This window comes from Enterococcus sp. DJ147D b (assembly GCF_058216655.1).
Window position 1 is genome coordinate 1557132 of record NZ_CM177104.1, and the last position, 115343, is coordinate 1672474.

Consider the following 115343-nt stretch of genomic DNA (forward strand, 5'->3'; position numbering starts at 1 on the left):
TTTTGACTATGCTATAGTAATTTTGAGAAGGAGGAATGCCCAATGGCACTTTTAAAAAGAAAAGCATTTATTTCTACGATTTTTTGTTTTATATTTATGAGCTTAGGCTTTATTTTTACTAAACTTGCCCTCCCCTTTGCCCCTTTCTTGTATCTTTTGGCAATTGGAATTGGTGGCTTTAAACAAACAAAGGAAGGCTTGACTGAATTATTTTCCGACCATACATTAAATGTCGATTTGCTCATGGCCCTCGCTGCTATCGGTGCATGTCTGATTGGAAATTATTTTGAAGGTGCCATGCTGACATTTATTTTTTGTTTAAGTGGTGCGCTAGAAGAATATACGACAAATAAAAGTCAAAAAGAAATCACTGCGTTGATGAACTTGCAACCACAACGAGCTTTACAGCTTTTCGAGACTGGTGAAACGAAAGAAGTCGATGTAACTCAATTAACAATCAATGATAAAGTCTTTGTTCCTAAGGGTGCGGCGATTCCGATCGATGGTCAATTGATGAGTGCAGCAGCGACAATTGACGAAGCAGCGATTAGTGGTGAATCTGTACCAGTGGAAAAACAGCAACATGATCCCGTCTTCGCAGGAACGTTAAATCAAGGAAATCCCTTCACGATGACAGTAACAAAACTTAGCTCTGATACAGTTTTTGCTAAAATTATCCAACTTGTTGAGGAAGCACAAAATACGCCAACGAAAACAGCTTCCTTTATCGAACGAATCGAAAATACGTATGTCAAATTCGTGCTACTTAGCGTTCCGCTGATGATTCTTCTCCCTCACTTTTTGGTTGGATGGACTTGGGAAGAAAGCTTTTACCGTGGAATGGTCTTGCTCGTTGTCGCTTCACCTTGCGCCCTCGTTGCGTCCGCGACACCAGCAACTTTGGCTGCTTTATCCAATGCCGCTAAAAATGGGATTTTGATCAAAGGTGGCATTCATTTAGAACAGCTGGCTGAATTAAAAGCAATCGCTTTTGATAAAACTGGAACACTAACTCGTGGAAAACCAATCGTAACTGATTCCTTCTTCTTAACAGATGATCCAATCAGTAAAAATGTTTTGGTTGCTATGGAAAGCCAAACGACACATCCATTAGCTGAAGCAATCATCAATCATTATGAGCTTCAATTAACAAAGGAGCTTCAGCAGTTGACGGTTGAAGAAATCACTGGCTTTGGCCTCACTACGAATTACCAAGGGAAACGATGGCATGTCGGAAAACACGCTTACTCACTAGCTGAGATCAAAAAGGATGAAAAGCTAGCAACTCTTGTTGAAGAACTAGAAACACAAGGAAAAACCGTTATTTTCTTTTCAAGAGAGAATGAACTATTAGCGATTCTCGGTTTATTAGACGTCCCTAAGACAAATGCAGCAGGTGCAGTCCACTATTTCAATGAATCTGGCATCCATACTAGTATGATTACTGGTGATAATCTTGGTACTGCTAAAGCAATAGCTACCCAAGTTGGTCTTTCTGCTTTTCACGCCGGCTGTACGCCTGAAGAAAAAACAGCAATTATCAAGCAAGAACAAACACAATATCAAACGAACGCTATGGTTGGTGATGGTGTGAATGATGCACCAGCTTTAGCCACTGCTACTCTTGGTGTAGCTATGGGAAAAGGAACTGATATTGCAATTGATGTGGCCGATCTCGTTTTAATGAATAGTGACTTAGACAAATTAGTTTACAGTCATCGTCTTTCTTTAAAGTTAAAGCGAATCATCAAACAAAATATTGTCTTTTCCATTGGTGTCATCATTTTGTTGATTCTTTCAAACTTTCTTCAATTCCTAAACTTGCCCTTCGGTGTTATTGGTCATGAAGGTAGTACTATTTTAGTGATTCTTAATGGATTACGAATGTTGCAGCCACTTGCTCCTTTGAAAAGCGACAATTCTGATCGATGTACGTCTTGTCCGTTGTATCAAGCTGCGATTACTCATTAAAAATGAAATGGTTGTGAAGTACAGTTTGTCTTTATGAAATAGAAATTACTTTCTGATTTCTTAAAGCACAAACAAGTATTCACAGCCTTTTTTTGTAAATCGACTGCCTTATTGACAATCTTCTCATTGCTTCAAGATTTATCGACTTTTGTTTGGATAATTGAAATGGTATGATTAACTTCTAGATAAAGGAGGTCTCTTAAATGGAAAGCTGGTTATTTCTTGGTCTTATTTTATTGATTGCATTTATTGCAAAAAACCAAAGCTTACTAATTGCCACAGGTTTTGTACTATTGCTTAAATTAATCCCCATCTCCAAAAATATCTATCCTTGGCTTCAAGGAAAAGGGATCAATATCGGGGTCACGATCATCACTGCAACGATTTTGATTCCAATTGCCACCGGTGAAATTGGTTTAAAAGATTTATTAGAAGCCTTTAAATCACCGATGGGCTGGGTTGCTATTTTTTGTGGTGGTTTAGTTGCAGTCCTTTCCTCAAAAGGAGTTGGGTTGATTGCTTCCGATCCTCAGATTACCGTAGCTTTAGTGTTTGGTACAATTCTTGGTGTTGTTTTCTTAAAAGGAATCGCTGCTGGTCCAGTTATTGCATCTGGCATCGCTTATTGTATCTTGCAACTTATTTCAATCGGAAAGTAAAAAAAGCTTACCTTTGGTGTACTCGAAATCAGCCGTATTTTCGGCGATTCAGTCACACTAAGGTAAGCTTTTTTTCTATTTAGTTGATCCCTTCTGTTTCAATGACAACTTTTTTTATAAACCAAAACATAAAAAATAGCCAAAGATGAAAAATAGTAAATAACAAAATAATCAACAGTTTTTCAAAATTCCATTCAACAAAGGCAATTTGAATGACACGTAGAGGCTCTTTGAACAAATAAATCGAATGAATTCTTGGTGGAAATCTTCCTACATACACACCTAGCGAAGATAAAAACGAAAAAATCATCAAAGAACCATTTTTCAGCATTCTTGTTTGCCCGAACAACGGGAACGTGGCAATTATTTTTTCAGCTAAAACAAATCCTAATAAGACGTACGTAAAAACCAATAATGCTAAAATAATGAATAATGTCCAGTGTCTGACATCTGGTATCCCTGCTAACTTAGCCGGCGCATAAATGTGTAGCCTTTTTACGTGAACGAAATCTGTTAATAAGTACGGAATATTTGGAAAAAAAAGTAACCAAATCGGCATTAATAGATAGCTACTCCTTTTGGTCTTATTTCGTAATATCTGGTAGGATAGTTCTATAGGAAGATAGGCCAGAAACGTGTTGACTGGTAAAAAAACCAATGGTGTATCTGGAATGAATGTGACAATCATGGCAATCGCTGTCAACAAACGAACAACCCAAATAAACATCGAACCACTCCTTTTCTTTCATATTGTAACGAATAATTTCGCGTAATGCACTCTACTTTTCGATAAGAACATTGATATTTTGCTGTTTCTTAATAAATGATTGTGTAAGATCCATGGTATACTGATAGGGAGGTGAATACAATGTTAGAAAAAATAAAATATTTCTTTGGGACTATTGGCTGGTTTGTCTTGGCTATTCTATTGATTTTAGGCTTAGCATATGTTCTCTTTCCTGACTTGATCCAAAATGTTTTTCAATTTAAATTTTAAATCATCACGAGTGCTTTTTATCAATCTTTTGGTCGTTCAAGAGTTGCTATCCAGGTCGAAAGACTTCTGGAGGCAACTCTTTTCTTTTTTGGCTCAAACACACTTTTTTTGCTATACTAGGTGTTAAGAACATCAGCAAATGATGTCAGATTGCAACAATAATCAGAAAGGAAGACGCTCATGGAAACCTTTGAAGGTCTTTTAATAGATACTTATGTACTACAAGAACAACCAATGATGCTAACTGGCATCAATCTTCAGCTTGAAGACCGCGTAATTAACGGCTTGTTAAAAGACCGTTATTTAGCTAAATATATTTTACGCCTACCATTGAACAAATATATTCTAGAAGTTTCAGGAAAATGGAATCGCAGAAATCAATTAGTCATCAAAAAAATGATGATCAAAAATATTGATGAATATATCAAAATCGTTGGCACACCTGAGTAACTGTTTTCATGATATTTTCAAAGTTATAAAATAACTATTTTTTTCAATCAGAATCGTTTATTAAATCAAGAATGTAATCCCTTTTCAAAAAACACTTTGCAAACGGTAGCACTTGTTATATAATATCCATGTACCAAACATTCCCATTCAAATTTTGTTTTAAAATATAGATCTAATCTAGTTTGGTTAACGCTATTGTCTCCCACAATAGCGTTTTTTTGTTCTCACATTCTTTTCACTCACTATCTAGTCAGTCATTTGCTGATATTCAATTAAAAAATTTTGCTCTTTTGCTGTTAAGGAAAAAAACTTGTCATGTTCATATTGCAAAGCTAGCTTCCTTTAGGTATAATAATGAATGTTGAATTATGCGGTAACTCGCGTAAGAACTTATTTTATCGGAGGTGAAACTAATGCCAAACATTGAATCTGCAATTAAACGCGTTCGCACAAGCGAAAACGCTAATGTAAAGAATTCATCTCAAACAAGCGCTATGCGTACTGCTGTCAAGAAATTCGAAGACGCTGTTGCTTCAGGTGCTGAAAACGTAGATGCGTTATATAAAGAAGCTGTTAAAGCAATCGATATGGCTGAGTCAAAAGGTCTAATCCACAAAAACAAAGCTAACCGCGACAAATCTCGTTTAAGCAAAAAAATCGCTAAATAGTAAAAGAATCGGCTGAGGCCGATTTTTTTATTTGCTGATTTGACAAACAAGGGAGGGACAAAACAAACATGTTTTGTCCCTCCCTTGTTTCTTTGCCTCGTTTACTTGTTGAAGAGGACAAATAACGTAGCTTTCACGCACTTTTTGCTCCACAAACCTTCTTATGTTGAACCAAGCTTCTGTCTACTGCCTAACTAATTGTCCAGCTTGCAAAACAAATAGTTGGAAACTTAATTCTTTATCGATCTGCCCCGTTTTGATCTGATAATCTAATTCCACCAATTGATCAAATAATCGTACCAACAATCCTTCGTCAAAACGACGAACTTCTTGCATCGCTAGTTTGACTCGATACGGGTGAACCTTTAACGTTTCTGCAATATTTGCTTGCTGATAGCCGATTTTGATCAAGAATTTTGTTTGTAATAATAAGCGTAATTGCGCCAACAAAATAGCATTGATTTTGATTGTTTCCTCACCTTGTAAGACCAGATCTTCATACAATCGTAATGCTTGTTCTGTATTTCCAGTCAGCACGTATTGTGTCATATCGAAAAGATTATGCTCCAGTGTTTTAGGCACAAGCTGTTCCACTTCTTTGGACGTGATTTTCTTTTGATCTTGTGCAAAAAGCATTAATTTTTGTAATTCTCGCATCAACTTCGATAAATCCAAATCCGTTAATCGTAAAAACAAATCAATCGCGTAACGATCCATCGCGATTTCTGAATTATTTAACGTGTTTGTCAAATATTGACGAACTTCTTTTTCATTCAGTTGCTTCACATCAATGATGATTGCAGTCTTTTTCAGCTGCTTTGTTACTTTTTTTCGTTCATCTAGCTTTTCGTATGGTGCAAAGAAAACCAACACAGTTGATTCTAATGGTGCCTTTAAATAATCGACTAATAAATCTGTATTTTGCTCAATCCCATTATTCACTTTCTCACCAGTTAAAAAATAAGGATTTTCTACGAATACTAATCGTTGTTCTCCAAAAAATGGTAGAGTTTCCGCCTCTGCGACTACTTCATCCAAACTAGTATTTTCCATATCAAAACTCAAAAAGTTTAAATCATCTTTACTGTCAACTTGTATTTTTTTTAAAATTTCTTCTCGCACTTGATCTTGTAAAAATTTTTCCGTTCCTAAAACTAGGTAACAAGGTTGTAATTTTTCTTTGCGAATTTTTTGTAAGTCTGCCTGCACGCTCAAATTATTCACCACTTTCAAAACTTATCCTACCATTTCAAGAATTGAATTACCAGCTTTCCATCGTTTGTATTTTCTCTGTTTCATCGAATGGTTTCCAAAGAAAACGAACCATTCCTTCTTCATCTGTTCTATGGTAGGCAATATGCTGTTTCGTTAAATTTGTTAGCACTTCTTGGTGTGGATGTCCATATAAATTGTTTGCTCCACAAGAAATGATGGCTAATTTTGCTTGAAGTTGTGTCATCAATAAAGGGCTAGTTGAAGTTTTGCTACCATGGTGTCCTAATTTAACAACATCTGCTTTTAATAAAGGATATCGCTTCCCCACTTTTTCCTCTGTCGTCTGATTTAAATCCCCTAAAAATAAAAATTTCCGACGATTGATTTCTGCTAAAAGAACAACAGAGTCCTCATTTTTTCCCTTTCCTTGCTTCAAAGGTGCTAATACATGCAGTTCAAAATAACTAGTGATTTCTTGCCCCGCACTGATTTCTTGAACAGTGATTCCTTGCTTCTTCAGTCGATTCAGCTGATTTTTGACTTCTTTCGTCTCCCCAGCTCCTTTACCAATAAAAATAGTTTCAATGGTAAAATGTTTTGCTAAATTAGCCAGTTCGCCTACATGATCCGTATCATCATGAGTCAAAATCAATTGATGAATGGTTCTGATTCCTTGGCCTTTTAAGAACGGCACGAGATTATAATCAGAATAAGCTTGCTTTGGACGCTCTTGCCACTTTTCTTTCTTAAAAGATAACTTCCCTCCTGTATCAATCAAAACATTTTCTCGTCCATTAGGTGCCTTTAAAAGGATACTGTCTCCCTGACCAACATCAATAAAAGTTACTGAGGTTGTCAAATCAAATTTCGTCCCATGATACAAAGCAAACGGGACAAAAAATGAAAGGATCATTCGCTTAAACAAATCATATTTTCGAAAGGAAATGGTGTGAAGAAATAAAAGATAGCCAATAGCTAACCACAAAAAAACAATAGCCGGGCGTCCAATGATCAAATTTCCAAAGGTCAGTTGCTTCGTCAATTGCTCCAAATAACCTAGCCCATCATCTAAAACAAATAAAAAACTGCTTGGTAGATAATTATGTAAAACGAAAATACCAACCACAAGTGGTAATAATAGATATTCAAATAACGGTAAAAAGAGTAGTGTCAGAAACATCCCAAAAATTGGCCATTGAAAAAAATGCCAACTGGTTAATGGCATCGTGACTATGCTAAAAATAGTCAACTTCATCAAATACTGGAAGATGCCTTGCTTTCTTTCATATAACGGCAAAATAATAAACAAAAAACTGAACCAAAGACTTAATTGACCTCCAATTTGATAAAGTGTCAAAGGTTCAAGCAACAACAATAGCCACATAACAACTGCGAAACTATCCATTGCAGACAATTGTACCCTAAAACACTTTCCTACTAAACGAAGTAAAAATAAGAAACTCGCACGTAAAATTGATACTGAGCCTCCAGCTAGTACAACATAACATAGTGTGACAACAAACATGAAACAAGTATTTTTTTGAACGGTCCCTCCCAGTCGTCTAAAAACATAATACATCCAGCCTAAATAGACTTGGATATGTAGTCCTGATAAACTAAATAAATGAAGCAAGCCCGTATCTTGGTATGCTTCTTGGGAGTCACTAAAAATCGCATCTTTGTAACCAAATAGTAAAGCATTGATATATACCCCTAATTTCTCTGGAAAATGCTTTTTGACATACAGAATTCCCGTCGCTCTTTTTCGTTGTAAAAAATTATGCCAAGTATGATGTATTATGATTCTCTTTATTTTTTGAATCGTAAATTTTCCCATTATTCGTTGGCTCTTAAAATAAGCAGTTTGATCAAAATTATAAAGATTTCGTGCTCGTTCAGGTTCTTTGAATTCACCGTTTACCCATAAAATAAAAGCTTTGCCTCTAAGGTTTTGAATCTTGATCAGTTCCTCTTCAGACTGGGCTCGATAATTCAACTGAATTTTTTGCTGTTTTTCATCCATTAAAGTTCCAATAAATGTAATCAAATCACCCGATTCACGCATTGTATCAGTATTGATCATAAAGCTACTGGAGGTGGACTCTCTTGATTGAATCGTTGGTTTTTCTAAAAACAAACAGGAAGAAAAAACCAGAGCGCCACAAACTAAACTTAAAAACAAAATCGAACGATCTTCTTTTAGACAAATCCAGAAAAAAAGGCTGACAAAAATCAAACGATATTGCCAGCTTTCTGTATAGTAACTTAAACTAATCAAGCCAGAAATCACCGCAGGAAAAATCAAGCGATTTTGGACAAGACAAAATTTTAAACTAAACGCGTTCACCTGATAGCTCTTTTTGTAATTTAGAGAAATAGGCCGAATCTAGTGATACTTGGTGGATCGATGCACCCATTTGATCAATCAATGAAAGTGCATAAGCATCATTTCGGTAATCATGTAGATAATTGATTTTAGTAATACCAGCTTGTAACAATGCTTTCGTACAAGCCAAACATGGGAAATGGGTAACATAAATCTCTGAACCTTCAGTGGGGATTCCTAGTTTTGCACATTGAAGTAAAGCATTCATTTCTGCGTGAATCGTTCGCAGACAATGTCCATCAACAATGTAACAGCCTTCATCAATACAGTGAACATCGCCGCTTACAGCACCATTATATCCACCAGCAATGATGCGTTTTTCTCTAACCAAAGTCGCTCCGACTTCTAATCGCGTACACGTACTGCGCAAAGATAATAATACAGATTGGGCCATAAAATATTGGTCCCAAGGAATTCGATCATTGCTCATTTTCTTCACCTCTGTGAGTTAGTCTATTGTTATTGTAACGAAGTTTCTTAGTTTTTCAACCGTCTTTTCCCCAATTCCCGATATTTCTTCTAGCTCTTCTACTGATTTGAAATACCCATTCTCTTCACGATAGTTGACGATGTCTTGTGCCTTCTTTGCTCCTATCCCTGATAATTCTTGCAATTCCGAAATATCTGCTGTATTGATATTGATTTTTGACTCCGTAACAGTTGGTGTTTGGTTCTGTGGCTGATCCGGACTAGCCTCACCGATTTTCGGAACATAAATCAATTGTTGGTCCACCAACTTCGCAGCAGAATTGAGTTGACTAGTATCTGCATCTTCTGTCAATCCACCAGCTTTAGTTAATAAATCTTGTACACGTTGGCCTTGTGTCACAGAATAAACACCTGGGTATTTAACACTTCCTTTGATATCCACATATATTTGTTCAACTGTGTTACTCTGTTCTTCGGCTGTCGTCTCAGTAGTTAGAATCGTTTGGTCTATCGTTGCTGCTGAAGGTGTTTTTACTGTATTTGCTTGAAAAAAATAAATTCCTCCACCCAAACAAATCAATATCAATCCGAAAAAAAGACTGACCACTCGTTTAGGTGATTCGACAAAGTTATGATAGATCTGAGTTAATTGTGCTTTCAACGATGCAACTACTTGTGCCAACATTTAGAAATCACTCCTTTCAACTGTTTTTTGTGTTGCCTTTTTGCTAGTTGGTATTTCCCTATTCATAATTACTTACGTCAAAATGAAACTTTATTTTTTTATTTCATAATTTTTTCCAACTCTCATCGTTCTTCATGAATTTGTTTTTCCAAAAAAAAAACGAAAAGTCCGGAACAAGTTGTCCGAACTTTTCGCCTAGTGTCTAAATCAGCTCATCTTTTTTAGATAATCTAACGCATCTTGTACCGTTTTAACAGGAACGATTTTCATCTTACTGTCCAGTTTTTCAGCAGCAGCTTTCGCTTCTTCATAATTTGATTTGAGCTCTGGATACTTTTTCTTAATTGCAGGATCAAGCGTATCATCTGGTGCAAAGAAAATATCCATGCCTGCTTGATTTGCACTGGCAACCTTTTTATCAATTCCGCCAATTCGCCCAACTTCTCCAGAACTGTTGATTGTACCCGTTCCAGCAATTGCTTTTCCTTGTCGAAGATTACTTCCTGTCACCTGATCGTAGATTTCTAAGGTAAACATCAGTCCTGCTGAGGGGCCGCCAATTGAGCCCGCGTTAATCTTCACTTTTGTATCAGATGAAATTTCTGTATGGTCTGTCAGAGTAATCCCAATTCCTGGTTTTTTATCTGTAGATAACTTTATCAAGTCACCTGTTGCTTCTTTTTCTTCTCCATCATGTAAGAAAGTCACCGTTACACTTTGGCCAACTTCTTGACTTTTGATGTACTTCATAAATTCTTCAGAGCTTTTAAAAGTTTTGCCATCTACTTTTGTTACGGTATCTCCAACAGCTAATTTACCATAAAAATTCGATTTTTTTTCGACGCCCATCACATACACACCTTCAAACTTCATCGTATACGATTGATTTGCCAATTTAAGTGCTTGCTCGATTGCCGCATTTTGTGAAGACTCCATATAATACTTTTGCATCTGATTGTACTCTTCACTCGTTGCTCCGCCTGTTAATTCTTCTTTACTAATGATATCTTCAAAATCAGTGAATTTTGCCTTGACTGCTAATAGCCCTGTCGCTTGACGAATCCCTACAGAAGTTAAGGAAAACGAACCTGATGACTCATCTACTTTTCCATTAACTGTAATCAGTTCTTTTAAATTGATTGTTGCTCCTGGTGCTTCAATATAAAATGGCAATGGGACTATTACAAAGGCTGCCACTGCTAGCCCAATTAGTATGATAAGAACACTTTTGATCCATGGTTTAAACTTCATTTTGATCCTGCTTTCTAGCTAAAGCTTCGTTGATTACTGGTGGTAAATAACTACTTACATCACCATTAAAATAAAGGACTTCTTTTAATAAACTTGAACTAATATGGCTATACTCAGGTTTTGCTAAAAGAAAAACCGTTTGTAAGTCACTGTTTAAGTGGTGATTCATTTGAGCAATACCTCGCTCATACTCAAAATCTTTCACATTTCTAATTCCGCGAAGTAATGCTTTGACACCTAACTCCTTTGCTGTTTCTGCCGTTAACTGATGTTCTTGGTGAATCACACGAACATTCGGCAAATGCGCGACAGCTTTCGTAATCAATGCCACTCGTTCTTCTGCAGAAAATAAACTTTTCTTTGAGGTGTTAACAAATACGCCAACAATGACTTCATCAAATAGTTCAGCACCCCGTTCAATTGTATCAAGATGTCCCATAGTCAATGGATCAAAACTCCCAGGAAATAATGCACGTGTCATGCTTTCGCCTCATTTCGATAAATAGTTACAGCAGTAATTCCATAATTTTGCTGTCTGATTTGTGTTAAACTTTCAATCTTTTCGGGAAGTTCAACCGTTTTATCCGTTTCACATACAATGATCGCATCTGGCTTGATCAAGTGAAGTTGAAGCATTTTTTCGATTTGATCCACAATTTTTTGTTTTGCGTAAGGAGGATCTAAAAAAAGAAAATCAAATTGTTCCTTTTGGTTTGCTAATTGTTCAATTGCACGATCAGCATCCAGTTTCAATGTAGTAAATTTTTCTGGTTCTTTGGTGATAGCAATATTTTCTTTGATAATCTTCAACGCTTGATAATTTTTATCTACACAAACAGCGTGTGAACAACCTCGTGAAATCGCTTCGATTGCTAAACCACCACTACCAGCAAATAAATCTAATACTCGTTCACCATCAAAGTATGGACCAATCATATTAAAAATGGATTCTTTGACTTTATCAGTTGTCGGTCTGGTATTTGCACCAGCCAAACTTTTTAATCGGCGTCCACCGTACTCTCCTGAAATAACTCGCATATACTCACTCCTTGTTTCTCGCTTTTATTAGTATACCAAAACCTGACAAAAAAAGGACTGCAAGTCACCAAACAATTTCTTAGTAACTTACAGTCTTCATTCTTTTTATCTGTGAATGTATGACTTAAATATTTTCAGCTAAACGAATTTCTGTACTTAGTTCTTCGATTTCAAAGCCGTCTTCTTTGATTGCGTCTTTTGAACCAATCTTTTCTGCAAAATTCATTTCGATATCTGGACGATAAGAAGGTTCGACTCGTCGAACAAAATGAAGTTTTTTGATTCTTTCTTGTGTTTGTTCAAATGTTTCTTCATTTAAGTAAAGAACAACATATTTCATTCTTCTTGAAACGTAGTGCAGTAACCCAAATTTCTTCAGGTTTTTTAATTGTTTCAAGCTATACACCCAAACAATTATTCCACGGCGCTTAGTTATTTCAAAGTTCGTTTTATCAACTTGCATGACAGTTTCCTCCACATCCAGCATGTTTACTTGTTTCAAAAAATGGACTACCTGCATCAATTTTGATTTCACTGGAAATCCCACGTGCAAGATGTTGTCCTATCTCATCCAAGATTCCTTGTAATTGTGTTTCATTTACCCGAAACTCTGACACTTCATCCGTTAAGTCTAGTTTTCTTTTCGCCGCTCTGACTGCGCGTTGTGTTTCTCGAAAATCAGGCGCATATTTTCCATAATCAGCAATTTGCTCAAAGCTAGCTTTTTTCGCTAAAAAATCTTTTTTTAGCTCTTCCACTTCTTCAGAGTGATTCATGTTTTGTTTGCTTATAAGATATGCACGAAATGTTTCACTTTCACGAATGCGCTGAACCAATTGGTGACATTGATCTTCTAAGCAAAATAATTCTTCATTAATGATCACTGCTATCACTACTTTCTTCCTGCTCTTCTTGCAATAAGACTAACACATTTTCTTTTGAAAAGGCAATTGCTAATGTGTCAGCAGATTCACTCATAAAACGTTCGTGCGTATAGGGATCACTGTACCACTGCAAAAAAGAAAATGTCGGGTCAATCATCGGATGTGTAAACAAGCCAGTCGTTTGTTTCAACTGATTTTTTTCCAAAATATCGATCAATTCATCGCTAGTCAAAGAGAAACGTTTCATTATTTTAGAAGAAGCTGCTGCTGTCTGCCATTCCTCTAATCGTTCTTGCGTTAAATAATCTTCTGGTTTAGTCAAGAAACTTGATAAAACAAGTTTTGTTTTCTCTTCGAAAAGTAATTTCTGCTGGTAAGCAGGTAAATAATCTTCTTCTCTTAATTGATTAAGTAAATTGACGCTCTTTTGCTCTTTTACCCGATTGATTTTATCCCAGTCTGCTTCTTTATCTAGTTGATAGGTTGGTAGATTGCTACCAAAAACTTGATAAGGAAGTAACTTCAGCAAGCTTTCTTTATCCAAATAAGTTACTGCAAACAGACCATTTGTTGTTTGATCAAAAAACATAATTGCAAAAGTATCATTATCAAAGGCAATCAAAGGGCGATAATTCATGTCTTCTTCCATTAATTCGATCCCGATTTCTTCTTTTTGATAATCAAATGTAAAATTCGTATAAATAGTTGTAAAAGCTGTTAAATCTTGCATCGTCATTCCAAAAGAAAATGGTGTAATCTGTTCGTTTGCACTATTTAGCACTTTAATAGTTTTCACCTTGTCCTCTTGGACATTTGCTTCCAAGAGAAGCTGATTTTTAGCATCTTGATAATATCTGATTTCAAAACCAAATCCACTGGCTAGTCGATCATCTGCACGGCCAAAATCCGCTTCAAGTTTGCTAACCGGTTGGTCTATGTACGTGGAAAAACCGGTCGCTTGAAGCTCTTGGTATTTCCACGTTGTCATTTGATTTTCTTCTATTTGTTGGGTTCGATCATTTTTGATTTCTGTCTTAGGTGGAAAGAAAACAGGCTCCATGTAAAATGCTACAACTACCAGAAAAAAGATGGCAGTAAACAATCCTACTCTTTTCACTTTTTTAATTCCACCCTTCGCCAAATTTATTTTTCAGTCACTTCGATTAATAAATCACCTGAGTGGATGACTTCACCAGCACTTACGTAGACATGTTCGACTTTACCGTCAAAGCGCGCTTCAATCGTTGTTTCCATCTTCATTGCTTCTGTAATCAATAACGTATCACCTTTTTTGACGACGTCTCCTTTTTTCACCAATACTTCTAAAACAGATCCAGACATCGTTGCCCCGATTTGCTCTTTATTTGTTGGTTCAGCACGACGTTTCGCTTGAACTGAGCTGACAATTGAATTGTCTTTGACTAGTATCTCACGACGTTGTCCGTTCAAGTTGAAGAACAATACTCGATTTCCATCAATATCAGGTTCACCAATTTCATCTAGACGAATAATCAAAATTTTCCCACGCTCAATTTGAACATTTACTGTTTCACCCAATCGAATACCTTGGAAGAATGTCGGTGTATCCAACAATGTAACATCCCCAAATTGATTGTAAGACGTTTGATAATCTAAAAAGACTTGTGGATACATCAAATAGCTCAATACTTCATCTTTACGAGGAGTATACCCGATTTTTTCTGTCAACTCTGCTTTTACTTTTTCAAAATCGATTGGTTCAGCTAATAATCCTGGACGCTTCGTAAATGCCGGGCGTCCTTTCAAGATGATTGCTTGTAATTTCTCTGGGAATCCACCAACCGGTTGGCCAAGTTCTCCTTGGAAGAACGTTACGACTGACTCAGGGAAACTTAAGTTTTCGCCATTTTCATAAATAGCTTCTTCCGTCAAATCATTTTGGACCATAAATAACGCCATGTCTCCTACTACTTTAGAAGAAGGAGTCACTTTTACGATGTCACCAAACATCAAGTTAACTGTATGATACATTTTCTTGATTTCATCCCAACGATGACCAAGACCAACAGCTTTTGCTTGTTGTTGAAGATTTGAATATTGTCCGCCCGGCATTTCATGCATATAAACTTCTGTTTCAGGAGCATTCAATCCATTCTCAAAAGGTTTATAGTACATTCTGACATCTTCCCAATAGTGATTCAATTCTTGGGCATGTTCAATGTTGATTTCTGGTAAACGTGGACCGTTTACCAAAGCATAATATAAACTACTCATACTTGGTTGACTCGTATTGCCACTCATTGCACTCATTGCCACATCCACGATGTCCACACCTGCTTTTGAAGCAGCAGAATAAGTGATGATTCCGTTTCCGCTAGTATCATGTGTATGCAAATGGATTGGTAAATCTGTTGTTGCTTTTAATTCACTAATTAAGCGATAAGCTGCTTGTGGTTTTAATAACCCAGCCATATCTTTGATTGCAATGATATGGGCACCTAGTTGCTCTAACTCTTTCGCCATGTCTTTATAGTATTGCACATTATATTTTGCACGACTTGGATCATTGATATCACCAGTATAACAAATTGCTGCTTCAGCCACTTTTCCTGCATCACGCACTGCTTGGATACTTTTTTCCATTTGTGGTGTCCAGTTCAAGCTATCAAAAATACGGAAAACATCAATCCCTTGTGCTGCTGCTTCTTGGACAAACTCCACTAGAACGTTATCAGGGTAGTTAGAATAACCAACTGCATTTGATCCTCTAAAGAGCATTTGTAACAATGTATTAGGCATCAACGCACGGATTTTTCTAAGTCGTTGCCATGGATCTTCATTTAAGAATCGATAAGCAACATCAAAGGTTGCACCACCCCACATCTCACTTGAAAATAATTCAGGTAACGCCTCACCAGTTAATCGAGCAATTTTCTTGAATTCTTGGGTTCTTACACGCGTAGCTAACAGACTTTGATGGGCATCCCTAAATGTTGTATCTGTTAACAGAAGATTCTCTTGATTCGTGATCCAATCAACTAAAGCATCCGCACCTTTATCATCTAAAACATTTTTGGCTGTCACATAGTCTTCACGTAGGTCCAATGACGTTGGTATTCTTGGCTCATCATAAAATGGTTTTTCCAGTTTTTCGATTCCAGGGAATCCATTAACGGTGATTTCACCAATATATTTCATGGTTTTATTTCCTCTGTCACGCAAACGTGGAAATTCAAATAACTGAGGCGTATTATCAATGAACGTCGTTTTGGCATGCCCTGATTGAAATTCAGGGTGAGTAATCACATTAAGCATAAATGGAATATTCGTTTTAACCCCGCGAATTCTAAATTCTTTCAAACAACGTTCCATTTTTTGGATTGCTGTATCAAAATCTGCCGCGTGGGTACACACTTTTACTAGCAATGAATCGAAGTAAGGTGTCACCACATAACCAGCATAAGCATTGCCGACATCTAAACGAACACCAAACCCACCCGGTGAGCGATAAGTATCGATTTTTCCTGTATCTGGTAAAAAGTGGTTTAACGGATCTTCTGTTGTGATTCGGCATTGGATAGCTGAGCCATTCAATTGAAGATCATTTTGTTGTGGCAGTCCAATTTCTTTATGGAGGTCTTTTCCTTGTGCAATCAACAACTGGGTGGTCACAATATCTACGTCAGTAATCATTTCGGTAATCGTGTGTTCAACTTGGACACGTGGGTTGACTTCAATAAAGTAGAAGTTATCTCCCTCTACTAAAAATTCAACAGTTCCTGCATTCACATACCCAACATGTTTCATTAACTGAACGGCTGCTTCACAAATTTTTTGGCGCTGTTCTTCACTTAAAGATACACATGGAGCAACTTCGACGACTTTTTGATGGCGGCGTTGCACAGAGCAATCACGTTCAAAAAGATGAATCACATTTCCGTGAGTATCCCCTAAAATTTGGACTTCAATATGTTTGGGATTACCAATATATTTTTCTGCGTAGACCTCATCACTACCAAAAGCAGCTTTTGCTTCACTTTTAGCACGCTCATAACCTTCACGAGCACTTTTTTCATCATAAGCCACACGCATTCCACGTCCGCCACCGCCAAGAGCAGCTTTGATCATGATTGGATAACCATAAGTGTCTGCAAATTGTAACGCCTCTTCAACCGTTGCGACTGGTCCATCAGTACCAGGGATTGAAGCAATTCCTGCTTCGATTGCGGCCGTCTTTGCTTTGATCTTATCACCAAAAATATCTAAATGATGAAGCTTAGGACCCACAAAAGTAATGCCCTCTTCTTCACAGCGACGAGCAAAACTCAAATTTTCTGATAACAACCCATACCCAGGATGAATGGCATCCGCACCACATTCTTTTGCAATTTCAATGATTCCTTCAATATCAAGATACGCATCAATTGGTTTTTTTCCTTTACCAACTAAATAAGCTTCATCTGCTTTAAAGCGATGGACAGAATATTCATCTTCTTGTGCGTAAATCCCAACAGTTTTAATTCCTAATTCTGTACAAGCACGAAATACTCGCACAGCAATCTCTCCACGGTTAGCAACTAAAACCTTTTTCATCGAACCACTCCTACATCTTTTTTAGTATAATCCTAGATTTTTCCGTTTTTCATCTGCACTAATATTAAGTACAAATCCGACACACACCGAGAGCATCAGCAAACTTGATCCTCCCTGACTTAAAAATGGGAAAGTAATCCCAGTTAAAGGAATAACACCAGTAATCCCACCCAAATTGATGAACACTTGGATTAAGAACATTCCGCCAACCCCTATACATAACAACGAATTAAATGGATCACTTGAGCGAATCCCAACTAGAATAATGCGAGCAATCATGAAAAAGAGCAAAGCTAAAATCAAGACTGCCATAATCAAGCCAAGTTCTTCTACAACGATAGCGAAAATAAAGTCTGTTTGTGCTTCTTGTAAGAAGCCTTTTTTCTGAATACTGTTTCCTAAACCGCGACCAAATAAACCACCGTTGAAAATCGCATAGTAACCATTGACCATCTGATGCCCTTTATCAAGTTCATCAGCAAATGGATTTTGAAAAATCGAGAATCGACTATAAATATATTGCAAACGTGCCGGCAAAATTTTCCCATGGGTGACATTCATCAACCAAATAACGAAAATACTTAAACCGACTCCACCGATTCCCACAATCCAAGTATAATAATAGTTTACACCACTTGCTAAAAGCATTACTAAAACAATCAAGAAGATAACTGTTGCATTCCCAAAATCAGGTAAGATTGCGACAATCACTGTCAGACCAAGAACCAACGCTAAAGGTCGTTTGATTGAGCCAACAAAATCTTTTTGCACACCATTTTGACGATTTGCCAACGTCAATGACAAATACCAGATAGCAATGATTTTTAAATACTCAGCCGGCTGAATGGAAAAACCTGCAATGGTTAGCCAACCTTTGGCTCCATTTACTTCTTTCCCAAAAAATAGCACGATGATCAACAAGAGACCTAAAACAACAAAAGCAATCATGATCAGACGCTGATTTTTCAAAACATCGGTCTTCATCTTATATAAAAGTGCAATTGCCACTAAACTCAATACCCAAAAGACGCTCTGGTTAATCACTGACGACATGGGGTTTTGACCATTTTCTAATAATAAATACGAAGTAGAACTATACACCATAATCAAGCCTAGTGCGCATAAAATCAAATAGGGAATTAAAATCGTATAGTCCATTAAATGCCGTTTTTTTACTTTTTTAGGCAAGTTTATTCCTCCCTGCCACTTTCATTTTTTTCATAGTTTTCCTGATAAACATCATTATATAATTGATTCAGTTCACGTTCTAGTTCACTCAAAATTAGCTGTCCTTCGTCTTTTTCAATGATTCCCACACGAATAGCAAAGCTAACTTGTTGAGAAAAACCATACATCTGCGTATCCACCACTTCTTCAAATGCTTTGCATTGTGAAATACACAGACTGTTTTTTTGATTACGAATCAAACGTTTGATCCGATTTGCATCTTCTTTTAACACGTGAACAGCGAATTCTTTGGTTAGAGAATCCATCTATGTCTACCCCCTATTCTAATTTACTCATTATAACATACTTGATTTTTTAACGAACAGTAAAATCAAGGAATTCCTCCCTTTTTTATCTATTTTTTTCTTAAAGTAGATACAGATTTTTTTCAGCTTACAAACTTTTTCAAGAATTTTTTTCAAAAATAAAAATCAGTTTTATCAAACAAACTTTCCTGTGTTTTTTTTTACGTTGTTTCATTCAAAACTTTTAAAAATGCTTCACCATATTTATCTAATTTACTTTGCCCAACACCTTTGATTTGTAACATTTCTAGTCGATTTGTTGGACGTACTTGACTTAATTCTTTCAATGTCGAATCAGAGAAAACCACATAAGGAGGCACTCCAGCATCAGCGGCCAAGTCTGTTCGCAACTCACGAAGCTGTTCAAACAAGGTGTCATTTTCTGCTAATTGTCGAACTTTTTTCGCCTCTTTTCGATAAACTTTCTGTTCATTTTTCAACACTTGGATTCCTTTATCAGTTACTTTAAGCACTGGAAACTCACCTGTCACAGATAACAGGTAACCACTTGAAATCAAATATTCAATGAGTTGTAAAATATCTTTTTGAGATTGCTTCTTCAATAGTCCATAGGTCGACAATTGTTGAAATCCTAACGTTTTTACTTTCTGTTCTTTAGAACCCGCCAATACCTTCATCAAAAGCTGTTTTCCGTAAGCTTCGCCCATTCTTTTAAGACAAGATAGCACCATTTGTGCTTCAGTTGTTACTTCAATTAGCTCACGATCATCTAGGCAGTTTCCACATCGATTACAAGGCGTACTTTTTTCGCCAAAATAAGTTAAGATATATTGTTGCAAACAAGACTCAATATACGCATATTCAGTCATTGCTTTTAATTTCTCGTATTCTTTTTGTTTTTGGTTTTCGTCACGTTGTGATTGTTGGATAAAAAATTTTTGAACTTGAATATCTTGAGCAGCAAACAACAAAATGGCCTCACTTGGCAATCCATCTCGTCCTGCTCGTCCTGCTTCTTGATAGTAGGCTTCTAAAGATCCAGGAATTTGATAATGGATCACAAAGCGAACGTTACTTTTATTGATTCCCATACCAAAAGCATTAGTTGCTACAATCAACTGAATACGGTCAAATAAAAACGCTTCTTGAATTTCAGTTCGCTCCCGTTCATTTAATCCACCATGATAGCGTCCAACTGAAAAACCAAACTTTTGTAACAAATAATACACACGATCCACTTCTTTTCGTGTTGCCGCATAAATAATTCCAGATTGATTTTTATTTATTTTTAAATATTCAAGCAAATATTGTTCCTTTTTTTGATCTTTGATTACTTGAAAAGTTAAATTTTCTCGAGCAAAACCAGTTTGAATATGATTGTTGTCAGGGATTTTTAAAAGTCTTTTGATATCTGTAGCCACTTGAGTAGTTGCTGTAGCTGTTAAGGCTACGATTGCTGGACGACTCGGTAACTGGGCCAAAACCTCAGCCATTTGCAAATAGCTTGGACGAAAATCGTGTCCCCATTGTGAAATACAATGGGCTTCATCGATTGCAATCAGTTCAACTTTCCAATCGCTCATTGCCTGCTGAAAATCAGGCATAATGAAACGTTCCGGCGCAACATAGAGTAATTTACACTGATTGCGATTCAATAAATAAAATCTTTCAGCTGTCTCTTTTCCTGTTAAAGAACTGTTGATAAATGTCGCAGGAATCCCTAGCTGGTTCGCTGCATCGACCTGATCTTTCATCAAAGAAATCAAGGGCGACACAACGATTGTTAGTCCATCCATCATAATTGCTGGTAGCTGATAACAAATTGATTTCCCACTACCAGTTGGCATAATGCCTAAGACATCTTGTTGGTCAAAAATTTTTTGAATGATTTCTTGCTGACCAGGACGAAATTGTTCATAACCAAAATATTTTTTTAATATTTCATACATATTGTGACTCCTTTCTTTTTTAGTTTACTTCGAGATACAACACAGTACAAGCACCCCTTGTGGAACAAAGAGATAATATGAAACATTTACGGAGAGATTTTAAGGTTTTTAAAAAACTTTTAAAAGTTTTTATCTGTTTTGACGAGACTTTTCTTCTTTTTCTTTTTCACTTCTCCACAGATGAAAAAAGACCAGCTCATTTTGAACGAGCTGGCCTTAAGATTATTCATTCATCAATGAATTATTTTTTCTTTTTAGATGCTTTTTCACGAGCATTTTTGTTTAAGATATGTTTTCTCAAACGAATTGATTCTGGCGTTACTTCGCAGTACTCATCATCATTCAAGAATTCAAGTGATTCTTCAAGTGTTAATTGCTTAGGCTTTTTGATGACAGAAGTTTGATCCTTATTAGCAGAACGAACATTAGTCATTTGCTTTGCTTTAGTAATGTTGACTGTTAAGTCATTATCACGACTGTTTTCGCCAATAATCATACCTTCATATACATCTGTACCTGGTTCTACAAAGACTGTTCCGCGTTCTTCAATACTCATGATTGAGTAAGTAGTTGCTTTACCAGTATCAATAGAAACTAATGCACCTTGGTGACGTCCACCAATTTGACCAGCTAACATTGGTAAATATTGATCGAATGTGTGGTTCATGATACCATATCCACGAGTCATTGAAAGGAACTCGGTTGAATAACCAATCAAGCCACGAGCTGGTGTTAAGAAAGTCAAACGAATTTGACCATTTCCAGTATGAACCATGTCTTGCATTTCACCTTTACGCAAGCTTAATGATTCAATCACGCTACCCATGTATTCTTCTGGTGTGTCGATTTGTACACGTTCAAAAGGTTCACATTTCACACCATCAATTTCTTTTTCGATAACTTCTGGACGTGATACTTGTAATTCATAGCCTTCACGACGCATTGTTTCAATCAAGATTGACAAATGTAATTCCCCACGTCCTGAAACAGTCCAAGCGTCAGGTGAATTTGTTGGTTCAACACGTAGAGACACGTCTGTTTGCAATTCAGCCATTAGGCGTTCTTCGATTTTTCTAGCTGTTACATATTTACCTTCGCGACCTGCGAATGGTGAATTATTAACTAAGAATGTCATTTGTAAAGTTGGTTCATCAATGTGTAAAATTGGTAAAGCATCTTGATGGTCAACTGGTGTAACAGTTTCTCCAACGAAGATATCTTCCATACCAGATACAGCAATCAAATCTCCAGCTTTTGCTTCTTCGATTTCTAGACGTTTTAGTCCAAAGAAACCAAATAATTTTGTTACGCGGAATTTTCTAACTGTTCCATCAAGTTTCATCAAAGCTACTTGGTCACCAACCTTGATTGTTCCACGGAATACACGACCAATACCGATACGTCCAACATAATCATTGTAATCAAGCAATGAGACTTGGAATTGTAAAGGTTCGTCGCTATTATCAACTGGTGCAGGAATTTTTTCAATAATTGTATCAAAAATTGGCGCCATTGTTTCTTCTTGATCTGCAGGATCATCAGACAAGCTTGAAGTTCCGTTTAATGCAGAGGCATAAATAACTGGGAAATCTAATTGATCGTCATCCGCACCTAATTCGATGAAAAGTTCAAGTACTTCATCAACAACGTGTTCAGGGCGAGCAGATGGTTTGTCAATTTTGTTCACAACAACGATTGGTGTAATGTGTTGTTCTAAAGCTTTTTTCAAAACAAAACGTGTTTGAGGCATTGTCCCTTCGTAAGCATCAACAACTAAAACTACACCATCAACCATTTTCATGATACGTTCAACTTCACCACCGAAGTCCGCGTGTCCAGGTGTATCCATGATGTTTACGCGAATACCTTTATAATCAACAGCTGTATTTTTAGCTAAGATTGTAATCCCACGTTCTTTTTCTAAAGCATTTGAATCCATCGCACGTTCTTGTAATTGTGTATGTGCGTCTAATGTATCTGATTGTTTCAATAACTCATCAACTAATGTTGTTTTTCCGTGATCGACGTGGGCAATAATTGCTACGTTACGGATATCGTTTCTATAATTCAATGTAACTAACTCCTTCTTTTATCAGTTTATTTCTGACAGGGCAATTTACTCGACTGCTTATTATAGCAAACTTTTTTCATGAAATATAGTGAAATGTTTTCATTTTTTCGCGAAACTTAATAAACTGTCAACTTTTTTTCATTTTCATCACGAAAAATCCCACTTTCCAGTTTTTTAAGCTTCATTTGCCTCCGATCACATCTCTTCACATCTCTAATAATGAATGGATTTGCTTGAACGCTTTTGATGTTGCAGCGACAAACAATTCGCGTCCATGAAAAGCTAACTGATCTCCGTTCATATTACTATAGAAGAAATCGAATTCCTTTAGCAAAACACAGCCAGCTGCATAATCCCACGGACTCAAGTTTGACAAATAACCAATATGATTTCCTTTGAGCATCGCAATCATTTCCAGCCCCGCACACCCAGTGATTCTGACACCCATACTTTCTTCGCCAATCGTTCGAATATTAAATTTATTATGGGCAAATAAATAGCCATTCATTCCTAGTAATCCAGCCTCTAACGCCTTATCTTCAGGCTTTGGAAGTTGCAAATCATTTTGATAGATGCCTATCCCTTGTCCGCCCCAGTACAATTCATCTTTCATCACGTCATAAATAAAGCCTAATTGCCCTACACCATTTTCATACATAGCCAGCATGATACAAAAATTTTCGCCTTCCATCACAAAATTAAGTGTTCCGTCAATGGGGTCAATAATAAATACCCGTCCAGTTAAATCGGTTAGTTCATTGTAGCCATCTTCTTCAGCCAGTATTTTTGCTTCTGGATCAAATGCCATGATCTTTTGAACTAGAAATTGTTGAACTTTTCGATCCATATTCGTGACTAAGTCTTTTCGATTTGTTTTTTCAAAGACTGTTAGTTGTTGCCGTTCACTCGCTTTGACTTTTTCGCCTGCTTCAAGCAACCAACTTTTGATTTCGTGAATTATTGGTTCCATTTAGTTCACCCATTCATCTTCAGAGTTTTTTTCTGATTTTTTTTCGCCATTTGGACCGTTCGATAAAGCGAATAACCCGACACTTTTTCAAACTCTCGACCTAATCGTTTTTCTTCCCCAATGGATTTCACTACTGTTTTAAACTGCTGATAAGCAGCTAAAAAATTTTCATTATTAATCCCAACTTCATTCGCTTTTTCTAAGGCTTCCCACATATTCATCACGGTCACCATTTCATCCGTTGTCCAATCTAAATCAATTGGATATTGGTAATCTTGCATGTACTCATTCCTCCATTTTCTACTCCACCTTAGTTTATCACAGCTCATGTATTTTCAACAGAATCCTGCCAATCAAAAAAAGAAAACCACACATCTCTTTTAACAAAAGAGTGTGTGGTTTTCTAAATACATATTCAACTAATTACTTCACCACTAAATAACCAATACCATCTTTTTCTAATGGTGCAATCGTATGGCTACCAACGGTTGTTTCTGGAATTTCAGTAAAAATATGGGCATAATTATCACGGACAGCACTTCCGACATTTAAGTCTTGTGTTTCGTTAAAGTCGCCTACTTCAAGTGTGACACTTAATTTATATTCTCCTGGTTCTAATCCAGCTAGCACAGTATCTTCAACAATTGCCTGGTACCCATTAAAGACGCCGTTATTGTACCAATCATGGTTTGCACAGGCAAATGTTCCTACCTCTGTCCCATCGGCCGCTGTTAGATGAAGTGTCTTCTTCACAGCATCTTTATTCGTTAAGTCCAAACTACCATTATCGATTGATCCTTCTAAAACCAATCCATAATTTTGCCAATAGCCTAGTTTGAAGAAGTTGATCGTTTGATCTAAATGACTAACGATTTGCGAAACATACTCACTTTCCTTGCCATTAATTACTTGGTTCACGTCGATCTTAGTGCCTTCTGCTTGTGGTTCAATCGTGATTGTCCAACGACCGTCATCTCCAACAGTGCCTGTTCCAAGTAACACGCCATCTACATAGGCATTAATTGTTGCTCCTGGTGTCCCAATTCCGGTTAACTGTTTATCCTTGTCATTCACAACATTGAAAACAGGTGCGTCTACTTTTTCTTCATGCGTAACTACTTGTGAGACTTTGTCACTTTCTTTCCCATCGATTACTTGGTTCACATCAATTTTTGTACCTTCATTTTGTGGTTTCACTGTGATTGTCCACTTTCCTGTTGAATCTACTGTCCCCGTACCAATCAGCGTACCGTCTACATAGGCGTTCACTGTTGCTCCTGGTGTCCCTGTTCCAGATAATGTTTTATCTTGATCGGTAACTGGATTAAAGACTGGTGCATCAACAACAATCCCATCATCTACAAATGAACCACCTTGAATTTTCCCATAATTTGTAAATGGTGATGATTCAAAATGTGGATCAGTTGATGAATAGTTCGTTGTGTGTATTCCTGCGTGAGTATAGCCTAAAATATTGAAAGAAGATTTTACGGGACCCGCAATAACTTCTTGAGGATCAGCTTCCTCTACGCGATCTACCCACCACAAATTATAGCCGGTTGGCGAGTCTAAGGTAACATGTGCAGTAGTTGCATATCCTCCCAAAACTGGACCTTCAGCGTGATGATTCGTAATTGAATAATTTGAACCATTTTCAAACATAATTTCTTTTCCAGCAATAATCGTACTTTGATTCCCATTTGATTCTGCTTCAATCGTTGCTCCGCTTCGAACAAAGAAGTTACCTGAAGTAACAAGGATACTTTCATAAACAGTATCCTCTGTATGAATTTTCAAGTGACTACCATCTTTCAATTCTAGCGTACTTCCGGAAGCTAAATTGATTCCTCGTTGATCAGCAGAATTGATTTCCATTGTACCTTCATTGACCATAGCAAATTTTGATCCGCCTAAAATCGAAGTTTTTTCCGCTTTGATCGTCACGCTCGCATCTTTTCCAACTGTTAGTGTACCTTCAGCATAGCCCATGCTCAAAGCAGATAATCCTGATGTATCTTCTAAGTTAACAGTCGCTCCTGGTAATACTTCCAACTCTTTTCCTTGGAAAACTTCCTCTGTCGTAGAAACACTCGATACTTTACCCTCTAAAGTCAGTTTTCCTTCTGGTAAATAAATCATTTGTCTTCCTGAATGGTCGACATTTTTATATGTAATATTTGCTGTATATGCGCTCCAAAGTAACCCGTATATGTCCGTATTGATAATTTTTACATCTTCCATTAAGCCAACTGTATCTGCTTTTGTAAAATAAAGTTGGTGTAAATCAGCATCAATTGTATGCCCATTCCCGTGAATATTTTTTGTCAAATTGGTAATTGATTCAGTTGCTTCTAATGTGATATCAGCTGTTAAATTAATATCTGTTACATTTACATCTTTAATCGCTGTTTTGAATTCTTCCCATGTTCCAACGTCTACACTGCTTTTTACTTGTTTGACTTCGATAGCTGGCTGGCTTGTCTCAGCTTTGACCGAATCCGCATGACCTAATAACGCTACTGAAAATAAAACACCTGATAAAGATACAATAATCGACGACTTTTTCATAACAAAACCCCTATACATTTATTTTTTAAAAAAACGGTTATAACAATAATACTTTTAAAAAAACAAAATAATTATTACCGCTTACAAAAACTAGTATAACACCCTTAAATTACAACGTCAACATTAAAAGATAACAAAATTTTAAAATATATAAGTTATTTTATATGAAATTTAAAATAAAAAAATAAATATAACGTCCATTAAAATAACCTAAAAATCAAATAGTTGCTGTTTTATTTATCAAATTGATCCATTTAGCAATAAAAAAAATACCTGATACACAATTTATATCGGGCATTTTATCTCAAGAATAGTAGTGATTTACAAGTGTAGAATAATCGCTTTTGCATCATTTAAAACCTTGTTTTTAGCATTTGTCCATTGGCCATCAATCCCAATAACGAAATCATCATTTGTCTTACTAATGATATTAGCATCATCTTGAACGCTAATTCGCCAAGTTTTGACCAATTTTTTTGCTTCATATAGTGAAATGGAAGTCACTGGACAACGATTTTCTAAAAAAACTGTTTCTATCTGGTAATTGTATGCACCCATACGTGGCAATTTTTTATTCAAACTAGAGATTCTTTCTAAATAATATCTTTGTTTATAGCTTGATACCTTTCCATAATAGTTCATAATAACACCTCAAATCTTATTACTAAATAAAATGACACTCGTACCCACGATTGCGATCAAACCAAAGAAAAACAATTGTAAATAGACTTTTCGGATTATTTTTTTACTTACTTGCTGGATTTTTTCAATCGAGTTCTTTGATGAAAATTGTTTGTTAGCTGTTGATTTTTTAGACATCTCTATTATTTTTGCTTTGACTAAAATCCGTTTCGTTGTCTCTGATGCTTTGTCGCATGTCAGCAATGTCAAAGTTTTTGCTGGATTTTCTTCGATATAGTTCACTTCTTGTTCATCAATTATTTTTTTCTCAGTAATCACATAATGATAGCTCTTCCCTAAGTAATCCAAATCAATTTTCTGACCCTTTTTTGCATTTGCTAATTTGCCAAACAACAATCCTTTTTCACTTAAATGATGTCCCAAAAAAATCATATTGTCTTTCAACGGGTCTCGCCTAGTATACATTGTTGCCGCACCAATTAGCATAGCATTTTGACTAATTCCAGGAAAAACCGGGACAGCTAATGCCAACTGAGGAATTGATAATACACCAATCGCCTCTAGTTCTTCACTTTTTGCTGTAAATACATCACTAACCGTTGCTGACTTTACTTCTTCAAATGGAATCGTCTTGCCATTTTCAAGATTATCGACCATCTGATACTTAGCCGTTACGATGTGTTGGGTAAAAATCGAATTTTCAACGTACTGATAGCTAATTAACGCTAATCCCACATAAAAAAAAAGCAAAAAATAACTCTTTTTATTCCCTCTCATCTGATTTACCTCCAAAAATGAGCGTACCTGATAAGCTTTCAAAAAGATTTCCTAGCTTAGTTGACGATAATGCGCCGCTTCCAAAATTAGCAATTTTCTTTTTACTGATCCCATTCGTTGGTGCAAAACTAGTCACCGGTTGCGTGGCTTTCTTCTTTTTGATATTTTTTTCATAAAAACCAATACTCGTTTCTTTCGCATGGTCTTCCTCACGTATAATTTCTTTTTCTGTATGATACAATTTTGGAACACTGGGCTTTTCTCCATTCATCAGCATAACCGAGCTAAACAAAAAAACGATTAAATATTTTTTCATAGGCTATTTCTCATTCCATAAATTTTTGATACCAAATTCCCGAAGACTTTCCAATCTTTTGAACTTGGTGGGCTGTTCCAAATCAAGTAGTCACTTTCGACTATTTCAGGCAATACATCAGATAAATAAATATCTGTTTGAGGTGAGTACTGATTGTCAACTTTGAGGGTAACGAACGGTAAATGAACAATGTTATTGGCAATATAGTTGTTGTATTGTTCTCCTAAAGTAAAATCAATCGTGATCGTGATTGCTTTTTTTTGATTTTGATAGGCTTGACTATTGACAAGAATCAAAAGTATTTCTAATAATACTTGCTGATTTTCAGTTTGATCACCAATTAGCGAGATTGTTTCTTTCTTACCCAAAAAGTGTAAAATTTGTCCCATTTCTTGAGTAAAACTATCAAAGAAGAAATCTAAAATAACATAAAAATGCCCATCTAGTAGACTATCTTTGTAATAAAAAAACTTGAACAATAATTCAGATAACTGATGATTCAAACATTCATCTGAGGACTTGATCCCCACTGTGCTCAATAATTCTTGCGTCAAATCTGCCAATTTATTTTCTTTCCCTACGTTACGTTCTTTTTCTTGGCAAAGATACTGATTGATTCGGAGATAATTGATCAAGGTAACCACATCGGTTGTTTGGGTCTTGTCCTTTTTTTCAGTAAAGTGGTGATAGCTCTTAGTGATTGGCTCCACGTAACATTCATCTGTTGAAACAAGCAACCTGTCAGTTACACTGTTTTGTCCGTTCTCCACTCGAAAAAAAGAAACCAAACAATAATACAAAAGTTTCGTTTTTTTTAATCTTCCCAATGGTTCGATGATTCTTAATTTTTGTAATTCATCAATAAAAGCTGTTGCCTTTTCCCACTCCTGCGCGGAAAAAGGGTTCTCGTAATTTTTAAAAATATAAAAGTAAATCTGTGCTAAAAAAATGCGCAACTTACTTTCATTGACCTGTCCAACCAAAAAATTCATTTGATGCATATCTAAAAAAGATTCCAGTTTATTTTTGATGACATAAGAATAAGAAACACTAACATAATGATAGTAACTGTAGTTTTCCATAATTTCTTTGGTGTTCATACCATTTTTTAAGAAGTAATCTAAAAGGCTAAATAAATAAGATTCTCTACCATATTTCCAAATCAAACGATTGATTGAATCTAAACAGTTTTTCTTATAAATATATTTACTTTTATTTTTGGAGATAAAGAAGTAGTCATCTAACTCCATTGTTTTAAAGTCTTCGATCAATAAGCCTAAAAGTTTATTTGCCCGAAAATAAGTTAAGTCAAATTGTTTTTCAATATCTTTGACTGCAAAAGCGTCCGTATCTAAATTATCAATATAAGAGAATAACATCAGCTTGGCCAACGTCTCTTTTTCAAATAGTTCCTTCATATGATTCCTCATTAAAATAGCTACTACTTAGCTGGCGCTATCTTCTTTCTGTAGTTCATTCATTAATTTTTTGATTTTCTGATTTTTCTTGTGAATGTAAATAAAGATAATAATAAAAAGAAGCAATAAAATGCCACAAATCAAAAGAATCAGATAAAGCGTCGTATGATCCTTTTTCTCAGCAACTGCTGTTCGATTCAAATCAGTGGCAGTTTTTTCCGAAATAGTAAAATTTTGTGTGAATTTCCATTTGTTGCCCTTTGATTCTGCAGTCAAAGTTGCTGTATATTTCCCAGGACTTAAATTTTTCCCGTCCGTGCGAATATCGAAATTATAAACGGAGTTAGGTGCTTGCTGTCCATTTTCAATTTTAGTGGTGTATAATACTTCTTTCTCATTCATTTTGCGAATGCTACCATTGACGTTCAATTTATTGATAAACATCCCACTGGTATTTTTCAAAGGGAATTTGATACTGTTTCGTCCATTCACTTGTTCTACTTTGATTTTTCCGGGTTCAATAATAGGTTTCGTTACTTCTTTTTCACCGTGTAAAATCAATGCGATCGTATAACCATATTGATTTTGAACTGCCATACTGCTTTTATTCTTTCCACTGTCTTCATTTTCTTTTGCAAGTTCTTCGACAATGTTGATTCCACCCGCTACAACACCATCAAAATTTTTTTCTGGCGCAGTAATCGTATACGTTAATTCCTTGGTTTCTTTTGCTTTTAAAGCAAGTTTTTCTGTCTGGACTTTTACCAACTGTTTCATATCATTGGTTAAGTTAACTGATTCAAATTGCTGGCTATTTTTGTACTCTACAACGCCGTTACTATTTGTTGACGCATGATCAACGTTCGTATCGATCACAATTGGATGGTCGGCATTATTCGTAACTTGAACAACTAACTCGGTTGTTTCTTTTGGTTCCAGTTGTAAGTCGTAATAAGACAATGTTTGATTTACTTGTTTCTCTGAAGGTAATGGATTTACTTGGAAATCAACTGAGGCAGCTGATACAAATTGGAATGAGTAGAAAGAGCAGACTGAAATAGCAACGAATAAAAAAGCTTGGATTTTATTTTTCATTTTTTTCTCCTTTAAAAAAATAGGAATAGATAGCCTGATGACTGTCTATTCCTACATCTTTACGAATGACTAGTTGTTTGCAACGCCATCTGTTAATACCCAATTAAGTGTAGTTGTATATTGACCAGCCACTTTGACTGTTGCACCAGGAACGCTTAGAGACGCTGTTCCTTTAGCAAAATCTTCAATTGCTAAACCATTCCCTTCACCTGTTTGAGCATCCATGATGACTGCAGCTTCATTGGTTGTTTTCAAAGCAACACCTGTTTTTTCATGTGCAATTGCTGTTGAGTTTGCATCAATCGAAGGTGAAACTAATGTAATTTCTGCATTTGTTAATTCATGTGTACCATTTTTGAATTGACCATTTTCTGAAACTTGTAATGCCCAACCTGCTTCTGTCCCACGTATGTCTCGAACAGTGCTGACAGTATCTGTTTCAGAAGTGTAGACTTCATCAGCTGCTGAAATTGCATGCATACCGAAGTCAAGATCCGCAGCACTCACTAATGTCAACGCGCCACTATCAGGTGTTTTGAACCCAACTTCACCTGTTGTATTTTTTTGGTCGACTTCAGCAGCATAAACAGTTGCACCCGCTGTTGCTGATAATAACGTTGCTGATAATACTAATCCCATAATTACTTTTTTCATTTTAAAATTCCTCTTTTCGTTTTTTGAATAAATAAATGACCCCCACCATTAGCAGGAAATACCCGCTCATCGTGATAGGTGCTGAATCAACAGCTCCAGTTTTTGGAAGTACGCCTGATGTAACATGATATGAACCTGATTGTGTAGTTTCAGGAACAAGTTGTCTTGTTTCATTATTAACTGTGTTATTTGTTGTTTGATCGTTATGATTATTTATTTGATTGCTTGAATCTTCGCCTGAATCACTTGTATTACTATCCCCTGTTTCATAGAAACCAACGGCTGCTTTCGTTGTACTCGAATCAGCAACTTGTTCCGCCTCAATCCGAGTAGCAAAGCCAAAGAATAAGATGAAGGATAGTAACGCGGCGAAGCATTTGTTTCTTTTTTTCATAGCTTTCTATCCCCTTATTCATTTGGTACCACATCGTTTAAATCCCATTCGATGGTCGCATCATACGTATCGACAACAGCTTTTCCACCGGGAACAAATAATTGAAGAGTATCTGCTTTTGACTGCCAGTCTTGAGACACATTCTGTTCCTCATGGTCGCTTGTTGTTTGATTATGAATCACAACACTTTCATCTGTTGTGATCGCTTGTTTTCCTTGACTTGGATTCATGTAATAGAGTGTAGCACCAAGTTTTTTACTTGTTGTTGTGCCAATAAATGCTTGATTTAATTTTGCAGTTAAACTCCAAGTAGAACCATTTTTACGTAAATCTTTGATGAGTAAGTTCTTATCCAAAGATTTTAACGAATAAGTTTCGTCTTTTGCTGAAATAGTGTGCTCACCAAATTGCAGTTTTGTTGGCGCATCAACAAAGAGAAGTTTGCCTTGATAAATATATGTGACTGTTTGAGCTTTATCAGTAAATTTACCTTCTTTATTATCTGGTTCTTTGAGTAAAGTATAATTATCGATTGTTTTTGCTTGAGACGTATACGGATCATCAACCTTACCGTTCAAAACATCTTTTTCAGCGATGTCATTCCCATCTTCATCCACATATTCAACAGTGACAGGTGCACCATCTTTTCTTTCTAAGATTGTCACCGTTGCTGTCTTAGTTGAAATATGTCCAGTAGAATTCGTAACAGAGTATGTTACTTTGTATTTTCCGGGTGTATCCGCTTGGACTTGGCTATCATCGACCGTTACTTGGCTACTGATATCGCCGTCATTCGTATCTTTAGCAACAATATTTTTTAATAATTTTTCTTTGATATTCGCAGCTGTCAAGTCTCCAACATAAAATGTTTTGTCTTCAACACTCAAGTTAGCAAAAACAGTACTGTCGCCTGTTGTTAAGAACTGGTTATTCAAATCAAAATGTTTCCCACCAGCGATATTTCCTCCGTTGGCTGTAGCCATATAGATATAAGATTGGCTTGGGTACGTGATGCTATCATTATTGGCATGAGCACTGACACTAGCTTCGTAACTACCATCACGTTTGATGTAGCCTCCAGAAGTTTTTTCTGACTGTAAATCAATCCAAATTTCATTGTTGTCTGGTTTGGTAGCATCTCGATACACTTTATAATATTGCTTAGGAATCACCGCTTGTGTTATTGTATCTCGAACAACAATGTTTGCTATATCTTCATCTGTAATAGTAACTTTTCCGTTTCCTATTGGTTCGATGTACCAAGCAAAACGATAAAAACAATCAGCGGGTAAAATGTTTTCACCAGAATAGTTGACCTGAATAAAATTTTGAATCACATCTGACGTACGGGTAAAATTACCAGTTGGTAGTCCACCTACATTAGAACCATCTTTGCCAACAAAATTCCCAGGAGTTCCATCTGAAATTCCCCAGTAAGAGTTAACATAATCGTAAATTGGTGGTGTGTTCGTATCCACGGTTAACTTAGGTGTTCCAACAATTGTCGGAATATCTTGTCCGTTTGATGTCGTCGTTGCTGAGACATTATATGTTGTCCCAGTATTTCCAATTACTTTGGTATGGAAATCAGCTGAAATCGTCGTATCACCAACAATGTCATTTTTAACAACAAATGTGATCGTTCCAGCATTTTTGTCAATGGTTACATCAAAATAGCTTGAAATATTTTCATCTGTTAAGTCAATTGCGCTATAATCAATTGCTTCTGTCGGAATAGAAATAACTATTGTTGTACCTGCAGGAATCGAATCACCATCTTTGTTAGTCAAAGTAATCGTTCCAGTATAAGTTGTATTTAACGTATAAACACTAGAATTCGCTTTATAAGAAACAGAGCCTGTAGCAATTTTTGGAGTTATTCTGGGGAGAAAATCTTTTTTGATTGCATCATCTGCTTTTGTTTCATTTTCCGTTGCACTCATCGCTGTTTCCGCTATAATAGAACTTGAAATATTTTTTTCTTTCGACTCTTTTACGGAAGTACTCGTCTGATCACTTGAATTTTCAGAGGTTTGAGTGGTCTTTGTTTTGGTTGCTTTCGATGAAAGAGTTGTTTGATCGGTTGTTTCTGCGTGAACAATTGTTACAAGATTATTTGCTACTGATAAAGTTAGAAACACGCTACTTAATAAAACAAACTTCTTATATGTTGAACTTTTCACTTTTCACACCTCCCTTCAATTGTATTGCACTTAAATAACATATGGTTGTTATTTACTTACAAACACATTGTACTAATCTTCAAAATCATTTTCCTCTTTAATAGTTGAAAATTTTTTTTAATTTCAAAGAATAACTCAAACACCTAACATAATTATGGGTTTCCCACCAGTGAATCTCTTAACTTATGCACCCATAAAGAAGAATGCTAAAATACCAGCAATCACAACTAAATAAGTCAAATTTTTACCAAAGTAACTAATCCCTCGCTCTTTATTCGTCTGTTGACGACTTGTTTTTTTATTTAGGCTCAAATTATTTTGTACTTGCATATTGTTCACCTTCCAAATCTTTGTATTGTACAGAATGTACTGTTTTATTCCATTTATTTTGTGGCTTGAACCACGTGAAGAAACCTACGATTTGCGCAATCATATACGTTAATGAATTATAAATAAAGCAGTAAACCAAGCGAATAAAAAACAGAATTTTTTTCCACCAAGTATTTTTCAGTTGGAAATACTCCTTACCTTCTTCAATAAAGTAAACGGTTGGTATGATCAAAAAGTTGAAAGCTTCCATTGTTAACCAGAATGTGATAACAGAAAACAAATTAGGTAAATATTTCAACAAACGAATATCAATGATTCCTAACGCTAAAATAATTAAGTAAGCTACTGGGCGTACCATTGAATAAGAATAAAACAAGGTTTCAATCTTACTCATCAATTCATTGAAGTGCTTTGATTTAAATAAAGAAATGAATTGTTTAAATGTTGTTGAAAATGCTACATACCAGTGACCTTGTGCCCAACGTGTTCGTTGATGATGACTCGCCAAAAAACTATTTGGTTTTTCATCATGGACAACTGCAAATTGATTCCAACCACTTCTTAACCCATTCATTGACAACTCCACTTGCAATTCGAAATCTTCTGTATAACTTCTTGGATTCCACCCGCGTTCCAGCAAATAAGTTGTATCCAAAATAAATCCTGTTCCACCAATCGCTGCATTCCAACCCAAAACATAGTTTGCAAATTGAACAGCACGATTTGTAATAAAGTAAACAGCGGAATAACCAGAGGCAGTAATTGACGTGAAAACATTTTTCATACCCAAATAGCCTTGGATCACCACAAATTCTGGATGTGCTAGACTTTGTGAATTCATTTCCGTCAAATAATTTGGTTCTACGATGTTATCTGCATCGATAAACGCAATATAATCATATTCTTGCCAGCTTTCATTGTTGATAAAACTTGCAATCGCATGAGGTTTCCCTCTTGGCTCATCCGGTTTCGACGTATTTTCAAATACTTTTGCCTTGCCGATACTTCTAACGATTTCCGCTGTATTATCCGTACAATTATCAGCAATCACAACAATATCAAACAAGTTTGGATCATATTCTTGCCGAACCAACGCTTCGACGGTTTCCTTGATTACCGCTGCTTCATTATGTGCAGGAATCAAAAATAAAAACTTCTTTTGTGGATCAACTATTTCATAATCTCTTTTTGGCGTGACCAAGCCAAAAACAGATAATGCCGTAAAAAATAATAGATTTGCAAAAACGAGCACAATCAATGCTGTGCAAACCCAAGATAACGGTTCAAACAAATAATTTGGTAATGTAAACAACTAAAATTCCTCCTTGTCCTTCTATTAAATAGTAGCACCCTCTTGAAGAGACGACTTCTCATTATTTGAAAAATTTTTTCTATAATATTGAGATATCATTTCACGAAATTTAGTATAACAAGTGAGATTTTTCCTTTCCTCTTTAAAATTCAAAAAATAAACAGGGATTATTTCAGTTTTATGGAATAAGTTCTACAACCATTCCTAAAATCAAATAGAAGAACTACTGAAAACTCAATTATTTTCAGTAGTTCTTCTATTTTTTTCTTCAAAAATTTTTCTTTCCAGTAAGTTGTAGTTCTCCGGAAAATTGCTTTGATCCCAATAATAATATCGTTGTTCTTTTGGCATTTTTTGTTTCATAAGTGAATAGTTGATTAACAGTAAATCACATTCTGCAGTGGAAATTTCCTCAACGATCAAGACCGTGACAAAGCCAAAATTTCCCAAAAAAGATGTAAGATCTTTGATACACGTATTTCCTAACTCTTTTGATAAACCAACTGTAATAGCTGGTGCACGATACTTACGGTAATGAAGGGTCAATAACACACAGAGTAATAGTAATGATTTGTTTTCCTTGACAGTCTGAAGCTCGCCTTCATTAATCACCTTTTCTCTCAGCGTAAATAAGTATTTCTGGTAGCTCGCTGGCAATAATAATCGAATCAGCTGGACGAATTCTTTGGTGTTTTTCCCGACCAGCTTATTCGCAACTTCTGAAAAAAGCAACACATCATACACAAATTCACTCTTGCTAATGAGTTCAAATTGATTTTTTTCAAGTAAATGAAGATATGTTTTTATAAATAATGCTACTTTTTTATTCTCACTCACTCGTTGTTTGGCAAATTCTCTTTTCTGGTCCGATGTAATCTGTTCATTTAAAATAAATAAATTGAGAAACGTACTCAAAAATTTTTTTTCTGCACTTCTAACCTTCTTGGGTAAATGGTGCCACAATTCCGTATAGGGATGACTTTGCTCACGAAAAAGTGTTTGTACATCTTGACTCAATACAAAGTCTGTCAAATATTTCTTCGATACATAGCGACTTTCCAACACATTTAATAATAAAATCAGTTGCTGTTTTGTAATAAATGAGAGTTCTTGATTCACAATCGCTTGGTATCTCTTCTCATTGTCAAGATAGTTAAATAAGTTTTCTTGCCCCCGGTACCCCCACCACAATGAAAAATAGAGAAATGTCCGGTAAATGATTTCTTGACTGTCATTGGTTACTTTGAAAGTTAAGTTCATTTGATAAACAGCTAACAAACTTTTTAACAACTGAATTTTCCGATGAAAAGTTGAGATACTAATCAAATGTTTTTGTACATAGTTTAATTCATTTTTATTTGGGTGGCGCATTTTGTAGACTAAATAAGTGAATGTAACACTTTCTTTTTTTAACAAAAATAAACGATAGCTATCAATCGTGAACAAATGTCCTTCTTCTTTGCGAAACACTTTCCCTGTTTTTAAAATAAATTGAGAATCGCCGTATTCTTGCATTTCGTCTTGAATTATTTCTTTTGCTAGCGTTTGAATTCCTTGGTAAGAAAGATTAAATTGTTTTGCTATATCTTTTAATGAAATTTTTTGTTCTTGCATGACCAAGTACTTAAATAAATGAAGTTTATTTCGACTATTTGATTCAAAAAACAAGGTCTCAAACATCCCGTCAACTAAATGGTTCATTCTGTTCACCCATATTCCTTAACTTTTCTAAACCTATTTCTTGTTTATGTATACAATAACATCCGGCTCTGTTTTGATTGCTTATCCTATTTCTTTTGTTGATTGCCACAACAAAGAAAAAACTCTTTACTAAAAAAACACAATATTATCATTATAATAACATTTTAACTAATTTTATTTCATAAATAAACAAAAAAAGTAACACTGCCTGAAACTTCACTAACGGGCAGTGTCACCTTAAGAAAATCTAATAATTCGAACTAGTTTAATAATACCACACTTATTTTATAATACAAATATTTTGCTAATGAAGTAGCAAAATATTTCTTAAAGAAAGAGATGAAATAAATTCAATGATAAAAAAACATCTACTATCCCAAAAAATATATCCACTCATTCTTAACTTTACTTATCTTTTACTCGTAGCTAGACAGCAATGTTAAGATTTCTAACGGATGGTCCGTTTGCAGTAGTTGATTCATACGTTCAGGTTGTTTTTCCAAATAATGGATGACAGAGAACAACTTTTTGAATTCTGGATGTTTCAAATCATTTTTTTTGACTGCCAGCAACAGAACAGCACAAATTTGTTCGCCATGCCAAGTAATTGGCTGCTTCATCGTCGCAATCGAAATCGTTGAATGCTTGACATAAAATGGATTGCCGTGAGGAAGTGTTACCAGCGAAGCAACCCGTGTGCTTGAATGACGATCTCGTTCTAGAACGGATTCAATGAATTCCGGGTATACATATTGATTTTCAACTAGAACATCACCCATAAAAGACAAGATTTCCGTTGGATCTGTCAAATCTAAATGTGAGAAAATCAAAAACGGATTCGTAAAACTTGCCAAATCAAATGTTTTTGTTCGTTTGTTTGGTACATGTTCTAACATGTATTTCGTTAACCTCGATAAATCTGTTTCCGTAATCATCGGTGAAATCTCAATTACAGGAATGCTTTCATGTTGAAAGGGTAATGTTGTCAAAATAAAATCAACCGGTGGAAATGCTTCGAGCTTCAGCTCAGGACTATATTCAATTAAATCCAGAATCGTCAATTCAGGAAGTTCACGATTCAGCCTTGCCTCAAGAAAAGTTGCCATTGCTTTTGAATATTCACTAACTAAAATCGTTTGATATCTCCGACTTTTTTGATGTTGGTGACGCTCAATTGCTGCTTGGAAATGGATCGTCAAATAAGCAATCTCATCTTGTGGCACATAAAAGGGTTCTTTATCAAAATAATCTTCCAAAATCAATTGAAGAACTAAGAATAATTGCGTATACGTGCTAAACACATTTTTCGTTAAAGGATTTGAGATTGTTAATCCATAATTCAAACGAAAATAAGTAGAAGATAAGTGAGAACTCAAATTTTGGACTAAAAGTTGATCTTCTTTCAATGAATAATCTAAAAATTGTTCAACTTGATCAATCAAGTGAATAGCTAGTTCATCTGCTTCACCTTGAAAACGCGCAGCAGACTGCGACTTAGAAAATAAGTTAGCAATTCTTAACGCTAAATAGTTGATTTCATCCGGTGAAAATTCAATGGGATACACGTTTGCTAACTTGGCTAAGACTTGGCTACTGATTTTTTGCGCTTGTGTATGATTGACTGCTTCATTTTCATCTTCACTTAATTTGACTTTTTGTAGTTGCTTCATGCGTTCCAACATAAAGTAAATATGGATCTCAACCGTAGACAAGCCTGCAGGTTCCTCTAACTGATTTTCATAAAAAACATCTCGCAAGGTGTGTTGGATTACTTTTAGCGTATCTTTCGCAAAAAATTCCTTCAAGGATGGACTTTGTGGATCTGTCTTTTGCATATTACGCAAGGTCTTCACCAATAATTGTCTTTTTTCTTGCTCATCACCCGTGATAAAGGTCCCCAGTTTAGTTTTTGACACTAACGCCAAATGATGTTGTTGAAAAAAACTTTGCAAATCTGTTAATTCTTTTCTAATTGTACGGCGACCAACGAATAATTTTTCCGCTAATTCTTCAAGACTTAGGCCATCTTTTGCAACTAACAAATGAAAAATCAATAATTGGCGTAACTGACTTCTTTCCAACTCAGTTTCATCATTTTCGTTCAACAGACGTTTGACTTGATCTTTTTCATGGGGTAAGCCAACCAGTAGGATACCTGTTCCTTTTTTTCTTTCAATAATCAAAGGTAACTGATACGCCTTCAACCAGTCTTCGATTTTATTTAAATCACTATGGATCGTGCGCTCAGAAACTTGAAAGCACGTTGCTAATTCTTTGGTTGTTAAATAACTATTACTTTTTATTAATTGGTAAATTAAAGATTGCTGGCGTTGATTCATTAAGAAAAGAAGCTCCTTCCTGAATAAAAAATCGACTATGATAACACATCTATTATGTCTCATCACAGTCGATTTTTCATCTTATGTTACATTTCGCTTAATAATTGATTAACAGCCGCTTTATTTGGTGCTTCCATCAACGCTTGACGAAAGTCGTCATCCATTAGTTTACGTGAAAGACGTTGGAGAATTTTTAAGTGCATATCTCCTTGGCTATTTTCCGGAACAGCGATCATGAAAATCAAATGTGCCGGTTCCCCATCAAGCGATTGCCAATCGATTCCTTGCTGACTTCTCGCAAAAGCAAGTGTTGGTTTTGTCACATAGGTTGATTTACCATGAGGGATTGCGATGCCCATTCCAATACCAGTTGTACTTTCATTTTCGCGAGTATAGATTGCTTGTTTAAACCCAGCTGCATCTGTAATGTGACCTGTTTTCCCTAAACGTTGGACTAGATCTTCAATAACGGTGTCTTTTGTCGTTTCAGTTGTGTCTAGAACAATCGTATCATCTGTCATGATTTCTGTAATTGAATCAAAGTTTGTTGAAGCAACTGGCGTTTTCATTTCTTCGCCTTCTACTTCGTCCAGACGCATTGCGCCATTTGATGTCGCAATAACTGGTGTTGCTTGTAAAGTTGGTTTCAAGATTCTTAACATTAAAACTGTTACTGCGATACCAGCAATCACTGCCACAAAGAACATTGCCACATGATCCACTGCACCCAACACAGCCACGATTGGTCCACCATGTGCAACATGGTCAGTTACACCTGAAAGCATTGCAATGACACTACCAGTCATTGCACCGATTACAATACTTGGAATAACACGTAGTGGATCAGTTGAAGCAAATGGAATCGCTCCTTCCGTGATACCAAATAACCCCATTGCTAGCGAAGCTTTTCCTGCTTCACGTTCAGTTTTTGTAAATTTCGTTTTCAAGATCAATGAAGCTAAACCTAACGCTAAAGGAGGAATACAAATCGCAACTGCAATTGGTCCCATGATGGAATAGTTTCCTTCAGCAATCAAGCCTGAGCCAAATAAGAACGCAACTTTGTTAAATGGTCCGCCCATGTCAAAGGCAATCATCGCACCAAGAATCATTGCTAAAACAACTTCACTGCCACCTTGCATACCTGCTAAGAATTGTGTCAATGAATTAAATAAAAGTGCAACTGGTTCACCAATAACATAGATGAAGACAAAGCCAACTGCCAACGAACCTAAAATAGGAATGACGATAATCGGCATAATAGATTGTAATGCTTTTGGTACAGGAATTTTTTTGATTCCTAAAGCAATAAATCCAGCTAAAAACCCTGTGATGATTCCGCCTAAGAAACCAGCGTTTGCATCACTTCCATATAGTGCACCATTAGCTGCCAACATTCCGCCAACAAACCCTGGAACTAAGCCCGGACGATCCGCGATACTTTGAGCAATAAACGCTGATAAAATGGGAACCATCAAGCCCATAGCGATACCGCCAATACTATTCATTGTCGCCCAGATCGTACCTTCTGGAATTTTGATTCCTTCTGGCGTTGCTGTTCCACCTAAAGTCAATGAAATTGCAATCAACAGCCCACCAGTCACAACGAACGGTACCATATAAGAAACACCATTCATCAAACTTTTATATACTTTTTTCCCTAATCCTTCTGTTTCGCCAGTGTTTTCAGCAGAAGCATCTGTCAGAGCGCTTTCAAAAACAGGCGCTTTTCCTGCTAAGATATCTTCAACCAATGTATTCGCATGATGGATACCATCTTGAACGCCGACATTGATTAGTGGTTTGCCTCCAAAACGTGATTTGTCCACTTTTGTATCTGCAGCAATAATGACGCCCGCTGCTTCTTTGATGTCACTTGCTGTAAGTTCATTCTCCACACCAATCGATCCGTGTGTTTCGACTTTTACTTCAACACCAAGTTCTTTCCCAGCTTTTTCTAAATTTTCAGCAGCCATATATGTATGGGCAATTCCAACTGGACAAGATGTGATTGCAACAATTTTTTTCATCTTTCTTCCACCTTTCTTTCTACTCACTTAGTATATAAAAACGGTTTCTTTTTATTAAGGACAAATTGATTCCGAAATAACGGAAATTTTTGTCATAAAGAAGTTACTTCAAAAAATAAAAAAACTGTAGCAGATCACTTAATCGTCATCCCTACAGTTTTTTGATAAAATTTTACAAATACTTTGATCGTCAAACGCTGCCTATAATGAAACTGGTGTAGCTGTTTCTTTTAAGACAGTATTCAATGCTTCGATATTTTCTCGACCTGTTTGTTTTAACCATTCACGTGCAGCCGCTTCCCCCTCAGTGATGAAAGGTTCCACACCATTTGCCCAAGTTGCTCGACCACATAGGACACCATTAAATGTTGATCCTGCCGTTTTGGCAAAGCGTAATGTTTCTTGGAACAACTCGGCAGAGACTCCTGCACTCAAAAAGATAAAAGGTAGCGAGGTTGCTTCTGTCTGTTCTTTGAAATAAGTTGCTGCTTCTGTCTGTGTATAAACGACTTCCCCAGCTGCATATCCTTCCACGTAATTCATATTAACTGGAACTTCTACTTTCAAGACATCCACTTGATAACGTTCACGAGAAAATTCCTTCATCATCTCAATCACTTTATGTGGTTTGACCTTGGCATACTCCAAAGATGTACTATCTGCATTCTCGGCATCATAAGAAACTAATTCCAAGAAAAATGGCAGTTCTTCTGCTTCGCATTCTGATCCGATTCGTTCAATAAATGCTTGTTTTCGTTGATTGATCTCGGTAGCTTCATCCACATCGTAATATAATAAAAATTTACATGCATCCGCACCTTGTTCTTTTAACCGTTTGACTGACCAATCTGCTAAGAGGTCTGGTAATCGTCCTGGAGTCGAAGCATCATAGCCTGTTTTTTCATAAGCCAAGAGTAACCCAGCACTTTCTGCACGTGCTTGAGCCGCTGGCAAGCCATATTCAGGATCCAGCAAAATAGCAGAAGCATACGGAGTTAATTCTTCCGAAACGATTTTTTTAAAGTCTTCGATTTGCTCATCTGTTGCAGGTGTTTCTTGATATTTGGCAATCATTTTTTTCAACGCACCACGTTGGTCAATGGCTAATGCACTAATAATTTTATGTTCGTCCGTTAGTTGTGCGACATATGCTTGTTTTCCTTTAGTTTCGATCATTGATTTTGCACCATCCTTGTTAAGTTTTATCATCATCTACTTTTACGACTATTGTGTTTTACCAAAATAAGTAATTAGACTTTCGAGACTTTGATTTGATTATATAAATGAGGAAAATTCACCAAGTTCACTTGACCAGTTACTGCTTCTTGGGCATTTAACATCCCTAAAACGTTAGCTATTTTTAACAATTCTTCTGCATTTTTCCCCTGTTGTAACGCATAAGTGATACCAGCAACGGTCGCATCTCCCGAACCAACTGGATTCACAACATCGATTTTGGGAATACTCACCTGATAAAAAGTATTTCCATGCTTGGCAAAAGCGCCTTGCGCGCCCAGTGAAACAATGATCCATTCGATTCCAGCAAAGCGTTCATTCCTCAATGCTTCTTTTAAAATCGTTGGCTCATTGGTCACGTCCAACGCTAGTAGTTCTGATAGCTCTTCCAGATTCGGTTTGATCACTGTTGGTTTTGACTCGCTTTCCAAAACAGCTTGCAAAGCTTGTCCTGAGCAATCTAATACGACTGGTTTCTTCTTTTGCTGACAAATCGACAACATTTCACGATAAAAATCAACAGGTAATCCTGCTGGTAAACTTCCGGAGAAACTCAGAATAGTCGCATCATCTACTAGCTGTTCAAAATGAACTAAAAAGTCTTCTGCTTCTGCAGCCGAGATGACCGGTCCTTGTTCTAAAATTTCTGTTTGTTTTCCTTCATGCAAAATGGCAATACAATTGCGCGTCTTTCCACTAATCGGTGAAAACGCGTGTTTGATTCCTGCGTCAGTCAACTCATGTTGGATGGCCTCGCCTAGTTCTCCACCCAATAAACCACTTGCTAAGACATCAGCGCCTAATTGTTCTAAAACTCGCGTGACATTCAATCCTTTTCCACCAGCTGTCTTTCGCACTTTCGAGACACGATTGACTGTATCTAATTGGAAGTGTTCCAATGGATAAGAGATATCAATCGAGGGATTCATCGTGATCGTGACAATCATTTTCTTACCTCCACATTAATCGTGATACTCGCCACGATCCCATTTTTCTAAAAACTCATCAAAGAAATGTTCATCTGCTTGCTCTGGGTGATTTTTTTCAACATGATCGATTTTTGCAATTAAGCGTTTGTTCTCAGGTGTTTCTTGGTATTCTGCTTGAATAAAAGCTTCAATGATATCACAAATCAAAAATTCTCCGGTAATTTTCCCTCCAAAACCAATCACATTCGCATTCAATTCTTCCTTCGCATAAATCGCACTTGTCATATCACGAACTAAAGCGGAACGAACGCCCGGAACTTTATTGACAGCATTATTAATCCCTACACCCGTCCCACATATACATACGCCTAAATCTGCTTCATGACTGACAACTGCTTCACCAACTTTTTTGCCATAAATCGGGTAATGTGTCCGTGTGAAATCATAGGTGCCCATATCAATGACTTCGTGTCCTTTTCCTTTTAAAAAATCTGAAACGGCAATTTTTACATCCGTAACAATGTGGTCACAACCAATAGCTATTTTCATGAGTACTTACCATCCTTTTCTTTTTAAGCCATTTTATTTAACATGTCTACGCGGATTTGGTGGCGTCCACCATCATAATCAGCTGCTAAAAATTCTTTGACAATATTTTTGGCTAATCCTTCACCAACGATCTCAGAGCCAATCGTAATCATTCGCGCATTATTATGTTCGCGTGTCATGTAAGCTGAACGTTCATCGGATACTTCCGCTGCTACCATGCCTTTGACTTTTGTCGCCGTCATAAAGCTCCCTGCGCCATAGCCATCAAACGCAATCCCAAGACTTCCTTCTTCAGCTAAAACCTCCATTGCTACAGCTAATGTTGATTCGATAAAATCACTCGAAGCGGTTTCACTTTTATCAACTACTTCAAAACCTTCTTTAAGCAAGTATTCTTTGATGGGTTCTTTCAATTTCATTCCTTGTTTATCTGATCCAATAATGATCTTCATTTTTACTCCTCCTCTAATCAATTAAAAATTTGAGTATACTGCTCATATTGCGTTTTTATTGTCTCTGAGATTGTGTGATCCGTAAAAAAACCATCGACTTCATTTAGTGAATAAAAATTATAAAAGTCGCTATGACCAAATTTATGTGCATCTCCTACTAAATATTTTTTGTGCGCTTTTTCCAAGACTAACTGCTGGAATTTTCCTTCCTCAATACTGAAAGTATAGACATGCTCGTTCAAAATCCCATTCACGCCGACAAATGCTTTTTCAATACTCAATTTTTGAATCGTCTCATTTGCCATGGAACCAACAAATGCACCTGTTTTCTTTCGAAAAGAACCACCTACTAAATACAACTCGAGGTCGTCTTTTTTCTCTAACAAATTAAAAACTGGCAAGCTGTTGGTAACGATTCGTAATGGTCCTTCTTGAATAAATCGGGTCATCAATTCGATTGTTGTTCCAGATCCTAAAAAAATCGTGTCCCCTGCCGAAATTTTTTTGGCAGCATTTTTAGCTATATACTTTTTTTCTTCTATACTGATTGCTTTTTTCTCAGTATGAGATAGCTCAACCCCTGTCAGTGGCTGTTCTTTTATCGTTATCGCAGATTCGGCATATCCCTTACTCTGTGCACCACCATGCACACGTTCGATTTTTCCTTGTTGGGCAAGCTCATCTAAATCACGACGAATTGTCATCTCTGATACTGGTAAATTTTTTTGGATCATTTTCACCGTAATGACACCAAACTGCTCACACAATTCTAAAATGGAACGTTGCCGTTCACTTTTCAACATAGGCACCACCTTTCCAACGACATAATAAAACATTTACAAACAAATATCAACACAAAAAAGCAAAAAAATGTTTATTTTCTTTTAAAAATACGCTTGACTTTCTTATGTAAGCGGTTATACTTTAGGTGTAATTGAGTTATCCAAACATTTTTAAACAAAGGAGGAGGAAATATGTCAACAACCACTACATTCTTTTTCCCCGAAACAACTTATGTTTCAAATAAACTTCTTCAAACAGAAGTGTTCGAGGAAGTTTATTTAGATTTAGTAGAAAAGGGATTAGTTACTGAAGACTTTTTCGATAATTTAGTAGAAAGAGAGGCCAATTATCCAACGGGATTAGACTTATCACTCATCGATTCATCTTTGCCGGATATCGCAATCCCCCATACCGAGAGTGAATTCGTCAAAACAACTCGAATCGTCCCAATTAAATTAACGCATCCAATTTTATTTCATCATATGATTCGTCCATCAGACACTTTGGATGCTTCCTTTTTATTTATGATCTTAAATGAAAATGGTGCTGAACAAGCAGGGATGTTAGCGGACATCATGGACTTCATCAACTCTGTTGACAAAAAAGAGTTGACGAAATTTTTCTCATGCGAGGAACCAAAAGAAATCTATACTTTTTTAGAAAAGAATTTTAATTAGAGGAGTGTTTTAAAATGGTAAAAATTTTAGCTGCTTGTGGTGCTGGGGTTAATTCAAGTCATCAAATCAAATCTGCTTTAGAAAATGAACTAAGTAAACGTGGGTATCAAGTTTCTTGTGACGCTGTCATGATCAAAGATATCAATCAAGAAATGTTGTCTCATTATGATATTTTTGCACAAATCGCAAATACCGATCTTGGCTTCCCAGTCAACATCCCCGTTGTCGATGCAGGCGCAATTTTATATCGCATCCCTGCAATGGCTGAACCTGTTTATTCACAAATGGAACAAGCAATCCAATCTATCCAAAAATAAGAAAAGAGGAATTTCAAATGATTAAGATTTTAGCTGCTTGTGGTGCTGGGGTTAACTCAAGTCATCAAATCAAATCTGCTTTAGAAAATGAACTAAGCAAACGCGGATATCAAGTTTCTTGTGACGCTGTCATGATCAAAGATATCAATCAAGAAATGTTGTCTCATTATGATATTTTTGCACAAATCGCAAATACCGATCTTGGCTTCCCAGTCAACATCCCCATTGTCGATGCAGGCGCAATTTTATATCGCATTCCTGCAATGGCTGAACCTGTTTATTCACAAATGGAACAAGCAATCCAATCTATCCAAAAATGATACCTAAAAAAGAGTTTCAACTTGATATAAAGGAGAAAAGAGAATGAATGCAATTATTGATATCGCAAATACGATTTTCCAGCCTCTAATCAATTTAGGGGCTGCACCTTTGATGACCATTGTTTTGACACTGATTGCGCTATGCTTTAAAGTCAAGCCCACTCGCGCACTTGAAGGTGGGTTGAAATTAGGGATTGCCTTAACAGGGATCGGTGCAATTATTGGCATTTTGACCACCGCGTTTTCAGGTGCGATGGCTGACTTTGTTGAACGTACCGGCATTTCATTGAATATCACAGATGTAGGTTGGGCGCCTCTAGCAACTATTACTTGGGGTTCCCCTTATACTTTGTATTTCTTATTGATTATGGTTATTGTCAATGTCGTTATGTTATTTTTAAATAAAACAAATACATTAGATGTTGATATTTTTGATATTTGGCACTTGTCAATTGTTGGTCTATTCGCCATTTTCTGTGGAGCAAATCTATTGATTGCTACATTATTAGTTATTTTTATTGGCGTCTTAAAAATCATCAATTCTGATTTGATGAAACCAACCTTCAATGATTTGTTGAATGCACCGGATACAAACCCAATGACAACTACACATATGAATTATATGATGAATCCAATCATCATGGTTTTCGATAAGATTTTTGATAAAGTCTTCCCATGGCTAGATAAATACGATTTTGACGCTGCTAAATTAAATAGTAAAATCGGTTTCTGGGGATCAAAATTCGCTATCGGGATTTACTTAGGTATCTTCGTTGGCTTACTAGCTGGGCAAACACCAACTGAAATCTTCTCACTAGCATTCACTGCTGCAGTCTGTTTAGAACTATTTTCATTGATTGGCGCATGGTTCATTGCTGCTGTTGAACCTTTATCACAAGGAATTACCGACTTTGCTTCTAACAAATTAAAAGGTCGCACCATCAATATTGGTTTAGATTGGCCCTTTATTGCTGGTCGCGCAGAAATTTGGGCAGCTGCAAATGTATTAGCACCAATCATGTTGCTTGAAGCAATTGTCTTACCAGGAAATAAATTATTACCTTTAGGTGGTATTATCGCTATGGGAGTTACCCCAGCCTTATTAGTTGTGACACGCGGGAAATTGATTCGTATGATCGTCATTGGTGCAATCGAATTACCTCTATTCCTATGGTCAGGTACGTTGATTGCTCCATTTGTTACCGAAACTGCCAAAAAGGTTGGCGCATTCCCCGCTGGCCTAAGCGCTGATTCATTGATTTCCCACACTACGATGGAAGGCCCTGTAGAAAAATTCTTAGGCTATCTAGTTGGTAATGCTTCTCAAGGTCAAATCGAATTTATTCTCTATGCGATTCTAGCACTTGTCGCTTATCTATTGATTTTTGTTTGGTATGCACGTCAAATGAAAAAGAGAAATGCTGTTTACGCTGCCGAAAAAGCTGCTATGTAAAAGACAGATACTATAAAAAAGGAGAAGAACTCAATGTTGAGTTCTTCTCCTTTTATGATGTTTAGCAACTTAACAACCGCATTTTTATCTTTCATCTAGTAAAAAAGATTTGCAAAAAAAGTTAAATAATCACCTGAACTTCTTTTTCCAGTTTTTGATACGTATCATAATCATCCTTATTCATCACAACTGCTGTAATATCTTTTAATCGATAGTAAGAATAAAAATCTTGTTTGCCCACCTTGGATGAATCAATCAATAAGTAGCGCTCGATCGAATTATCTAGAGCGATGGCTTGGGTTTGTCCTTCTTCGATTGTCGCAGTCATCACTTCATCATCTTTCACTGCATTGCTACTAAAGAATGCCTTATGAAAATGCATATCTTGTAACGTTTTGTTGGAAATTTCGCCAAAAAATGATTTGGTCAACTCCCGCATTTCTCCACCAACTAAGTATACTTTTAAATTTCCTTCTTTTTTACTCAACGTATTGAATACCGGCAAACAATTCGTTACCACGCGTAAACGTTCAAATTCCATAATTTCTGCCAATAATTCAATAGTCGTCCCAGGTCCCAGAAAAATCGTTTCTTCTTCTTTAATTAGTTGTACAGCCTTTTGCGCGATTTCCTTTTTCTCTTCACTATTAATAATTTGTTTGTCACGATGTGAAAGCTCCGCATGCTGGTAAACATTTAGACTCCGCGCGCCACCATGAACACGTTTGAGACGTCCGGCTTCTTCCAATTCTGTTAAATCTCGGCGGACAGTCATGTCAGAAACCGAGAGACGTTCGACAATCTCACTCACTTTAATCGTGCCCTTTTGATCTACTAAAGCTACAATCGCATTCCAACGTTCTTCTTTCAACATTTCAATCGCTCCGTTTACTATAATCTTTCTTCATTCTACGATAAAAAAAGTGTTATGTATAACAAAACTCTCTAATTTCCTTCTGTAATAAAAAAAGATGTACGACAGTTGTTGTCGTACATCTTAAAAATCGTGAACCAATTTTTTAGATATGAATTGGTAACCCTAAAGCTAATTCCGCTGTATCCATTGTAATTTCACCAAGAGATGGATGTGGATGGATCGTTAAGGCAATATCTTCAGCATTCATGCCTGATTCAATTGCTAAAGCAAGTTCAGAAACCATGTCACTTGCTCCTACACCACCAATTTGTGCCCCAATAATCACGTGATCTTCGATTGTTGTTACCAATCGTAAGAATCCTTCTGTTTTGCCTAATGAAATAGCACGTCCATTACCTGCAAATGGGAATTTGAATGATTTAGCTTCAATACCAGCCTCTTTCGCTTCTGCGATTGTCATTCCAACACTTGCAAGTTCAGGATCAGTAAATGCAACAGCAGGCATTGCTTTGTAATCAACAGCTACTTTTTTACCAGAAATAGCTTCCGCTGCAATTTTTGCTTCATAACTTGCTTTGTGAGCAAGTGCTGCACCAGGAACAATATCCCCAATTGCAAAAATATTTGCAACATTTGTTCGACCTTGTTTGTCAACTGGGATCAAGCCGCGTTCACCAATTTCAACACCAGCTTGTTCCAATCCAAGATCATCCGTATTTGGACGACGACCAACTGTAACCATAACAAAGTCCGCTTCAACTGATTGTTCTTTACCATCTACTTCATATTTCACTGTCACGCTATCACCGTTATCAATTGCTTCTTTCGCCATTGCTGAAGTGACTACTGTAACATTTTTCTTTTTGAAATCATCGGTAACTAATTTAACCATGTCTTTTTCATACGTTGGTAAAATTGAAGGTGATCCTTCCAAAATTGTGACTTCTGATCCTAGGTTTGCATACGCCCCACCTAGTTCAGCACCGATGACACCGCCACCGATAATCACAAATTTCTTAGGAACTTCTTTCAAGTTTAACCCACCTGTCGAATCTAACACACGCCCACCAAACTTAAATCCTGGAATTTCGATTGGACGAGAACCAGTTGCAACGATGGCATTGTTAAATGAGTATGTTTGTGCAGAATCGGGATGAATAACACGCAAGGTGTGGTCATCTACAAAGAAAGCTTCTCCTTCGATGATTTCTACTTTATGTTTTTTAAGCAACATACCTACACCACTTGTCAGACTTTTGACAACTTGATTGTCTTTCCAATCTTGTGTCTTTGTAAAGTCTAACTCCACATCTTTACTTGTCACACCAAATAAAGATGAATCTAAAGACTCTTGATAATGATGTCCGGCAGAAATCAAGGCTTTAGAAGGAATGCACCCTACATTCAAACACACTCCACCGATATACTCACGTTCAATAATGGCAACTTTTTGTCCCATTTCTGCGGCACGGATGGCAGCTACATAGCCGCCAGGTCCAGCACCGATTACAACTGTATCTAACTCAATGGCAAAATCTCCTACTACCATTTTCCACTCATCCTTCCATCAATAATAATTCTGGATCTGCTAATAAACGTTTGATGTTATTCATTGCTTTCTGTGCAGTTGCACCGTCAACGATTCGATGATCAAAGCTTAATGATAACTTCATCACGCGTCCAACAACGATTTCCCCTTCGCTATTCACAACTGGTTGTTGTGCAATTGTCCCAACACCTAAAATAGCTACTTCAGGATAATTGATAACTGGTGTGAACCAACCACCGCCAACAGAACCAATATTACTGATTGTAATGGAGCCGTCACGCATATCTTGGGCAGAAAGTTTACCATCATGCGCTAATGCTGCTTTTTCATTGATTTCATCAGCAATTGCAAACATACTCTTCATGTTTGCATCTTTGATGTTTGGTACATACAACCCGTGATCCGTATCAGTTGCAATACCGATATTGTAGTAATGTTTGTACACGATTTCTTGTGTTTTGTCATCGATTGACGCATTCAATACTGGGAATTTCTTCGCAGTTGCTGTCAATGCTTTGACAACATATGGTAAGAAAGTTAATTTTGTGCCGTTTTCAGCAGCAACATCTTTAAATTTCTTACGATGATCCCAAAGTTTTGAAACCTCAACATCATCATGTAAAGTAACATGCGGTGCTGTATGTTTACTATTAACCATCGCTTTAGCAATTGCTTTACGTGTTGGTGTTAATGCTTCACGAGTTTCACGTTCTGTTTGACCAGACTTGAACGCAGTTGGTTCTGTTTTTGGTGCTGCAGCTGGTGCCTCTGGCGTTGCTTTTGCAGCTGTTGGTGCTGCTTCTGGTGCAGTTGCTTGAACAGACGCGCCACCTGAAGCAAATTGATCGATATCTTCTTTCGTGATACGGCCACCTTTGCCAGTAGCAGTTACTTGTGAGATATCTACATCTTTTTCGCGAGCATATTGACGAACAGAAGGCATTGCAAGAATGCGTTTTGATTCATCTGCTGTCGCAACAACCGTTGACGTAGCCGTTTTCGTTTCTTGAGGAGCTGCCGCAACTGGTGCTTGTGCACTTGGTGCTGAAGATTGACTTGTGTTATGTCCTGGTGCATCGATTTCTACCAATACATCACCAACATTTGCTACAGTACCTTCTGGAACTAATACGTTTTTGACTGTTCCAGTAACAGGTGACGGAATTTCTTCAACTGATTTGTCATTTTGAACTTCCAGTAATGTATCATCTTCGTTGATTGTATCGCCTGCTTTAACGAACCATTTTACGATTTCGCCTTCCGCGATCCCTTCACCGATATCTGGTAATTTAAATTCAAAAATACCTTCACCAGAACCTTCTGCTGTTGGAATTGCAGCAGGAGATTCAGGCGTTTGTTCTTTAGCTGGTGCAGCTGGTGCGTCATCTTCATAACCAGGTGCGTCGATTTCTACCAACACATCACCAACATTTGCTACAGTACCTTCTGGAACTAATACATTTTTAACCGTCCCCGTGATAGGAGATGGAATCTCTTCAACTGATTTGTCATTTTGAACTTCTAATAGTGTATCGTCTTCATTGATCGTGTCGCCTGCTTTAACGAACCATTTTACGATTTCGCCTTCTGCAATTCCTTCACCGATATCCGGTAATTTAAATTGATAAGCCATGAATTTTTCCCCTTCTTTTCTTAGAATTCTGCGATTTCTTTGACTTTTGCTTCAATGTCAGAAGCGTTTGGTAACCAAGCATTTTCTGCTTGACCAAATGGGAAGACAGTATCAGGTGCAGAAACACGTCCGATTGGTGCTTCTAAAGAAAGAATCGCGCGTTCTGAAATTTCAGAAATCACTTGTGCAGCAACGCCTGCTTGTCTTTGTGCTTCTTGAACAACAACTACACGACCTGTTTTTTCGACAGATTGAATAATTGTTTCAATGTCAAGAGGAGCAACTGTTCGTAAATCGATAATTTCAACCGAGATATTTTCTTGTGCTAATTTATCTGCAGCTTTGATTGCTTCACGAACCATTGCACCATAAGTAATGATTGAAATATCTGATCCTTCACGAGTTACTGCCGCTTTATCCAAAGGTACTTCATACGCTTCATCTGGCACTTCCTCACGGAAAGAACGATAAAGTTTCATATGTTCTAAGAAAACAACTGGATCGTTACTTCTGATGGAAGAAATCAATAAACCTTTTGCATCATAAGGATTTGATGGAATTACTACACGAATACCAGGTGATTGTGCAATCAATCCTTCCAAATTATCTGAGTGTAATTCTGGTGTATGCACACCGCCACCAAATGGTGAACGAATTGTGATTGGTAAGTTTCTTGTTCCACCCATACGGTAACGAGTACGTGCCATTTGTGCAACAACTTCGTCCATTGCTTCAAAAATGAAACCAAAAAATTGAATTTCAGGAACTGGACGGAAACCTTCTAAAGCTAAACCAAATCCAAGACCTGCAATCCCTGATTCTGCTAAAGGTGTATCGAACACACGATCTTCACCAAATTTTTCTTGCAATCCTTCTGTTGCACGGAAAACCCCTCCGTTTTTACCAACATCTTCACCAAAAATGACGACATTTTCATCATGTTCTAGTTCAAGTGCTAAAGCATCAGTGATTGCTTGAATCATTGTTTTTTGTGCCATGATTATTTCGACTCCTTCGCTTCATAGATTGCAATTTGTTCTTTGATTGTTTGTGGTGCTTCTTCAAACATATTCTTCAAGAAATCTGAAACTTTTTGTTTTGGTACTTTATCCGCTTCTGCAATCGCTGCTTTGATTTCTTCTTTTGTTTGTTCAATAACTTGTTCTTCTTTTTCTTCAGACCATAATCCTTTTTCAACTAGATAGTTGCGGAAACGAATCAACGGATCTTTCTTTTGCCACTCGCCATCCATCTCTTTTGAACGGTAACGTGTTGGATCATCTCCTGATAACGTATGTGGACCATAACGATACGTCAATGTTTCAATCAACACAGGACCTTTTCCGCTAATTGCCCAATCTCGAGCCATTTTTGAAACAGTGTAGACAGCTAATGGGTCCATTCCGTCAACTTGAATACCAGGAATTCCAGCCGCAACAGCTTTTTGTGCTAATGTTTTAGCAGCGGTTTGTTTTTCACGAGGTGTGGAAATTGCAAAACCGTTATTTTGAATATAGAAAACAGCATTTGCATGATAAGCACCTGCAAAGTTAATTGCTTCGTAGAAATCACCTTGTGAAGAACCGCCATCACCAGTGTAAGTGAAGACAACATTTTTCTTGTTACGTTTTTTCAAGCCTAGTGCTACACCAGCAGCTTGAACGTATTGTGCACCAATAATAATTTGTGGTGGTAGAGCTTTCAATTCTTCTGGATATAAATTACCAGCAACATGCCCACGAGACCATAAAAACGCTTGCGTTAATGGTAAGCCGTGTTGAACAAGTTGGGGAACATCACGATAACCAGGTAATAAAACATCTTCTTTATCAAAAGCAAATGCACTTGCAAGTTGGCTTGCTTCTTGCCCAGCTGTAGGCGCAAAGAATCCAAGACGTCCTTGACGGTTCAATGCTGTTGAACGTTGATCCAAGACACGTGACCAAACCATTTTTGTCATTAATTCAACTAATTCATCATCTGATAAATCAGGGATCAAATCTTCATTTACAACTTTTCCATCTTGATCAAGCGCTTGATAAACTGGAAAATCTGAATTGACTTCATCAAGTAAAGCCTGGAAGTCGATTGGTGCTTTTTTGTTTGCCATTTGTCACACATTCCTCTCTCGTCTATAAGAAATTCTCTTCTAGCTACGATTGAAACAGTAATATAATCTGTATCACTATTTAACCGGCTTCATACATAAATTATCATGTATCATGGAGAAACACAAGTTATAAGCCCATAAATTCACGATAATTTTTTGTAAAAATAATCCTTGCTACATCAACGATAGTGAATTGAATCACAAACAAGAAAGCGGTTTACATTTTACCTAAAAAAATCCTCCGTATTTTAATAGCAAAACATCGAGCTGTTTCTATTTATAAACCTTATTGTTACAACTTTTATATAAGTTTATTCTTGAAAATTTCTAGACTCGTGCATGATTTTACAAACAACTAATGAAGCTGTTATACCTTGCTTCTGTAAAAAATTTCATCAACAAAAAAACAGCATAGAAAAATTTCTATGCTGTTACAATTTTCTTTATTTTTTTAACATCTCCGCTGCTTGGTTCATCAATTCACTAAATTTGGGTAATTCTTCTTCGGATAACCGACTAAAATTCAAACGTAGCCCATTTACTTCTTCTCCAAATAGTTGTGCCGGAGCAATTCCCAATCCTCGCGCAATTAATTCATCTGCTATTTCCGTTGATAATTGCTTGCCTTCCCAAGTCAACCAAGCATAGTAGCCACCTCTGATTGGATGCAATTTAAAAAAAGATTGTTGCTTCGACCAATCAATTAATTGTCGACTTCGCTTAGCTAGCTGTTTTCGCACCAACGACATTTTTGAAAGAAACGCTTCATCAAACACACTTGTTGCGAACATTTGCGAAACAATACTTAACGAAAATTCCATCATTTCTTGAGCATTGGCCAATCGAGCTATTAATGTTTCTGGACCTAATACCCAACCGATTTTCGTCGTTCGACCTAAAACACGTGACAAGGAACCAATATATAAGACATTATCTGGATCAAGCAAGCGAAGCGGTTGGGTCTCATTCATCTCTGAAAAAGAAAAGTCCGTAAAAACATCATCTTCAATGATTGGTAATTGGTAGCGACGACACAATTGCACAAGCGCCTCACGTCTTTTTTGGCTCATGACTTTTCCTGTTGGATTCTGAAAATTAGGATTGACTAAGACGGCTTTCACCTGATTTTTTAAAATCGATGATTCTAGCTGTTTTAACTCAATCCCTTCCTCATCCATCGTCACTCCAAAAAGGCGAATTCCCGCTGCTTTAAACAAAGGAAGACGATAGAAAAAAGAAGGGGATTCAACCGCGATTGCATCTCCTGATGACAAAATGGTTTGCAAAATCAAAAAAATAGCTTGCTGACCACCACCAGTGACTAAAAGCTGGTCCGCAGAAAAGTTCAACTGAAGTTCTTCTTTTAAGTATCCCGTGATTTTTTCTTTCAAAGGCAAGTAGCCATAGCGATTCATCCTTTTTTCTTCCATTAAGATATCTTCTAATGAATAAGCAGGAAATTGAAAATCAGGTAATAGCTCATTCGGCATTTCACTCGAATATAAATCAAGAAATGTACTCGTTTGTCTCTTACCACGATTGATTTTTTCTTCATAATGATTGATTGATTGCTCATATCGATGAGCAATCAATTGACGCCAATCAATTCTTGGAATAGAAAACTTGCCCCATTCCATTTGATTGACATAGCGACCACTGCCTTGTTTGCTTGTTAGGATTCCAAGCGCGCGTAACTCTTCCAACGCGTGAACTACGGTGGAACGATTCACCCCAAAAGCCTCTGCTAACTTCCGTTCCGAGGCTAGTCGCTCCCCTGGATTTAATTCTCCTTGCTCGATTTTCTGCATGATTTGATCCATCATTTGTCGATATGCAGGTCCTTGTGCCTTATCAATTTTTTGCCACATGAGATTTCCTCACTTACTTTTTATCTTAAAAAAAATAGATAAATTTACGAAAAAATAAACTTTATTCAAAATCAGTTGGTCGGTTTTCTTCTGTATTAAAGTAATACGCCATTGCGTCTAAAATACGTTGGCTGGCTTGACCATCACCATACGGATTTGAAGCATGTGCCATTTCTTGATGGGCTTCTTTGTTTTCAAGTAAACGAGTTGTTTCTTCGTAAACAGTTGTTTCATCTGTTCCAACCATTTTCAAAGTCCCCGCCTTAACACCTTCTGGACGTTCTGTTGTATCACGCAAGACAAGTACCGGTACTCCAAGTGACGGCGCTTCTTCTTGGACACCACCAGAATCCGTCAAAATCAAATAACTTCGAGCTGCGAAATTATGAAAATCGACAACATCTAAAGGCTCAATCAATGATACATTACCCAAAGCCCCTAGAATATCCATTGCTTCTTCACGTACTTTCGGATTACGATGCATTGGAAAAATAAACTTCACTTCTGGATGTTCATTGGCAACGCGGGCAATCGCTTGGAACACTTGACGCATTGGTTGTCCAATATTTTCGCGGCGGTGCATCGTCACTAAGACTTGTTTGTCCTCTTTGGATACCGATAGATGTTCGTTCTGATACTCTTCATCAACCGTGTATTTCATTGCATCAATTGCAGTATTCCCAGTTACAAAAATAGCGTCTGTTGGATGATTTTCTTTTTCTAAGTTTTCTTTACTTTGACTTGTTGGTGCAAAATAAATATCACTTAAGACATCTGTCAATTGACGATTCATCTCTTCAGGAAATGGTGACCACTTATTCCAAGTTCGCAAACCTGCTTCCACGTGACCGACTTTGATTTGTTGATAGAAAGCTGCGGTTGCACTCGCATAAGTCGTTGTAGTATCTCCATGCACCAAGACAATGTCAGGTTGTTCTTCCAATAAAACAGGTGTTAAGTCATCAAGAATTCTCGAAGTAATCCCAGCTAATGTTTGTCCACCTTTCATCAAATTCAAATCATAATCAGGATCAATTTCAAATACTTCTAACACCTGATCAAGCATTTCACGATGTTGTGCCGTAACAGCAACTTTTCCTATAAAGCGTTCATCTTTTGCAAGAGCTTTAACTAAAGGTGCCATTTTAATTGCTTCTGGTCTAGTACCAAAAACAGATAATACTTTTATTTTTTTCATAATTTCAAGTCTCCTTTTCATTCCATCTTCTATTGTAGCTGAATTTTTGACAAAAAAGAAATAAAAATAACGAATTTTTTCGTAGCCTCTTTTCTAACCAATAAAAAAGAGCGCCAGACAAAGATTCATCTGACACTCTTCCTACTATTATTTGAGATTAAAAACACTTTGCTACTTTAAATTGTATCTCCATTAAAAATAGAATTCTTCACAATTACATAATCGACTTTACGAATCGCTTCTAAGTCACGACCGCCTGCATAAGAAATTGAAGATTGTAAATCCTGTTGCATTTCAACTAATGTATCTTTTAGTGAACCTTTATGTTGAATCCAGATTTTCTTTCCTTCAACATTTTTCTTTTCACCTTTTTGGAATTCCGAAGCGGAGCCAAAATATTCTTTATAAACAACTCCGTTTTCGACTTTCGTTTCGCCTGGTGATTCTTCATGTCCAGCAAATAATGAACCAATCATGACCATCGTTGCACCAAAACGAACTGATTTTGCCACATCGCCGTGTGTCCGAATCCCTCCATCTGCGATAATTGGTTTACGAGCAGCTTTTGCACACCATCTTAATGCGGCTAACTGCCAGCCACCTGTTCCGAAACCTGTTTTGATTTTCGTGATACAAACTTTTCCTGGTCCGATGCCAACTTTGGTTGCATCAGCCCCAGCATTTTCTAATTCACGAACAGCTTCAGGTGTTCCCACATTTCCTGCAATCACAAATGTTTCGGGAAGATGTTTTTTTATATGTTGAATCATGTTAATTACTGAATTGGAATGCCCGTGAGCAATATCAATTGTGATGTAATCTGGTACTAGATTTTTTCGTGCTAATTCTTCAACGAAAGCATATTCGTTTTCTTTTACGCCTACGCTGATTGATGAGATATATCCTTCTTGTTTCATCTTTTTAATAAACGGGATACGTGCTTCTTCATCGAAACGATGCATAATATAAAAATAACCATTTTTTGCTAAAAATTCTGCGATTGATTCATCGATAATTGTTTGCATGTTCGCAGGTACTACTGGCATTTTAAATGAGTGCTTACCTAAAGTCACTGTTGTGTCACACTCTGATCGGCTATTTACGATACATTTATTCGGAATTAGTTGGATATCTTCGTAGTCAAATACTTTCATCAAATTGTCCTCCTAATGTTCAGTTCAGTAAAACACGAACATTCTTCGTTTTATTCGGGCTTTTTTCAGCGCCCTATGTAATTTAACTCAACTAAATAAAAAAATCAAGCCAAAACCATGAACATTTTACGAATAATTCGTTTTTTTAGTCTTTTTTCAATAAACGAGTCCGTTAAAAAGAGCAATGTTCGGAAAAAAGCAAAAAAAGGGATTGCTACTTTTGTAGCAATCCCTTTTTTTGTTTCCTATCGAATAACTGATACCGTTCGCCAAATTCTATGGCAAAATATTTCCTGCAGCCATGTACAAATCGTACCAATCTTCTCTTGTCAACACAACATCAGAAGCTTTTGCAATTTCTTCAATACGGCTAACATTCATGGTACCAGCAATCACTTGCATATTTGCTGGATGACGTAAGATCCAGGCTGAAGCTAAACCAGTTGGCGTCGTGTTATATTTTTCAGCCATTTCGCTCAGTTTTTGATTTAATTCTGGGAATTTTTCATTGCCGATAAAGACACCTTCAAAGAATCCATATTGATAAGGAGACCATGCCTGAATTGTCATGTCATGCACTCGTGAATAATCTAGCACACTGCCATCATGATCGATACTTGCAGGGTCTGTCATGTTTACATGAATTCCTTGATCAACCATTTCTGAATGCTTTAAGCCAAACTGCAATTGGTTAGCCACTAAAGGTTGACGTACTGATTTTTTCAATAGTTCAATTTGCATCGGTTTTTGATTGCTTACACCAAAATAGCGGACTTTCCCAGCTTTTTCTAATTCGTCAAAAGCTGCAGCAACCTCGTCAGGTTCGACTAATGTATCTGGTCGATGTAGCAATAAAGCATCTACATAATCCATCTTTAAACGTTGCAAGCTGCCTTCAACAGATGCGATGATGTGTTCTTTTGAAAAATCAAACATCACTCCTGGAACGATTCCACATTTTGTTTGAATAAATAAATCTTCACGCTTTAAAGAGGTCTTTGCCAAAGCATCTGCAAAAATTGATTCGCACTCACCATTTCCATAGATATCTGCATGATCAAAGAAATTGATTCCATTGTCATAAGCAGTTTCGATTGCCTTAACTGGATCTTTCGCACTATTGATGCGCATACAGCCAAGAATGACTGCGGAAACTGCGTGATTTACTGTTCCAAATTGAACCTGTTTCATTAAAAAACTCCTCCTTCTTTACACAATAAAAGTGTAGCACAACTTTTATGAAAAGGCTTTATCAAATCAAAAATATTTTTATCTTTTAGTCAATGATTTTCCTTCGACTACTTCCAACGCCTTGTTTCCAATATCATGACGATAGAACGTTTCAGTCGTGTCTTTTCTTTCAAGAACTTCATAAATCATTTTTTGTGCTTGCTCTAACGTTTTCGCTTTGGCTTCAACTAAATAGATCCGTCCACCATTTCCAACTAAACATCCTTCTTTTTCTGCCACACCTGCATAATACACCTGAACATGTGATTCATCAGAAAAATCTGGCAAACTCATCTCTGTTTCATACATTGCTGGGTAACCTTCAGCAGCGACAACAACACCCACATGAAACTCATCTTGTGACCATTCTAATTCGATTGAGCGATTTTCTAGTAAATCATCTATCACTTGTGCAAAATCATTCACCAATCTTGGTAAAACAACTTGTGTTTCTGGGTCACCAAATCGAGCATTGAATTCAATCACTTTTGGGCCGTCAACAGTTGCAATCAACCCAGCATACAAGATCCCCGTGAAGGAACGGTCTTGTTCAACCATCCCTTGCGCCGCTGGTTTCAAAATCGTTTCAATAGCTTCATCAACCATCTTTTGTGAAATTTGTGGAACTGGTGAGTACGCACCCATTCCCCCGGTATTCGGTCCCTTATCCAAGTCGTATGCCCGTTTATGGTCTTGCGAAATTACCATGGGATAAACTTCTGTACCACGAACAAACGCTAAAAGCGAAAATTCTTCGCCAGCCAAAAACTCTTCAACTACAATTTGATTTCCACTTTCACCAAATCGATGACTCTTTAGCATATCTTTAGCAGCTTGTATTGCTTCTTCAATGGTCATTGCAACAACAACACCTTTACCAGCAGCTAACCCATCTGCTTTCACAACGATTGGTGCACCTTTTTCGTTGATATAAGCTATAGCCATTTCATAATCATTAAATGTTTGCGATTCAGCTGTCGGAATCTGACACTCTTTCATCAATTGTTTAGCAAAACTTTTGGATCCCTCAATCAACGCTGCGCGCTTTGTTGGTCCAAAAATTTTCAAATCTGCTGCTATAAAATCATCGACAATTCCATTTAACAAAGGAACTTCTGGTCCAACGAATGTCCAAGAAACACACTGCTCTTTTGCAAATGAGATGAGCGCATCATGATCTGTTTCTGCAATTGCGACTGGTTGAATATCATCTTTTTTCATTCCAGGGTTCCCCGGTGCGCAGTAAACTGTTTCAACTAACGGACTGTCCACCAGTTTTTTCCCAATTGCATGTTCACGACCGCCTGCACCAATAATCAAAATTTTCATGCGTTACTCCTTTTCCACTGAAGATTAATGTCTAAAATGACGTACATTCGTAAAGACCATCGCAATACCATGACGATTAGCCATATCAATGGAAGCTTGGTCTTTGATACTGCCACCCGGCTGAATGATTGCCTTGATTCCATGCGTAGCAGCGTATTCAACTGAATCATCCATTGGGAAAAACGCGTCACTTGCCAGTACTGCACCTTTTAATTTTTCGCCAGCTTGTTCAATCGCTATCTTGACGGATCCCACACGATTCATTTGCCCAGCCCCTACACCGACAGTTTGGTGTTCATTCGCAACAACAATAGCATTAGATTTAACATGCTTCACGGCTTTCCAAGCAAATGCTAACGCCGCTTTTTGTTCTGCAGTTGGTTGCTGTTCTGTTACTACAGTCCAGTCTTCTTCGTGTTCCATTGCAAGATCTTGACTTTGAACTAATAACCCACCTAAAACAGATACTGTTTCATCCGATATGCTAGCTGTTTTTTGTTCAAAACTGATCGTTAAAATACGCAGATTTTTCTTTTTCTTCAAAACTTCTAATGCAGCTTCAGTGAATCCTGGAGCAATAATGATTTCTAAAAATAGTTCATGCATTTTTTCAGCAGTAGCCACATCTACTTCACGATTCAAAACGATAATTCCACCAAAAATTGAAACTGGATCTGCTTCAAACGCATAATTCCAAGCTTCAAAAATCGTTGGTGCCGTTCCAATACCACATGGATTCATATGTTTCAACGCAACGACTGTTGGCTCCTCATACTCACGGGCAATTCTTAGCGCTGCATCTGCATCACGAATATTGTTGAATGAAAGTTCTTTTCCATGTAGTTGTTTTGCCGCAGCAATCGAATAGTCTGCCGGCAAAGCAGATTGATAAAAAGCTGCTTCCTGATGGCTATTTTCGCCGTAACGTAAATCTTGTTTTCGCTCATAAGTCAACGTTAATTTTTCTGGTTCTTTTTCGTCCGCCATCTCTGTCAAATATTGAGCAATTAACGCATCATAAGCAGCCGTATGACGAAAGACTTTTGCAGCTAGACGTTTCCGAGTTGCTAACTGTGTTTCTCCATGGGCTTCTAACTCTTGGAGAACGAATGAATAATCTGACGGATCAACGATCACTGTGACAAATTCATGATTTTTAGCACCACTTCGCAACATACTTGGACCACCAATATCAATATTTTCAATTGCCTCTTGCTCCGTTACTTCTGGTTTTAAAATGGTTTCCTTAAATGGATAAAGATTCACACAAACAAAATCGATTGGTAAAATCTCACCGCGTTTCATATCTTCCATATGTTCAACGACATTTCGACGCCCTAAAAGTCCTCCGTGAATCTTCGGATGCAAAGTTTTCACTCTGCCATCCATCATTTCTGGAAAGCCAGTGACCTCATCAATAGAAATCGTTTTAATACCTGCTTGATCCAATGCTTTTTTTGTTCCACCTGTTGAAATAATTTCGATATTATTAGCAATCAAACCTTTAGCAAAGTCAACGATTCCTGTTTTGTCTGATACACTAATCAACGCTCTTGTCATTTTAAATAGCCTCCATTTTTGATCATTTCTTCGACGATTTCTGGATAAATTCGATGCTCAACTGCATGTATTTTTTGTTCAAGGATTTCCAATGTATCTGTTGGTTCAATCTCGACTTTTTCTTGACGAATGATTGGTCCTGTATCGACACCTGCATCAATCAAATGAACAGTCACACCTGTAGTTGCTACTCCTGCTTCATATGCATCACGAATTCCGTGCAATCCCGGAAAATCCGGCAATAACGATGGATGGATGTTCACTATTTTATTTTCAAATGCGGTGAGCAAAGTGGGTCCTACAATTCGCATGTAGCCTGCCAAAATAACCAAATCAATTTTCCGTTCATGCAACTGTCGGAGTATCTCCTGTTCGTACGCTACTTTATTTGCAAAATCTTTTGGTGAAAATTGGCTAGCAGGCACTTTCAACGTTTCTGCTCTTTGTAGCACGTATGCGTCTGGCTGGTCACAGAATAGCCAGTCAACTGTGACAGCTAGCTTTTTTTCTCTTAAATTCGTTACCAAAGCTTGGAAGTTACTTCCATTACCCGAAGCAAAAATGGCTAGTCTCATGCCATTTCTCCAGTAAAAATAATTTTCTGTGTGTCTTCTGCTACGATTTCACCGATTTGGTAAACGGCATCTCCTTGCTCTGCAAAATTAGCCGTGACTTCAGCTACTTGTTCTGGTGAAACAGCAACGACCATTCCAATACCCATATTAAAAATTTCATACATTTCTGCCAAAGAGAGCTTCCCATAGCTTTGTAGACAATCAAAAATTGGTAAAATCGGCCAGCTTCCTAATTGGATATTAGCACTGACCCCAGCTGGTAGCATACGAGGAATGTTCTCTACAAAACCACCACCGGTGATATGTGCACAGCCTTTCAATTGATTTTTTTTGATCAATGGTAAAAGACTTGCAACATAAATTCTCGTTGGAACTAATAGACTATCAGCTAATGTTTCATTTAATTCTGGCAAAATACTATCCGTTGTCAGTTGATGTTCTTCAAAGAAAATTTTTCTTACTAGTGAATACCCATTTGAATGAATCCCACTTGAAGGTAGTCCTAATAAAATATCACCTGGTTCAATCGACTCTCCAGTAATCAGTTGTGACTTTTCGGCAATTCCAACGGCAAATCCGGCTAAGTCATAGTCCTCACCTTGATACATCCCTGGCATTTCAGCAGTTTCTCCACCAATTAGCGCCATATTTGCTTGAACGCACCCATTTGCTACGCCTGCAACTACTTGTTCCAATTTTTCCGGTTCATTCTTTCCTGTAGCTAAGTAATCTAAGAAATAAAGAGGCTCTGCACCTTGGGCTAAAATATCGTTCACACACATTGCAACACAATCAATCCCAATCGTATCATGTTGATTTGCTTCAATTGCTACTGCTAATTTTGTCCCAACGCCATCCGTTCCCGAAACTAAAACAGGTTCTTTCACATCAAGCAAAGAAAGATCAAAACAACCACCAAAACCTCCTAGTGCACCCATTACACCAAGACGTTCCGTTTTATTTACATGTTTTTTGATTCGTTCAACAACTTCATAACCAGCTTCCACATCCACGCCAGCTTTTGCATATGCATTTTTCATGCGATGATTCACTCCTTTATTATTAGAAAAACGAAACTTTTTCTTTTAGAGATGCTTGGTATTTCTCCTCATAATCATATAAAGGAGTTGGATAGTCACCATTAAAATAAGCCATACATAGTCCTGAATAAGGCGCCTCTTCTTGTAATCCAATGGCAGTAATCAGACCTTCCTCACTAAGGAATTCTAAAGAGTCTGCCCCAATACATTGTCGAATTTCTTCGATACTATGATTAGCAGCAATCAGTTCTTTTCTCGTTTGAATATCAATTCCGTAAAAACAAGGATATTTTAGGGGTGGCGATGCGATCCGTACATGTACTTCTTTGGCACCAGCTTCTTTTAATAATCGGACGATTCGCCGACTTGTCGTACCTCGGACGATGGAGTCATCTACCATCACAATTTTTTTACCTTCCACTACTCCACGAACAGCTGATAACTTCATACGCACCCCTTGTTCACGTAACTCTGGTGTGGGTTGAATGAATGTCCGCGCAATATATTGATTCTTTACCAAACCAATTTCATAAGGAATCCCACTAGCTTCAGCATACCCACTAGCAGCTGACAAAGAAGAATTAGGAACTCCTACCACCATATCTGCTTCAATAGGCGCCTCTTTAGCTAAATTTTTCCCCATGTTTTTTCGAGCAGTATGGACATTGACCCCATTGATGTTCGAGTCTGGTCGTGCAAAGTAGATATACTCCATTGAGCAAATTGCTAGCTGTGTATCTTGTGTGTACGTTTCGATTTTCAACCCTTCATCGCTGATTATCACTACTTCTCCGGGGTGTACATCACGAATAAATTCTGCACCCACTACTTCTAAAGCACAGGTTTCAGAAGTAACAACATAAGCACCATTTTTCATCTGGCCAATCGCTAGCGGACGGAACCCGTTCGGATCAAGTGCCGCAATCATCGCGTCTTCTGTCATTAGTAAGTAAGCAAAACCACCTTTTACTTTGTTCAAAGATGTTTTTAATTTTGCTAAAAATGTTTCCTCGTCGCTTCGGCGTATCAAATGCATTAAAATTTCTGTATCCGAATTTGAATGAAAAATTGCGCCATCTTGCTCTAATTCTCTTCGTAAAGAACGAGCATTGGTTAAATTACCATTGTGTGCTAAACCAACCGAAACATCATAAAATTTGAATAAGAACGGCTGAATATTATCGACACTTCCATTTCCTGCAGTCGCGTAACGCACATGACCAATTGCTGCATTTCCTGTTAATTGAGTCAATTTTCGTTGATCTTTGAATACTTCTGATAATAACCCAAGATCACGATGCCCGTTTAGTTTACCCTCGTCATTTGAAACAATCCCCGCGCCTTCTTGACCACGATGTTGCAGGCTATGCAAGCCAAAGTAAGTAACACTTGCTGCATCCTGATGCCCCCAGACACCAAAAATTCCACACTCTTCATTTAAACTTTTTATTTCATAAGACATGGAATAGCTTCCTCCCAGCTTGCTTTAGCCCTTTGAGTTGTTAGATTGATTTCGCCATCAACTGCTTGCATTCTCAACTGAGAATCAGCTGTTACTTCACCAAGATAATAGGCATGTTCTCCTACCAGTTGTTCAAAAGCCACCTGCTTTTCTGGGTTGATTGAGACCACAAATCGTGATTGTGTCTCCGAGAAAAGTTCTGCAACAGTTAACTCAGTCTGAATGTTGACACCTAACTCATTTGTAAAAGCAGCCTCTGCAATGGCAACCGCCAAGCCACCTTCAGAGCAATCATGAGAGCTTGCTACCAAACCTTGTCGAATAGCAGCTAGCATTAAGTCTTGATTTTTCTTTTCAACTGCCAAATCAAAATTAGTTAGCTGACCTTGAATTGTTCCTGTCAAAAGCTTTTGAAGCTCACTTCCATTAAAGTCATTGCCTGTTTGACCAATGACATATATCCGATCACCCGCTTGCTTAAATTCCTGTGTAGTAATTTGTTCATGGGATTCAATCAAACCTACCATACCAATCATCGGAGTTGGATAGATTGCCTTGCCATCTGTTTCATTGTAAAGTGATACATTTCCAGAAATCACTGGTGTTTCAAAGGTACGACAAGCTTCTGCTATTCCATCTGCTGAATGCCAAAGTTCCCAAAAAACTTCAGGTTTATCTGGAGAACCATAATTCAAGCAGTCGGTAATTGCTAAAGGTTTTCCACCGCTGGCAACAATATTTCGCGCTGCTTCAGCAACTGCAATCTGTCCACCGATTTCTGGATTTAAATAAAGGTATCTTGCATTACAATCAGTTGTCATTGCCAAAGATTTTTTCGTTCCGCGGATTCGTAAAACAGCTGCATCACTTCCTGGACGAACAACAGTATTTGTTTGAACTTGAGAGTCGTATGTTTCGTAAATGGATTTCTTTGAAGCAATCGTTGGTTGAGCTAGTAACGCTAAAAATGTTTCATTTGGTTCTCCAATAACAGGTAGATATGCGGGCATTTCTCGAAACTCTGCCATTCTCGCTGGTTCTTTTCTTGGCTTATCGTAAACTGGTGCATCTTCTGCCAAAGCATCAACCGGCAGGTTAGCCACTTCATTTCCATGATGATATAAACGATATTGGCCATCATCCGTTACCTTACCAATTGTTACAGCATCCAAATCATATTTTTTGAATAACGCTTTTACTTCTTCCTCTGCACCAGCTTTGACACAAATTAACATGCGTTCTTGAGATTCAGATAACATCATTTCATAAGGAGACATACCTGTTTCTCGTTGAGGCACATCATCTAGTGTTAAAATCAGACCTGATCCTGCTTTAGAAGCCATTTCTGAACTCGATGACACCAATCCCGCAGCCCCCATGTCTTGAATACCTACTAAAATTTCTGCATGATTCAAGATCAACTCAAGGCAGGCTTCTAACAACAATTTTTCCATGAAAGGATCGCCAACTTGAACAGCAGAACGTTGTTGTTCTTCTTCTTGACTAAATTCCTCCGAAGCAAACGTTGCACCATGTATACCGTCACGTCCCGTTTTAGCTCCAACATACATAATGGAATTACCGACACCCGATGCCTGACCCTTTTGAATATCTTTATGGTCGATCAATCCAACACACATCGCATTTACTAAAGGGTTTCCTTCATAACAAGCATCAAAAGCAATCTCGCCGCCAACTGTTGGGATACCAATACAATTACCATACCCCCCAATTCCAGCAACTACTTCATCAAGTAAATATTTTGTGCGAGAATTATTCAACTCACCAAAGCGTAAAGAATCCAGCAATGCAATTGGTCGTGCACCCATACTGAAAATATCACGAATAATCCCGCCAACTCCAGTCGCTGCGCCTTCATACGGTTCGACAGCAGAAGGATGATTATGACTTTCTGCTTTAAAAACAACTGCTTGCCCATCACCGATGTCCACAATCCCCGCTCCCTCACCAGGCCCCTGCAAAACTTTTGGACCAGTAATTGGGAATTTTCGTAGAACAGGTTTAGAATTCTTATAAGAACAATGTTCACTCCACATAACAGAAAACAGACCTGTTTCAGTATAATTAGGCATTCTACCCAAGATATCTTCTTCAATCATGCGGTATTCTTCATCAGATAAACCCCATTCACTGTAGATTTTCTGCTCTTTGATTTCTTGTGCTGTTGGCTCCATCATTGTTTTCATCTAAACAGTCACCTTCCCGAAATTTTTGATCATTGATTGAAAGAAACGTTTTCCGTCTTCTGAACCTAACAACTGTTCCATCGCACGTTCAGGATGGGGCATCATTCCCAGAACATTTCCAGCTTGATTCGTAATTCCTGCGATACGTTCCACACTGCCATTGATATTTTCTTCTTCATACGTAAAAACAATTTGATGATTTTCCTTTAGCTCACGCAATGTTTCTTCATCACAAAAATAATTTCCTTCACCATGAGCGACTGGCAACTGAATCACTTCATCCTCATGATATTCGGAGGTAAACGCAGTTTGATTATTCACAACTCTTAATGGAACTGTCTTACAAATAAATTGTAAAGATTCATTTCTACGTAAAACACCAGGGAGTAACCCAGCTTCAGTTAAAATTTGAAACCCATTACATGTTCCAAATACTGGTTTGCCCTCTTCAGCAAAGCGAATCACTTCCTTCATAATCGTCGAGAAGCGAGCAATTGCGCCACAACGAAGATAATCACCGTAAGAAAAACCACCAGGGAGTAGCACGCCATCAAATCCTGAAAGGGAGTCTTCGTCGTAACGAACATACGCTGCTTCCGCACCCATAATTTCTTGCACAGCCCACAGCATATCTGCATCACAGTTTGATCCGGGAAAAACAATCACTGCAAACTTCATGCTAAACTTCCTCCATTTCCTCAATTTCGTAACGATATGTTTCCATATTGACATTTGCTAATAATTTGTCACAAATTTGTTCAATCGTGTCTTCAACAGGTGTCTGCGATGGTGCAACTTGAATTTCAAAGTATTTCCCTATACGAATTTCTTCGATTTCTTCATAGCCCATACGATGCACTGCATGTTTTACAGCTTCTCCTTGTGGATCTAATACAGAATCTTTATACGTCACATAAACTTTTACAAAATACATTTGATTTTCTCCTTTAAAAGTAAGTTTTTTTACGAGCAATAGTTACTAGAATGAATAATTGTTCAAACGACTTAACACTTCTTGATAAACTGGAACCAGATTGCCAATTTTTCGACGATACACATCTTTATCCATGTGTTCACGAGATTCGGTATCCCATAAACGACAAGTATCAGGAGAAATCTCATCAGCAAGTAAGATTTGTCCATCTGCTAACCGACCAAACTCAAGTTTAAAATCAATCAATTGCAAGTGAATTCCTGTAAATAATTCCTGTAAAGCATCGTTGACTTGTAATGCCATTGATTTGATCTCTTGAATTTCAGCTGGTGTTGCAAGCTGTAGGAAGGCAATATGCGCTTCATTGATAAACGGATCATCTAACGAATCATCTTTGTAATAAAATTCAATGATTGGTTCAGGTAAGATAGTTCCTTCTGGTACCGCTAATCGTTTAGAAAAGCTTCCTGCTGCAAAATTTCTAACAACCACTTCTAAAGGAATTACTTCAACTTTTTTTACTAATTGTTCGGTTTTTGACAAAATATCAATAAAATGATTGTCAATCCCTTTTCTTGTTAAGTATTGGAAAATTCGACTAGTGATCTGATTATTTAATTCGCCTTTTCCTTGAATTTTGTCTTTCATAATCCCATTCAATGCTGTTGCTTGGTCAAGATATTCGACCCAAATCACTTGTTCATCTGTTGTTGCAAACATTTTTTTAGCTTTTCCTTCATATAGCAATCCCGCTTTTTTCACAAGTCTCTCTCCTCATAGCCTTACATTTAATTAACAAACAGTCATTTTTGTTCGTTTTTTCACTTTTGATTTTAACAACACTTTTTATGTAAATCAACAAAATACTGTACATTAAAAGCATTAGAATCATCTAATGTTCGTTTTTAAGTGAATACTAGATGAAATCATTGTTAATCGAAACGTTTACATCAAAAAAACTTAATGGTATAGTAAATGTGTAATTATCACGCATGTTTATTCAAGGAGGCACTAGCATATGGAAGATTCAACTTATACTGCACAACAATTCCTAACTGAACTAACACCAGAAGAACGTGCTCGCTTATATAATGATTTATTAGGTATCAAAGACGTTTATCTGTGTAATAAAGATACAAGCTTTTATACTTTCCGAAAAATTCGCCGTGCAACAAAACGTCACGCTGAATGTCGTAAAAAAACTGCACACTATCAAACGAATTCCAATCATGAATTGTTAATTAATCAAATACATGAACAAAAAGTTTTCAAAAATCAATATCGTATCCAAGTTGTTTTCAATACACAGGAATACAATTATGATTTCATTGATTATTTACTCAACCTGCTTCACTCACTTCACTTTACAAATACGCAGGCACTTGCGTAAGTGATCTTCATATATTCTACTAACAAAAAAACAAAAGAGGCTTGCCCAACTAGTGGCAAACCTCTTTTTTTATTGCACAAAAAAAACGCTGCAGCATTTTTTGCTACAGCATTTCATCATCTTACGCTAAACCAACACGTTCAAAAATCGTGTCGACATTTTTTAAATGGTAGTGATAGTCAAACGCATCATCAATGTCTTCCGCTGATAAAACAGAAGTGATTTTCGCATCATTTTCCAGTAAAGGACGAAATGCTCTTTGTTCATCCCATGCTTGCGCAGTTTTTGGTTGAACTAGATCGTACGCTTCTTCGCGAGTCATTCCTTTATCAATTAATTTCAACAATACTCGTTGACTATAAATCAGACCAAATGTAGCATCCATATTACGTTTCATATTTTCTGGGAAGACCGTCAGATTCTTCACGATGTTTCCAAAACGATTCAACATGTAATCTAAAAGAATCGTTGTATCAGGTAAAATGATTCGTTCAGCAGATGAATGAGAAATATCTCTTTCATGCCATAAAGAAACATTTTCGTACGCAGTAACCATATGACCACGAATCACTCTCGCCAAACCAGACATATTTTCTGACCCAATTGGATTGCGTTTGTGTGGCATGGCAGAAGATCCCTTTTGCCCTTTAGCAAAAAATTCTTCCACTTCACGCGTTTCTGATTTTTGTAACCCGCGAATTTCTGTTGCAAAACGTTCAATACTTGTCGCAATCAATGCCATTGTTGCAAAGTATTCAGCGTGTAAATCGCGTGGTAAAACTTGCGTTGAGATTTCTTGTGGGCGAATGCCTAAGTTCTCACAAACATACTCTTCAATAAATGGTGGGATGTTCGCAAACGTTCCTACTGCACCAGAGATTTTACCAGCTTCTACACCTTTAGCTGCATGTTCAAATCGTTCAATATTCCGTTTCATTTCAGAATACCAAGTAGCTAGTTTTAAGCCAAATGTTGTTGGTTCAGCGTGAACACCATGTGTTCGGCCCATCATAACGGTATATTTATGTTCTTTTGCTTTTTCACCAATAATCGCTGTAAAACGTTTCAAGTCTTCTCGTAAAATATCATTTGCCTGTTTGATTAAATAACCATAAGCAGTGTCGACAACATCTGTACTTGTTAATCCATAATGTACCCATTTACGTTCTTCACCAAGTGTTTCAGATACTGCTCGTGTGAAAGCTACAACATCATGACGTGTTGATTTTTCAATCTCTAAAATTCGATTGATATCAAATGAAGCATGTTCCCGAATTTTTTTCACATCTTCTTTAGGAATATCCCCAAGTTCAGCCCAAGCTTCATCTGCTAGAATCTCAACCTCCAACCAAGCTTGATATTTATTTGTTTCTGTCCAGATATTTCCCATCTCAGGTCGTGTATAACGTTCTAACATTTAACTTTCTCCTTTAGTCCCAAATGTTGGTTTGATAGATTTCTTCTAGCGTTTCATGCGTATCTTCAGTCAAAATGGTGATATGCCCCATTTTCCGTCCTTTTTGCGCTTGACTTTTTCCATAAAAATGAAATTGCCAATCTGGTTTTTTCTCAATCAAACGATAACTTTCTAACAACTGTTCGCCCAACACATTGACCATAACGGCGTCGCTTAGTAATCGAATCTTACTTAATGGCCAACCACAAATACCACGAATGTGTGCATCAAATTGACTCATTGAACAAGCTTCAATTGAATAGTGTCCGGAATTATGTGGTCTTGGCGCTAGCTCATTGACATATAAACCACCAGTCTTAGTCAAAAACATTTCAACACCTAAAACACCTGATAAGTTCACTGCTTCTGCAACTACCTTTGCGATTCGCTCAGCTTCCTCAACTACTTCATCAGGTACACGAGCTGGTGCAATTGTTTCATGCAAGATATTATTTCGGTGAACATTTTCCACCACAGGGAATGTTGTATACTCTCCTTGACCATTACCAGCCACCATGACAGAAATTTCTTTTTCAAATGGAATCCATGCTTCTAATACACACGTTCCTTTACGTAATAGGTCCATTGCAGGTGCTAAGTCAGCACGACTATACAATACACATTGACCTTTTCCATCATACCCACCGCGCGTTGTTTTTAAGACACAAGGATAACCAATTCCATCAATTGCATCTTGGATATCCGTTGGGCTCACAATTGTTGCATAAGGTGCAATCACAATATTATTTGTTTCTAAAAATGATTTTTCTAATAGTCGGTCTTGAGTAATTGCCAACAAGTCCGTGCCTTGAGGAATAAATGATTTTGGTAAAATAGCATTAAGTGCTTCCACACTTACATTCTCGAATTCATAGGTAATGACATCTGTTCGTCTAGCAAGTTCTTCTAATGCAAAAGTATCATCATAGGAACTTTCAATATGCCAATCAGCCACTTGAGCTGCTGGGCAACCACTCACAGGATCTAATACGCCTACTTTAAAGCCCATTTCTTTTGCACTAATTGTCATCATTCGACCTAATTGACCGCCGCCGACAATCCCAATTGTTGATCCAGGCAGTAATGGTTTAACCAAGTTGATCACTACTTTCTATAACAGTTTCAGCCATCATTGAACGTTTTTCAGCCAATTTAGCTTCCAATTCTAAATCATACATTGAAAGCATCTGTATCGCAAGTAGTCCAGCGTTAATTGCACCAGCTTTTCCAATTGCCGTTGTTGCTACTGGTACACCACCTGGCATTTGGACAATAGATAATAATGAATCTAAACCATTTAATGTTCGTGATTGAACAGGAACACCAATCACAGGTAACGTTGTCTGCGCAGCAACCATTCCGGGTAGATGAGCTGCACCACCTGCACCTGCAATAATCACTTTGATTCCTCTTCCTCTTGCTTCTTTCGCAAATTGAAACATTAAATCTGGCGTACGGTGGGCTGATACAACTTTTTTCTCATATGAAATACCAAATTCATCTAACATATCACAAGCAAATTTCATTGTTTCCCAATCTGAAATACTTCCCATAATGACTGACACTTCCACGATCTTTTTCCCCTCTCTGCTACAATACATTCATATTTTAACAAGTGACTTTTCTAACGTCAAACAAAAATCGAATATTATATACATATAAACGATAAATGTTCGTGTTTGTTTTTGAGCAAAAAATAAAAGCAACAAAAAATATTTTTTTGCTACTTTTATTTTTATTTTTATTTTTCGAATGCCTCTTCAATAATTGCTTCATCTTTTTGGATGCCATTAAAAACCAAATTCAACACAATCGCTGTAACGCTACTCATAACAATTCCATTACCAGTAAACATTTGGATCGTTTCAGGGAGCTGTCCAAATAAAGACGGCATAATGTTGAAACCTAATCCAAAACCAATTGAAACAGCAACAATCAATAAATTCTTATCATTAGCAAAATCGACATCTAATAACATACGAATTCCTTGCACTGCTACCATTCCAAACATCACTAACATCCCACCACCAAGTACAGGTTCAGGAATGATTTGAGCAATTGCACCAATTTTTGGAAACAAACCTAAGATAATCAAGAATGCAGCTGAAAAGTAAATTGGCTTTCTTGTCTTGATCCCAGATAATTGAACTAACCCAACATTTTGAGAAAAACCAGTATAAGGAAATGTATTGAAGATCCCACCTAAAATGACTGCTAGTCCTTCAGCACGATAACCTTTTTTCAGCTCTTCTTCGCCAACTTTTTTGCCAGTAATATCACCAAGCGCAAAATAAACACCTGTTGATTCAACCATACTTACGATTGAGATAATAATCATTAGCAAAATCGACCAGATATCAAAGGTTGGTTTTCCAAAATAAAATGGTTGTGGTACATGGAATAACGGTGCTTGCCCAATTGCATCTAAGTCGATCATTCCCATCAAGCCAGCCAATAAGCTCCCGCCAACTAAACCAATCAATACAGCAATAGAACGAATAAATCCTTTACCAAGCATTTGGACACCAACGATCAAGCCAATCGTTACAAAGGCCAACAATAAATTGGTTTTATCACCAAAATTTGCGGCAGCAGCGCTACCGCCACCCATTTTTTCAATAGCTACAGGAATCAAAGTCAAGCCAATAACTGTAATAACAGTTCCTGTTACAAGCGGTGGAAACAACTTTTTGATTTTAGAAAAGAACCCTGCAGCTAAAACCACAAAAATTCCTGATGCGATGATCGAACCATAAATTGCGCCAACGCCTTTATCCGTACCAATTAAAATCAATGGAGCCACTGCTTGAATTGCACAACCCAAAACAACGGGTAGACCAATTCCAAAGAAACGATTGACAGTCAGTTGTAGTAAAGTAGCTAATCCACACATAAAAATGTCAATTGAAATCAAGTAAGTCATTTGTTCTTGATTAAAACCAAGACCAGTTCCTATTAGTAACGGTACAGCAACTGCACCTGCATACATTGCTAATAGATGTTGTAATCCTAAGACTGCTGCTTTTCCATTTTGCGTTTCTTTTTTCAATGTTATGCGTCCTCCTCAAGAAACTCAACTTGACCATTTGATAAGGAAGCGATTCGCGCTAAGGAAACTACACGCAAGCCCATTTGTTCAAGTAATTCTCTTCCATCTTGGAAAGATTTTTCAATGACAATTCCGATTCCTTCAACTTCTGCTCCGGCTTGTTGACACAACTCAATCAATCCTTTAGCAGCTTGACCATTTGCTAAGAAATCATCAATAATCAAAACTTTATCATTTTCTGATAAAAATTTTCGTGAAATTGAAATCGTACTTGTTACTTGTTTGGTGAAAGAATAGACAGAAGCTGTCAAGAGTTCTTCGTCCATTGTTAAACTTTTTGCTTTTCTAGCAAAAATCATTGGCACACCCAACTCTTTTGCAGCATATAAAGCAGGAGCAATCCCAGAAGCTTCAATCGTTACCACCTTAGTAATTCCTTGGTCTTTAAATACTTCTGCAAAACGTTGACCCATTTGTTCCATCAAAACTGGATCTACTTGGTGGGTCACAAAGCTATCAACTTTTAACACACCTTCACCCAATACACGCCCATCATTTTTGATGCGTTCAACTAATTCTTTCACTTTTTTTGCCCCTTTTCTTTAATTTTTTGTTCAATTAATAGCTTCTTCATCCACACTTCTATCATAAAATTCTGATATAGAAAAACACCCTTCTACTTTTTAAAATAAGCAAAAAAGGGTGTGTTGTCCACTCTTTTACTTATAGTCCAATTTTTACGGTATTGGCTAGAAACTGTCATCCATATTATGACGATATATAAGTAGGTATGTAGAACTGACAAGTCAGTAATATACAATAGCTTGATAAGATGTTTGAAGCCAGAGGATTTGTTTTTTTAAACAGTTTCCTCAAGTAAATCAACCATTTTTTCTAAAAGTTTTCCATTTAAACAAAATTTGATTGATTAAAGATTGAAAATAGTCTAACACTACTTACTGAAACTGACAATGTGCTTTCAATAAAAATTTTCTAAAATCTAATCTTTTTTCATCATTTTCATGGTTTGTTCGGTTTTTTAGTCACTTTCATCTAAAAAACAAGGAAAACAAGATGAAATTTTATTTACTTCGTGTCAGATTGTAAACAAAGTGTTATCCTTTAGATTTTGTCTTTTTTATTCGTTAAAATAAGAATATAAATAATTGATCAAGATCATCCGAATTGGAATAAATGTATTTAACTACTTAATTTTCTAAAATACGGTAAGCACAAGGAATTAAGATTGTGAAAACGAACGGTTTCTACAAGAGACGTCTGAAACTCTATAGTGCAGACGCAAAAATCCTCAACGACATTTAGTTTATGAAAACATCGTTAAGGATTTAAATGAAGGATTGTTATTTCAAGAATTGCGAAAGATTACAATGTTACTAGACAGACAGTTTATCGAATAAAACAGGATATTGTAATTTAATAGTTATCTATACCACACTGAATTTTTAACTTGATTTTTATTAAAAATAATAAAAAAACTATCAATATGAATTAAGTTAAATCACATTTCTATTCAAAAGCAGAAATGTAACCTTTAAAAATGATAGCTTCTTGTTCAACACTCTTTTTGGAAATGCCCGTAAGTCTCTTAACATCTAAAGCTAAAAGACTACTATTCGTTTCAAGAATGCCCACCGACTCATCAAAATATATCGAATTTACTATATTTTATTCTAATAATTTAATCTGTTTTTTTGTGAGTGATAACTGAAACAGTTGACCACCCCCATACACTGCATTCGCATCAGTAAATAAAAAAACCACCCTTTGGAATAAGGGCGGTTTCAGGCTGTAAACAAAAAAATCGGTTTCTTAAAAAAACAACCTAATCTGTCGATTATTACATTGAAAAAAGACAAACCACATTTTTGTCTAAGATTTGTCTACAGTTTGACGCGAAGAAAATTAGTTTGCTTTGCGTCAGACAAGTTCTCTTTTAATCTTGATAATTTTCTTTTTCAAGTTGACGATACTTATCCATTTTCGCACTGAATAATTCACCGTTAGTCGGTGGTGTATAAGTGATAGCATTGGCTCCAGCTTCTATTGTTTCCAAGATACTTTCCTCGGTTGGACCACCAGTTGCAATAATTGGTAGTTCTGGATACTTTTCTCGGAAATAACGAACAGTTTCTGCAGTTTCCTTACCAGCACTAATATTGATGATTGAAATGCCTGCTTCTAGCTTTTCATCAAGCTCTGTATATTTAGAAGTCACCGTGCTAACCACAGGAATATCAACGATTCGACAAACTTCTTGAACTGTTTCTAATGGTGTTGGTCCGTTTAAGACAACTCCTAAAGATCCTTGCGCTTCAGCAAACATACTCATATAAGCAGAACGAGCTCCCTGAGTTAAACCGCCTCCCACACCAGAAAATACCGGAATGTCCGCAGCTTCGATAATACTTTTTGTAATTGCTGGATGCGGTGTAAAAGGATAAACGGCGATTACTGCATTCGCATTCGTATTTCTAATAATCGCAATATCCGTTGTAAAAATAATTGATCGAATTTTTTTACCAAAAACTTTAATTCCACTTGCTTGTAAAATGACTTCTGGCACACGAACAATGTCTTTTCTTAATTCTGTCATGATTTCAGGAACAAATTCTGCCATTCTGCCACTTCCTCTCCGCGTTATCTACGATCGTATTGATCAAGGTGATAGGTTTCAATTACTTGAATAATCTTTTGTGCATATGTGGGATCTGTTGCATACCCTGCATCTTGCAGTGCTTGTGAAGCTTCTTGGTAGTTGTTTGCTGTGATCACTCTTTCGTACAAAGCTGGATTCCAGTCCACACCTTGAATAAATAGTTGAGTATGGTCATCCATGGATTCTTCCCACGAATGGTATACGCGAAAGTCACCTTGAATCGTAATCCACGCTTCATTGACATATTCTTTTGTTTCGAGACTTACTTTTTCTTGATCACCATAAGCTTTGATTCCAAACAAATTTTTATATTCACTTGCTAACGTACTTTTTCCCCAGTTTGATTCAAGAATTGCTTGTCCCAAAATAATACTTGGCAAGATACCATAAGCATTTTGTAATTCTTGTGCATGCGGAACAAGTTGTTGGATAAACTCTTGATGAGATTGTGCTTCTTGCTCTGCTGAATGATCAGCAAGTGGTGTCATCAATCCTCTTAAAGAAGCAAAAAAGGCAAATAAGATGAGAAAACTGCCAGCCAATAAAACGATGAAGCGTACTTTTTTCCGTCGACGACTTTTGAATTTTTTAATTGCCATCTATGTTCCTACTTTTCATTTAATTCGTTCAAATACTCTTCTAACGTCAACTGATTTTTCGTGATATATTCAGCACTTTCTTTCCCTACATAACGAAGGTGCCAAGGTTCATAAGTGATTTTTGTAATATCCTCACGATTTTTTGGGTATCGTACAATAAAGCCATATTTAGCACAATTTTCTGCAATCCATTTTGCTCCTGGTTGATCACCATAACTTGCTTCCAAAACGGTCGAAGGATAATTATTGTACCAGTCCTCATCCACTACATCGACAGCTAAACCTGTGTGGTGTTCACTATAGCCTGGCTCAGTAATCGTTTCTTTCGTGATTTTTGTTGCTGCTTCTTCGGTAATTCCTTGTTGTGCCATTACTTCTTGGACATGTTGTGCGAATACTTGCTCTTGTGATGTTACTGAACGAAATGCTGAAACCATAACAAGTGGATAACCAGCATCTTGAGCTGCTTGGGCAAATTCTTGATAATCAGATTCAATTCTCTTATCAATCAAATAACCATTTGATAATGCTGTCAATTGACTTGATTCATCGACTTCGGTTTCCAACTTATTTTCTGGTCCAACCAATACTAACTTCCAGTCATCTGGACTAACATCAGGTAGTTCTGCTGTCGCCTTTGTCTTTGTTTTTTGTTTACTTTTTTTTGTTGTTGATGAACTTTCAGTCGTATCGGTAATACTGGCAAGCCCTTTTTTAGGACTTTTAGCAGCTTTTTTTACTTCTGTTTGTCTTGTCGCCTCAACTTCGCCAGCATTATGGTCTGACATAAAAATGTAGCCCATCGCGCCAATCATAATAATGACTGAAGCAAAACCTAAAATTTTCTTCACTTAAAAAATCCTTTCATTCCCCTTAATACTCAGCGTTCCCTTCGTGGACGTAGGTTTCTTCCAGATTTTCATTCACCCAGTCTAAAAGTTCCACTTTCTCGCCTTCGATTTGTTGTTGAACATCCGCTGGCAATCGGAAATTCAAAATATCGTCATAGCCCCATTCATCATAGTGAATACTCACTTTCAAGTCAAGGTATCTGCTAGGATGTTGTTCATTTTTTAACGGGATCAATTCAACGTCAGCAACACCACTGTGTAACCACTTCTGGGCAATTCGTGTCTTGATTTGTTTGTACTCTGCAACAGCAATCGTTCTTTTTTCTGGAAAGATAATTGTTTGTCTTAGAATTTTTTGCGTTAACATCCATTCATAATCCGTAAAAAGATTTTTTACTTTTTGCATCGCTTCAGATGGTAAATTCTTTTCTCCATTTTTCCATGCGTCCCATTCTTTTTTATCGATTAGTAGGTACTCGTCTAAGAAAAATTGCTCTGATTCAAATTGTTCTAATAATACACTTATAATAAGGTCAATATATACTTGATGCATCCGAATCCCCTCCTCTTTTTATTTTACTTAAATTCAGAAAAAAAATCATCTTTTTCACTGCACCTTCACCTTTTTTTATCGATTAGACACTTTTTTTTAACATCAAAGCAAACTTTGCTATACTTGATAAGTAGGCTGTACCTATTTAAATTTCAAAAAAGGAGATATCTCTCATGAAAAAATATCAATGGGGAATTATCGGCTTAGGAACGATTGCGAAGGAATTCGCTGAAAATTTCAAGCAAAATTCAAGCAAATTAACTGCAGTTGCTTCTCGTTCACTAACCAAAGCTCAAGCGTTTGCAACAGATTATGGGATTGAAAAAGCTTATGGAAGTTATCAAGATCTTCTGGCAGATGACGAGATTGATATCATTTATATAGCGGTGCCAAATCGTCAACACATTTCACATATTTTAGCAGCATTAGAAGCAGGAAAACATGTTTTATGCGAAAAAGCAATTACAATGAATACTGCAGAGTTAGTTGAAGCAATGAAGCTAGCAGAGGAAAAAGGGTTGATTCTTGCCGAAGCAATGACCATTTTTAACATGCCTCTTTATCAACGTCTTCGTTCGCTAGTAGATAGCAAAAAATTAGGTAAGTTAAAAATGATCCAGGCTCCTTTTGGTAGTGCAAAAGAACCAGATCCTACTAATCGTTTTTTCAATCCAGATCTAGCCGGAGGCGCTTTGCTTGATATTGGCACTTACGCGGTTTCGTTTGCACGCTTCTTTTTAACCGCTCAACCAGAAGTAATTGCTTCGACGATGATTCCGTTTGAAACAGGCGTTGATGAACAATCCGTTACGATTTTACAAAATGATCAGGACGAATTAGCAACTGTTAGCTTAACGTTCAGAGCAAAAATGCCTAAAGTCGGTATCGTTGCTTATGAAAATGGCTATATTACCATTACTGATTATCCACGTGCAGATCGTGCCGAAATCACTTATGTCGATGGTACAAAAGAATTGATCGAAAGTGGGAGTACTTCACAAGCTTTAAATTATGAAATTGCGAACATGATACAGATGATTGAAGGTGAATTACCTAACCGCTCACTTTATTTAACCAAAGATGTCATTGACATTTTGGATCAAATGCAAGTGCATTGGCAAAAAGCTTAACCTTAACAATTTATAAAAAAGGTCGAGACAAAATTGTCTCGACCTTTTTTATATGTTACTTTGTTGTTTTTGCTGGGCAAATTCTGCTTTGATTTCAATAAAACTTTTAAATGATTGCAAAAACTGAAACAATTCTGCACGGTTCTCAAACTCAGATCGTTTTTGTGGTAAAGGCATTTGCCGATATTCAGCATAGACTTCGTGGATTCTTTTCATAATGAGCGTACCATCGTTTTCTTCAGCGAATGTTTCAGCTGTGTAAATAAGTAGGCCATAAATTTGCTCACTATATGGATTAGGTGACTCAATTCGCTCTAAATTTTGGATCATATTATTTAGCACATTTAATTGTGCTCGTCTCATCGAAAAATACGTTTCATAATACCCTTCTTGTCTAACCCAATCGTTTTCATGATGATTTCGAGCCTCTAACTGACTTGTTCGAATAAATGTTAATAATCGTTGGCAATCTTCTTCGATATGTCGCTCTTTCTTTTCTTTTAATAATGAATCAGCCATTTCTTGTAACAACTGGCGAAACTCAACCTCAATCACTAATTGATTTTCTTGGAGCCGCTTTTCGGTATTAGGCATGTAAATATTTGCTATTAAAGCTAAGCCTACACCTATTACCATCAATCCTAATGCATTTAAAATCAGCGATATCGCCATGCTTTGCTCAACTAAATACTGTGTAACTAAAACAGAGTTCACTACGATTCCCTCAGTTAACTTGAATTGAACCGCTAGTGGAATAAAAAGAAGCAAAAATAAACCGAAGCCAATTGGAGAAAACCCAAGGAACGTAAAGCTAAAAAAAGCAACGACCGTCGCTAAAATAAAAGCAATAAAACGATCGACACCCGTCATTATCGTCGACCTTCTCGTATTGCCAACACTCAAAACAGCAATAATCCCAGCTGAAGGCCAATAAAGTAAAGGCAAGCTGCTTGCAATCAGCATGGCGAGTGTTGCACTAATTACCGTTTTTATTGTTCGCATACCAATTCGCATACATTTCCTCCTTTTTTCATCCAATTATACTAAACCTCTACGCTAAAAACTAGCAAACACACTAAAGATTCGTTATGATTAAAAAAAGGGATTAAAGGAGAAAAAGTTATGCAAGTCGGTCGTTTCCGCCTCGGTATGCGGACTATAAAAAGTGCACTAGCTGTTTTCATCTGTATGTTAGTTTTCCACTTCTTTCAGCGAGGTAATCCTTTGATTGCTGCGCTGTCAGCCGTTTTTTCTTTACGCCAAGATTTAACATCTACGGTTTCATTTGGTCGCTCTCGAGTCATCGGAAATTCTATTGGCGGCGTTTTAGCCATCATCTTCTTCTTCATTAAACACTACTTTCACAATGATTTTTTAGTTGAATTATTTTTACTACCTGTATTGGTTATCGTAACCATCGTGGTTTCAGATGGTATTGACAACAATTCTGGAATCATTTCGGCTATTTCTACTTTGCTAATGATTTCTTTAAGTATTCCACAAGGCGAATCCACGCTCTACGCATTACAACGAGTATTCGATACCTTTATCGGAACCTTCATCGCTCTAGGAATCAATTTTATTCTACGGCCACCAGAAGATGAGAAGAAACAGGAATTAGCTGAGGACTTAGTCGAGTTACAAAAAAAAGAGCGCACTTTACGCAAAAATTTAGCAGAAATTGAAAAACAAATCGAGAAACAAAAAAAATAAGTAATTACCCACAAAAAGACCACTGCCAAATGTTCAATCATTTTACAGTGGTCTTTTGATTAATTAACTATATTTCGTCATTATTTGTCGGTTTTGAGTCGGCTTCATACAAATTTACTTGACTTGAAGTCCCTTTTGTTGAAAGGTTTTCAATAATTTCTTTTAAATCCAAACCTGTTGTTGCTTTCAATGTTTCTTGCGTGGATGCTAATAGATTTGTTGCATATCCTGTTACTCGATTTGCTCCACCATTTTCACCAGATCCACTTCCTGTGTCAACAACAGAAATTTTTTCAATATTTCCTAGTGGTTGTGCTGCTTCACGCATCAATTGTGGTAACATTTCGATCACCATGCTTAACACAGCAGCCTCACCGTATTCTTTAAAGGCATCAGCAATTTTTTGTTTTGCTTCGGCTTCAGCTTTCCCTTTTGCTAAGATTGCTTCAGCTTCGGCTTGCCCAGCCAAACGTGTTTGACTCGCTTGCGCCTCTGCTAAAGCTTCCACTCTAAAGCGTTCCGCCTCTGCTTCCGTTACTTCTTTTACTTTCTGTGCTTGTGCTTCTTGTTCTTTCGCATAACGATCTGCATCTGCTTTTTTCTTCACTTCAGAATCGTATTGTTTTTCTCGACGTATGATTTCTTTTTCTTCTAATTCAATTTGTTTTTGTCTTTCAACGACTTTCATTTGCATTTCTTGCTCAATAACTTGTTGTTGTGCACGGGCACTTTCTAAGTTATATGCTTGGTCTGCTTTCGCTTTAGCAACATCTTGTTCTTGTTTGTAGGTTGCTAATTTTAGTTCTTTTTCTTTTACTGATTCAGCGATTTCTGTTTGTCGTTGTAATTCTGCAGCTTGTGATTCTTTTTCAGCTTGCGCTTTTTTGATTCGTGTTTCTTTCAACGCTTCGGCTTCAGCGATCTCTGCATCTCGCTTCACTTGAGCAATTCTTGGTTTCCCTAATGAATCAAGATACCCGTTCTTGTCGCGAACTTCTTTGATCGTAAACGACACAATGATCAGACCCATTTTTGCTAAATCAACAGAAGCAACTTCTTGAACACTTTGACTGAATTTATCCCGATTTTGATAAATTTCTTCCACTGTCATCGAACCCAAGATTGAACGTAAATGACCTTCAAGAACTTCTCTCGCTTCATTTTCTAGTTCATCGGTTGTTTTTCCTAAAAATTGTTCTGCTGCCGTGGCAATTTCCTCCACGGATGAACCGATTTTTATGATCGATGTCCCATCACACATAACGGGTACACCTTGTTCTGTGTAAACTTCTGGTGTAGAGACATCCAACTTACTAGAAAGTAAACTAATCCGGTTAGAACGTTGAAAAACGGGTAGAACAAATGCCCCACCACCCCGGACTATTTTGATTTTATTATTACTTTCGTCAGTATGGACATTTTTCTTGCCTAAATAACTACCACTGATAATTAACGCTTCATCTGGTTTTGCTGTTTGATACTTTGATACGAAAACGATTAAAAGCATCAATAGAATAAAGATAACAATTGCAACTGATAAAAAAGCTCCTGATATAACCATTCAACACACTCCCTTAAGATTTTAGCATTCCGTCATAAGGTATGACGTAACATACTCTGTCTTTCACTTCGATAATCAACACTTTTGTTCCTCTTTGAGCCATTGTTTCCTGTTCTGTATAAAAACAAGCTGGCCGATTGATTGACCCTGTTACACTTTGAAGTTGGATTTCGCCCATTCCTGTGATTGGAATCGGTGTAACCACTTGTACAACTTGTCCCTCTAATGTTTTTTCGGACGAAGATAGTGTTGCTTCTGCATTCTTCATTGGCATCAAAATATAAAAATTGAGTAAAAATACCAACACGCTTGAAATGGCAGCACTAATCACAAAGATCAAAACTGATGACCATTCAGTTAAGCTTTCGCCTAAATAGCCGAATAGGCTGGTAAATGCTAACCAAGGTACTAACAACATTGGATCTAGTGGGCCATCAAAATCAAAAATATCGCCAAAAACAACTAAAAGAACTGCGATCCCGGCACAAATAAGTAGCGTATACCAATAAATCGTTTCTAATGCAATCCCCCCAAACATAAAGCGCCTCCTTTTATCTCCTATCATACCAATTATCAATAACTGTGTACACCATATTTTATGACTGAAAAGCGGTACTTTATGACTTCAAGACAGCCCTTTACGTTTTTTACTGTCACTAGTAATAAATTTTACTGTTCTAAACAATCTATTTCACCTATACTGAAAAGCGAGGTGAAAAAATGAAAAATATGAACAAACTTTTAGGTACACTACTTACCTTATTAATCGTAGGAGTTGCTAGCTGGCTGGGATTGGATTTAACTTCTGCCAATAATCCATCAGCACCTTCTTCTACTACGCAAGAACAGGTAACCCAACAGCATACACAAAACGGATTACCAACTAAAGAAGATCTAGCCCCTACTGGAAATAATTCTGGTCCAAAAGAATTCGGTCATGCGACTTTTTCAGCAGATGAGTTAAAAGACAACCAGAATGGTTGGATCACCTACCATTCTCTTGATCATCTTAATCGTCCTACGGGTGCGGACGCACTAATCAAGAAAAAAATGATCAATACTGGTACTAGTGCCAATCGAGAAATTCGTCCACCGGGTTTTGTTTCTGGCCCAAAATATGATCATTCAAGAGGACACTTGATTGCTAAACAATTTGGTGGAAGTGGTGATGAAAAAAAGAACTTAGTCACCCTTTATCAATTTCCCGTTAATGATCCGTACATGAATTATTATGAATTAGAAATTCGACAAGCACTTAACAAAGGAGAAACCGTTCGCTATCGTGTCACACCAAACTACACAAAAAATGAATTGATTCCAGAAAGTATAACACTTGAAGCCCAAGGACTAAGTCCAAATACAACGATCAACTTCAAAGTTGAAATTCCAAATCAGAAGTAGGTGATTCTATGTTTGAAATTCTGCACGATCAAACGTTAACTAAAACGATCGCATGGCTTCAAGAAGAAAAAGTCGAAACGATTGGTGAATTAGTGCTTTTCCCATCGACGGACTATCTGAAAAAAAGTCTAGCTGCAACACCATCTGCTTTAACGATAACTCCCACTGAATATCAGCAGATGCTCGACCATTACGAATTAGTTGCTCGCACAATTGATGGTGATTATCTCTTAGCAAGTGAGCAAGAAGTAATCATGATTCCACATTCTCATATCAAAGAAGATATTTCGTATTATTACAATACATTTTCTTCTCTCATAATAAAGTATGCGCATTCTAAAAATTCGATCGAAACTTTTTTCAAAAAATGAATGTTCCAAATGAAAACTACACAAAAAAAGGTGAAGCAAAACGTAAATACGCTTTGTTTCACCTTTTGATTTTTCTTAAAAGATTTTATGCGTGGTAACGTTCCACACCATCTAAATAAGTTGCTTCAAGTGACATATCAGGATTCAATACGATAAAGTCTGCATCGCGTCCTTGAGCGATTTTCCCACAAGAATCATCAATCTTACAGCTGATTGCTGGTACTAAACTAGCCATCATAACTGCTTGTTCTGGTGTTGCGATTCCCCAGTCAACAACGTTTTTGATTGCTTCTTTTAGCTGTAAAATACTACCAGCTAAGTTTCCTGATTCTAAACGAGCTGTCCCTTCTGCTACAACTACGGGGAACTCTCCTAGATTGTAATTTCCATCTGGCATTCCGCCTGCCATCATACAGTCAGTAATCAACGCAACGTGGTCGTGACCTGCTTTTTCCATCAAAATTTCAGCAGCATTTGGATGAACATGATGTCCATCACAAATTAGTTCTGAGAAGACATGTTCTAAGGATAACAATGCACCCACCATACCCGGTTCACGGTGATTCAATCCGCGCATTCCGTTGTAAGCATGAACGAAAACACTAGCTCCTGCTTCTACTGCTTTTTGAGCCTCATCAATTGTTGCGTTACTGTGGCCTAACGAAACAACAACCCCTTCATCTGTTACTTGTTTAACAAAATCTTCTACACCATGGCGTTCAGGTGCTAAAGCGATTTTTTTAATTAATCCACCTGAAGCTTCTTGCCATTCATGGAAAGTATTCAAGTCTGGATCACCAAAGTAGCTAGGGTTTTGGGCACCTTTATGTTCTTCTGTGAAGAAAGGACCTTCAAAATAAATTCCTTTGATTTTGGCTCCTGGCGCTTCTTGGTACATTTTTCCGATTGTTTCTGCTACATCTTTCAAGCGTTCTTTACTTGAAGTCAAGGTTGTTGGTAAGAAAGAAGTTACTCCACAAGATAATAATCCCTCAGACATAACTTTGATACCTTCAGCATCATTATCCATTACGTCGTGATTCATGTAACCATGAATGTGTGTATCAACTAAACCAGGTGCAATCCATTTACCACTTTGATCAATTACTTTTGCTTCTCCATCTGGCAATTCTTGTGAATATACACCAAATAGTCCATCCGTAATTTCTAGGTAACCGGCATTTTTTACACCTGACGATAAAAAGAATTTGTCAGCATAAATAAAAGTTCTCATTCTAACTCGCTCCTTTGATTTTCTACCCTTAAGGTACTCTTATTTCTATCAAAAGTCAATAATGGTCTACACCATTTATGAGTTTTTTGAAATCTTCCGGACAGCTTGCGCCAGTTCTTCATAAAAAGCTGCTTTTTGTGGTTCATTTTTCTTTTTATAAATCAAACTTTTCAGTGCAAACAAATCATTTAAAAAGTAATAACTGTTTTTTTCTTGGGTCCAACGAATGCCTCGATTAACATGCTCAAGTGCCGCATCAATTTCTCCTTGCTGAAATAAAAATGTGCCATAGTTATAAAAGATTTGTGACAGTTCACTTTTGACACGTGTCTCAATTGATTGTTGAAAAAGTTGGATACTTTTACTCAAATAATAGCGTGCTTCCGTTGGCCTTCCTGCAACTCCATAGATTTTACCAATTGCACTAATCAACTGAACTTCCGTATCAGAAACATACACACGGTCACTATGACTTGAATAAGTCAATGCTTCTTTTAGGTAGCAGACTGCTTGGGAAATATTTTTTGCTAAATAAAATTCACATACACCTAAATAGTAATAGTAACGTTGGTAATCAGCATCTGAATAAAGGTTGCTTTTGACTTCATCATTTTTCAAAAGCTGTGCTAATTTGCGATAGTCACGCCTTTGAAAGTAAAAATCTAATAAGTCTAACTGTTGTAAATTTTTACGAATATCTCCATGGGACAATGTCATCACATGATCAATGGTCACACCCAGCCGTTGACAAATTTGTGCCATTACCAGAACATTTGGCAATTCTTCATTATTTTCAATTCTGCTTAAAACACTTTGAGAACAAATACCTTGAGAAAGCATTTTTTGTGTCATGTTTCGTTCTTTTCTTATTGTCTTGATAATTGTCCCAAAGGAATCGACAAACGTTTCCATTATGTATCCTCCCAAAAATATGCGCGTTCGCATGATATCAGTATTTTACTTTACGAATGAGTAAACTTCAAGAAAAGGGCTGTTTCATCTTTTCTTGGGAAAGAAAATTACTCACCCATCTTTTGCTAACTTTTTTCACAACAAAGAAAAAGCTGCGACATTTTCAATGCCACAGACTTTTCTATACTGTTTGGCTAGCAAAACAATTTACTAAGAATTGTCATTATTTTTGTTGATAAGTCGTCAAAAATTCTCGCATTTTCCCAGCCATGACCTTCAAATCATCTAATTTTGGTAAATAAACGATTCGGAAATGGTCTGGTTGGTGCCAATTGAATCCGCCACCGTGAACAAGCAAAATATGGTGTTCATGCAAGAAATCAAGTACAAACTTTTCATCATCAAAAATATTAAAACGTTTTGTATCAATTTTTGGAAAAATATAAAATGCTGCTTTAGGCTTCACTGCTGATAAGCCCGGAATATCATTGATTGCATTGTAGACATATTCTCTTTGTTCGTAAATTCGACCACCAGGTAGCAATAATTCATCTACGCTTTGATAACCACCCAAAGCAGTTTGAACGATTTGCTGAGACAAGACATTGGAACACAAGCGCATTGAAGATAGCATATTTAAGCCTTCAATATACCCTTGAACTCGCGATTTGTCTCCACTAAGTACCATCCATCCTACGCGAAAACCTGCTACTCGATGGGATTTTGAAAGACCATTTAACGTCACAACAAATAAATCTGGCGCTAAAGTCGCAATGGGGATATGTTCTAATCCATCCATCACTAAACGATCGTAAATTTCATCTGAATAAATGATTAAATCATTTTGACGAGCAATCTCGACAATCTCTTCTAACAGCTCTTTGGGATAAAGAGCGCCAGTTGGGTTATTTGGATTGATAATCACGATTGCTTTCGTGCGGCTACTGATTTTGGCTTTGATGTCTGCAATATCCGGATACCATTCCGCTTCTTCATCACAAATATAGTGCACTGGATTTCCTCCTGCAAGTGCAATGGATGCTGTCCATAAAGGATAATCTGGCATTGGTACTAACACTTCATCACCATTATCTAACAATCCTTGCATACACATAGAAATCAATTCACTGACACCATTACCTGTATAAATGTCATTAATCGTGACATTAGGAAATTTTTTTAATTGACAATATTGTTGAATCGCTTTTCTTGCAGAAAAAATTCCTTTTGAATCAGAATACCCCTCTGACTCACGCACATTCATAATCAAGTCACGAATTACTTCATTGGGTGCTTCAAAACCAAATGGTGCAGGATTTCCTGTGTTCAATTTCAAGATGCTGATTCCTTCTTCTTGCATGCGGTCTGCTTCTTCAAGAACTGGGCCACGTACATCATAGCTGACACCTTCTAATTTGTTGGACTTTTCAAATTCTCTCATCTTCTTCGATCCCTCATTTCAAAAAGTTAGAAACTTCTGACTATATCATCGATAGTTATTTACCAAGTTATCCAATATCATACTCTATCACGTATAAATATACCAGCAAATTTCAAGAAATCCACTTTATAAACTTTGATCTTTTAGTCATTCTTCTTTTTATTTTGTTGATAATCATTCCACAAATTAGCGCCCCAATCCATTGCCACACCGCAAATAACTCCAAGCATTAAGCCAAATAAAAGATTTCCTTTTGCTAGCCCAATTAAAAGTCCGGCTATCATTCCTAGTCCAGAAAACTCACCATCATATTTTTTCATTTGCTTTCCACTACTTTCTATCTTGACATCTGATGCAATCATCGCTATGATTATTTTGTTATTTATTTTGCAGACGTGATGGAACGGCAGACATGCAAGATTGAGGGTCTTGTGAGCATTTGCTCGTGTGGGTTCAAATCCCATCGTCTGCATCACTGAGAGATGGATCTTCGTGGATCCGTCTTTTTTATTATATAGCAAAAGCAACAAGAAAAGGTCGCGCCAGCATATTGGTGCGTTCTTTTCTTGTTGCTTTTTTCAACTATTTTCTTTAGCTTCGTAATCCTCGACCCTTTTCGATTAAATACCAGCAGACACTATAAAGGACAGCAATAAACACAATCAAAATGAAAATTGAAAAGATGATCGGCACGTCAATCGTTCCAAGGAATCCGTAACGAAACCCTGATATCATATACACAATCGGATTGATTTTTGAAACAGCTTGCCAAACAGGTGGTAACATCGAAATTGAATAAAAGACACCACCGAGATAAGTCAAGGGTTGCAGCACAAACGTCGGCACGATTGAAACATCATCATAAGACTTAGCAAAAATACCGTTAAGTAAACCTGCCAATGAAAATAAAATAGCTGTCATCAGTAACGTGAGTACGACCATGGTCCATGAATAAACATGTAGTGGAACAAAAAAGAGCGAAATAATTGTTACCAATGTCCCAACTAAGACACTACGACCCAAACCACCAATGACAAATCCCCATATAATCACATGTGTAGGCACAGGCGCTACTAATAATTCCTCAATATTTTTTTGGAACTTTTGCGAAAAGAAAGAAGAAGAAACATTCGCATAAGAACTAGTGATTGCAGACATCATGATCAGACCTGGCACAATGAATTCCATGTAAGAAAATCCACCCATCTCACCAATTCGTCCACCAATCATTTTCCCAAAAATAATAAAATATAAAGAAGTCGTGATAACTGGTGGTACCAACGTCTGAACCCAGATACGCAAATAGCGATTTGTCTCTTTGACTGCTAAACTTTTAAGCGCAGTTAAATATAAATTAAACATTTTTTTCCTCCACATGACCATTTTCTTCTGTAATTTTCAAGAACAATTCTTCTAGACGATTGGATTTATTCCGCATTGAGAGTACCTTGATACCATTTTTTGTCAATTGTTCAAAGATTCCATTCACCCCTTGATTACGCTCGACCTCAACTGCAAGTGTTTGATCATCTTCCCAAAAATGCTTGTAGCCTAATAATTCAAATGAATTGGTATGTGGTTCTAAATCAAAAATAAAAGTTTCATATTGTAATTTTGATAACAAATTTTTCATACTAGTATTTTCAATCAATTCTCCTGCTTGAATAATTCCAATATTTCGGCAAAGCATTTCTGCTTCTTCCAGATAGTGGGTCGTCAAGATAATTGTCGTTCCATGTTCATTTAATTCTCGCAAAAATGTCCACATTTCTCGTCTTAGTTCAATGTCAACTCCGGCTGTTGGCTCATCAAGAATAAGTAAACGAGGTTCATGCATCAACGCGCGCGCAATCATTAATCGTCGTTTCATTCCTCCAGAAAGCATCCGCGCACGAACATTTCGTTTTTCCCATAAGTTTGATTGTTTTAAATATTTTTCACTTCGTTTCAAGGCTTCTTGCCTCGAAACACCATAGTATCCTGCTTGATTGACAACGATTTGTTGCACTGTTTCAAACGGATTGAAATTAAACTCTTGAGGGACTAATCCTATTTGTTGTTTGGCGCGCACTAAGTCAGTATCAAGGTCATAACCAAAAACACTTACTTTTCCAGAAGTTTTATTGACTAATGAAGTAATAATACCAATCGTCGTAGACTTACCGGCACCATTTGGCCCTAGTAGGGCATAAAAATCTCCTTCTTCTACAACTAGGTCAATACCTCTTAAGGCTTCAACACCTGTTGCATATACTTTTTTTAATTTGCTTATTTCTAACGCATAAGTCATGAATTTTCTCCCTGTAAATTGAATTTTCTTCTCTCAAAAGAAGTGCATGTGATTCAGTGATCGTTTCGTTTAGTTGGATCAAACGAGTACAATCAACGAACAAAATAATTTTAGCTTGCTATGATTACGCATCTATTTATGCGTTAGTTAGGAAAGAGGTCCTGCATTGCTTTTAATAACTCTGAAGTCTCTTCTTTTTTCAAAAAATAATAATGCCACTTACGATCCTTCTTAACTGAAACGATTCCTACAGACTCTAAAACTTTCATGTGGTGTGAAAGAGTTGGTTGTGTAAAATCAAAATGATCTAGAACTTCACATGCGCACATTGGCCCCATTGAAAGTAGTTCAATAATTTTAATTCGATTAGGTTCAGCTAATGCTTTAAACATTTTTGACATTTGCTCATGATTCATTTCCTTTTCTCCTTTGCTAACAACTACTTTAACCAAACATCGCTAAATCATATACATTGATAACCATCTATGTATTATCTCTGTTTTTTTCTTTTACGTCAATCTCATTGATTCAAAAAGAACTAAAAAAGTTACAAGAAACATCGAAATGTTTCTTGTAACTTTTTAATCAAACTTATTTTGTTTCGCGGTGCAAAGTAACTTTGCGTTCGCGTGGGCAATATTTTTGTTTTTCCAAACGATCTGGATTGTTACGTTTGTTTTTGCTTGTTAGGTAGTTACGTTCTTTACAAGAAGTACATTCTAATGTGATGTTTACGCGCATGATTTTCCCTCCCATACTACTAGAATCCTCTAAGATGACTCTCAGACTTGATAATTTTACCATGATTGTTATGAGAAATCTACCCTTTTATGTCAATTTGTTAAGTAGTTTTACTTGACGTTTTTTCATTTCAACTATTATTTATTGATTAAATCCAGTTTATTTTAGTCATTTTTTTATTTTGACAAGTAGTTTCACTTGAAAAAACTATTTCAAAAGAAACAGCCAAACCAGTTTAAAACTGATTTGACTGTTTCCAAAATAAGTTATTTTGCTAGATACATATCATAATATGCGTCTGTGATTTCTTTAGCTATTGTTAAATTCATGTGGTCCTTTTCATCTGTTAAGTTTGGTAAAACCACGCTGATTGCGATTTCCGGATTATCCGTTGGGCCATAAGCTACGATATTACTATTGACGGTAGTGATGTCAGGATGCCCTTCTGCAATCGTCTCTGCCGTACCAGTCTTTGCTGATAGATCCATTTTTGCACCAGCTAATGGTTTTGCAGTGGTGTAACCATCTGTTCCATGAACTACTTGATGGAAACCTTCGCGAAGAATTGCCATATTTTCTGGTGAAATAGTGACTTCATTTTTAACAGTTGTTTCGATTTTTTTCTTTTGTTCACCTAAGTTCCCATTCTCATCATTTCCGTAAATCCCAGAAACGATATGCGGTTGGATTCTTTTCCCACCGTTGGCAACAGTTGAAGCATATTGTGCTAATTGGATTGGTGTATACGTATCAAACTGACCAAATGCTAAATCGGTAAAGTTACCAGATGTGTACCACTCACCATCATTATCTTTGTTGAATTTTTTCATGAAGTCAACTGAACGAGAAATCCCAGCTGATTCATTTGGCAAATCAATCCCTGTTGTTGTTCCCAATCCGAATTCTTTAAATGAAGTTCGTAATTCATCGTAAGCTTTTGCTTCTTCATCAAGACCAGGAAGCCCCATATTTGGTGTGTATTCCAATCCTAACATTTTTAAAGCTACTTTGATCATATACGTATTTGATGACAACTCTAGTGCTTTTACTGCATTTAGTGCAACTTGACCACTTCTATTAAAGACAGAACTTTTTTCAGCCGAACCTTGTAATTGAATTGGTTCGTCGATTAAGACTTGGTTTCCACTAATTACACCTGTCTTCCAGCCAGCTGCCAATGTTCCTGCTTTGACTACAGATCCTGGAGTAAACGCGTTGGTGATCGTTCCCAGTGCATTCTCAGTGATTTCTCCTGAATTTTCTTCATGGCTAAAGCCAGCCAATGCTAATACTTCCCCAGTTTGTGGATTCATTGCAACGGCATATGCACCTGGAGAATATTTGGCTTTGCCATTATCAACTAAAGCTTGGAAGTTTCGTTTTAAAATTTCATCGACTTTATTCTGAAATTCTGCATCAATCGATAATTTTAAATTAGAGCCTTTTTCGCCTGCAAAAATTTCTTTTTGACTTGAAACATTTCCTTCGTTATCTAATTTTACTTCATATTGTGTTTTTGTTCCTTGTAGCACATCTTCATATTGTTTTTCTAAATAACTTTGACCAACACGATCATTTCGTGAATAGCCTTTTGCTAAATAAGCATCGATTTCGTCGGCAGGGAGTCCTTGTTTCTCTGTTGTTACACTACCCAAGATACTTTTCATTGAATCGGCAGCTAAGTATTCACGCGTCCAATCGACACCCGTTGAAACTCCAGGCAATTCTGAAGCATTTTCGGCAACTACCGCTAATTCACGATCTGTTACACCAGAATTTTTGATATACACTGTATTTAACTCGTACGCGCTGTTCATCCGCTTAAAGATGGTTGCCATCTTCAATTGTTCTTCATCGAAATTGATTTCTTCATCGGTTACTTTCTCCACTGTTGCTGCATATTGTTTGCTATTATCTAGTTGCTTTTCAGCAGAAGAAAGACGCTTCGTTGCTTCCGCTAAATGATCAGCGTCTGCTAACCAAAAGTCTTTTTTGTCACGAGCCGTCAGGGAGTCATCAACTGGAACATCAATTAGTTCATTCAATTTTTTCGTTAATTTCAATAAGTCCGTGGACGTCATCTGTGAACCTCGAGTAAAGGTAATTGCCTGATTTGCTTGATTTTTGACTAAGGCTTTGCCAGTAGCATCATAAATCATGCCACGAGGTGAACTTTCTTGAACGGTAATTGTTGAAGAAGATTTAACTTTAGCTTCCATCGTTTCACCATCAACGATTTGTAAATAACCCAATCTAGCAATCAATGCTACGAATAACGTAAATATAATAAAGAAAAGAACATTTAAACGAAAAGGGACATGGGAACGCCGATAAGGTTTATTCCTCGGTTCTTGTGTTCCCTTTTTTAACTTGTCAAACCAAGAATTATTTTTTATTTTTTTCATAAAATCTTTCATTATTTCCTATCCTTCCCGCATACTTACATTCACGAAAAATTATAACCAAAAAAGTATGAATAACAAAGAAAAAATCATCAGTTGATGAAATTCTTTAACGAAATTCAAGATACCAGAATTCTTTTGTTTCACAACAGGCGAAACATAGTCAAGAAACCTTGATTAAAAACTCATAATTTTAAGTGTTTTTTTGAAAAAAACGTTTCCTATCCTTGTGAAACATCTTCAAAAAAATCAACACTGTGGAAAACTTTCTCCACACAAATTTCCTTCTTCACAAAAAAAAATCAATTTTTTTTACATCACCTATTTAAAATACTGCTGAATAGCTTCACGTGTTTGAGCCACTTTTTCGCTTAAATATTCATTTTTTGCCATGTAAAAATAAAAAATGATATCAACTGTCGCAAACTGTGCCAACAGCGAGTTTGTAGCCGCACTTCGATTCGTGATTTCTTTAGGTCGAGAAGTTTGAACAGTCACATCTGCTAATTTACTTAATGGATTGTTTCCAAATTGAGTTAATACGATTACTTCGATGTTCAATGATTTGGCTAATTCCCCCAGAGCGACAACATCCGCACTTTTTCCCGAATTTGAAACGAGCCAAAGGACTTTTTTTTGTTCGTTGCTGACTAATTGAGGCAGTAACACATGGATATCTTTTTCAAAGATAATTGGTTTACCCACTCGCGACCACTTTTGTAAAATGTCTTCGACAACCAAAGAAGAAGCGCCCACACCATAAAGAAAAACGGTTTCTGCTTCTTCTAAGCTCTGGACAACTGTTCGAATAGTCTCTTCTTCCAAAATGTCGACTGTTTCTTTGATCGCCACTTGTGCATTGTTTCCCAGTTTATTTTTGATCGAATAAAAAGATTCATTTGGTTCAATGTCACTAAAGCCTTCAACTAGTCCTGTTTGTAATTCTGTCGAAACAGTGATTTTGAAATCTGTTAGACTTTGAAAGCCAATTTTTTTCGAAAAACGGACAACTGTCGGTGCACTTGATCCAGCTGCTTCTGCTAAATCATTTGCAGTCATTGTTGGAACTTTTTCTACATGATCGATAATATAATTTGCCAGTTTCCTTTCCGCAGAGGAATATTCTTCCATCATACTTTCGATACGACTAATTACACTCATAAGTCACCATCCATTTAATTAGAGTCACTTTAGTATAACATACGAAAATTTTTTTCATTTGATTCTATCAATAAAAAATTAGTTAATTTATTCGTAAAATTCAAAATAAAAAAGCTAGGACACTTACGCATCCTAGCCTACCTTTGCAAAATATTTAGCCTTCGCGACTGTAGTTTTTCACTTCAGCAGCCATTGCATCAATAAAGATATTTAAGTCTTCGACAGAAGTTTCTTTACTTCCATAACGACGAACGTTAACAGTTGCGTCATCCAATTCTTTGTCTCCAACAACTAATTGATAAGGAATTTTTTGTGTTTGTGAAGCACGAATCTTGTAACCCATTTTTTCATTACGATCATCAACTTCCACGCGTAAGCCTTTCATTTGAAGACGTTCTTTGATTTCATACGCATAATCCCCATGTGCTTCGACAGAAACAGGGATAATTGTTGCTTGAATTGGTGCTAGCCAAGTTGGAAATGCACCTTTGTAAACTTCTGTTAGATAAGCAACAAAACGTTCCATCGTTGAAACGATTCCACGGTGAATAACTACGGGACGATGTGTATTTTCACCATCTTCACCTACATAAGTTAAATCAAAACGTTCTGGCAACAAGAAATCTAATTGAATAGTTGACAATGTTTCTTCTGTTCCCAAAGCTGTTTTTACTTGAACATCTAGTTTTGGTCCGTAGAATGCTGCTTCGCCTTCTGCTTCAAAATATTCAAGTTCTAATTCATCCATTGCAGCTTTCAACATTTCTTGTGCCTTTTCCCACATTGCATCGTCATCAAAATATTTATCTGTATTGTTTGGATCGCGATAGCTTAGACGGAAACGATAGTCCGTGATGTTAAAGTCCGCATAGACAGCTACCATCAATTCAAGCGTGCGTTTGAATTCATCTTTGATTTGATCTGGACGTACAAAAGTATGACCATCATTCAATGTCATTTCACGTACACGTTGTAATCCTGAAAGTGCCCCAGATTTTTCATAGCGGTGCATCATCCCTAATTCAGCAATACGAATTGGTAATTCGCGATAAGAATGGATATTGTTTTTATAAACCATCATGTGGTGAGGACAGTTCATCGGACGTAATACTAGCATTTCGCCATCGCCCATATCCATTGGTGGGAACATGTCTTCTTGATAGTGATCCCAGTGTCCAGATGTTTTATAAAGTTCCACATCACCCATAATTGGTGTGTACACATGTTGGTAACCTAAACTAATTTCTTTGTCTACGATGTAACGTTCAATCGTACGTCTGATTGTTGCACCTTTTGGTAACCAGAATGGTAACCCTGAACCAACTTCAGGTGAAACCATAAATAAACCAAGTTCTTTCCCTAATTTACGATGATCTCTTTCTTTTGCTTCTTCACGCAAGCGAATAAATTCTTTCAATTCTTTTTTGTCAAAGAATGCAGTTCCATAGACACGTTGCATCATATGATTATCTGAATTTCCGCGCCAGTAAGCACCTGCTACTGATAATAACTTGAATACTTGGATACGTCCTGTTGACGGAACGTGTGGGCCACGGCATAAATCAATGAATTCTCCTTGTTGATAAGCAGTAATCACTTCATCATCTGGCAATTCAGTGATCAATTCTACTTTATAAGGATCACTTGCAAAAATTTCTAGTGCTTCTTGTTTGGATAGCACACGGCGTTCGATTGGCAAGTTTTCTTTAACGATTTTCATCATTTCAGCTTCAATTGCTGGTAAATCTTCCGCTGTAACTGGGTTTTCACCATTGTCAGTATCGTAGTAAAATCCTGATTCGATCGCTGGTCCCACACCAAAATGGATAGTAGGATATAAACGGCGCATTGCTTGAGCCATCAAATGAGCAGCAGAATGACGAACTAATCCAAGTGCGTCTTCGTGATCAGGGGTCACAATTTCAATTGTTGCATCTTCTTCGATTGGACGGTCTAAGTCAACTAATTGACCGTTCACTTTACCTGCTAATGCTTTTTTAGCTAAACTTTTTGAGATGCTTTCAGCAATTGCCAAGGTTGTAATTCCAGCCTCGAACTCTTTGACTGCGCCATCTGGAAAAGTAATTTTTAACATAGAAATTCCTCCTTTGAATTTTGATTGACTCGATTCGACAAAAAAAGTCCTAGTATCTAAACAGATACTAGGACGAAAATTTCGTGGTTCCACCTAATTTTGAACACAAAAATGTGTTCCTCGAGCGTGTTAACGGTTCGACCGCCTTTGTTTCAACAAAGGTTTCGAAAGTGGTCATCCTTTGGTTTTCTTCTGGAAAAGTTTCAGCCTAGCTTTTCCTCTCTAATAGAAGACTCTCAAATTCAGTTGTCTTTCTCATCAATCAATTATGTGTTTATTTAACCACTAATATTTAGAAAAAGCAAGTGTGAAATCAGACTTATTTTTTCCATTCTCCATTTACACCATAAGTACCTTTTTTCATTTCATTGATAATGACATGGATATGCTCTTTTGGTGCATCTGTATTTTTATGAACTGCTTCAGTAATATCTTTCATCATATTTTCTAGTTGTTCTGGGCTACGACCTTCGACTAATTCAACATGAACAAACGGCATCTCCTTCACCCCCCTTCACAATAGTTCATTTCTTTCTTAAGATAAAAACAAAAATAGACATCCTACAGCTTATGAACCTTCTACATTTGGTTTTCAATGTAAATATCAATTTTTTAACTAGCTGACGTTGTTCTTTTCGTACTTTATATTAGCACAAAAACAAGATAGATTTTAATTGTTTCGATACATTTCTACGTAACAGATAAAACTTTCTAAATATAAAAAAACAAGCAAGGTACATTGAATTTCAGTTTCACTTTTCGGAATAAACATATGTTGAAAACTAAAAATAAAGCCGTACTTGATGGTCATCCATTTTTACTGATCTTTTGAAAAAAGTAAAATAGAGTAGCTATCATACCAAAATTGAAAGCAAAAAAATAATGAGTTGTATACAAACAAAGCAACATCAGTAAAACAAAAATGAGTTAAGATAAAGCTTTTTCTTTACCTTACTTTTAGCTACTATTGAATACATCGCTTTTCTCATTAATTTTTATATCTTTCCTCCTTTTGTATTTCAGTTTAGAAACATTGGTTTTGATCCATTCGTTGACATAGTTTTGTCGTTTCTTGATTATAGTTTCTCGATTATAACAAAAGGATTAGTTAGCTACAAACTAACCAATCCTCATTTATTCTTCATCAATCAAAACACTTGCAGCAACTATTCTACATTTCCACCATCCTCAGATAGAAATTCCAGTTGCTCTTCAATCAGGTCAACTGTTTTCTCCAAAGCATGAATACTAGCCCCTGCTAAAATAAAAAGTTTTGATTTTCTTATCATTTGATATATCCTACGATCATTTCTAGTTTCACTTTATTTTTTGAAACAATTAAATAATAAAATAAAGCCATTACTTACTAAAAAAATTCTGAATCCTTTGTAAAGGTTTCTCAAAAATCGATTTGTTGTCTTCTATCGTATTCAACTACTTTTTAGCACGTAGCGCACTTAAAATCGAAACGGTATCAACCACTTCTTGTAACATAGCTCCTAATAGCGCAGGAATTACGCCAAAGCTTGCAATCAGCATTAGTGCAATACAAATAAAAATACCAATCAAGACTGATTGACGTGCAATGCGCATCGTTTCTTTGGCAATCAGGACAGCTTCAGGAACCCGCGTCAAATCATCTTTTAAAATGACCACATCTGCACTTTCACTAGCTGCAGTTGCTCCATGTGCCCCCATTGCAATACCAACATCTGCTGCACTTAGCGCAGGTGCATCATTAACACCGTCGCCAACCATCGTCACTGGTCTTTGTTTCTCAGGAACATCCGCTAAAATTTGCCATTTGTCTTGAGGTAAACATTGCGCATGGACTGTCGTGATTCCGACTTTTTCGGCAATTGTTTGCGCCACCGTTTGGTTATCGCCGGTTAGCATCATCACCTGTTCCAAATGAAAATCTTTCAATTGATTAATGGCGTTCGTTGCCTCGGGACGAATCACATCTGCAAAGTGGATCGTACCAACAAATTCTCGATCAAAAGCAACATAAATAATGGTTTCTGCAGAAGCAATTTCTGTTACACCCAACCATTTTGCTCTGCCCACTTGGATAAAGTGATTATCAATCATTGCTTCAATTCCTTGGCCAACAATTTCTTTTAATTCTGAAGTTGGCAACAGTTTTTGATTTTTTGCGTAACTAACTAATGAACGGGCTAAAATGTGGCTTGATTCTTGTTCTGCACTAGCTGCATACACTAATAGTTCTTCTTTTGTCCATTTCCCAGTTGGTCGAACTGCTGTCACTTCCAGTTGTCCTTTGGTTATCGTGCCAGTTTTATCAAAAGCAATCGTTTTAGTCACTGCTAGCTTTTCAAGCGTAGTACCATTTTTAACAACGATCCCATTTTTACTCGAACGACTCATTCCGGCAACAAGTGCGACTGGAGCAGCCAAAATCAACGGACAAGGCGAAGCAACAACTAAGACTTCTACAAATCGATGCGGATCACCTGAGAGCCACCAAGCAATTCCGCCAATGAGATAAGCTACCAATGTAAATGGGACTGCATAGCGATCTGCCATTCGGACAAATTTTGCTGGTTTTTCTTTTGATTCTTGAACCAGATTAAGGATCAATTGATATTGGCTATCTGCTGCACGTTTTTCGACTCTCATTTCTAGCGAACGATCACCATTGATTGAACCAGACAATAACGTATCGCCAATCGTTTTAGTGATTGGTTGTGATTCACCTGTTAATGAAGATTCGTCTATTTCTGAACTTCCTTTGATCACTCGGCCATCCACAGGGACTGTTTCTCCTGGCTTAACAACTAATTTGTCGTTGATTTCAATTTGATCAACTGGGAATTCTTGCCAGTTTCCATTGATCCACTTATGTGCTATTTGAGGTGTATTGTCAAGCAGTGCTTGTAACTCTTTACTTGCCTTTTGATTGGCGTAATCCTCTAGACTATCCCCACCAGTTAACATGATTAAAATCATCAAGCTCGCCCAGTATTCTCTCACTATTAGTGTTGCTACAATCGCTGTAATTGCTAGAATATCCACACCATATTTCCCAGAGCGTAACGTTTTGATCATTTCAAGAAACATCAAAAAGGCTAGAATACCACCAGTAATTGCGATCAAAAAGAATGCTAGTTGAGACTGATGAAAAACAAACTCACTGATCAACGCTACTCCACCAATCAATAATGTGAAAAGAAATTTTTTTAAATGTGTCATTTTTTCCAACCTTCTTTCACTTTCAAGCATAGGCGTTCTTTTCTCCTTTTTAAACTGATACGTGCTAAATGAAAACAACTATCATTCTTGTTTATCCTTCCACTTTTTTAAGTTATTTTGACTAACCTATCGTCAAACTTTTTACTAACTTTTAAAAAATACCTTTTTTCCCATAATTGTGCTATACTTTTAGTTCGTTATTTAAGGCGGAAGGAGCAAATAAGCCATGAATGAAAGACAAATGGAACAAGCACATGTGGACGAAACCGTTCAATTGATCCAGCTTGAACAAAAATTATTAAACAGTAAGCAACACGAATTGACCCAAGAAATGAATACCTCGACAAAAGAAACAGCGAATCATCGCATCCGAGCTGGTTCTAACGAGGCATTTTACGAGTCTGCTGTTGAATACCGCCAACATGAACAAGAATTACTATTAAAATATCATACTCTCGATGCACAACAACATCGTTTGCAAACGCTAGATGTCATGCAAGGAAATCCTTATTTTGCCCGTATTGATTTTAAAGAAGAAAATGAAGCAGAAACTCTTTATTTAGGGATTGCTTCTTTACGTGATTTGACCGAAGAAACAATTGTCATCGATTGGCGTGCACCAATCGCTAATCTTTATTATGAAGGCGAAATCGGACCTGCCTACTACGAAACGGATGTCGAACGCATGACCGTTGAGTTATTACTTAAACGACAATTTAAAATCCAAGACGGCGAACTTCTCTCAATGGTAGACACTTCTGAAGTAATCAATGATGACTTCTTACTTGAAATTTTAGATGAAGCATCAAGTACTCATATGAAGAACATCGTTTCAACGATCCAAAAAGCACAAAATGCAATCATTCGTGATACTACTAGCAAGGTAATGCTGATTGAAGGAATCGCAGGAAGCGGAAAAACCTCTGCGTTACTTCAACGAATTGCGTTTTTACTTTACCATAATCGGAAGTGGTTAAATGCGGAACACGTATTGCTATTTTCACCCAATCATTTATTCTCTGACTATATTTCAACTGTCTTACCTTCTCTTGGTGAAAGCGGCGTTCCAACCAAAACATTTAGAAACTATATGCAAGAACTGCTACAAGACTATTCACTAGTTGAAGAAGACCAACAAGAACATGGATTTTTATATGGAAAGAACGATCCAATCCATGACTTAAAGAACGGTTTGACACTAGTTGAACACATCCACACCTATGTAAAAGCAATCACAAATTATGGACCTTTATTCCGTGATATGAAAATCAATGGACGAACGATTCTTGCAAAAGATGCTATTCGAAAATGGTACCAAGAAACGAATAATTTGTTACCATTACACCAACGTCTTTCTTTACTTCAAACAAAACTACTTAAAAAATTAGGTGGTTTGCAAAAGGACGAAACACGTCAGCAATGGGTCAAAGATTTAGCTGAGGAACAATTACAAGAATTATACGCAACTGATCCCAACCTTGAGTACACAGAACAAAAAGAGAAATCCTTACGCAAAAAACTGGCGAACCAAATCGTACGTAAAAAATTTCGTCGTGTTCATCGCGGTATCACAAACTATCAATTTGTGAATATGCCTAAACAATACCTGCATTTTTTACAAAGTGTTCCGGAAAACACACTTGTTTCTCATGGTATTTCTAACGAACAATGGACACAGCAAATTGCAGGGATTCGTCTGAATTTCCGTCAAAAACAAATGAAACAAGAAGATGCTGTTTTATTCTTCTTGCTTATGCGTCGCACATTCCCAGTTACAATCACTCAAAAAGCACGCTATGTTTTTATTGATGAAATGCAAGATTTTGCACCATCTCAGGTTGCTCTACTTCAAGCACTTTATCCAAAAGCAAACTTAACTTTTTGTGGCGATCTCAATCAAAATGTCTTTGGTAACGAGACTATTGTCGGTTCTCTTCCACAACTTTTTGAAAATCAAGAGGTCACACGCTTCCAATTAACAACTAGTTACCGTTCGACTAAAGAAATCACTGATTTTGCGAACCATTTCTTATCAAAAGAAGATCGTGTCGAAACAACTGCTCGAAAAGGTGATAAGCCCGTCATCATTGAAGCGTCAACTGCTGAAAAACAACTTCATTGGTTTGAGGAAACACTTGAACAAACTCAAGTCAAAGCGAAACATTGGCGGACGGCAATCATTGCTAAAACACAAGAGGAATGTCAACAGTTATATGAGCAATTCCCTGAAAGCTTGAAGCAACAAGTTCAATTGATTCTTGATGAGGAAGACTTCATGAAACGTTCAATTATTTTGCTACCTGCCTTCTTGGCAAAAGGACTTGAATTTGATCGCGTCTTCTTATGGAATATCACCGAAGAACAATTCCACACAGAACAAGACAAACTCATCTTATATACGATGTGTACACGCGCAATGCATGAATTGACACTGGTTACTTCATTCAATAAGAGTCCATTATTGAATGCGATTGAGCCGCTGACTTATAGCAATGAAGTGATATAATTTATTTTATAAAAAAGAGGTGTGACCAATTGGTCACACCTCTTTTTTGGCACTAAATGTTTTGCACCATAACCGCTTTTATGCTGTACAGATTACCTCTACACATAGTATTCTGCAACGAAAATTTTTGTATTTATTCAGGTATCTGCAAATCTGTTTCCGGATACTTTAAACTAACTAAAGACACGATCATTCGTAATTCTTCAATGTTTTCTGGAAATTCAGGATCAAATACTTTACTATGACGTCCCACTCCACCATTATCAATCAAACGATAAATCCGATTCCAGTCAATAAATTGTTCAATTGTTTGAAAATGACTGATTGGATATCCTCCGCTGTCCAAAATTTCGGTCAAACGAAACACGAGATAGGCACTGTCGATGATTTTCTTTTTAGATGAAGTAACAGTCGGATCTTGTTCAATCAAAATTTTTTCTGGTTGATGTTTCAAACTCCATTCTAACAACAAAAAGAAAGCTTCCATGCGGTACGCATCGTTAAACAGCTGGAAAGATGTTTCAGTATTTTTAAACAATAGTGGAATCAAATAATTCTTTTGATAAATGAGCATAGGTACTCGATCAATCGAACATTCCAAATAACGATTCAAATAACCTATCCCAGTATAGTTTCCTAAACGATAGCCTTCTACACCAAATCGTGCATACTTATGTGCAATAGCTGAACAATCAGCAATATTTACCGCTAGTTCTTCTACTTTTTCGTAACCGCTTAATATTCTATCGAAAGGTTCCAAAATTATTTTTGCTTCCATCATTATTCCTCGCCCAAGTTCCAATATACTCTGTATCATTCCAAAATAATACCTGTAACCCTATGATACCACAGGTGAAATGGAATAAAAAACAAAAATAAACTAGTAAAATCTTTCTTTTATCAAAAAAGAAGCATGGCATCAACTCGCCATACTTCTTTGATTTGAAGAAGTTTAAACAAACTAGAAAAACTCCTAGTCGTCCAACTCCACATTATGGAAAATATTTTGAACATCTTCAAGTTCATCTAACGCATCGATCATTTTTTCAAATTGTACTAAATCATCACCCGTTAAAGTAATTTCAGTTTGTGGTAACATTTGAATTTCTGCAATAGAAAACTCTGTAATGCCTTTTTCTTTCAATGCTTCTTGGATAGCGTGGAAATCAGGCACTTCACCATAAACGATAATTTGTCCTTCTTCTTCGATGACATCACGAACATCGATATCTTTTTCCATTAAATATTCAAGAATTTCATCCGCATCCTCGCCAGCAAAACCAAAAATAGCTGTGTTATCAAACATATAAGAAACGGCACCAGAGACACCCATGTTTCCACCGTTCTTACCAAAAGCTGCACGAACATCTGCAGCAGTTCGGTTTACATTGTTTGTCAATGTATCAACAATCACCATTGAGCCATTTGGTCCAAATCCTTCATAGCGCAATTCAGAATATGTTTCATCTCCTGAACCTTTTGCTTTTTCAATGGCGCGGTCAATAATATGTTTAGGCACATTATAGGTTTTCGCACGATCAATAACGAAATGTAACTTTTGGTTAGCGTGTGGGTCAGGTTCACCTGATTTCGCTGCCGCATAAATTTCAATCCCGAATTTTGCATAAATTCGACTGTTGTTTGCATCTTTAGCAGTTTTCTTTGCCACAATATTAGCCCATTTACGACCCATATTTTCACTTCGCTTTCTCTTTTTCTAGTTCCGTAACGCAAAAACGTCCTGTTTCATTATACTTGTGAATCCAAGTTCTGTGAAGCTTTTTTTCATTATTCCCAATTTATCAAACGATCAACAAATTGTTTTCACTTCTTCTTCGTCTGAATTGGCATTCGCCCAAAATTTTGTTCAGTCAACTGACTGTTCGCTAAGCAATAAATTTGATCGCTACGAATTAATAGTTTTGCTTCTGTCGCTTCTTTTCTGCCTATTCGTGAATATATAGGAGTCGTTTCTTGTTTTGTTTCTTTCAGAAACTGTCTTCCCACTTCAGTAAATCCCAATACGTGAAGATAATTTTTTTCTTGCTGCGCTAAAATTTCAGACTCTGTTATGTTTAATAACACGTAGCAAGCCAATCGTTGGATTCTTGTCCAAGTATAACGCTTTGTTTTAACCAAAGACACAAAAGAATGAAAATTCGTCGCCTGCTTTGCGGCTTCTTGTAATCGAATCTCTAACCCTTCCGTCATTTGATAAATTTCCTTCAGTTTTGTTGCATTCGTCGATAATAATTTATAACGTAGATACGGCCAAAGTTCATCCCAAGTTTGCGTTGATTTCGTTAGTAAATCTTGAGCTGTTACTTCTGGGACAACATGTTGAATTTCAGCTTTCTTAGCAACAGCTTCCCGAATGGCAGTTGCACTTGCAATCGTCTCATCAGAAATTTCTTTTTCGTGATACTCAGCACTTTTTCTTTTGATTGGATGAAGTGCCATCGGTCGTTCATACCTTGCATTTTCCTTGGCATAGCTCAAACCTAAAATATGGTTGGGCGAAGAAAAATCAAGTTGCGCATCTTGCAGTAGGGTGCGAAAAACCTCTGTCATTTTTTGCGGATAGCTGATTTTTTGATCGGCTAAATTTTGAAATGCCTGATCAATTTCATGTTGGTTGTTCCAAACAAATTTTCCAAATGACTCGTAGTCAAACTGCGTCGTGTTTTCTGTTCCAAAACATAAGGAGTCACAGCCTATATCTTGTAACAACCTCACTGCACCTTTTGCAAAATAATCGGCTGATTGAACTGCCCATTCAACAGGTAATTCAATAACTAGATCAACACCATTTTGTAATGCTTCATTTGCACGCTGCCATTTGTCAAGAATAGCTGGTTCGCCTCGCTGCAAAAAATTGCCACTCATCACCGCAATGACGACCTCTGCACCTGTCTGTTTTCTTGCCATTTCTGCATGATAGCGATGACCGTTGTGAAATGGATTATACTCTACGATCAAGCCACAACTTTTCATTAGATTCCTCCTTCTTCTTTTAGTAGAAAAATGAGAAAAAAGAGCAGCGACAGTTTGTCACGGCTCCTTTTCAGTTCATTCTTTATAGGCTACAAAGAACCAGCGTTTTGTTTCTTCGTTTGGTGTTTCATCTGTAAAATCACCATAGGCCTCAACTTTTGAAAAACCACTATTTTCTAACATCCGTAAATAGCTTTCCATTGAATACGTGCGTTCTTGATGAAGCTCGTCTTCGCGGATAAATTTTTCAGGCTGATCCAAATCCTCTACAAAAAAGGTTAAGAAATGTTCAATACTATGTGGTTCTTTTCCTGGATAACTGTCCCATAAAAAAGCAAATTTTTCACTTTGATAATGGTAGCTATATTCTGGAAAAACCGTATCTACTTGATAAACAGAATGTACATCAAATAAAAAGCGTCCGTTTTCTTCCAAAGCTTGATAGACTTCATCAAAAACTTGTTGAACTTCTTGCCCATTTTCCATATAACATAATGAATCTGAATAACAAGTAATCGCTTCGTATTGTCCTACTTCTGAAAGATCTAACATGTTTCCTTCAACAAATTGGATTGCTGTTTCTTGCTCAAAAGCGCGTTGACTTGCCATCATCAACATATCTTCTGACAGATCCAGTCCAGTCACATTGTAACCAGCTTTAGCAAATTCAACAGCTAATGCACCCGTACCACAAGCAAGCTCTAAAATATTCTTTGTTTGCTCAGGTAAGTGTCTCTTTGAAAATGCCAGCCATTGTTGATAGAGCGTTTCATCCATTACTTCATCATAAATAAAAGCGAATGTTTCATAAGCCATATTAATCCAACCATTCAGAAATGTTTACAAGTGGGGCATCTGACCATAATTTTTCTAAATTATAAAATTCTCTTTCAGGTGCGTGGAAGACATGGACAATCAAATCACCTAGGTCAATCAGAATCCATTTTCCGCCTTCTTTTCCTTCAATGCGTTTCACTTCGTAGTTATTTTCTTCTTCTTTATCAATAATTTCTTCTGTGATTGCGTTCATTTGACGTTCACTATTTGCTGAGCAAATCATGAAATAATCTGCCAATAAAGAAACTTCTCTCACATCAAGTGCTAGAATATCTTCTGCACGTTTTGAATCTGCTGCTTTTACCGCAATTTGTAATTGTTCTTTGCTATCTATGATAATTTCCTCCTTAACATTTGATGACAAATTTATTTTTTCGCCACCCAATGATTGTATGTTTCGATTGTTTTTGGATAAATTTGTTGTTCTTGTTCAATTAAATGAGCTAATGTGTGCTTGGTCTCAAAAGCAACTGCTTCATCTAAGTCAACTAATGCGATTTCTCGCGCGTCTTCTACCCCAGGGAATTTTCTACCTGGTTCGATGTAATCAGCGACGTAAATGATTTTATCCAGTAAGGTCATTTTTGCTGCCCCAGTTGTATGCACTCGAATAGCATTTAGAATCTCGGGATCTGTAATGCCCAATTCACGTTCAACAAATGAAGCACCCACAAGTCCATGCCAAATCGCATTGCCATAATTTAACAAATCAGGATCAAATCCATCACGTTTGATAACTAGTACAAACTCATCATCTGGACGTTCTTTTGCATAATCATGGGTCAATGCTGCAATACTGGCTTTTTCTGGCGAACAACCATACTTTTCAGCCAATGCTATTGCCATTTTCTCTACACCCAAAACATGTTGAAAACGACGTTCACTCATTCGCATTTGGACTTTTTGCATCAATGTTTCGCGAGTATCCGCAGTATAATGACTACTATAATCCATATTGATACAAGCCTTCTTTCTGAATGTAATCAACTACTTTGTCAGGAACTAAGTAGCGAATCGAGCAACCTTGACGAACTTTTTGACGAATCTTGGTCGAACTAATGTCAATTTCAGGCACGTCGACCCAAATCACAGGATACGGCGTTTCGACTCCATAACCAGCACGCTTGATCCCCACAAAGTGGACGAGCTGAACTAATTCATCGATTTTGTACCATTTTGGTAGATACTCAACCATATCTCCGCCAATGATGAAATAATAATCTGTATCTGGATTATTCTGCGTCAAGGCTTTCATTGTGTCATAAGTATAACTTTTACCACCACGACTTAATTCAACGGTTTCAATTGCCAAAAACGGATTGTCTTCGATTGCTAGCTCAAGCATGTTCAATCGATGTGTTGCCGAAATCGTTTTTTTCTCATCAATATGTGGTGGTTGATAGGAAGGCATTAAAAATACGCGATCCAGTCCTAAATTCTGTCCAACTTGTTCAGCCATAACTAGATGTGCCAGATGGACAGGGTTAAATGTTCCACCCAAGATTCCAACTTGCCGTTTTTTCTCAAAGACTTGTGGCATTTCTTTTGGAAAAACTTGTGAACGAACAAATAGATTAGCCTGCGTACTCATTAACGACCACTCCTTAGATTGCTTTTACTTCTCGTGAAATGCGTTGATATTTTTCTTTACTTGATGGTTTGTACAGTACCAATACGCGTCCAATGATTTGAACAATCTCACATTGAACTTCTTCTTCTAAAATTCGCGCAACATCTTCAGCGATTTCATCCGTGTTTTGTAACAAAGTAACTTTGATTAGTTCACGTTTTTCTAATGCTTCATTGATTTGAACAAGCATTGCTGAGTTGATTCCGCCTTTTCCAATTTGAAAAATAGGCTGTAGGTGATGTGCTTGACTACGTAAAAAACGTTTTTGTTTTCCTCTTAATTCCATTTTTTTCCTTCTTCCTTAAATTAAAGCTTTACGCTTGATTACATCGACACCTTTAGGCGCCCATCCAGCAACAACAGCTGGCTGTGACACAGTGATCCATCCAAGTCCAGCAAAAACGATATCTGTTTTTTCTTTCACTGAAAATTCAAAACGAACGAGTTCAGGAAATTCTTCTACCTCGTCAGGACGTGGAGGCTGTAAAAGTCCACCCACATGTTTTGCGTAAAATTCATCTGCTTTTTCGAGTTTTGTTCGATGGATATTCACATCATTTGAAACATACGCAATAAATGAGCCACGATCACCATTTACAAAATCAAAACGTGCCAAACCACCTAAAAAGAGCGTTTGACCATCATTCAATTGATAAACTTTCGGTTTGATTTCTTTTGTTGGTGCAATGATGCGTAAGTCTTTTTTGCCTAAATAATGCGCCATTTGATGACGATGAATAATTCCCGGCGTGTCAATTAGCGCTTGACCGTCATCTAAAGGAATTTCAATTTTATCTAAAGTCGTCCCGGGAAATTGTGAAGTAGTAATCACGTCTTGAACACCCACCGTATTCTTGATGATTTGATTGATCAGTGTTGATTTACCGACATTCGTTACACCAACGACATAGACATCTCTACCTTCACGATATTCTTCGATTTTGGCCAGTAAATCTTCCATTTCATGTGCTTTTTTTGCACTCGTTAGCAGTACTTCGGCAGGTCTGAGCCCTACTTCGTGCGCACGTTCCGTCATCCATTGGATCATTTTAGGTTTCTTCAGTGATTTTGGTAAGATATCGACTTTATTACCTACTAATAACACTGGGTTATCACCAACAAAACGATGTAATCCCGGAATCAATGAACCATTGAAATCAAAAATATCGACAACGTTAACGATCAATGCATCCTTTTGACCTAATTCATTTAACAAACGTAAAAAATCATCATCTGTTAAAGAAACATCTTGGATTTCATTGTAGTGTCGTAATCTGAAACAACGTTGGCAATAAACTTCGCCTGATTCCAACCCTTTTTCTAAGGCAGATTGCGGTGTATATCCTAGTTCTCCTGGTCTATCTGTTTGAATAATCGAGCCGCACCCGATACAGTGTAATTCTTCACTCATTCAATTCCACCTCGCCAGCCCATATCAGGATTATTTACTAGTAAATGAGCCATGATTCTTTTTTCAAAAAAACGATTGATTTGTGTTTTCCAGCTATCCGTCTCGATAATTGGTTTGACCAAAATACTACGAATCCCGGCGCGATTTGCACCACGGATATCCGTCATGATTTGATCGCCAATCATCACGAGTTCTTCATCAGCAAGGTTCAACTTTTTCTTTGCTTGATTGATTCCTACAGCAAATGGTTTCATTGCACGAGCAATATAAAGCAAATCAAACTTTTCGATAGCTCGTTCAATTCGCTTCGAGTTATTATTTGAAACAACTACCACAGGAATGCCAGCATTCTTCATCTCTAAAATCCAATTTAACAATTCTTCTGTTCCATCTGGATTATTCCAAGCAATCAATGTGTTATCCAAATCAGTTAACACGGCTTTGATACCTAAATTTTTCAACTGTGCAGGGGTAATTTGATAGATGGCTTCTACCATCCATGTTGGTTTATAGTTTGAAAACATCTTGTCTCCTCATTTGCAAAAAATGAAGGAGCACACCAGGTACTCCTCAGCCCCTAATTATACTGCATAATCTAAAAAAAAACTACCTTTACCATCCAATCCACTCCGCACATTTTTGTATCCGTTCTCAACTGCTTGTTTTATTTTCTTTTGTGTTTTACTCTTTTGCAAAAAGAAAAACGATCACCACACGGCAATCGTTTTTCCTTTATAAAACTTTTTCAAGAAACTGCCGTGTTCTCTCTTTCTTCGTTTCCTCGAAAAGTTCTTTTGGCGTCCCTTCTTCAATCATCCTTCCATCATCCATGAATAAAACACGATCGCCAACTTCTCGCGCAAAGCCAATTTCATGGGTCACGATTACCATGGTCATACCTTCCTTTGCTAATTCCTGCATAACTGATAGAACTTCTCCAACCATTTCTGGATCTAATGCAGACGTTGGTTCATCAAACAACATTACTTTAGGTTCCATCGCAAGAGCTCTGGCGATTGCGATTCTTTGTTGTTGTCCGCCTGATAATGCTTGCGGATATTCATGTGCTTTTGCTACCAAACCAACTTTGTCAAGAAGGACTAACGCTTTTTCTTCTGCCTCTGCGCGACTGATTTTTTTTACTTTCGTCGGTGCCAGCAAAATATTTTCTAACACTGTTAAATTTGGAAATAAATTGAATTGTTGAAAAACCATTCCCATCTGTTCCCTCATTTGGTAAATATCTGTTTTTTTGTTGGTGATTTCTTGACCATCAAACAAGATTATTCCACTGGTTGGCTCTTCTAACAGATTCAAGCAGCGTAAGAACGTACTTTTTCCAGAGCCAGACGGGCCAATCACTACCACGACCTCTCCTTGAGTGATTTCTAATGTGATGCCTTTTAAAATTTCTTTTTGTCCAAATGTTTTGGTTAAGTGATTCACTTGAATAAGTGCTTCCATTGACGTCCTTCCTTTCATCGGTATCCTTTACCTAATTTGATTTCCCAAACATGCAGCAATCTCGACATCAAAAAGGTTAGAACAAAATAAATAATTGCGGCTACGTAGAGAGGTTCTAAAGGAAGATACGAATTCGAGATAACGATTTGAGCACTATTTAATAACTCGTAGATTCCAATTGTCGAAAGTAGGGAAGAATCTTTGATCAACGTGATAAATTCATTACCCATTGGAGGTAAGATATTTCTTAATGCTTGTGGTAAAATCACATATTGCATTGTTTGCATTGGTCTAAGTCCCAACGAGCTAGCGGCCTCGTCTTGCCCAAAATTGACAGCCATGATTCCACCACGAACAATTTCAGCGACATAAGCACCCGAATTCATTGATAAGACAATCATTCCCGGTATTAACCGACTAAAGTCAACATCTAGCACACCTAGAGTCAATGTTGGTGCATGAACCACGCCTTGTAACAATCCGAAACCAATTAAAATTTGGATCAGCATTGGTGTCCCACGTAATACTTCGATATAAGCATTGGCAAACCATCGTAAAGGACGAATCTTTGAAAGCTTAAATAATGCCATGACAACACCAATTACTGTTCCAAAAACAATCGTAATAACGGAGATAATTAATGTAATTAATGCACCTGACAGGAAATAGGGATAGTATATCGATAGAAATGAAAAATTCACGTAATCAAACTCCTTTATTTTTCCGCTTTTTTAGCTAACTCTGTATTTTTTTTAATAAATTCATCCATTTTTCCTGAGCTTTGTAATTCTTTGATAACTTGATTAACTTTCTTTTGTAATTCTTCTTCACCTTTTGGTAATGCAATTGCGTAGGCTTCTTCATCGCTCGAAACTAAATCAACATCTGCTAACATCAATTCTGGATTGTTTTCAATATAAGAATTTGCAACTGTTTCCTCTAACACCAATCCATCAATTGATCCTTGTTTTAATTCAATGATTAGATTAGGCACTTTAGCTACAGAAACTAGTTGTGCGTCTGCCACTTGTTCTTTCACAACATCTTCTTGAACTGATCCTTTTTGCGCGCCCACTTTTTTCTTTGCAAAACTTTTTAGACTAGTTAATTCATTTACGTTTTCTTTATTAATCACCATTTTTTGAGGTGGAGCAAAATAATTATCTGAGAAGTCAAATGTTTGTTGACGTTCTTCTGTTGCCGAAATACCAGAAATCGCTAAATTGACTTTTCCTTGTTGTAAGGCTGCTAATACCGCATTGAATTCCATATCCATCACCTCGACTTTGACACCCAATTCTTTCGCGATTTCATTCGCCAAATCAATATCCACACCGACGATTTTATCTTTTCCATCAATCATCGTATGAAATTCAAATGGAGCAAAATCTGCAGAAGTTCCCACCACTAATTTTCCAGAGTCTTGGATGCTTTGAATCACTTCTTTTTTTGAATCATTACTTGTTTCTTTTCCTCCTGAGCTACATGCACCTAAAAGGACCACCATTGAAACCATCGCAAACCAAATTATTTTTTTCATCTATACTCTCCTCTAATATTTATACACACAACATTAAGTTAATGAGTTATTATACATAATATCAGATTTTTTATTCATTTCAAGAGTAATTTTTGAAAAAATATGCGAAAATTTCATTTATCATGAGTTTTTCCTTGTTTTTGACTAAAAATCATTCGCCTCTAACTTCATTCCAAATGATTCCAAGCAAATTCAAAATCAGATCGAAGCGAAGAAAAACAAATTACTTTGTTTTTTTCAATACAACAAAAAGAGGCTGGGAGAAATCCCAACCTCTTATCATCAGTCGTTTAGTACTTACGGAACCTTTCATAACGGTTTTCAAGTAAAGTAGTTACATCCGTTTGCGATAATTCAGTTAACTTTTCAATTATTGCTTTTTTCATTATGTGTGCTACTTTAGGCCAAGGAAGTGGTTCCCCATTAAAAGTTTCTGGAATCACCTTGTCCACAATTCCTAATTCATGTAATTCAGGCGCAGTGATTTTCATCAGCTCAGCCGCTTCAGCCGCTCGGCTTCCATCTTTCCACAAAATAGATGCAAATCCTTCTGGTGAAAGAATCGCATAAATCGTTTGCTCAAGCATCCAAACTTCATCAGCAACACCAAGAGCAAGCGCTCCACCACTGCCGCCTTCACCAATGATGATTGCTAGAACTGGTACTTTCAAATCAGACATTTCTAAAAGATTTTTGGCGATGGCTTCACCTTCGCCACGTTCTTCCGCTCCTACCCCACAATAAGCTCCAGCAGTATTAATCAGCGTGATGACTGGACGTTTAAATTTTTCTGCCTGTTTCATCAATCTCAACGCTTTGCGGTACCCTTCTGGATGTGGTGAACCGAAGTTTCGTTGGATATTTTCTTGTAGATCTCGCCCCTTTTGGATGCCAATCACTGTGATTGGTTTGCCAGCTAAACGAGCAATCCCCCCAACGATTGCTTCATCATCACCAAACAAACGATCACCATGAAACTCCTGAAATCCATCAAAAATTTCTTCAAAAAAATCTAAACTCGTCCAACGTTCTTTTGCTCTAGCTAGTTGAACAACCTCATGAGCTGTTTTATTCATGATCCAACCAACCTTTCTGTGTATGCAACTCAAGCAACTGATGAATGGTTTGCTTCAATTCTGTTCGTGGAACGATCTGATCAACAAAACCATGGGCTAACAAAAATTCTGCCTTTTGAAAATCTTCCGGTAACTCCTGTTTAATCGTTTGTTCAATTACCCGACGACCAGCAAAACCAATCAAGCTTTGCGGCTCAGCTAAAATCACGTCACCTTCCATCGCAAAACTAGCGGTTACACCACCAGTTGTTGGATCAGTCAAAATCGTTAGATAAAAAAGCCCTGCATTACTGTGACGTTTCACCGCTGCGGAAATTTTTGCCATTTGCATTAAAGAAAAAATACCTTCTTGCATTCTGGCACCGCCAGAGGCAGTAAACAAGACCACAGGTAAATTTGCTGTTAACGCCCGTTCAAATAATCTAGTTATTTTTTCGCCAACAATCGTTCCCATGCTTCCCATGATAAAGTTTGAATCCATCACGCCAATTGCCAAAGGAATGTCATTGATCGTTGCTTTACCAGTCAAAATGGCTTCATGCAATCCAGTTTTTTCTTGCATCACTTCGATTTTGTCCTGGTACCCAGGAAAATTCAAAGGATCTTCTGTTGCTAATTCAGTATCCCATTCTTCAAAGCTTTTTTCATCAATCGTTAACGCTAATCGTTGCCAAGCACTGATACGAAACGTGTAACCACAATTCGGACAAACACGTTCTTCACCAATATCTTTTGTGTAAATGATGTGTTTACAAT

Annotated in this window: 111 protein-coding genes, 1 tRNA gene, 1 pseudogene, 1 riboswitch and 1 other annotated feature (1 of these 115 only partly in view); of the genes and pseudogenes, 17 read left to right on the plus strand and 96 right to left on the minus strand. The window is 37.0% G+C overall.

The window, feature by feature from the left end; translation table 11 throughout:
- Positions 1-42: 42 nt before the first annotated feature.
- A complete protein-coding gene (locus AC4BD1_RS07370; RefSeq protein WP_490485404.1) occupies positions 43-1971 on the plus strand; it encodes a heavy metal translocating P-type ATPase in 1929 nt (642 codons plus the stop codon).
- 203 nt (positions 1972-2174) lie between these two features.
- Positions 2175-2630, plus strand: coding sequence for a DUF441 domain-containing protein (locus tag AC4BD1_RS07375; RefSeq protein ID WP_206907485.1), 456 nt, complete (start codon positions 2175-2177; stop codon positions 2628-2630).
- 79 nt (positions 2631-2709) lie between these two features.
- Here AC4BD1_RS07375 and AC4BD1_RS07380 read toward each other — a convergent pair whose 3' ends face one another.
- The gene (locus AC4BD1_RS07380) at positions 2710-3357 is read right to left on the minus strand and encodes a DUF1361 domain-containing protein (protein ID WP_490485405.1); all 648 of its coding nucleotides are present in this window, start codon (positions 3355-3357) and stop codon (positions 2710-2712) included.
- A gap of 141 nt (positions 3358-3498) precedes the next feature.
- Here AC4BD1_RS07380 and AC4BD1_RS07385 point away from each other — a divergent pair, with 141 nt between their 5' ends.
- The 3 genes from AC4BD1_RS07385 to rpsT all read left to right on the plus strand — a co-directional run bounded on the left by AC4BD1_RS07385 (position 3499) and on the right by rpsT (position 4745).
- Positions 3499-3627, plus strand: coding sequence for a hypothetical protein (locus tag AC4BD1_RS07385; RefSeq protein ID WP_256869128.1), 129 nt, complete (start codon positions 3499-3501; stop codon positions 3625-3627).
- Between the two features lie 180 nt (positions 3628-3807).
- Entirely contained in the window at positions 3808-4077 is a 270-nt protein-coding gene (locus tag AC4BD1_RS07390) for a hypothetical protein (RefSeq protein ID WP_206907487.1), read from the plus strand.
- A 413-nt stretch (positions 4078-4490) separates the two neighbouring features.
- Positions 4491-4745 carry a 30S ribosomal protein S20 gene (rpsT, locus tag AC4BD1_RS07395; RefSeq protein ID WP_067481289.1) on the plus strand — a complete coding sequence of 85 codons (255 nt, stop codon included), beginning with the start codon at positions 4491-4493 and terminating at the stop codon, positions 4743-4745.
- 183 nt (positions 4746-4928) lie between these two features.
- Here the strand turns inward: rpsT and holA are convergent, their stop codons facing one another.
- From holA to AC4BD1_RS07575, 36 genes are all read right to left on the minus strand, one after another.
- Positions 4929-5972 (minus strand): DNA polymerase III subunit delta, encoded by a 1044-nt coding sequence (gene holA / locus AC4BD1_RS07400; RefSeq protein WP_490467302.1) that lies wholly within the window; start codon positions 5970-5972, stop codon positions 4929-4931.
- Positions 5973-6006: 34 nt separating this feature from the next.
- A complete protein-coding gene (locus tag AC4BD1_RS07405) occupies positions 6007-8307 on the minus strand; it encodes a DNA internalization-related competence protein ComEC/Rec2 (RefSeq protein WP_490485406.1) in 2301 nt (766 codons plus the stop codon).
- Positions 8294-8776, minus strand: coding sequence for a ComE operon protein 2 (locus AC4BD1_RS07410; protein WP_206909300.1), 483 nt, complete (start codon positions 8774-8776; stop codon positions 8294-8296). The genes AC4BD1_RS07405 and AC4BD1_RS07410 overlap by 14 nt, the downstream gene beginning before the upstream one ends.
- An 18-nt stretch (positions 8777-8794) precedes the next feature.
- On the minus strand, positions 8795-9460 hold the full coding sequence (locus AC4BD1_RS07415; RefSeq protein WP_206909298.1) for a helix-hairpin-helix domain-containing protein: 666 nt from the start codon (positions 9458-9460) through the stop codon (positions 8795-8797).
- Between the two features lie 207 nt (positions 9461-9667).
- A complete protein-coding gene (locus AC4BD1_RS07420) occupies positions 9668-10711 on the minus strand; it encodes a SepM family pheromone-processing serine protease (RefSeq protein WP_490485407.1) in 1044 nt (347 codons plus the stop codon).
- Positions 10701-11192 (minus strand): pantetheine-phosphate adenylyltransferase, encoded by a 492-nt coding sequence (coaD, locus tag AC4BD1_RS07425; protein WP_490485408.1) that lies wholly within the window; start codon positions 11190-11192, stop codon positions 10701-10703. Before coaD ends, AC4BD1_RS07420 begins: the two co-directional genes overlap by 11 nt.
- Positions 11189-11749, minus strand: coding sequence for a 16S rRNA (guanine(966)-N(2))-methyltransferase RsmD (rsmD, locus tag AC4BD1_RS07430; RefSeq protein WP_206909292.1), 561 nt, complete (start codon positions 11747-11749; stop codon positions 11189-11191). The genes coaD and rsmD overlap by 4 nt, the downstream gene beginning before the upstream one ends.
- Before the next feature lie 124 nt (positions 11750-11873).
- Positions 11874-12212, minus strand: coding sequence for a YlbG family protein (locus tag AC4BD1_RS07435; RefSeq protein ID WP_206909291.1), 339 nt, complete (start codon positions 12210-12212; stop codon positions 11874-11876).
- The gene (locus tag AC4BD1_RS07440; RefSeq protein WP_490467303.1) at positions 12202-12633 is read right to left on the minus strand and encodes a YlbF/YmcA family competence regulator; all 432 of its coding nucleotides are present in this window, start codon (positions 12631-12633) and stop codon (positions 12202-12204) included. Before AC4BD1_RS07440 ends, AC4BD1_RS07435 begins: the two co-directional genes overlap by 11 nt.
- On the minus strand, positions 12623-13750 hold the full coding sequence (locus AC4BD1_RS07445) for a CAP-associated domain-containing protein (RefSeq protein WP_490466186.1): 1128 nt from the start codon (positions 13748-13750) through the stop codon (positions 12623-12625). The genes AC4BD1_RS07440 and AC4BD1_RS07445 overlap by 11 nt, the downstream gene beginning before the upstream one ends.
- Positions 13751-13776: 26 nt before the next feature.
- Entirely contained in the window at positions 13777-17205 is a 3429-nt protein-coding gene (locus AC4BD1_RS07450; RefSeq protein WP_206909289.1) for a pyruvate carboxylase, read from the minus strand.
- Between the two features lie 21 nt (positions 17206-17226).
- Positions 17227-18393 (minus strand): FtsW/RodA/SpoVE family cell cycle protein, encoded by a 1167-nt coding sequence (locus AC4BD1_RS07455; protein WP_206909288.1) that lies wholly within the window; start codon positions 18391-18393, stop codon positions 17227-17229.
- Between the two features lie 2 nt (positions 18394-18395).
- The gene (locus AC4BD1_RS07460) at positions 18396-18698 is read right to left on the minus strand and encodes an Fpa/YlaN family protein (protein WP_206899276.1); all 303 of its coding nucleotides are present in this window, start codon (positions 18696-18698) and stop codon (positions 18396-18398) included.
- A gap of 200 nt (positions 18699-18898) precedes the next feature.
- Positions 18899-20647 carry a DNA helicase RecQ gene (recQ, locus tag AC4BD1_RS07465; protein WP_490485409.1) on the minus strand — a complete coding sequence of 583 codons (1749 nt, stop codon included), beginning with the start codon at positions 20645-20647 and terminating at the stop codon, positions 18899-18901.
- A gap of 241 nt (positions 20648-20888) precedes the next feature.
- Positions 20889-22718: a translational GTPase TypA gene (typA, locus tag AC4BD1_RS07470; protein ID WP_490485410.1), complete on the minus strand. Its 1830-nt coding sequence runs from the start codon at positions 22716-22718 to the stop codon at positions 20889-20891.
- Positions 22719-22923: 205 nt separating this feature from the next.
- Complete coding sequence (locus tag AC4BD1_RS07475) at positions 22924-23688, minus strand: inositol monophosphatase family protein (protein WP_206909284.1); 765 nt, start codon at positions 23686-23688, stop codon at positions 22924-22926.
- 5 nt (positions 23689-23693) lie between these two features.
- Entirely contained in the window at positions 23694-23969 is a 276-nt protein-coding gene (locus AC4BD1_RS07480) for a UPF0223 family protein (protein ID WP_206909282.1), read from the minus strand.
- Between the two features lie 142 nt (positions 23970-24111).
- Entirely contained in the window at positions 24112-26256 is a 2145-nt protein-coding gene (locus tag AC4BD1_RS07485; RefSeq protein WP_490485411.1) for a pectate lyase-like adhesive domain-containing protein, read from the minus strand.
- A gap of 321 nt (positions 26257-26577) precedes the next feature.
- Positions 26578-26898 (minus strand): hypothetical protein, encoded by a 321-nt coding sequence (locus AC4BD1_RS07490; RefSeq protein ID WP_490466189.1) that lies wholly within the window; start codon positions 26896-26898, stop codon positions 26578-26580.
- Between the two features lie 9 nt (positions 26899-26907).
- Positions 26908-27675 carry a class A sortase gene (locus tag AC4BD1_RS07495; RefSeq protein WP_490485412.1) on the minus strand — a complete coding sequence of 256 codons (768 nt, stop codon included), beginning with the start codon at positions 27673-27675 and terminating at the stop codon, positions 26908-26910.
- Entirely contained in the window at positions 27662-27991 is a 330-nt protein-coding gene (locus AC4BD1_RS07500) for a hypothetical protein (protein WP_490485413.1), read from the minus strand. The genes AC4BD1_RS07495 and AC4BD1_RS07500 overlap by 14 nt, the downstream gene beginning before the upstream one ends.
- Positions 27988-29409 (minus strand): hypothetical protein, encoded by a 1422-nt coding sequence (locus AC4BD1_RS07505; RefSeq protein WP_490466191.1) that lies wholly within the window; start codon positions 29407-29409, stop codon positions 27988-27990. Before AC4BD1_RS07505 ends, AC4BD1_RS07500 begins: the two co-directional genes overlap by 4 nt.
- Positions 29410-29436: 27 nt before the next feature.
- The gene (locus AC4BD1_RS07510; RefSeq protein WP_490466192.1) at positions 29437-30504 is read right to left on the minus strand and encodes a WxLIP family cell surface protein; all 1068 of its coding nucleotides are present in this window, start codon (positions 30502-30504) and stop codon (positions 29437-29439) included.
- A 69-nt stretch (positions 30505-30573) separates the two neighbouring features.
- Complete coding sequence (locus AC4BD1_RS07515) at positions 30574-31158, minus strand: WxL domain-containing protein (RefSeq protein ID WP_490466193.1); 585 nt, start codon at positions 31156-31158, stop codon at positions 30574-30576.
- A gap of 1 nt (position 31159) precedes the next feature.
- Positions 31160-31552, minus strand: coding sequence for an LPXTG cell wall anchor domain-containing protein (locus AC4BD1_RS07520; protein WP_490485414.1), 393 nt, complete (start codon positions 31550-31552; stop codon positions 31160-31162).
- Between the two features lie 14 nt (positions 31553-31566).
- The gene (locus tag AC4BD1_RS07525; RefSeq protein WP_490485415.1) at positions 31567-33735 is read right to left on the minus strand and encodes a MucBP domain-containing protein; all 2169 of its coding nucleotides are present in this window, start codon (positions 33733-33735) and stop codon (positions 31567-31569) included.
- Between the two features lie 183 nt (positions 33736-33918).
- A complete protein-coding gene (locus tag AC4BD1_RS07530; protein ID WP_206909266.1) occupies positions 33919-34065 on the minus strand; it encodes a hypothetical protein in 147 nt (48 codons plus the stop codon).
- Entirely contained in the window at positions 34049-35377 is a 1329-nt protein-coding gene (locus tag AC4BD1_RS07535) for a glycosyltransferase family 2 protein (protein WP_206909265.1), read from the minus strand. The genes AC4BD1_RS07530 and AC4BD1_RS07535 overlap by 17 nt, the downstream gene beginning before the upstream one ends.
- Before the next feature lie 234 nt (positions 35378-35611).
- Positions 35612-37078: a hypothetical protein gene (locus tag AC4BD1_RS07540; protein WP_490485416.1), complete on the minus strand. Its 1467-nt coding sequence runs from the start codon at positions 37076-37078 to the stop codon at positions 35612-35614.
- Positions 37079-37494: 416 nt separating this feature from the next.
- Complete coding sequence (locus tag AC4BD1_RS07545) at positions 37495-39417, minus strand: BglG family transcription antiterminator (RefSeq protein WP_490485417.1); 1923 nt, start codon at positions 39415-39417, stop codon at positions 37495-37497.
- Between the two features lie 86 nt (positions 39418-39503).
- A complete protein-coding gene (locus AC4BD1_RS07550; protein WP_490485418.1) occupies positions 39504-41447 on the minus strand; it encodes a fructose-specific PTS transporter subunit EIIC in 1944 nt (647 codons plus the stop codon).
- 201 nt (positions 41448-41648) lie between these two features.
- Positions 41649-42623, minus strand: coding sequence for a tagatose-bisphosphate aldolase (lacD, locus tag AC4BD1_RS07555; protein ID WP_490467304.1), 975 nt, complete (start codon positions 42621-42623; stop codon positions 41649-41651).
- Positions 42624-42697: 74 nt separating this feature from the next.
- Entirely contained in the window at positions 42698-43630 is a 933-nt protein-coding gene (gene lacC / locus AC4BD1_RS07560) for a tagatose-6-phosphate kinase (protein ID WP_490485419.1), read from the minus strand.
- A 15-nt stretch (positions 43631-43645) separates the two neighbouring features.
- Positions 43646-44161 (minus strand): galactose-6-phosphate isomerase subunit LacB, encoded by a 516-nt coding sequence (gene lacB / locus AC4BD1_RS07565; RefSeq protein ID WP_206909260.1) that lies wholly within the window; start codon positions 44159-44161, stop codon positions 43646-43648.
- Between the two features lie 23 nt (positions 44162-44184).
- Positions 44185-44613: a galactose-6-phosphate isomerase subunit LacA gene (gene lacA / locus AC4BD1_RS07570; RefSeq protein WP_206909258.1), complete on the minus strand. Its 429-nt coding sequence runs from the start codon at positions 44611-44613 to the stop codon at positions 44185-44187.
- 17 nt (positions 44614-44630) lie between these two features.
- On the minus strand, positions 44631-45416 hold the full coding sequence (locus AC4BD1_RS07575) for a DeoR/GlpR family DNA-binding transcription regulator (RefSeq protein ID WP_490466199.1): 786 nt from the start codon (positions 45414-45416) through the stop codon (positions 44631-44633).
- A 171-nt stretch (positions 45417-45587) separates the two neighbouring features.
- Here AC4BD1_RS07575 and AC4BD1_RS07580 point away from each other — a divergent pair, with 171 nt between their 5' ends.
- The 4 genes from AC4BD1_RS07580 to AC4BD1_RS07595 are packed head-to-tail and all read left to right on the plus strand — an operon-like array spanning position 45588 to position 48163.
- Positions 45588-46073, plus strand: a complete 486-nt coding sequence (locus AC4BD1_RS07580) for a PTS sugar transporter subunit IIA (protein WP_490485420.1) — start codon at positions 45588-45590, stop codon at positions 46071-46073.
- A gap of 14 nt (positions 46074-46087) precedes the next feature.
- Complete coding sequence (locus AC4BD1_RS07585) at positions 46088-46390, plus strand: PTS sugar transporter subunit IIB (protein ID WP_206909252.1); 303 nt, start codon at positions 46088-46090, stop codon at positions 46388-46390.
- Between the two features lie 17 nt (positions 46391-46407).
- On the plus strand, positions 46408-46710 hold the full coding sequence (locus tag AC4BD1_RS07590) for a PTS sugar transporter subunit IIB (RefSeq protein WP_490466200.1): 303 nt from the start codon (positions 46408-46410) through the stop codon (positions 46708-46710).
- Between the two features lie 43 nt (positions 46711-46753).
- Positions 46754-48163, plus strand: coding sequence for a PTS galactitol transporter subunit IIC (locus tag AC4BD1_RS07595; protein ID WP_206909247.1), 1410 nt, complete (start codon positions 46754-46756; stop codon positions 48161-48163).
- A 121-nt stretch (positions 48164-48284) separates the two neighbouring features.
- On the opposite strand, the gene AC4BD1_RS07600 is transcribed toward AC4BD1_RS07595, so the two are convergent.
- From AC4BD1_RS07600 to purC, 18 genes are all read right to left on the minus strand, one after another.
- The gene (locus AC4BD1_RS07600) at positions 48285-49037 is read right to left on the minus strand and encodes a DeoR/GlpR family DNA-binding transcription regulator (protein ID WP_206909245.1); all 753 of its coding nucleotides are present in this window, start codon (positions 49035-49037) and stop codon (positions 48285-48287) included.
- Between the two features lie 145 nt (positions 49038-49182).
- Positions 49183-50589, minus strand: coding sequence for a dihydrolipoyl dehydrogenase (gene lpdA / locus AC4BD1_RS07605; RefSeq protein WP_206899259.1), 1407 nt, complete (start codon positions 50587-50589; stop codon positions 49183-49185).
- Positions 50590-50596: 7 nt separating this feature from the next.
- Positions 50597-52222 (minus strand): dihydrolipoyllysine-residue acetyltransferase, encoded by a 1626-nt coding sequence (locus AC4BD1_RS07610; protein WP_490466202.1) that lies wholly within the window; start codon positions 52220-52222, stop codon positions 50597-50599.
- A 20-nt stretch (positions 52223-52242) separates the two neighbouring features.
- Complete coding sequence (locus AC4BD1_RS07615; protein ID WP_206909239.1) at positions 52243-53220, minus strand: alpha-ketoacid dehydrogenase subunit beta; 978 nt, start codon at positions 53218-53220, stop codon at positions 52243-52245.
- Positions 53221-53222: 2 nt separating this feature from the next.
- Positions 53223-54332, minus strand: a complete 1110-nt coding sequence (pdhA, locus tag AC4BD1_RS07620) for a pyruvate dehydrogenase (acetyl-transferring) E1 component subunit alpha (protein WP_206899257.1) — start codon at positions 54330-54332, stop codon at positions 53223-53225.
- A 443-nt stretch (positions 54333-54775) separates the two neighbouring features.
- On the minus strand, positions 54776-56200 hold the full coding sequence (locus AC4BD1_RS07625; RefSeq protein WP_206909237.1) for an aminotransferase-like domain-containing protein: 1425 nt from the start codon (positions 56198-56200) through the stop codon (positions 54776-54778).
- A gap of 61 nt (positions 56201-56261) precedes the next feature.
- Positions 56262-57398, minus strand: coding sequence for a non-hydrolyzing UDP-N-acetylglucosamine 2-epimerase (gene wecB / locus AC4BD1_RS07630; protein WP_490466203.1), 1137 nt, complete (start codon positions 57396-57398; stop codon positions 56262-56264).
- Between the two features lie 176 nt (positions 57399-57574).
- Complete coding sequence (gene guaC, locus AC4BD1_RS07635; protein WP_490485421.1) at positions 57575-58552, minus strand: GMP reductase; 978 nt, start codon at positions 58550-58552, stop codon at positions 57575-57577.
- A 276-nt stretch (positions 58553-58828) separates the two neighbouring features.
- Positions 58829-59743, minus strand: coding sequence for an aldo/keto reductase (locus tag AC4BD1_RS07640; RefSeq protein WP_490466204.1), 915 nt, complete (start codon positions 59741-59743; stop codon positions 58829-58831).
- Positions 59744-59821: 78 nt separating this feature from the next.
- A complete protein-coding gene (purD, locus tag AC4BD1_RS07645; RefSeq protein ID WP_490466205.1) occupies positions 59822-61111 on the minus strand; it encodes a phosphoribosylamine--glycine ligase in 1290 nt (429 codons plus the stop codon).
- A 24-nt stretch (positions 61112-61135) separates the two neighbouring features.
- Positions 61136-62671 (minus strand): bifunctional phosphoribosylaminoimidazolecarboxamide formyltransferase/IMP cyclohydrolase, encoded by a 1536-nt coding sequence (gene purH, locus AC4BD1_RS07650; protein WP_490485422.1) that lies wholly within the window; start codon positions 62669-62671, stop codon positions 61136-61138.
- A complete protein-coding gene (gene purN, locus AC4BD1_RS07655) occupies positions 62668-63246 on the minus strand; it encodes a phosphoribosylglycinamide formyltransferase (protein WP_206909227.1) in 579 nt (192 codons plus the stop codon). Before purN ends, purH begins: the two co-directional genes overlap by 4 nt.
- Entirely contained in the window at positions 63243-64286 is a 1044-nt protein-coding gene (gene purM, locus AC4BD1_RS07660; RefSeq protein ID WP_490466207.1) for a phosphoribosylformylglycinamidine cyclo-ligase, read from the minus strand. The genes purN and purM overlap by 4 nt, the downstream gene beginning before the upstream one ends.
- Positions 64287-64308: 22 nt before the next feature.
- Entirely contained in the window at positions 64309-65748 is a 1440-nt protein-coding gene (gene purF, locus AC4BD1_RS07665) for an amidophosphoribosyltransferase (protein ID WP_490485423.1), read from the minus strand.
- On the minus strand, positions 65733-67955 hold the full coding sequence (purL, locus tag AC4BD1_RS07670; protein WP_206909224.1) for a phosphoribosylformylglycinamidine synthase subunit PurL: 2223 nt from the start codon (positions 67953-67955) through the stop codon (positions 65733-65735). Before purL ends, purF begins: the two co-directional genes overlap by 16 nt.
- On the minus strand, positions 67956-68633 hold the full coding sequence (gene purQ / locus AC4BD1_RS07675) for a phosphoribosylformylglycinamidine synthase subunit PurQ (protein ID WP_490485424.1): 678 nt from the start codon (positions 68631-68633) through the stop codon (positions 67956-67958).
- 1 nt (position 68634) lies between these two features.
- Positions 68635-68889 (minus strand): phosphoribosylformylglycinamidine synthase subunit PurS, encoded by a 255-nt coding sequence (purS, locus tag AC4BD1_RS07680; RefSeq protein ID WP_490485425.1) that lies wholly within the window; start codon positions 68887-68889, stop codon positions 68635-68637.
- A 45-nt stretch (positions 68890-68934) separates the two neighbouring features.
- Complete coding sequence (purC, locus tag AC4BD1_RS07685) at positions 68935-69651, minus strand: phosphoribosylaminoimidazolesuccinocarboxamide synthase (protein ID WP_206909221.1); 717 nt, start codon at positions 69649-69651, stop codon at positions 68935-68937.
- Positions 69652-69907: 256 nt separating this feature from the next.
- On the opposite strand from purC, the gene AC4BD1_RS07690 reads away from it, so the two are divergent.
- Entirely contained in the window at positions 69908-70279 is a 372-nt protein-coding gene (locus AC4BD1_RS07690) for a hypothetical protein (protein WP_206909220.1), read from the plus strand.
- A gap of 121 nt (positions 70280-70400) precedes the next feature.
- Here the strand turns inward: AC4BD1_RS07690 and purB are convergent, their stop codons facing one another.
- From purB to AC4BD1_RS07715, 5 genes are all read right to left on the minus strand, one after another.
- Positions 70401-71696: an adenylosuccinate lyase gene (purB, locus tag AC4BD1_RS07695; RefSeq protein WP_206909218.1), complete on the minus strand. Its 1296-nt coding sequence runs from the start codon at positions 71694-71696 to the stop codon at positions 70401-70403.
- Positions 71697-71709: 13 nt separating this feature from the next.
- A complete protein-coding gene (gene purK / locus AC4BD1_RS07700) occupies positions 71710-72831 on the minus strand; it encodes a 5-(carboxyamino)imidazole ribonucleotide synthase (protein WP_206909216.1) in 1122 nt (373 codons plus the stop codon).
- Positions 72824-73288, minus strand: a complete 465-nt coding sequence (gene purE, locus AC4BD1_RS07705) for a 5-(carboxyamino)imidazole ribonucleotide mutase (protein WP_242589919.1) — start codon at positions 73286-73288, stop codon at positions 72824-72826. The genes purK and purE overlap by 8 nt, the downstream gene beginning before the upstream one ends.
- Before the next feature lie 188 nt (positions 73289-73476).
- Entirely contained in the window at positions 73477-74784 is a 1308-nt protein-coding gene (locus tag AC4BD1_RS07710) for a nucleobase:cation symporter-2 family protein (protein WP_490466211.1), read from the minus strand.
- A gap of 2 nt (positions 74785-74786) precedes the next feature.
- Positions 74787-75368 (minus strand): xanthine phosphoribosyltransferase, encoded by a 582-nt coding sequence (locus AC4BD1_RS07715; protein ID WP_206909213.1) that lies wholly within the window; start codon positions 75366-75368, stop codon positions 74787-74789.
- Between the two features lie 122 nt (positions 75369-75490).
- Positions 75491-75588, minus strand: a riboswitch (purine riboswitch).
- A gap of 426 nt (positions 75589-76014) precedes the next feature.
- Between AC4BD1_RS07715 and AC4BD1_RS07720 the strand changes: the two are divergent.
- A pseudogene (locus AC4BD1_RS07720) lies at positions 76015-76222 on the plus strand (helix-turn-helix domain-containing protein); the annotation flags it as partial.
- 516 nt (positions 76223-76738) lie between these two features.
- On the opposite strand, the gene AC4BD1_RS07725 reads toward AC4BD1_RS07720, so the two are convergent.
- Genes AC4BD1_RS07725 through AC4BD1_RS07740 form a run of 4 tightly spaced genes read right to left on the minus strand, consistent with a single transcriptional unit; the run spans position 76739 to position 79464 of the window.
- On the minus strand, positions 76739-77422 hold the full coding sequence (locus AC4BD1_RS07725; RefSeq protein ID WP_206909212.1) for a beta/alpha barrel domain-containing protein: 684 nt from the start codon (positions 77420-77422) through the stop codon (positions 76739-76741).
- A gap of 20 nt (positions 77423-77442) precedes the next feature.
- Positions 77443-78060 carry a glycoside hydrolase family 73 protein gene (locus tag AC4BD1_RS07730; RefSeq protein WP_206909210.1) on the minus strand — a complete coding sequence of 206 codons (618 nt, stop codon included), beginning with the start codon at positions 78058-78060 and terminating at the stop codon, positions 77443-77445.
- Between the two features lie 8 nt (positions 78061-78068).
- Complete coding sequence (locus AC4BD1_RS07735) at positions 78069-78911, minus strand: M15 family metallopeptidase (RefSeq protein WP_490466212.1); 843 nt, start codon at positions 78909-78911, stop codon at positions 78069-78071.
- Between the two features lie 22 nt (positions 78912-78933).
- The gene (locus AC4BD1_RS07740) at positions 78934-79464 is read right to left on the minus strand and encodes a hypothetical protein (RefSeq protein ID WP_206909207.1); all 531 of its coding nucleotides are present in this window, start codon (positions 79462-79464) and stop codon (positions 78934-78936) included.
- A gap of 149 nt (positions 79465-79613) precedes the next feature.
- Between AC4BD1_RS07740 and AC4BD1_RS07745 the strand changes: the two genes are divergently transcribed.
- Positions 79614-80594: a Gfo/Idh/MocA family protein gene (locus AC4BD1_RS07745; protein WP_490486025.1), complete on the plus strand. Its 981-nt coding sequence runs from the start codon at positions 79614-79616 to the stop codon at positions 80592-80594.
- A 48-nt stretch (positions 80595-80642) separates the two neighbouring features.
- On the opposite strand, the gene AC4BD1_RS07750 is transcribed toward AC4BD1_RS07745, so the two are convergent.
- A complete protein-coding gene (locus AC4BD1_RS07750; protein WP_490485426.1) occupies positions 80643-81608 on the minus strand; it encodes an aromatic acid exporter family protein in 966 nt (321 codons plus the stop codon).
- Between the two features lie 108 nt (positions 81609-81716).
- Here AC4BD1_RS07750 and AC4BD1_RS07755 point away from each other — a divergent pair, with 108 nt between their 5' ends.
- Positions 81717-82307 carry an FUSC family protein gene (locus AC4BD1_RS07755; protein ID WP_206909201.1) on the plus strand — a complete coding sequence of 197 codons (591 nt, stop codon included), beginning with the start codon at positions 81717-81719 and terminating at the stop codon, positions 82305-82307.
- A gap of 67 nt (positions 82308-82374) precedes the next feature.
- Here AC4BD1_RS07755 and floT read toward each other — a convergent pair whose 3' ends face one another.
- Positions 82375-83868: a flotillin lipid rafts scaffold protein FloT gene (gene floT, locus AC4BD1_RS07760; RefSeq protein WP_490466213.1), complete on the minus strand. Its 1494-nt coding sequence runs from the start codon at positions 83866-83868 to the stop codon at positions 82375-82377.
- A gap of 13 nt (positions 83869-83881) precedes the next feature.
- Positions 83882-84406 carry an NfeD family membrane protein gene (locus AC4BD1_RS07765; RefSeq protein WP_490485428.1) on the minus strand — a complete coding sequence of 175 codons (525 nt, stop codon included), beginning with the start codon at positions 84404-84406 and terminating at the stop codon, positions 83882-83884.
- A gap of 182 nt (positions 84407-84588) precedes the next feature.
- On the opposite strand from AC4BD1_RS07765, the gene AC4BD1_RS07770 reads away from it, so the two are divergent.
- Complete coding sequence (locus AC4BD1_RS07770; protein ID WP_490485429.1) at positions 84589-85269, plus strand: DNA/RNA non-specific endonuclease; 681 nt, start codon at positions 84589-84591, stop codon at positions 85267-85269.
- A gap of 8 nt (positions 85270-85277) precedes the next feature.
- The gene (locus AC4BD1_RS07775) at positions 85278-85640 is read left to right on the plus strand and encodes a hypothetical protein (RefSeq protein WP_206909194.1); all 363 of its coding nucleotides are present in this window, start codon (positions 85278-85280) and stop codon (positions 85638-85640) included.
- 85 nt (positions 85641-85725) lie between these two features.
- Here the strand turns inward: AC4BD1_RS07775 and nagA are convergent, their stop codons facing one another.
- The 4 genes from nagA to AC4BD1_RS07795 all read right to left on the minus strand — a co-directional run bounded on the left by nagA (position 85726) and on the right by AC4BD1_RS07795 (position 89547).
- Positions 85726-86874 (minus strand): N-acetylglucosamine-6-phosphate deacetylase, encoded by a 1149-nt coding sequence (nagA, locus tag AC4BD1_RS07780; protein WP_490466215.1) that lies wholly within the window; start codon positions 86872-86874, stop codon positions 85726-85728.
- 75 nt (positions 86875-86949) lie between these two features.
- Positions 86950-87786: a helix-turn-helix domain-containing protein gene (locus AC4BD1_RS07785; RefSeq protein ID WP_206909189.1), complete on the minus strand. Its 837-nt coding sequence runs from the start codon at positions 87784-87786 to the stop codon at positions 86950-86952.
- Between the two features lie 223 nt (positions 87787-88009).
- Complete coding sequence (locus AC4BD1_RS07790; RefSeq protein ID WP_490485431.1) at positions 88010-89227, minus strand: pyridoxal phosphate-dependent aminotransferase; 1218 nt, start codon at positions 89225-89227, stop codon at positions 88010-88012.
- A 143-nt stretch (positions 89228-89370) separates the two neighbouring features.
- Entirely contained in the window at positions 89371-89547 is a 177-nt protein-coding gene (locus AC4BD1_RS07795) for a hypothetical protein (RefSeq protein ID WP_206909185.1), read from the minus strand.
- A gap of 69 nt (positions 89548-89616) precedes the next feature.
- Here AC4BD1_RS07795 and AC4BD1_RS07800 point away from each other — a divergent pair.
- A tRNA-Leu gene (locus tag AC4BD1_RS07800) sits at positions 89617-89699 on the plus strand.
- A 119-nt stretch (positions 89700-89818) separates the two neighbouring features.
- On the opposite strand, the gene AC4BD1_RS07805 is transcribed toward AC4BD1_RS07800, so the two are convergent.
- The 10 genes from AC4BD1_RS07805 to AC4BD1_RS07850 all read right to left on the minus strand — a co-directional run bounded on the left by AC4BD1_RS07805 (position 89819) and on the right by AC4BD1_RS07850 (position 101129).
- Positions 89819-90589, minus strand: a complete 771-nt coding sequence (locus AC4BD1_RS07805) for an ABC transporter permease (RefSeq protein WP_206909183.1) — start codon at positions 90587-90589, stop codon at positions 89819-89821.
- The gene (locus AC4BD1_RS07810; RefSeq protein ID WP_490485432.1) at positions 90582-91517 is read right to left on the minus strand and encodes an ABC transporter ATP-binding protein; all 936 of its coding nucleotides are present in this window, start codon (positions 91515-91517) and stop codon (positions 90582-90584) included. Before AC4BD1_RS07810 ends, AC4BD1_RS07805 begins: the two co-directional genes overlap by 8 nt.
- A gap of 143 nt (positions 91518-91660) precedes the next feature.
- Positions 91661-91933: an ArsR/SmtB family transcription factor gene (locus tag AC4BD1_RS07815; RefSeq protein WP_490485433.1), complete on the minus strand. Its 273-nt coding sequence runs from the start codon at positions 91931-91933 to the stop codon at positions 91661-91663.
- 175 nt (positions 91934-92108) lie between these two features.
- Positions 92109-92273, minus strand: a complete 165-nt coding sequence (gene rpmG / locus AC4BD1_RS07820; RefSeq protein ID WP_002293909.1) for a 50S ribosomal protein L33 — start codon at positions 92271-92273, stop codon at positions 92109-92111.
- A gap of 251 nt (positions 92274-92524) precedes the next feature.
- Positions 92525-94678: a penicillin-binding transpeptidase domain-containing protein gene (locus AC4BD1_RS07825; RefSeq protein WP_206909304.1), complete on the minus strand. Its 2154-nt coding sequence runs from the start codon at positions 94676-94678 to the stop codon at positions 92525-92527.
- Positions 94679-94981: 303 nt separating this feature from the next.
- The gene (locus AC4BD1_RS07830) at positions 94982-95821 is read right to left on the minus strand and encodes a MurR/RpiR family transcriptional regulator (RefSeq protein WP_206899160.1); all 840 of its coding nucleotides are present in this window, start codon (positions 95819-95821) and stop codon (positions 94982-94984) included.
- Between the two features lie 154 nt (positions 95822-95975).
- Positions 95976-97916, minus strand: coding sequence for a threonine--tRNA ligase (gene thrS / locus AC4BD1_RS07835; protein WP_490485434.1), 1941 nt, complete (start codon positions 97914-97916; stop codon positions 95976-95978).
- Positions 97917-97981: 65 nt separating this feature from the next.
- Positions 97982-98184, minus strand: a binding site (T-box leader).
- Between the two features lie 51 nt (positions 98185-98235).
- Positions 98236-98415, minus strand: a complete 180-nt coding sequence (gene thmT / locus AC4BD1_RS07840) for a 2-hydroxymuconate tautomerase (protein ID WP_067480942.1) — start codon at positions 98413-98415, stop codon at positions 98236-98238.
- Between the two features lie 667 nt (positions 98416-99082).
- Positions 99083-99205: a hypothetical protein gene (locus AC4BD1_RS07845; protein ID WP_490485435.1), complete on the minus strand. Its 123-nt coding sequence runs from the start codon at positions 99203-99205 to the stop codon at positions 99083-99085.
- A gap of 145 nt (positions 99206-99350) precedes the next feature.
- Positions 99351-101129: a heavy metal translocating P-type ATPase gene (locus AC4BD1_RS07850; RefSeq protein ID WP_490485436.1), complete on the minus strand. Its 1779-nt coding sequence runs from the start codon at positions 101127-101129 to the stop codon at positions 99351-99353.
- Positions 101130-101355: 226 nt separating this feature from the next.
- Between AC4BD1_RS07850 and helD the strand changes: the two genes are divergently transcribed.
- Positions 101356-103635, plus strand: coding sequence for an RNA polymerase recycling motor HelD (gene helD / locus AC4BD1_RS07855; RefSeq protein WP_490485437.1), 2280 nt, complete (start codon positions 101356-101358; stop codon positions 103633-103635).
- Positions 103636-103768: 133 nt separating this feature from the next.
- Here helD and AC4BD1_RS07860 read toward each other — a convergent pair whose 3' ends face one another.
- From AC4BD1_RS07860 to accD, 15 genes are all read right to left on the minus strand, one after another.
- A complete protein-coding gene (locus AC4BD1_RS07860) occupies positions 103769-104413 on the minus strand; it encodes a hypothetical protein (RefSeq protein WP_206909170.1) in 645 nt (214 codons plus the stop codon).
- Between the two features lie 195 nt (positions 104414-104608).
- Complete coding sequence (locus AC4BD1_RS07865; RefSeq protein ID WP_206909168.1) at positions 104609-105328, minus strand: YebC/PmpR family DNA-binding transcriptional regulator; 720 nt, start codon at positions 105326-105328, stop codon at positions 104609-104611.
- Between the two features lie 131 nt (positions 105329-105459).
- The gene (locus AC4BD1_RS07870) at positions 105460-106629 is read right to left on the minus strand and encodes a nucleotidyltransferase (RefSeq protein WP_490485438.1); all 1170 of its coding nucleotides are present in this window, start codon (positions 106627-106629) and stop codon (positions 105460-105462) included.
- A 75-nt stretch (positions 106630-106704) separates the two neighbouring features.
- Complete coding sequence (locus AC4BD1_RS07875) at positions 106705-107445, minus strand: class I SAM-dependent DNA methyltransferase (RefSeq protein WP_206909165.1); 741 nt, start codon at positions 107443-107445, stop codon at positions 106705-106707.
- 1 nt (position 107446) lies between these two features.
- Positions 107447-107830: a ribosome silencing factor gene (gene rsfS / locus AC4BD1_RS07880; protein ID WP_242589912.1), complete on the minus strand. Its 384-nt coding sequence runs from the start codon at positions 107828-107830 to the stop codon at positions 107447-107449.
- A 2-nt stretch (positions 107831-107832) separates the two neighbouring features.
- Positions 107833-108420 (minus strand): bis(5'-nucleosyl)-tetraphosphatase (symmetrical) YqeK, encoded by a 588-nt coding sequence (gene yqeK, locus AC4BD1_RS07885; protein WP_206909163.1) that lies wholly within the window; start codon positions 108418-108420, stop codon positions 107833-107835.
- Complete coding sequence (locus tag AC4BD1_RS07890) at positions 108410-109057, minus strand: nicotinate-nucleotide adenylyltransferase (RefSeq protein ID WP_206909161.1); 648 nt, start codon at positions 109055-109057, stop codon at positions 108410-108412. Before AC4BD1_RS07890 ends, yqeK begins: the two co-directional genes overlap by 11 nt.
- Before the next feature lie 13 nt (positions 109058-109070).
- A complete protein-coding gene (gene yhbY / locus AC4BD1_RS07895) occupies positions 109071-109382 on the minus strand; it encodes a ribosome assembly RNA-binding protein YhbY (RefSeq protein ID WP_067480904.1) in 312 nt (103 codons plus the stop codon).
- Positions 109383-109397: 15 nt separating this feature from the next.
- Complete coding sequence (yqeH, locus tag AC4BD1_RS07900) at positions 109398-110507, minus strand: ribosome biogenesis GTPase YqeH (RefSeq protein WP_206909159.1); 1110 nt, start codon at positions 110505-110507, stop codon at positions 109398-109400.
- Positions 110504-111031: a YqeG family HAD IIIA-type phosphatase gene (locus AC4BD1_RS07905; protein WP_067480898.1), complete on the minus strand. Its 528-nt coding sequence runs from the start codon at positions 111029-111031 to the stop codon at positions 110504-110506. Before AC4BD1_RS07905 ends, yqeH begins: the two co-directional genes overlap by 4 nt.
- A gap of 208 nt (positions 111032-111239) precedes the next feature.
- The gene (locus AC4BD1_RS07910; RefSeq protein WP_490485439.1) at positions 111240-111971 is read right to left on the minus strand and encodes an amino acid ABC transporter ATP-binding protein; all 732 of its coding nucleotides are present in this window, start codon (positions 111969-111971) and stop codon (positions 111240-111242) included.
- Between the two features lie 14 nt (positions 111972-111985).
- Positions 111986-112672, minus strand: coding sequence for an ABC transporter permease subunit (locus AC4BD1_RS07915; RefSeq protein ID WP_206909156.1), 687 nt, complete (start codon positions 112670-112672; stop codon positions 111986-111988).
- Positions 112673-112686: 14 nt separating this feature from the next.
- Complete coding sequence (locus AC4BD1_RS07920) at positions 112687-113511, minus strand: transporter substrate-binding domain-containing protein (RefSeq protein ID WP_490485440.1); 825 nt, start codon at positions 113509-113511, stop codon at positions 112687-112689.
- Between the two features lie 290 nt (positions 113512-113801).
- The gene (locus tag AC4BD1_RS07925; RefSeq protein WP_206909153.1) at positions 113802-114587 is read right to left on the minus strand and encodes an acetyl-CoA carboxylase carboxyl transferase subunit alpha; all 786 of its coding nucleotides are present in this window, start codon (positions 114585-114587) and stop codon (positions 113802-113804) included.
- Positions 114580-115343, minus strand: partial view of an acetyl-CoA carboxylase, carboxyltransferase subunit beta gene (gene accD / locus AC4BD1_RS07930; RefSeq protein WP_206909151.1) — the 3' portion only. It continues 106 nt past the right edge of the window; only the last 764 of its 870 coding nucleotides appear in the window; its start codon lies beyond the right edge, outside the window — the gene reads right to left on this strand; its stop codon occupies positions 114580-114582. Before accD ends, AC4BD1_RS07925 begins: the two co-directional genes overlap by 8 nt.

Coding starts and splice junctions, on each gene's coding strand:
- nagA (WP_490466215.1), bottom strand. CDS start 86,874: ATGAGAACTTTTATTTATGCTGACAAATTCTTTTTATCGTCAGGTGTA.
- AC4BD1_RS07480 (WP_206909282.1), bottom strand. CDS start 23,969: ATGCAAGATTACCAATATCCAATTGATTTAGATTGGACAACGGATGAA.
- AC4BD1_RS07590 (WP_490466200.1), top strand. CDS start 46,408: ATGATTAAGATTTTAGCTGCTTGTGGTGCTGGGGTTAACTCAAGTCAT.
- AC4BD1_RS07510 (WP_490466192.1), bottom strand. CDS start 30,504: ATGAAAAATAAAATCCAAGCTTTTTTATTCGTTGCTATTTCAGTCTGC.
- AC4BD1_RS07485 (WP_490485411.1), bottom strand. CDS start 26,256: ATGAAAAAGTCGTCGATTATTGTATCTTTATCAGGTGTTTTATTTTCA.
- AC4BD1_RS07910 (WP_490485439.1), bottom strand. CDS start 111,971: ATGGAAGCACTTATTCAAGTGAATCACTTAACCAAAACATTTGGACAA.
- recQ (WP_490485409.1), bottom strand. CDS start 20,647: ATGTATGAAATATTAAAAAAATATTTTGGTTATGAACAATTTCGTCCT.
- AC4BD1_RS07490 (WP_490466189.1), bottom strand. CDS start 26,898: ATGAACTATTATGGAAAGGTATCAAGCTATAAACAAAGATATTATTTA.
- AC4BD1_RS07550 (WP_490485418.1), bottom strand. CDS start 41,447: ATGAAAAAAATTGTTGCAATCACATCTTGTCCAGTTGGAATTGCCCAT.
- AC4BD1_RS07410 (WP_206909300.1), bottom strand. CDS start 8,776: ATGAGCAATGATCGAATTCCTTGGGACCAATATTTTATGGCCCAATCT.
- AC4BD1_RS07375 (WP_206907485.1), top strand. CDS start 2,175: ATGGAAAGCTGGTTATTTCTTGGTCTTATTTTATTGATTGCATTTATT.
- AC4BD1_RS07415 (WP_206909298.1), bottom strand. CDS start 9,460: ATGTTGGCACAAGTAGTTGCATCGTTGAAAGCACAATTAACTCAGATC.
- AC4BD1_RS07460 (WP_206899276.1), bottom strand. CDS start 18,698: ATGGATTCTCTAACCAAAGAATTCGCTGTTCACGTGTTAAAAGAAGAT.
- AC4BD1_RS07595 (WP_206909247.1), top strand. CDS start 46,754: ATGAATGCAATTATTGATATCGCAAATACGATTTTCCAGCCTCTAATC.
- AC4BD1_RS07815 (WP_490485433.1), bottom strand. CDS start 91,933: ATGAATCATGAGCAAATGTCAAAAATGTTTAAAGCATTAGCTGAACCT.
- AC4BD1_RS07530 (WP_206909266.1), bottom strand. CDS start 34,065: ATGCAAGTACAAAATAATTTGAGCCTAAATAAAAAAACAAGTCGTCAA.
- AC4BD1_RS07370 (WP_490485404.1), top strand. CDS start 43: ATGGCACTTTTAAAAAGAAAAGCATTTATTTCTACGATTTTTTGTTTT.
- AC4BD1_RS07795 (WP_206909185.1), bottom strand. CDS start 89,547: ATGAAAAAATATGATGGTGAGTTTTCTGGACTAGGAATGATAGCCGGA.
- AC4BD1_RS07625 (WP_206909237.1), bottom strand. CDS start 56,200: ATGTGGCAAAAAATTGATAAGGCACAAGGACCTGCATATCGACAAATG.
- AC4BD1_RS07380 (WP_490485405.1), bottom strand. CDS start 3,357: ATGTTTATTTGGGTTGTTCGTTTGTTGACAGCGATTGCCATGATTGTC.
- yhbY (WP_067480904.1), bottom strand. CDS start 109,382: ATGGAATTAAGAGGAAAACAAAAACGTTTTTTACGTAGTCAAGCACAT.
- AC4BD1_RS07640 (WP_490466204.1), bottom strand. CDS start 59,743: ATGAAACAGGTTCAATTTGGAACAGTAAATCACGCAGTTTCCGCAGTC.
- purF (WP_490485423.1), bottom strand. CDS start 65,748: ATGTCTTATGAAATAAAAAGTTTAAATGAAGAGTGTGGAATTTTTGGT.
- lpdA (WP_206899259.1), bottom strand. CDS start 50,589: ATGGTAGTAGGAGATTTTGCCATTGAGTTAGATACAGTTGTAATCGGT.
- AC4BD1_RS07750 (WP_490485426.1), bottom strand. CDS start 81,608: ATGCGAATTGGTATGCGAACAATAAAAACGGTAATTAGTGCAACACTC.
- AC4BD1_RS07610 (WP_490466202.1), bottom strand. CDS start 52,222: ATGGCTTATCAATTTAAATTACCGGATATCGGTGAAGGAATTGCAGAA.
- AC4BD1_RS07500 (WP_490485413.1), bottom strand. CDS start 27,991: ATGAAAAAATATTTAATCGTTTTTTTGTTTAGCTCGGTTATGCTGATG.
- AC4BD1_RS07540 (WP_490485416.1), bottom strand. CDS start 37,078: ATGAACCATTTAGTTGACGGGATGTTTGAGACCTTGTTTTTTGAATCA.
- AC4BD1_RS07830 (WP_206899160.1), bottom strand. CDS start 95,821: ATGAGTGTAATTAGTCGTATCGAAAGTATGATGGAAGAATATTCCTCT.
- AC4BD1_RS07450 (WP_206909289.1), bottom strand. CDS start 17,205: ATGAAAAAGGTTTTAGTTGCTAACCGTGGAGAGATTGCTGTGCGAGTA.
- AC4BD1_RS07420 (WP_490485407.1), bottom strand. CDS start 10,711: ATGAAGTTTAAACCATGGATCAAAAGTGTTCTTATCATACTAATTGGG.
- AC4BD1_RS07765 (WP_490485428.1), bottom strand. CDS start 84,406: ATGTTTGGGGGGATTGCATTAGAAACGATTTATTGGTATACGCTACTT.
- AC4BD1_RS07805 (WP_206909183.1), bottom strand. CDS start 90,589: ATGTTTAATTTATATTTAACTGCGCTTAAAAGTTTAGCAGTCAAAGAG.
- AC4BD1_RS07875 (WP_206909165.1), bottom strand. CDS start 107,445: ATGGCTTATGAAACATTCGCTTTTATTTATGATGAAGTAATGGATGAA.
- thrS (WP_490485434.1), bottom strand. CDS start 97,916: ATGTTAAAAATTACTTTTCCAGATGGCGCAGTCAAAGAGTTCGAGGCT.
- lacA (WP_206909258.1), bottom strand. CDS start 44,613: ATGAAGATCATTATTGGATCAGATAAACAAGGAATGAAATTGAAAGAA.
- AC4BD1_RS07495 (WP_490485412.1), bottom strand. CDS start 27,675: ATGAGAGGGAATAAAAAGAGTTATTTTTTGCTTTTTTTTTATGTGGGA.
- AC4BD1_RS07435 (WP_206909291.1), bottom strand. CDS start 12,212: ATGCAAGTTGATAAAACGAACTTTGAAATAACTAAGCGCCGTGGAATA.
- AC4BD1_RS07390 (WP_206907487.1), top strand. CDS start 3,808: ATGGAAACCTTTGAAGGTCTTTTAATAGATACTTATGTACTACAAGAA.
- AC4BD1_RS07475 (WP_206909284.1), bottom strand. CDS start 23,688: ATGGAACCAATAATTCACGAAATCAAAAGTTGGTTGCTTGAAGCAGGC.
- thmT (WP_067480942.1), bottom strand. CDS start 98,415: ATGCCGTTTGTTCATGTTGAATTAGTCGAAGGTCGTAGCCCAGAACAA.
- helD (WP_490485437.1), top strand. CDS start 101,356: ATGAATGAAAGACAAATGGAACAAGCACATGTGGACGAAACCGTTCAA.
- guaC (WP_490485421.1), bottom strand. CDS start 58,552: ATGAAAGTATTTGACTACGAAGATATCCAACTAATTCCGAATAAATGT.
- wecB (WP_490466203.1), bottom strand. CDS start 57,398: ATGAAAAAAATAAAAGTATTATCTGTTTTTGGTACTAGACCAGAAGCA.
- AC4BD1_RS07785 (WP_206909189.1), bottom strand. CDS start 87,786: ATGGAAACGTTTGTCGATTCCTTTGGGACAATTATCAAGACAATAAGA.
- AC4BD1_RS07520 (WP_490485414.1), bottom strand. CDS start 31,552: ATGAAAAAAAGAAACAAATGCTTCGCCGCGTTACTATCCTTCATCTTA.
- AC4BD1_RS07870 (WP_490485438.1), bottom strand. CDS start 106,629: ATGAAAAGTTGTGGCTTGATCGTAGAGTATAATCCATTTCACAACGGT.
- AC4BD1_RS07755 (WP_206909201.1), top strand. CDS start 81,717: ATGCAAGTCGGTCGTTTCCGCCTCGGTATGCGGACTATAAAAAGTGCA.
- AC4BD1_RS07580 (WP_490485420.1), top strand. CDS start 45,588: ATGTCAACAACCACTACATTCTTTTTCCCCGAAACAACTTATGTTTCA.
- purE (WP_242589919.1), bottom strand. CDS start 73,288: ATGGGAAGTATTTCAGATTGGGAAACAATGAAATTTGCTTGTGATATG.
- AC4BD1_RS07770 (WP_490485429.1), top strand. CDS start 84,589: ATGAAAAATATGAACAAACTTTTAGGTACACTACTTACCTTATTAATC.
- AC4BD1_RS07905 (WP_067480898.1), bottom strand. CDS start 111,031: ATGTTTTCAAACTATAAACCAACATGGATGGTAGAAGCCATCTATCAA.
- lacB (WP_206909260.1), bottom strand. CDS start 44,161: ATGAAAATAGCTATTGGTTGTGACCACATTGTTACGGATGTAAAAATT.
- AC4BD1_RS07515 (WP_490466193.1), bottom strand. CDS start 31,158: ATGAAAAAAGTAATTATGGGATTAGTATTATCAGCAACGTTATTATCA.
- purS (WP_490485425.1), bottom strand. CDS start 68,889: ATGTATTTTGTAAAAGTTTATGTGACGTATAAAGATTCTGTATTAGAT.
- AC4BD1_RS07575 (WP_490466199.1), bottom strand. CDS start 45,416: ATGTTGAAAAGTGAACGGCAACGTTCCATTTTAGAATTGTGTGAGCAG.
- AC4BD1_RS07850 (WP_490485436.1), bottom strand. CDS start 101,129: ATGACACATTTAAAAAAATTTCTTTTCACATTATTGATTGGTGGAGTA.
- pdhA (WP_206899257.1), bottom strand. CDS start 54,332: ATGGCAAACAAAAAAGCACCAATCGACTTCCAGGCTTTACTTGATGAA.
- AC4BD1_RS07845 (WP_490485435.1), bottom strand. CDS start 99,205: ATGATAAGAAAATCAAAACTTTTTATTTTAGCAGGGGCTAGTATTCAT.
- AC4BD1_RS07385 (WP_256869128.1), top strand. CDS start 3,499: ATGTTAGAAAAAATAAAATATTTCTTTGGGACTATTGGCTGGTTTGTC.
- AC4BD1_RS07865 (WP_206909168.1), bottom strand. CDS start 105,328: ATGGGTCGTAAATGGGCTAATATTGTGGCAAAGAAAACTGCTAAAGAT.
- lacC (WP_490485419.1), bottom strand. CDS start 43,630: ATGATTGTCACGATCACGATGAATCCCTCGATTGATATCTCTTATCCA.
- AC4BD1_RS07925 (WP_206909153.1), bottom strand. CDS start 114,587: ATGAATAAAACAGCTCATGAGGTTGTTCAACTAGCTAGAGCAAAAGAA.
- lacD (WP_490467304.1), bottom strand. CDS start 42,623: ATGATCGAAACTAAAGGAAAACAAGCATATGTCGCACAACTAACGGAC.
- floT (WP_490466213.1), bottom strand. CDS start 83,868: ATGGTTATATCAGGAGCTTTTTTATCAGTTGCAATTGTTATCTTTATT.
- purD (WP_490466205.1), bottom strand. CDS start 61,111: ATGAAAATTTTGATTATTGGTGCAGGCGGTCGTGAACATGCAATTGGG.
- rpmG (WP_002293909.1), bottom strand. CDS start 92,273: ATGGGAGGGAAAATCATGCGCGTAAACATCACATTAGAATGTACTTCT.
- AC4BD1_RS07890 (WP_206909161.1), bottom strand. CDS start 109,057: ATGAGTACGCAGGCTAATCTATTTGTTCGTTCACAAGTTTTTCCAAAA.
- AC4BD1_RS07740 (WP_206909207.1), bottom strand. CDS start 79,464: ATGCATCAAGTATATATTGACCTTATTATAAGTGTATTATTAGAACAA.
- AC4BD1_RS07585 (WP_206909252.1), top strand. CDS start 46,088: ATGGTAAAAATTTTAGCTGCTTGTGGTGCTGGGGTTAATTCAAGTCAT.
- AC4BD1_RS07505 (WP_490466191.1), bottom strand. CDS start 29,409: ATGAAGGAACTATTTGAAAAAGAGACGTTGGCCAAGCTGATGTTATTC.
- AC4BD1_RS07690 (WP_206909220.1), top strand. CDS start 69,908: ATGGAAGATTCAACTTATACTGCACAACAATTCCTAACTGAACTAACA.
- purN (WP_206909227.1), bottom strand. CDS start 63,246: ATGAGACTAGCCATTTTTGCTTCGGGTAATGGAAGTAACTTCCAAGCT.
- AC4BD1_RS07810 (WP_490485432.1), bottom strand. CDS start 91,517: ATGACTTATGCGTTAGAAATAAGCAAATTAAAAAAAGTATATGCAACA.
- AC4BD1_RS07790 (WP_490485431.1), bottom strand. CDS start 89,227: ATGAGAGAATTTGAAAAGTCCAACAAATTAGAAGGTGTCAGCTATGAT.
- rpsT (WP_067481289.1), top strand. CDS start 4,491: ATGCCAAACATTGAATCTGCAATTAAACGCGTTCGCACAAGCGAAAAC.
- AC4BD1_RS07730 (WP_206909210.1), bottom strand. CDS start 78,060: ATGGCAATTAAAAAATTCAAAAGTCGTCGACGGAAAAAAGTACGCTTC.
- AC4BD1_RS07860 (WP_206909170.1), bottom strand. CDS start 104,413: ATGGAAGCAAAAATAATTTTGGAACCTTTCGATAGAATATTAAGCGGT.
- rsmD (WP_206909292.1), bottom strand. CDS start 11,749: ATGCGAGTTATTTCAGGAGAGTACGGTGGACGCCGATTAAAAAGTTTG.
- purM (WP_490466207.1), bottom strand. CDS start 64,286: ATGAAAAATGCATATGCAAAAGCTGGCGTGGATGTGGAAGCTGGTTAT.
- AC4BD1_RS07775 (WP_206909194.1), top strand. CDS start 85,278: ATGTTTGAAATTCTGCACGATCAAACGTTAACTAAAACGATCGCATGG.
- purB (WP_206909218.1), bottom strand. CDS start 71,696: ATGTTAGAACGTTATACACGACCTGAGATGGGAAATATCTGGACAGAA.
- yqeH (WP_206909159.1), bottom strand. CDS start 110,507: ATGAGTGAAGAATTACACTGTATCGGGTGCGGCTCGATTATTCAAACA.
- AC4BD1_RS07545 (WP_490485417.1), bottom strand. CDS start 39,417: ATGAATCAACGCCAGCAATCTTTAATTTACCAATTAATAAAAAGTAAT.
- AC4BD1_RS07725 (WP_206909212.1), bottom strand. CDS start 77,422: ATGGCAGAATTTGTTCCTGAAATCATGACAGAATTAAGAAAAGACATT.
- yqeK (WP_206909163.1), bottom strand. CDS start 108,420: ATGGATTATAGTAGTCATTATACTGCGGATACTCGCGAAACATTGATG.
- AC4BD1_RS07920 (WP_490485440.1), bottom strand. CDS start 113,511: ATGAAAAAAATAATTTGGTTTGCGATGGTTTCAATGGTGGTCCTTTTA.
- coaD (WP_490485408.1), bottom strand. CDS start 11,192: ATGACACGTGCATTATTTCCTGGGAGTTTTGATCCATTGACTATGGGA.
- purL (WP_206909224.1), bottom strand. CDS start 67,955: ATGAAAACAATGATGGAGCCAACAGCACAAGAAATCAAAGAGCAGAAA.
- purQ (WP_490485424.1), bottom strand. CDS start 68,633: ATGAAGTTTGCAGTGATTGTTTTTCCCGGATCAAACTGTGATGCAGAT.
- AC4BD1_RS07600 (WP_206909245.1), bottom strand. CDS start 49,037: ATGTTGAAAGAAGAACGTTGGAATGCGATTGTAGCTTTAGTAGATCAA.
- purH (WP_490485422.1), bottom strand. CDS start 62,671: ATGACAAGAGCGTTGATTAGTGTATCAGACAAAACAGGAATCGTTGAC.
- AC4BD1_RS07615 (WP_206909239.1), bottom strand. CDS start 53,220: ATGGCACAAAAAACAATGATTCAAGCAATCACTGATGCTTTAGCACTT.